The 115,343-nt window shown below is 72.2% G+C and carries 102 protein-coding genes, 2 pseudogenes and 1 riboswitch (1 of these 105 running past the window's edge); of the genes and pseudogenes, 47 read left to right on the forward strand and 57 right to left on the reverse strand.

Annotation, left to right across the window (positions count from 1 at the left end; all coding sequences use genetic code 11):
• Positions 1-195 precede the first annotated feature (195 nt).
• From NIE111_RS21490 to NIE111_RS21500, 3 genes are all read right to left on the reverse strand, one after another.
• Positions 196-588 carry an SCO5389 family protein gene (locus NIE111_RS21490; protein ID WP_238686092.1) on the reverse strand — a complete coding sequence of 131 codons (393 nt, stop codon included), beginning with the start codon at positions 586-588 and terminating at the stop codon, positions 196-198.
• Positions 589-897: 309 nt separating this feature from the next.
• The gene (gene smpB / locus NIE111_RS21495; protein ID WP_238686093.1) at positions 898-1,389 is read right to left on the reverse strand and encodes an SsrA-binding protein SmpB; all 492 of its coding nucleotides are present in this window, start codon (positions 1,387-1,389) and stop codon (positions 898-900) included.
• A gap of 43 nt (positions 1,390-1,432) precedes the next feature.
• Positions 1,433-3,670, reverse strand: coding sequence for a hypothetical protein (locus NIE111_RS21500; RefSeq protein WP_238686094.1), 2,238 nt, complete (start codon positions 3,668-3,670; stop codon positions 1,433-1,435).
• A 150-nt stretch (positions 3,671-3,820) separates the two neighbouring features.
• On the opposite strand from NIE111_RS21500, the gene NIE111_RS21505 reads away from it, so the two are divergent.
• From NIE111_RS21505 to NIE111_RS21515, 3 genes are all read left to right on the forward strand, one after another.
• Positions 3,821-5,479, forward strand: coding sequence for an NAD(P)/FAD-dependent oxidoreductase (locus NIE111_RS21505; protein WP_238686095.1), 1,659 nt, complete (start codon positions 3,821-3,823; stop codon positions 5,477-5,479).
• Between the two features lie 88 nt (positions 5,480-5,567).
• Positions 5,568-7,025, forward strand: a complete 1,458-nt coding sequence (locus tag NIE111_RS21510; protein ID WP_238686096.1) for an ATP-binding protein — start codon at positions 5,568-5,570, stop codon at positions 7,023-7,025.
• Positions 7,026-7,100: 75 nt separating this feature from the next.
• Positions 7,101-9,047: an ABC transporter ATP-binding protein gene (locus NIE111_RS21515; RefSeq protein WP_238686197.1), complete on the forward strand. Its 1,947-nt coding sequence runs from the start codon at positions 7,101-7,103 to the stop codon at positions 9,045-9,047.
• 101 nt (positions 9,048-9,148) lie between these two features.
• Here NIE111_RS21515 and NIE111_RS21520 read toward each other — a convergent pair whose 3' ends face one another.
• The 6 genes from NIE111_RS21520 to NIE111_RS21545 form a co-directional block, all read right to left on the reverse strand.
• Entirely contained in the window at positions 9,149-9,664 is a 516-nt protein-coding gene (locus NIE111_RS21520; protein ID WP_238686097.1) for an NUDIX domain-containing protein, read from the reverse strand.
• A gap of 121 nt (positions 9,665-9,785) precedes the next feature.
• The gene (locus NIE111_RS21525) at positions 9,786-10,427 is read right to left on the reverse strand and encodes an SRPBCC family protein (protein ID WP_238686098.1); all 642 of its coding nucleotides are present in this window, start codon (positions 10,425-10,427) and stop codon (positions 9,786-9,788) included.
• Positions 10,427-10,792: an ArsR/SmtB family transcription factor gene (locus tag NIE111_RS21530; protein ID WP_121654606.1), complete on the reverse strand. Its 366-nt coding sequence runs from the start codon at positions 10,790-10,792 to the stop codon at positions 10,427-10,429. Before NIE111_RS21530 ends, NIE111_RS21525 begins: the two co-directional genes overlap by 1 nt.
• Before the next feature lie 28 nt (positions 10,793-10,820).
• A complete protein-coding gene (locus NIE111_RS21535) occupies positions 10,821-12,911 on the reverse strand; it encodes a xanthine dehydrogenase family protein molybdopterin-binding subunit (protein ID WP_238686099.1) in 2,091 nt (696 codons plus the stop codon).
• Complete coding sequence (locus tag NIE111_RS21540; RefSeq protein ID WP_266302355.1) at positions 12,908-13,891, reverse strand: FAD binding domain-containing protein; 984 nt, start codon at positions 13,889-13,891, stop codon at positions 12,908-12,910. The genes NIE111_RS21535 and NIE111_RS21540 overlap by 4 nt, the downstream gene beginning before the upstream one ends.
• Positions 13,888-14,385: a 2Fe-2S iron-sulfur cluster-binding protein gene (locus NIE111_RS21545; RefSeq protein WP_238686199.1), complete on the reverse strand. Its 498-nt coding sequence runs from the start codon at positions 14,383-14,385 to the stop codon at positions 13,888-13,890. Before NIE111_RS21545 ends, NIE111_RS21540 begins: the two co-directional genes overlap by 4 nt.
• Positions 14,386-14,504: 119 nt before the next feature.
• Here NIE111_RS21545 and NIE111_RS21550 point away from each other — a divergent pair, with 119 nt between their 5' ends.
• Positions 14,505-15,074, forward strand: coding sequence for a nucleotidyltransferase family protein (locus tag NIE111_RS21550; RefSeq protein ID WP_238686200.1), 570 nt, complete (start codon positions 14,505-14,507; stop codon positions 15,072-15,074).
• Positions 15,075-15,133: 59 nt separating this feature from the next.
• Here the strand turns inward: NIE111_RS21550 and NIE111_RS21555 are convergent, their stop codons facing one another.
• The 4 genes from NIE111_RS21555 to NIE111_RS21570 form a co-directional block, all read right to left on the reverse strand.
• The gene (locus NIE111_RS21555; RefSeq protein WP_238686100.1) at positions 15,134-16,510 is read right to left on the reverse strand and encodes a GH1 family beta-glucosidase; all 1,377 of its coding nucleotides are present in this window, start codon (positions 16,508-16,510) and stop codon (positions 15,134-15,136) included.
• A 29-nt stretch (positions 16,511-16,539) separates the two neighbouring features.
• Positions 16,540-17,379: a carbohydrate ABC transporter permease gene (locus tag NIE111_RS21560; protein WP_238686101.1), complete on the reverse strand. Its 840-nt coding sequence runs from the start codon at positions 17,377-17,379 to the stop codon at positions 16,540-16,542.
• Positions 17,372-18,364 carry a carbohydrate ABC transporter permease gene (locus tag NIE111_RS21565; protein WP_238686102.1) on the reverse strand — a complete coding sequence of 331 codons (993 nt, stop codon included), beginning with the start codon at positions 18,362-18,364 and terminating at the stop codon, positions 17,372-17,374. Before NIE111_RS21565 ends, NIE111_RS21560 begins: the two co-directional genes overlap by 8 nt.
• 70 nt (positions 18,365-18,434) lie before the next feature.
• The gene (locus NIE111_RS21570; protein WP_238686103.1) at positions 18,435-19,733 is read right to left on the reverse strand and encodes an ABC transporter substrate-binding protein; all 1,299 of its coding nucleotides are present in this window, start codon (positions 19,731-19,733) and stop codon (positions 18,435-18,437) included.
• A gap of 236 nt (positions 19,734-19,969) precedes the next feature.
• On the opposite strand from NIE111_RS21570, the gene NIE111_RS21575 reads away from it, so the two are divergent.
• Positions 19,970-21,169 (forward strand): ROK family transcriptional regulator, encoded by a 1,200-nt coding sequence (locus tag NIE111_RS21575; protein ID WP_238686104.1) that lies wholly within the window; start codon positions 19,970-19,972, stop codon positions 21,167-21,169.
• A 229-nt stretch (positions 21,170-21,398) separates the two neighbouring features.
• Positions 21,399-24,032 carry a discoidin domain-containing protein gene (locus tag NIE111_RS21580; RefSeq protein WP_238686105.1) on the forward strand — a complete coding sequence of 878 codons (2,634 nt, stop codon included), beginning with the start codon at positions 21,399-21,401 and terminating at the stop codon, positions 24,030-24,032.
• A 108-nt stretch (positions 24,033-24,140) separates the two neighbouring features.
• On the opposite strand, the gene NIE111_RS21585 is transcribed toward NIE111_RS21580, so the two are convergent.
• Positions 24,141-25,463 (reverse strand): flavin monoamine oxidase family protein, encoded by a 1,323-nt coding sequence (locus NIE111_RS21585; protein ID WP_238686106.1) that lies wholly within the window; start codon positions 25,461-25,463, stop codon positions 24,141-24,143.
• Positions 25,464-25,807: 344 nt separating this feature from the next.
• Between NIE111_RS21585 and NIE111_RS21590 the strand changes: the two genes are divergently transcribed.
• The 3 genes from NIE111_RS21590 (at position 25,808) to NIE111_RS21600 (ending at position 28,576) form a co-directional block, all read left to right on the forward strand.
• The gene (locus tag NIE111_RS21590; RefSeq protein WP_238686107.1) at positions 25,808-26,164 is read left to right on the forward strand and encodes a YciI family protein; all 357 of its coding nucleotides are present in this window, start codon (positions 25,808-25,810) and stop codon (positions 26,162-26,164) included.
• 2 nt (positions 26,165-26,166) lie between these two features.
• Positions 26,167-27,375: an RNA polymerase sigma factor gene (locus NIE111_RS21595; protein ID WP_238686108.1), complete on the forward strand. Its 1,209-nt coding sequence runs from the start codon at positions 26,167-26,169 to the stop codon at positions 27,373-27,375.
• Between the two features lie 67 nt (positions 27,376-27,442).
• Positions 27,443-28,576 carry a carboxylate-amine ligase gene (locus NIE111_RS21600; RefSeq protein ID WP_238686109.1) on the forward strand — a complete coding sequence of 378 codons (1,134 nt, stop codon included), beginning with the start codon at positions 27,443-27,445 and terminating at the stop codon, positions 28,574-28,576.
• A 22-nt stretch (positions 28,577-28,598) separates the two neighbouring features.
• On the opposite strand, the gene NIE111_RS21605 is transcribed toward NIE111_RS21600, so the two are convergent.
• Together NIE111_RS21605 and NIE111_RS21610 are read right to left on the reverse strand one after the other, a co-directional pair.
• A complete protein-coding gene (locus tag NIE111_RS21605) occupies positions 28,599-30,383 on the reverse strand; it encodes an N-acetylglutaminylglutamine amidotransferase (RefSeq protein ID WP_238686110.1) in 1,785 nt (594 codons plus the stop codon).
• 97 nt (positions 30,384-30,480) lie between these two features.
• Complete coding sequence (locus tag NIE111_RS21610; protein ID WP_112590140.1) at positions 30,481-30,912, reverse strand: MarR family winged helix-turn-helix transcriptional regulator; 432 nt, start codon at positions 30,910-30,912, stop codon at positions 30,481-30,483.
• Positions 30,913-30,994: 82 nt separating this feature from the next.
• Here NIE111_RS21610 and NIE111_RS21615 point away from each other — a divergent pair, with 82 nt between their 5' ends.
• A complete protein-coding gene (locus NIE111_RS21615) occupies positions 30,995-32,788 on the forward strand; it encodes an ABC transporter ATP-binding protein (RefSeq protein ID WP_274531480.1) in 1,794 nt (597 codons plus the stop codon).
• A gap of 44 nt (positions 32,789-32,832) precedes the next feature.
• Here NIE111_RS21615 and NIE111_RS21620 read toward each other — a convergent pair whose 3' ends face one another.
• Entirely contained in the window at positions 32,833-33,762 is a 930-nt protein-coding gene (locus NIE111_RS21620) for a TetR family transcriptional regulator (RefSeq protein ID WP_238686111.1), read from the reverse strand.
• 110 nt (positions 33,763-33,872) lie between these two features.
• On the opposite strand from NIE111_RS21620, the gene NIE111_RS21625 reads away from it, so the two are divergent.
• The 10 genes from NIE111_RS21625 (at position 33,873) to NIE111_RS21670 (ending at position 42,585) form a co-directional block, all read left to right on the forward strand.
• Positions 33,873-34,838, forward strand: coding sequence for an ABC transporter ATP-binding protein (locus NIE111_RS21625; protein WP_238686112.1), 966 nt, complete (start codon positions 33,873-33,875; stop codon positions 34,836-34,838).
• Positions 34,835-36,460: an ABC transporter permease gene (locus tag NIE111_RS21630; protein WP_238686113.1), complete on the forward strand. Its 1,626-nt coding sequence runs from the start codon at positions 34,835-34,837 to the stop codon at positions 36,458-36,460. The genes NIE111_RS21625 and NIE111_RS21630 overlap by 4 nt, the downstream gene beginning before the upstream one ends.
• A 199-nt stretch (positions 36,461-36,659) precedes the next feature.
• Positions 36,660-37,619, forward strand: coding sequence for a DUF559 domain-containing protein (locus tag NIE111_RS21635; RefSeq protein ID WP_238686114.1), 960 nt, complete (start codon positions 36,660-36,662; stop codon positions 37,617-37,619).
• Positions 37,620-37,651: 32 nt separating this feature from the next.
• Entirely contained in the window at positions 37,652-38,224 is a 573-nt protein-coding gene (locus tag NIE111_RS21640; protein ID WP_238686115.1) for a hypothetical protein, read from the forward strand.
• 248 nt (positions 38,225-38,472) lie between these two features.
• On the forward strand, positions 38,473-39,099 hold the full coding sequence (locus NIE111_RS32315; RefSeq protein WP_238686116.1) for a restriction endonuclease: 627 nt from the start codon (positions 38,473-38,475) through the stop codon (positions 39,097-39,099).
• A 75-nt stretch (positions 39,100-39,174) separates the two neighbouring features.
• Positions 39,175-39,744, forward strand: coding sequence for a carboxymuconolactone decarboxylase family protein (locus NIE111_RS21650; protein ID WP_238686117.1), 570 nt, complete (start codon positions 39,175-39,177; stop codon positions 39,742-39,744).
• A 731-nt stretch (positions 39,745-40,475) separates the two neighbouring features.
• Complete coding sequence (locus tag NIE111_RS21655; protein WP_238686118.1) at positions 40,476-40,733, forward strand: hypothetical protein; 258 nt, start codon at positions 40,476-40,478, stop codon at positions 40,731-40,733.
• A gap of 166 nt (positions 40,734-40,899) precedes the next feature.
• A complete protein-coding gene (locus NIE111_RS21660; protein ID WP_238686119.1) occupies positions 40,900-41,286 on the forward strand; it encodes a hypothetical protein in 387 nt (128 codons plus the stop codon).
• A 318-nt stretch (positions 41,287-41,604) separates the two neighbouring features.
• Complete coding sequence (locus NIE111_RS21665; RefSeq protein WP_238686120.1) at positions 41,605-41,856, forward strand: hypothetical protein; 252 nt, start codon at positions 41,605-41,607, stop codon at positions 41,854-41,856.
• Positions 41,857-41,868: 12 nt separating this feature from the next.
• Complete coding sequence (locus tag NIE111_RS21670; RefSeq protein ID WP_238686121.1) at positions 41,869-42,585, forward strand: hypothetical protein; 717 nt, start codon at positions 41,869-41,871, stop codon at positions 42,583-42,585.
• Between the two features lie 787 nt (positions 42,586-43,372).
• Here NIE111_RS21670 and NIE111_RS21675 read toward each other — a convergent pair.
• The 3 genes from NIE111_RS21675 to NIE111_RS21685 all read right to left on the reverse strand — a co-directional run bounded on the left by NIE111_RS21675 (position 43,373) and on the right by NIE111_RS21685 (position 46,386).
• Positions 43,373-43,765 carry a hypothetical protein gene (locus NIE111_RS21675; RefSeq protein ID WP_238686122.1) on the reverse strand — a complete coding sequence of 131 codons (393 nt, stop codon included), beginning with the start codon at positions 43,763-43,765 and terminating at the stop codon, positions 43,373-43,375.
• A gap of 209 nt (positions 43,766-43,974) precedes the next feature.
• The gene (locus NIE111_RS21680; RefSeq protein WP_238686123.1) at positions 43,975-45,102 is read right to left on the reverse strand and encodes an ELKS/Rab6-interacting/CAST family protein; all 1,128 of its coding nucleotides are present in this window, start codon (positions 45,100-45,102) and stop codon (positions 43,975-43,977) included.
• 453 nt (positions 45,103-45,555) lie between these two features.
• Positions 45,556-46,386 carry a hypothetical protein gene (locus NIE111_RS21685; RefSeq protein ID WP_238686124.1) on the reverse strand — a complete coding sequence of 277 codons (831 nt, stop codon included), beginning with the start codon at positions 46,384-46,386 and terminating at the stop codon, positions 45,556-45,558.
• Between the two features lie 245 nt (positions 46,387-46,631).
• Here NIE111_RS21685 and NIE111_RS21690 point away from each other — a divergent pair, with 245 nt between their 5' ends.
• Positions 46,632-47,081: a ribonuclease domain-containing protein gene (locus tag NIE111_RS21690; protein ID WP_372488386.1), complete on the forward strand. Its 450-nt coding sequence runs from the start codon at positions 46,632-46,634 to the stop codon at positions 47,079-47,081.
• Positions 47,082-47,158: 77 nt separating this feature from the next.
• The gene (locus tag NIE111_RS21695) at positions 47,159-47,524 is read left to right on the forward strand and encodes a barstar family protein (protein ID WP_238686125.1); all 366 of its coding nucleotides are present in this window, start codon (positions 47,159-47,161) and stop codon (positions 47,522-47,524) included.
• Positions 47,525-47,602: 78 nt separating this feature from the next.
• Here NIE111_RS21695 and NIE111_RS21700 read toward each other — a convergent pair whose 3' ends face one another.
• From NIE111_RS21700 to NIE111_RS21735, 8 genes are all read right to left on the reverse strand, one after another.
• Positions 47,603-49,096, reverse strand: a complete 1,494-nt coding sequence (locus tag NIE111_RS21700; protein WP_238686126.1) for an FAD-binding oxidoreductase — start codon at positions 49,094-49,096, stop codon at positions 47,603-47,605.
• A gap of 150 nt (positions 49,097-49,246) precedes the next feature.
• Positions 49,247-49,981 carry an HD domain-containing protein gene (locus NIE111_RS21705; protein ID WP_238686127.1) on the reverse strand — a complete coding sequence of 245 codons (735 nt, stop codon included), beginning with the start codon at positions 49,979-49,981 and terminating at the stop codon, positions 49,247-49,249.
• Between the two features lie 169 nt (positions 49,982-50,150).
• Positions 50,151-51,503 (reverse strand): pectate lyase family protein, encoded by a 1,353-nt coding sequence (locus NIE111_RS21710; protein ID WP_238686128.1) that lies wholly within the window; start codon positions 51,501-51,503, stop codon positions 50,151-50,153.
• A gap of 52 nt (positions 51,504-51,555) precedes the next feature.
• Positions 51,556-52,770, reverse strand: coding sequence for a Gfo/Idh/MocA family protein (locus NIE111_RS21715; RefSeq protein ID WP_238686129.1), 1,215 nt, complete (start codon positions 52,768-52,770; stop codon positions 51,556-51,558).
• Complete coding sequence (locus NIE111_RS21720; protein WP_238686130.1) at positions 52,760-54,253, reverse strand: mannitol dehydrogenase family protein; 1,494 nt, start codon at positions 54,251-54,253, stop codon at positions 52,760-52,762. Before NIE111_RS21720 ends, NIE111_RS21715 begins: the two co-directional genes overlap by 11 nt.
• Positions 54,244-55,548: an enolase C-terminal domain-like protein gene (locus tag NIE111_RS21725; RefSeq protein ID WP_238686131.1), complete on the reverse strand. Its 1,305-nt coding sequence runs from the start codon at positions 55,546-55,548 to the stop codon at positions 54,244-54,246. Before NIE111_RS21725 ends, NIE111_RS21720 begins: the two co-directional genes overlap by 10 nt.
• A 2-nt stretch (positions 55,549-55,550) precedes the next feature.
• A complete protein-coding gene (uxaC, locus tag NIE111_RS21730; RefSeq protein ID WP_238686132.1) occupies positions 55,551-56,981 on the reverse strand; it encodes a glucuronate isomerase in 1,431 nt (476 codons plus the stop codon).
• 25 nt (positions 56,982-57,006) lie between these two features.
• Positions 57,007-58,335, reverse strand: a complete 1,329-nt coding sequence (locus NIE111_RS21735) for a Gfo/Idh/MocA family protein (protein ID WP_238686133.1) — start codon at positions 58,333-58,335, stop codon at positions 57,007-57,009.
• A 236-nt stretch (positions 58,336-58,571) separates the two neighbouring features.
• On the opposite strand from NIE111_RS21735, the gene NIE111_RS21740 reads away from it, so the two are divergent.
• The 6 genes from NIE111_RS21740 to NIE111_RS21765 are packed head-to-tail and all read left to right on the forward strand — an operon-like array spanning position 58,572 to position 64,497.
• A complete protein-coding gene (locus NIE111_RS21740) occupies positions 58,572-59,702 on the forward strand; it encodes a LacI family DNA-binding transcriptional regulator (protein WP_238686134.1) in 1,131 nt (376 codons plus the stop codon).
• Positions 59,703-59,721: 19 nt separating this feature from the next.
• Entirely contained in the window at positions 59,722-61,071 is a 1,350-nt protein-coding gene (locus NIE111_RS21745; protein WP_238686135.1) for an ABC transporter substrate-binding protein, read from the forward strand.
• A 31-nt stretch (positions 61,072-61,102) separates the two neighbouring features.
• Positions 61,103-62,086, forward strand: a complete 984-nt coding sequence (locus NIE111_RS21750; RefSeq protein ID WP_238686136.1) for a carbohydrate ABC transporter permease — start codon at positions 61,103-61,105, stop codon at positions 62,084-62,086.
• Positions 62,086-62,970, forward strand: coding sequence for a carbohydrate ABC transporter permease (locus tag NIE111_RS21755; RefSeq protein ID WP_238686137.1), 885 nt, complete (start codon positions 62,086-62,088; stop codon positions 62,968-62,970). The genes NIE111_RS21750 and NIE111_RS21755 overlap by 1 nt, the downstream gene beginning before the upstream one ends.
• A gap of 4 nt (positions 62,971-62,974) precedes the next feature.
• Positions 62,975-63,655 (forward strand): hypothetical protein, encoded by a 681-nt coding sequence (locus tag NIE111_RS32120; RefSeq protein WP_308193725.1) that lies wholly within the window; start codon positions 62,975-62,977, stop codon positions 63,653-63,655.
• The gene (locus NIE111_RS21765) at positions 63,652-64,497 is read left to right on the forward strand and encodes a DUF6807 domain-containing protein (RefSeq protein ID WP_238686138.1); all 846 of its coding nucleotides are present in this window, start codon (positions 63,652-63,654) and stop codon (positions 64,495-64,497) included. Before NIE111_RS32120 ends, NIE111_RS21765 begins: the two co-directional genes overlap by 4 nt.
• A 92-nt stretch (positions 64,498-64,589) precedes the next feature.
• Here NIE111_RS21765 and NIE111_RS21770 read toward each other — a convergent pair whose 3' ends face one another.
• The 16 genes from NIE111_RS21770 to NIE111_RS21845 form a co-directional block, all read right to left on the reverse strand.
• Positions 64,590-65,363, reverse strand: coding sequence for a hypothetical protein (locus tag NIE111_RS21770; protein WP_238686139.1), 774 nt, complete (start codon positions 65,361-65,363; stop codon positions 64,590-64,592).
• A gap of 30 nt (positions 65,364-65,393) precedes the next feature.
• Positions 65,394-65,855 carry a hypothetical protein gene (locus NIE111_RS21775; protein ID WP_238686140.1) on the reverse strand — a complete coding sequence of 154 codons (462 nt, stop codon included), beginning with the start codon at positions 65,853-65,855 and terminating at the stop codon, positions 65,394-65,396.
• The gene (locus NIE111_RS21780) at positions 65,852-66,781 is read right to left on the reverse strand and encodes a carbohydrate-binding protein (protein ID WP_238686141.1); all 930 of its coding nucleotides are present in this window, start codon (positions 66,779-66,781) and stop codon (positions 65,852-65,854) included. Before NIE111_RS21780 ends, NIE111_RS21775 begins: the two co-directional genes overlap by 4 nt.
• Entirely contained in the window at positions 66,778-67,293 is a 516-nt protein-coding gene (locus NIE111_RS21785) for a phage tail protein (RefSeq protein ID WP_238686142.1), read from the reverse strand. Before NIE111_RS21785 ends, NIE111_RS21780 begins: the two co-directional genes overlap by 4 nt.
• The gene (locus tag NIE111_RS21790; RefSeq protein WP_238686143.1) at positions 67,274-69,943 is read right to left on the reverse strand and encodes a putative baseplate assembly protein; all 2,670 of its coding nucleotides are present in this window, start codon (positions 69,941-69,943) and stop codon (positions 67,274-67,276) included. The genes NIE111_RS21785 and NIE111_RS21790 overlap by 20 nt, the downstream gene beginning before the upstream one ends.
• Positions 69,940-70,374, reverse strand: coding sequence for a GPW/gp25 family protein (locus NIE111_RS21795; protein ID WP_238686144.1), 435 nt, complete (start codon positions 70,372-70,374; stop codon positions 69,940-69,942). Before NIE111_RS21795 ends, NIE111_RS21790 begins: the two co-directional genes overlap by 4 nt.
• The gene (locus NIE111_RS21800; RefSeq protein ID WP_238686145.1) at positions 70,371-70,709 is read right to left on the reverse strand and encodes a hypothetical protein; all 339 of its coding nucleotides are present in this window, start codon (positions 70,707-70,709) and stop codon (positions 70,371-70,373) included. Before NIE111_RS21800 ends, NIE111_RS21795 begins: the two co-directional genes overlap by 4 nt.
• Complete coding sequence (locus tag NIE111_RS21805; protein ID WP_238686146.1) at positions 70,709-72,301, reverse strand: contractile injection system protein, VgrG/Pvc8 family; 1,593 nt, start codon at positions 72,299-72,301, stop codon at positions 70,709-70,711. Before NIE111_RS21805 ends, NIE111_RS21800 begins: the two co-directional genes overlap by 1 nt.
• The gene (locus tag NIE111_RS21810; protein WP_238686147.1) at positions 72,298-73,179 is read right to left on the reverse strand and encodes a CIS tube protein; all 882 of its coding nucleotides are present in this window, start codon (positions 73,177-73,179) and stop codon (positions 72,298-72,300) included. The genes NIE111_RS21805 and NIE111_RS21810 overlap by 4 nt, the downstream gene beginning before the upstream one ends.
• Complete coding sequence (locus NIE111_RS21815; protein WP_238686148.1) at positions 73,179-74,561, reverse strand: hypothetical protein; 1,383 nt, start codon at positions 74,559-74,561, stop codon at positions 73,179-73,181. The genes NIE111_RS21810 and NIE111_RS21815 overlap by 1 nt, the downstream gene beginning before the upstream one ends.
• Positions 74,536-75,018 (reverse strand): phage tail protein, encoded by a 483-nt coding sequence (locus NIE111_RS21820; protein ID WP_030327509.1) that lies wholly within the window; start codon positions 75,016-75,018, stop codon positions 74,536-74,538. Before NIE111_RS21820 ends, NIE111_RS21815 begins: the two co-directional genes overlap by 26 nt.
• 1 nt (position 75,019) lies before the next feature.
• Positions 75,020-76,282, reverse strand: coding sequence for a phage tail sheath family protein (locus NIE111_RS21825; protein WP_238686149.1), 1,263 nt, complete (start codon positions 76,280-76,282; stop codon positions 75,020-75,022).
• A 23-nt stretch (positions 76,283-76,305) separates the two neighbouring features.
• Positions 76,306-77,004 (reverse strand): carboxypeptidase regulatory-like domain-containing protein, encoded by a 699-nt coding sequence (locus NIE111_RS21830; protein WP_238686150.1) that lies wholly within the window; start codon positions 77,002-77,004, stop codon positions 76,306-76,308.
• Positions 77,001-77,609, reverse strand: a complete 609-nt coding sequence (locus tag NIE111_RS21835) for a glycine zipper family protein (protein WP_238686151.1) — start codon at positions 77,607-77,609, stop codon at positions 77,001-77,003. Before NIE111_RS21835 ends, NIE111_RS21830 begins: the two co-directional genes overlap by 4 nt.
• Before the next feature lie 11 nt (positions 77,610-77,620).
• A complete protein-coding gene (locus NIE111_RS21840; protein ID WP_210787143.1) occupies positions 77,621-77,956 on the reverse strand; it encodes a hypothetical protein in 336 nt (111 codons plus the stop codon).
• Positions 77,957-78,101: 145 nt separating this feature from the next.
• Positions 78,102-78,884, reverse strand: coding sequence for an LppM family (lipo)protein (locus NIE111_RS21845; protein WP_238686152.1), 783 nt, complete (start codon positions 78,882-78,884; stop codon positions 78,102-78,104).
• Positions 78,885-79,054: 170 nt separating this feature from the next.
• On the opposite strand from NIE111_RS21845, the gene NIE111_RS21850 reads away from it, so the two are divergent.
• Positions 79,055-79,519 (forward strand): NUDIX domain-containing protein, encoded by a 465-nt coding sequence (locus NIE111_RS21850; protein WP_238686153.1) that lies wholly within the window; start codon positions 79,055-79,057, stop codon positions 79,517-79,519.
• Here NIE111_RS21850 and NIE111_RS21855 read toward each other — a convergent pair.
• Positions 79,489-80,652, reverse strand: a complete 1,164-nt coding sequence (locus NIE111_RS21855) for an FAD-dependent oxidoreductase (RefSeq protein WP_238686154.1) — start codon at positions 80,650-80,652, stop codon at positions 79,489-79,491. The genes NIE111_RS21850 and NIE111_RS21855 overlap by 31 nt on opposite strands.
• 67 nt (positions 80,653-80,719) lie before the next feature.
• Here NIE111_RS21855 and NIE111_RS21860 point away from each other — a divergent pair, with 67 nt between their 5' ends.
• Together NIE111_RS21860 and NIE111_RS21865 are read left to right on the forward strand one after the other, a co-directional pair.
• The gene (locus NIE111_RS21860) at positions 80,720-81,349 is read left to right on the forward strand and encodes a TetR/AcrR family transcriptional regulator (RefSeq protein WP_238686155.1); all 630 of its coding nucleotides are present in this window, start codon (positions 80,720-80,722) and stop codon (positions 81,347-81,349) included.
• A 552-nt stretch (positions 81,350-81,901) separates the two neighbouring features.
• Positions 81,902-83,026 (forward strand): FUSC family protein, encoded by a 1,125-nt coding sequence (locus NIE111_RS21865; RefSeq protein ID WP_238686156.1) that lies wholly within the window; start codon positions 81,902-81,904, stop codon positions 83,024-83,026.
• Positions 83,027-83,038: 12 nt separating this feature from the next.
• On the opposite strand, the gene NIE111_RS21870 is transcribed toward NIE111_RS21865, so the two are convergent.
• Both NIE111_RS21870 and NIE111_RS21875 read right to left on the reverse strand, forming a co-directional pair.
• Positions 83,039-83,767 (reverse strand): alpha/beta hydrolase, encoded by a 729-nt coding sequence (locus NIE111_RS21870; RefSeq protein ID WP_238686157.1) that lies wholly within the window; start codon positions 83,765-83,767, stop codon positions 83,039-83,041.
• 91 nt (positions 83,768-83,858) lie between these two features.
• Positions 83,859-84,848 carry a LacI family DNA-binding transcriptional regulator gene (locus NIE111_RS21875; RefSeq protein ID WP_238686158.1) on the reverse strand — a complete coding sequence of 330 codons (990 nt, stop codon included), beginning with the start codon at positions 84,846-84,848 and terminating at the stop codon, positions 83,859-83,861.
• Positions 84,849-85,008: 160 nt separating this feature from the next.
• Between NIE111_RS21875 and NIE111_RS21880 the strand changes: the two genes are divergently transcribed.
• Positions 85,009-86,271, forward strand: coding sequence for an MFS transporter (locus tag NIE111_RS21880; RefSeq protein ID WP_238686159.1), 1,263 nt, complete (start codon positions 85,009-85,011; stop codon positions 86,269-86,271).
• Positions 86,272-86,345: 74 nt separating this feature from the next.
• Here NIE111_RS21880 and ileS read toward each other — a convergent pair whose 3' ends face one another.
• The 3 genes from ileS to NIE111_RS21895 form a co-directional block, all read right to left on the reverse strand.
• Positions 86,346-89,462, reverse strand: coding sequence for an isoleucine--tRNA ligase (gene ileS, locus NIE111_RS21885; RefSeq protein WP_372488387.1), 3,117 nt, complete (start codon positions 89,460-89,462; stop codon positions 86,346-86,348).
• Between the two features lie 309 nt (positions 89,463-89,771).
• Complete coding sequence (locus tag NIE111_RS21890; RefSeq protein WP_238686161.1) at positions 89,772-90,434, reverse strand: hypothetical protein; 663 nt, start codon at positions 90,432-90,434, stop codon at positions 89,772-89,774.
• Between the two features lie 31 nt (positions 90,435-90,465).
• On the reverse strand, positions 90,466-90,747 hold the full coding sequence (locus NIE111_RS21895; protein ID WP_238686162.1) for a hypothetical protein: 282 nt from the start codon (positions 90,745-90,747) through the stop codon (positions 90,466-90,468).
• 1 nt (position 90,748) lies between these two features.
• On the opposite strand from NIE111_RS21895, the gene NIE111_RS21900 reads away from it, so the two are divergent.
• Positions 90,749-91,051 carry a hypothetical protein gene (locus NIE111_RS21900; protein WP_238686163.1) on the forward strand — a complete coding sequence of 101 codons (303 nt, stop codon included), beginning with the start codon at positions 90,749-90,751 and terminating at the stop codon, positions 91,049-91,051.
• Here NIE111_RS21900 and NIE111_RS21905 read toward each other — a convergent pair.
• Both NIE111_RS21905 and NIE111_RS21910 read right to left on the reverse strand, forming a co-directional pair.
• Positions 91,040-91,759 (reverse strand): DUF4367 domain-containing protein, encoded by a 720-nt coding sequence (locus tag NIE111_RS21905; protein ID WP_238686164.1) that lies wholly within the window; start codon positions 91,757-91,759, stop codon positions 91,040-91,042. The two genes, NIE111_RS21900 and NIE111_RS21905, sit on opposite strands and share 12 nt — an antisense overlap.
• The gene (locus NIE111_RS21910; RefSeq protein WP_238686165.1) at positions 91,752-92,327 is read right to left on the reverse strand and encodes an RNA polymerase sigma factor; all 576 of its coding nucleotides are present in this window, start codon (positions 92,325-92,327) and stop codon (positions 91,752-91,754) included. The genes NIE111_RS21905 and NIE111_RS21910 overlap by 8 nt, the downstream gene beginning before the upstream one ends.
• A 134-nt stretch (positions 92,328-92,461) precedes the next feature.
• On the opposite strand from NIE111_RS21910, the gene NIE111_RS21915 reads away from it, so the two are divergent.
• Complete coding sequence (locus NIE111_RS21915) at positions 92,462-92,797, forward strand: hypothetical protein (RefSeq protein ID WP_124859681.1); 336 nt, start codon at positions 92,462-92,464, stop codon at positions 92,795-92,797.
• Positions 92,798-92,804: 7 nt separating this feature from the next.
• Here the strand turns inward: NIE111_RS21915 and NIE111_RS21920 are convergent, their stop codons facing one another.
• A complete protein-coding gene (locus NIE111_RS21920) occupies positions 92,805-93,653 on the reverse strand; it encodes an MFS transporter (RefSeq protein ID WP_274531483.1) in 849 nt (282 codons plus the stop codon).
• Positions 93,650-94,102: an MFS transporter gene (locus tag NIE111_RS32125; RefSeq protein WP_274531484.1), complete on the reverse strand. Its 453-nt coding sequence runs from the start codon at positions 94,100-94,102 to the stop codon at positions 93,650-93,652. The genes NIE111_RS21920 and NIE111_RS32125 overlap by 4 nt, the downstream gene beginning before the upstream one ends.
• 58 nt (positions 94,103-94,160) lie before the next feature.
• On the opposite strand from NIE111_RS32125, the gene NIE111_RS21925 reads away from it, so the two are divergent.
• On the forward strand, positions 94,161-95,120 hold the full coding sequence (locus tag NIE111_RS21925; RefSeq protein WP_238686166.1) for an ArsR/SmtB family transcription factor: 960 nt from the start codon (positions 94,161-94,163) through the stop codon (positions 95,118-95,120).
• A 55-nt stretch (positions 95,121-95,175) separates the two neighbouring features.
• Here NIE111_RS21925 and NIE111_RS21930 read toward each other — a convergent pair whose 3' ends face one another.
• Positions 95,176-95,892 carry an MBL fold metallo-hydrolase gene (locus NIE111_RS21930; RefSeq protein ID WP_238686167.1) on the reverse strand — a complete coding sequence of 239 codons (717 nt, stop codon included), beginning with the start codon at positions 95,890-95,892 and terminating at the stop codon, positions 95,176-95,178.
• A gap of 315 nt (positions 95,893-96,207) precedes the next feature.
• Positions 96,208-96,384, forward strand: a riboswitch (cobalamin riboswitch).
• Positions 96,385-96,641: 257 nt separating this feature from the next.
• Here NIE111_RS21930 and cobN point away from each other — a divergent pair.
• The 12 genes and pseudogenes from cobN (at position 96,642) to cobA (ending at position 112,911) form a co-directional block, all read left to right on the forward strand.
• A complete protein-coding gene (cobN, locus tag NIE111_RS21935) occupies positions 96,642-100,310 on the forward strand; it encodes a cobaltochelatase subunit CobN (protein ID WP_238686168.1) in 3,669 nt (1,222 codons plus the stop codon).
• 56 nt (positions 100,311-100,366) lie between these two features.
• Positions 100,367-102,603, forward strand: a pseudogene (locus tag NIE111_RS21940) (putative cobaltochelatase).
• A gap of 72 nt (positions 102,604-102,675) precedes the next feature.
• Positions 102,676-103,287, forward strand: a complete 612-nt coding sequence (gene cobO, locus NIE111_RS21945; RefSeq protein WP_112673096.1) for a cob(I)yrinic acid a,c-diamide adenosyltransferase — start codon at positions 102,676-102,678, stop codon at positions 103,285-103,287.
• On the forward strand, positions 103,281-104,636 hold the full coding sequence (locus NIE111_RS21950) for a cobyrinic acid a,c-diamide synthase CobB (protein WP_238686169.1): 1,356 nt from the start codon (positions 103,281-103,283) through the stop codon (positions 104,634-104,636). Before cobO ends, NIE111_RS21950 begins: the two co-directional genes overlap by 7 nt.
• Complete coding sequence (gene cobI, locus NIE111_RS21955; RefSeq protein WP_238686170.1) at positions 104,633-105,412, forward strand: precorrin-2 C(20)-methyltransferase; 780 nt, start codon at positions 104,633-104,635, stop codon at positions 105,410-105,412. Before NIE111_RS21950 ends, cobI begins: the two co-directional genes overlap by 4 nt.
• The gene (cobM, locus tag NIE111_RS21960; RefSeq protein ID WP_238686171.1) at positions 105,409-106,257 is read left to right on the forward strand and encodes a precorrin-4 C(11)-methyltransferase; all 849 of its coding nucleotides are present in this window, start codon (positions 105,409-105,411) and stop codon (positions 106,255-106,257) included. Before cobI ends, cobM begins: the two co-directional genes overlap by 4 nt.
• A pseudogene (locus NIE111_RS21965) lies at positions 106,254-107,324 on the forward strand (cobalt-precorrin-5B (C(1))-methyltransferase); the annotation flags it as partial. The gene cobM and the pseudogene NIE111_RS21965, both read left to right, overlap by 4 nt.
• Positions 107,285-108,667, forward strand: coding sequence for a precorrin-6y C5,15-methyltransferase (decarboxylating) subunit CbiE (cbiE, locus tag NIE111_RS21970; protein ID WP_308193730.1), 1,383 nt, complete (start codon positions 107,285-107,287; stop codon positions 108,665-108,667). The pseudogene NIE111_RS21965 and the gene cbiE, both read left to right, overlap by 40 nt.
• Positions 108,664-110,391: a precorrin-3B C(17)-methyltransferase gene (gene cobJ, locus NIE111_RS21975; RefSeq protein WP_238686174.1), complete on the forward strand. Its 1,728-nt coding sequence runs from the start codon at positions 108,664-108,666 to the stop codon at positions 110,389-110,391. Before cbiE ends, cobJ begins: the two co-directional genes overlap by 4 nt.
• On the forward strand, positions 110,379-110,576 hold the full coding sequence (locus NIE111_RS21980) for a DUF362 domain-containing protein (protein ID WP_238686175.1): 198 nt from the start codon (positions 110,379-110,381) through the stop codon (positions 110,574-110,576). Before cobJ ends, NIE111_RS21980 begins: the two co-directional genes overlap by 13 nt.
• Positions 110,573-111,169, forward strand: coding sequence for a precorrin-8X methylmutase (locus tag NIE111_RS21985; protein WP_238686176.1), 597 nt, complete (start codon positions 110,573-110,575; stop codon positions 111,167-111,169). Before NIE111_RS21980 ends, NIE111_RS21985 begins: the two co-directional genes overlap by 4 nt.
• On the forward strand, positions 111,166-112,911 hold the full coding sequence (gene cobA / locus NIE111_RS21990) for a uroporphyrinogen-III C-methyltransferase (protein ID WP_238686177.1): 1,746 nt from the start codon (positions 111,166-111,168) through the stop codon (positions 112,909-112,911). The genes NIE111_RS21985 and cobA overlap by 4 nt, the downstream gene beginning before the upstream one ends.
• A 3-nt stretch (positions 112,912-112,914) precedes the next feature.
• Here cobA and NIE111_RS21995 read toward each other — a convergent pair whose 3' ends face one another.
• Together NIE111_RS21995 and NIE111_RS22000 are read right to left on the reverse strand one after the other, a co-directional pair.
• Positions 112,915-115,071, reverse strand: a complete 2,157-nt coding sequence (locus NIE111_RS21995; protein WP_238686178.1) for an ABC transporter permease — start codon at positions 115,069-115,071, stop codon at positions 112,915-112,917.
• Positions 115,068-115,343: the end of an ABC transporter ATP-binding protein gene (locus NIE111_RS22000; RefSeq protein WP_112672048.1), read on the reverse strand. 405 nt of this gene lie beyond the right edge of the window; 276 of the gene's 681 nt are visible here — the last part of the coding sequence; the start codon falls outside the window, past its right edge — the gene reads right to left on this strand; its stop codon occupies positions 115,068-115,070. The genes NIE111_RS21995 and NIE111_RS22000 overlap by 4 nt, the downstream gene beginning before the upstream one ends.

Raw genomic sequence — 115,343 nt, forward strand, 5'->3', positions numbered from 1 at the left:
GAGACGCGAGACGCGAGACGCAGGGTGGCCCAAACCTCGCTCCCGGGCGGTCGGGACCGGTGTCCGTCGTCAAGATCCGCGCAACATCAGGGATGTTGCTGCCTCTCCCGCATCGAAGGCAGCACCATCCGGGAAGTTGCTCAGATCTGGGGGTGTGTGGCGGGCGGGCTCGCGTGAGCCCGCCCGCCTCTACGGTCAGCAGTTGCGGAGTTCGGGGGACTGGTTGAGCAGTTGGCCACGGGTCGACACGAAGCGGCGGTAGCGCTCGCTGTCGACGGCCGACGGGCGGAACGCGGCGACGCGGTGGCAGTTCTGGAAGGCCAGGCGTACGCCGAAGTGCCGCTCCAGGCCACCGCGGATCGCGTCGCTCGCCAGCGCGCGGAGCAGTTGACCCCGGTCGGCGTCGGTGGGCGGCGGGACGACGTTGTCGGCCAGGTCGGCGTCGCCGGCCTGCAGTTCGGCGACCACCCGGCTGACGGTGGCCCAGGCGTACGGCAGCGAGTCGCGGACGCAGGCGATGAACGCCTCGTCGTCGATGGGGCCGCGTTCGGCGGCGTCGAGCAGGGCGGGCGGGACGGTGAGTGACATGGTTCTCCTCCGCTTCAGCTAATGATTACCGTTTTCAACAACGGCGTCGACTGAGCAGACCACGTCTCTCGGACGACGTCAACGATGTCCCGGCGCGCCACGCCGCGACCGCACGCAGGCACATGCGAACGCGCCTGCGAAGCGCCTGCGCGAAGGCGCCCGCGGGAGCGCGCACGCGAAGGCGCCCGCGAGAGCATGCGTGCGGAGGCGACCGCTCGCAGCGCGTGCGACGGCGCTCGCGACGAGAGCCCGCGAAGGGCCTTGCGAATGCGCCGCACGTTGAGAGCGCGCGGAGGACCCGTTGCGGCGTCAGGGCCGGCGGGGGTGGCCCTTGAGGTGCCGGCCCAGCTCGCGGGCGATCTCCCGGTTGGCGTCGCGCTCGGCCAGTGTCTGCCGCTTGTCGTAGGAGCGCTTGCCCTTGGCGAGGGCCAATTCGACCTTGGCGTAGCCGTTCTCGAAGTACATCGACAGAGGAACGAGGGTCACCCCGCCCTCGCGGACCTTGTCCAGGATCCGGTCGATCTCGGCGCGGTGCAGCAGCAGCTTGCGGTTGCGGCGCGGGGCGTGGTTGGTCCACGTGCCGTAGGTGTACTCGGCGATGTGCAGGCCGTACAACACGATCTCGCCGTCGCGCTCGTGCGCGAACGCGTCGACCAGCGAGGCCCGCCCCTCGCGCAGCGACTTCACCTCGGTGCCGACCAGCACGATGCCCGCCTCGTACGTGCGCAGCACTGTGTACTCGTGCCGGGCCTTCTTGTTCGAGGCGATCAACCGGCGGGCGGGTGGCGTGGACGGGGTCACCAGGCGACGATATCCGGCCGCCGGAGCAGTCGTGCCGGCCGGCTCAGTCGCGTGCCGGGCGTGCGGGGAGCAGTCGTGCGCTGAGGTCGCGTACCGCCTCCCCGAACGCATCCTGCGACTCGCACGGCCAGTGCCCGAGGATCGGTGGTGGAACGCTGTCGCTGGGCGCCGGCACCACGTCCTGCGGGTCGGTCAACCTCCGGTCCACGGTCGCCGGCGGACCGGTCAGCGTCTCGGCCTCCCCCGGTCGGTGGGACGCGAAGATCCAGCCGCCGATCGGGTCGGTGTCGCGCCAAAGGTTGATCCAGCGCCAGCCGATCCGTTCGCCGATCTCCCGCAGCGCCGGCTCGTCGGCGTAGGCGGGGAACAGCCGGGAGTACAGCCGGCCCAGCGGTGACCCATACGTCAGCAGGGCCACCCGCTCGGTGATCCGGGTGGGCAGTTGCAGGACCGTGGCGGCGAGCAGCACCGAGCCGTGGCTGTGCCCGGCCAGCAGCACACCCTGCCCCTGTTCCACCAGGTAGGTGATCCGCTTGGCCAGTTCCGGCACGGCCCGCTCGGCGTAGCAGGGCGGCGCGAACGGGTGCGCCGCCCGGGGCCAGAAGGTGCCCAGATCCCAGAGCACACCCACGTACCGGCGGAACTGCGCCGTCCGGTACGCGAAGATGCCGCCCACCACCAGGCCGAGCAGGATCGCGGCGATCACGTAGCTACCCGAACCGATCAGGAAGTTGACCATCCCTTCCGGCACGCCGATGTAGCGCTGCGCCACGTCGCCGGGTGGGAGCTGGAGCAGGCCGAGCACGCTGGTGGCCAGGCCGAGCGCCGCCAGGCCGGCGTACACCACGGAGAGCGGTTCCAACCGTTCGGTGAAGCGGGCCCGGGCCACGGCCTGCTCGACCCGCCGCAGCCGGGCCGCCGCGCGTGGCGGCGCCTCCGGGAAGTCGGCGGCCACGATCGCCCGCGCGGCCCGTCGCCGCCCGCGCCGGGTCAGCCTGGTGACCAGGCCGGCCACCAGCAGTGCGGTCACCACGGCCAGGAAAAACCCGAAGATCGCCCATTTGTACGCCAGGGGAGGGCTAGTCTCCAGGCCGTCCGCTGTCGTCCCCTTGCGATCGAGCAGGTCCGCCACCCGGTAGACCAGCTCGGCCGAGAACGCCACGGCGAGCCCGGCCGAGATCGTCATGAAGACCGGTGCTCCCAAGGCGCGGATGGGTGACCGGCTCTGCCCGCCGCCCCGCCGCCAGATCACCAGCGCGGCGAGCGCTACCACCAGCACCGTCTGGCTGACGAACAGCCAGGCCACGATCGCGCCGTAACCGGGTAGCGCACCACCTTGTGGCCAGGGTGCCGGGCTGATGACGACGTGCACGATCACCAGCATCGTCAGGCCGCAGGCGATGGTGCGTAGCCCGCGGAAGGCCCCGTCCACCCGTGGCGACGGGTCGGTGCGGTCGATGCTCGGCACCACGGTGACCAGGACCAGGCAGGCCAGCAGCACCGCCGCGGTGGCCGTCAGCAGGGTCACCATCACCCACGAGCGGTGCTGGCTGGCTCGCGCGGCCAGCAGGCTGGCGCTCAGCGTGGCGAACGCCACCGCGACGTGGACCGAGCGCAGTCGACCCACCAGCGGCTCGCCGTCCCACTGGCCGACGGCGCTCAACTGGTGTTTCGACGTCGGGGTCGACGGCGTCCGGAACGCGTCGAACGAATGGCCCGGGCGAGCGCCCAGCCACCAGACGAGCCCGATGGCGGCGACCGGCACGAGCGCCAGCACACCCAGGCGCAGCCCGGCCGGGCGCCCGCCGAGCCAGGACAGCCAGTTCCGGCCGGCCAGGCACGATGGGGTGTCCATGCAGCGCCAGGCGATCAGGTCCAGCGCCACCCCGACGATGGAGAGCACGTAGAGCATGGTGAGGGTCAGGGCGAGCACCCGGCACAGTGCCATGAAGCCACGCTGCGAGACGGTGTTCGCCGGGCGCATCCAGAGCGCCACGTTGCAGAGCATGAACGGCAGCAGGAAGACCAGTGACAGCGTCCGCACGGCCGTGCCGGACGGCAGGTCACTCCAGCGGTACGCCTCCAGCGTCACCCCGTCCGTCCCGGTGGAGTCCGGATAGCCGGGGCGCGGTCGGTAGAAACCTCCGCTGCGGTCCCCGGCTACCTGGTGCACGTACGGCCGGTCCAACACCTGGTCCGCTCCCGCGCCGGAGACACCGTGCACGCGCAGCTCCACGATCCCGCGTGACGTCGTCGGTCCGGTCGGTGTCGCGTCCGCCATGGGCCCCCCGAGGTGTGCGCGGCAGCCGGCGGGGCGTCGATGGCCGGCCACCCACACGGCTCCCCGGCTTACCCGCCTGTGGGGCGGTCAACCGTGCGCCGGGCCTCGGCGATGGTGCGGTCGACCCTCGGCAGGTGATTTCATGGCGCCATGGCGAACCCGGTGATCCTGACCGTCGACGACGACCCCGTGGTGTCCCGGGCGGTGGCCCGGGACATCCGGCGCCGCTACGGCGACCGCTACCGGGTGTTGCGGGCGTCCTCCGGGCCGGAGGCGCTGGACGCCCTACGCGAGGTCAAACTGCGCGGCGAACAGGTGGCGCTGCTGCTGGCCGACCACCGGATGCCGGAGATGACTGGCGTCGAGTTCCTGGAAGCGGCAATGGACATCTTCCCGGCGGCCCGCCGGGTGTTGCTCACCGCCTACGCGGACACCGACGCCGCGATCGAGGCCATCAACGTGGTCGACCTGGACCACTACCTGCTCAAGCCCTGGCACCCGCCGGAGGAGAAGCTGTACCCGGTGGTCGACGGGCTGCTGGAGGCGTGGGCGGTCACCCCGGACGCGGCCAGCGCGGAGATCCGGGTCGTCGGGCACCGCTGGTCGGCGCCGTCGTTCAAGGTCCGCGACTTCCTGGCCCGCAACCTGGTGCCGTACCGGTGGCTGTTGTCCGACGATCCGGAGGGCGTCCGGTTGCTCGACGCGGCCGGGGCCACCGAGGCGGACGTGCCGTTGGTGGTGACGGCGGAGGGCAAGGCACTGGTCGCCCCGAGCGAGGCCGAGTTGGCCGCGCTGGCCGGGTTGACGGTGGTGCCGGCGTGTGACTTCTACGACCTGGTGGTGATCGGCGGCGGCCCTGCCGGTCTCGGGTCGGCCGTGTACGGCGCGTCGGAGGGACTGCGCACGGTGCTCGTGGAGCGACGGGCGACCGGCGGTCAGGCCGGGCAGAGCAGCCGCATCGAGAACTACCTGGGCTTCCCGGACGGTGTCTCCGGCGCGCAGTTGACCGATCGGGCTCGGCGGCAGGCGGTCAAGTTCGGCGCCGAGCTGCTCAGCGCCCGGGAGGTGGTCGGTCTCAGCGAGGCCGGTGGTGCCCGACTGCTGCGCTTCGGTGACGGCACGGAGATCGCCGCGCACACGGTGGTGCTGGCCACCGGCGTGTCGTACCGGGTGCTCGACGCTCCGGGGCTGGCCGACTTCACCGGGCGGGGGGTGTTCTACGGCGCCGCCGCCACCGAGGCGCCGAGCTGCGTCGAGCAGGACGTCTACATCGTTGGCGGGGCCAACTCCGCCGGCCAGGCGGCGGTCCATTTCTCCCGGTACGCGTCGAGGGTGCACCTGCTCATCCGTGGTGCGGACCTGACCGCATCGATGTCGCGTTACCTGATCGACCAGCTGGAACGGATCGACCGGATCACCGTGCACCCGCACACCGCTGTTGTCGGCGGGGCGGGGGAGGACCACCTGGAACGGCTCACCCTGTGCGACACCCGTACCGGGGAGGCCCGCTCGGTCGACGCCTCCTGGCTGTTCATCTTCATCGGCGCGGAGCCCCGCACCGACTGGCTGGACGGGGTGCTGGTCCGCGACGACCGTGGTTTCATCGTGACCGGTCCGGATCTGCTCGCCGGAGGGCGGCGGCCGGCCGGCTGGTCGCTGTCGCGCGACCCGTACCACCTGGAGACCAGCGTGCCGGGCGTGTTCGCCGCCGGGGACGTGCGGGCCGAGTCGGTCAAGCGGGTCGCCTCGGCCGTCGGCGAGGGTGCGATGGCGGTGTCTCTGGTGCACCGCTACCTGGAGGCCCAATGAGCCCCGCAGTCGCGAGCGAAGGAGTCCCTGTGAGCGCGAGGAGTGAGCCGGGTTTGCGAGCCCCGCAGTCGCGAGCGAAGGAGTCCCTGTGACCACCGAGTCTGACCGGCTGACACCGGCGCAGTTGCGCACTCTGTTCCTGTTCGAGGCGCTCGACGAAGGGCAGCTCGACTGGCTGGCCGAGCACGGCCGGGTCGAGCAGCGCGCCGGCGGCACCCTCGTGTACGGCGAGGGTGAGCCCGCGACCTGCTTCTTCGTGCTGGTGCGCGGGGCGGTGGCGTTGAGTCGCCTGGTGCGCGGCGACGACGTCGAGGTCAGCCGGACCGACCAGCGCGGGGTGTACGGCGGGGCCACTCAGGCGTACCTGGGCGACCAGGTCGAGCAGATCTACCGCAACAGCCTGCGGGCGGTGACCGACGCGGAGTTCTTCGTGCTGCCGGCGGAGGACTTCGCGTACGCCCTGCGGTCCTGGTTCCCGATGCCCATGCACCTGTTGGAGGGGTTGTTCTTCGGGATGCGGGACAGCCAGGCCATCGTCGGTGAGCGGGAGCGGTTGCTGGCCCTCGGTTCGCTTTCGGCGGGGTTGACCCACGAGCTGAACAATCCGGCCGCGGCGGCGGTGCGGGCCACGTCGGTTCTGCGGGACCGGGTCGCCGGGATGCGGCACAAACTCGCCATGATCGCCGACGGCCGGCTCGACGGGAGCGCCCTGCACGGCCTGGTCGCGTTGCAGGAGGAGGCGGTCGCCCGGGTGGCCACCGCGCCGAAGTTGACCCCGATGGCCACCGCCGACGCCGAGGACACCCTCACCGACTGGTTGGAGGACCATGGCGTCGGCGGGGCCTGGGACCTGGCGCCGATCCTGGTCGGCGGTGGGCTCGACGCGGCCTGGCTGGCGCAGGTCAAGGCAGCGGTCGGCGCCGCGGACCTGGAGGCGGCGGTGCGTTGGCTCACCTACACCGTCGACACCGAGCTGCTGATGCGCGAGATCGGCGACGCGGTCACCCGGATCTCCGGGCTCGTGGGTGCCGCCAAGCAGTACTCGCAGCTGGACCGCGCGCCGCACCGGGTGGTGGACGTGCACGACCTGCTCGACGCCACGCTGGTGATGTTCAAGGGCAAGATCCCCGCCGAGGTCAAGCTGGTCCGCGAGTACGACAGGGACCTCCCACCCGTCCCGGCGTACGCGGCCGAGCTGAACCAGGTGTGGACCAACCTGATCGACAACGCGTTGGGCGCGATGGGGGAGAAGGGTGTGCTGACCGTCCGCACCGGACGGGTCGGCGACCAACTGACTGTGGAGATCACCGACACCGGGCCGGGTATCCCGCCGGAGGTGCGTCCGCGCATCTTCGAGCCGTTCTTCACCACCAAGCCGGTCGGCGCGGGCACCGGTCTGGGGCTGGACATCTCGTACCGGATCGTGGTGCACAAACACCACGGCGACATCCGGGTGGAGACCGAGCCGGGCCGCACCACCTTCCGGGTCCTGCTGCCGATCACCGAGGGGCCACCGGACGGGCCACGCGACGCGCCGACTACCTAGAGACAGTGGATGGTCGCGGGCAGTAGTCTCGGGCGGCGTTCGTGATCCCCGCCCTGAGGAGGGTCCGTGGAGTCGATGGCCCGCCAGCGCACCGCTGCCGAGGACGACGACCGACCGATCGACCCGGCCGGTGGCAGCTCAGTGCTGCCGGAGCTGGAGGACGCCGCCTGGATGCACCACGCGAGCACGTTCGCGCACACCAGCTTCTGGGCGGTGGCCCGGCGGCTGCCCCGACTGGTTCGCGAGGCGGTGGCGCTGGCCTGGTCCACCAACCGTATGGACACTCTCGCCTCCATCGGCCTGAACGTCGCCGCCGGGGTGATGACCACCTTCGGCCTGCTCGCCACGACCTCCGTGCTGCGGGAGCTGTTCGCCGCCGGGCCCACCCCGGACCGGGTGCGTTCAGCCCTGCCGGCGCTGATCGTGGCCGCAGCGGCCGTCTCGGCGCGCGGCGGCCTCACCATCGCGGCCGGTTGGGCCCAGGCCCGCCTGACCCCGCAGATCAACTACCAGGTGGAGCTGCGGCTGTTCGAGGCCACCACAGCAGTCGACCTGGCAGCGTTCGACGACGCCGGGTTCGCCGAGGAGATGGACCGGGTGCGCGATCGAGGGATGGGGGAGGCGGCGTGGATCGTCGACCACACCGTCAACCTGGTCACCGGCGTGGTCGGCATGCTCGCCACCGCCGTGGCGGTGACCGTCATCCAGCCGCTGCTGCTGCCCTGCCTGCTACTCGCCGCGGTGCCCCAGGGGATTACGGCGGTGCGGATGGCTCGCCGGGAGTATCTGGCGATGCTGGCTCGGATCACCCGCCGACGGCGGATGTGGATGCTCGCCCACCTGATGGCCAACCGGCACACCGCCGCCGAGGTGCGTGCCTACCAGATGCGCGACTTTCTGCTCGCCGAGTACCGCGGCGTGATGGCCGTCGAGACCCGCGCCCAGCTGCGGCTGGTGCGGGCACAGACCGGCACGCGGGTGGTCGGCGCGACGGTGGCGGGGCTGGCCACCTTCGGCGTGTACGCGGTCCTCGGCGGCCTCCTGCTGGGCGGAATGGTCGCCCTCGCCGCCGCGGCGACCGCCCTGCTCGCCCTGCAGTCCGCGCGGACCAGCCTGGGCGTCGCGGTCGTCGCCACGAACTCACTGTACGAGGACGCCCTCTACTACCAGGACTACCGCGATTTCCTGGCCCGCGCCCATGCCCGGGTGCCGGTCGGCGGCGACCGGGTAGCCGACGCCGTCGACGTGATCGAGGTGGACGAGGTGAGCCTGAGCTACCCGGACACCGACACCCCGGCGGTGGACCGGGTCAGCCTGACCATCCGGCGCGGAGAGGTGATCGCGCTCGTCGGTGAGAACGGCTCCGGAAAGACCACCCTGGCCAAGCTGATCGCCGGGCTGTACCGGCCCACCGGTGGGGTGATCCGGTGGGACGGCGTCGACGCCGCCGAGCTGGACCCGCGTGCTCTCGGCGCCCAGGTGGCGGTGATGACCCAGGAGTACTGGAAGTTCCCCTTCACCGCTGGTCAGAACATCCGCGTCGGACGGCACGACCGCCCACCGGGGCGCTCCGGCCCCACCGTTCAGGAAGCGGCCGACGCGGCCGCCGCGCACGACATGATCATCGGCTTGCCGCACAGCTACGACACCCTGCTCGACCGCGAGTTCAAGGACGGCCATGAGCTGTCCGGCGGGCAGTGGCAGCGGTTGGTCGCCGCCCGGGGGCTCTACCGCGACGCGGCCCTGCTGATCTGTGACGAACCCTCGGCGGCACTGGACGCCCGCGCCGAACACGCCCTGTTCCAACACCTGCGCCGCCACCCCGACCGGGCGGTCGTCCTGATCACCCACCGGTTGGCCAACGTCCGGCACGCGGACCGGATCTTCGTGCTCGAGCGGGGCCGCCTCGTCCAGCAGGGCAGTCACGACGAGCTGATGGCGGCCGGCGGCCTCTACCGGGAGCTGTTCGAACTCCAGGCCAGCGGCTACCTGACCGGCACCGACGAGGTCCACCCTCGATAACAGCCAGACACCCCGTCCCGTTTCGTCCCGCAAGATCGTGCTCGATCTTCCGCCGCTGGGCCGCCGGCGAATCGGGCGGTTGGCGGGGTCAGACGGTGGGGTCAGGCGTGGTGGCCGGGGGTCAGGAAGTCGGCGAGTACCCGGGTGTGGGTGGAGAAGGCCAGCTCGACCGGGTCGGTGAGCACCAGCCACTCGGTCGCCTCCTCGGTCGGCGCCGACGGTGGCAGGTCCTCGGCCGCCCGCTCGGGCAGCACTCCGAAGACCATCATCGTGCCGCCCGCCGGCGCCCCGTGCACAGCGAACAGGCGGGCGTCCTCGGCCGCCGCGATGAGGCCGGTCTCCTCCCGCAGCTCCCGCACGAGTGCGTCGGACCACTCCTCGCCGTACTCGATGAAGCCGCCGGGCAGCGCGAGCAGGCCGCGGGCCGGCTCGATGTCCCGGCGGACCACCACCACTCCCAGGCCCTCGGCGGTGCGGACCGGCAGCACCGCGACCGCCACCGGCAGCGGGTTGCGCCAGACGGTCTCGCCGCAGACCGCGCAGACTCGCGGCCATCCGGCGGCCGGCGGGTAGGCGGCGCCGCAGTAGGAGCAGTGCGAGTACGGCGTGCCGGTCATGCCGCAGCACGTTACTCCGATCCCCGCCCAGCCCGTCGCGCCGCCGCCTCGCGCCCCGCCCAGCCCGTCGCGCCGCCGCCCGCCGCCGCCTCGCCTGCCGAGCCGCCGCCTCGTCTCGCGCTCAGGCTGCCGGGTCGCCCGTGTAGAAGGCGGTGGTGCGTTCGGCGGCGGCCTTCGCCTCGTCGGCGTCGGTGCCGGCGGCGATGCTCGCTTCGCACCACAGCTGGCTGCTCAGCTCCATGGCCCGTCGTCCCTCGGCGGACGCGGTCCACTCGGCGCCCTGTTCCGGGGTGATCCCGCTGCCGTCGGCGGCCAGGTGCGAGGCGAGGCCGAGCAGTCCGAGGTCCCAGCCGACACCGACCGCGCCCGGCCCGAACTGGGCCCACCGGTCCTGGTCGACGTGCGCGATGTGGTCCAGGTCGAGACGGGCCCGCTCGTCACCGACCGGGGTGACGCGCACCTCGATCCAGCTCACCTCGCCGCCCATTTCCCAGGTGGCGGTGAAGCGGTGCGGCGGCTCGCAGCTCTCGACGGTGCCGTGGGCGTTGCCCTGGAGCTGGTACGTGCCGCCCAGCCGCAAGTCGCCGGAGATCGGCAGGAACCAGCGCGGGATGCGCTCGGCGCTGGTGCAGGCGTCCCACAGATCCTCGGCCGTCGCCTGGTAGGTCTGGCTGATCGTGGTGACCCGCGCCTCACCGGCTTCAAGGTTGCGGCTGCCGACCTTCCGCTGGACGGCGTTGATCTGCTCGGTGGCGTCGAACATCAGGTGTTCCTCTCATCGGGTGGATCGGCGGGCCCGCGCAGCCGACGCTCACGTCGGCCCCGGGCCAGCTCGGTGGCGAGTGCCGCCAGGGGTGGGGTCCAGAACCGGCGGAAGTGCTCCAGCCAGCCGTCGACCTCGCGCAGTGGGCGTGGGTCGACCGCGTAGAGCCGCCGGGCTCCCTCCGGCCGCACTGTGGCGAAGCCGTTGTCGCGCAGCACTTTCAGGTGTTGGGACACGGCGGGCTGGGAGATGCCGAACTCCTCGCGGATGACCGCGCTGACCGCGCCGGCGGTCTGCTCGCCACCGGCGAGCAGTTCGAGGATGCGGCGCCGGACCGGATCGCCCAGCACGTCGAAGGCGTGCACGACGACAGTTGTATCACTGACGGCTTATTTAAGCCAAGTCTGATATTCCGATGAGCTTGTCCAGCCGGATCGGCAGCTCCCGGATCCGTACGCCGGTCGCGTGGTGCACGGCGTTGGCGACCGCCGCGGCGGCGCCGACGATGCCGATCTCGCCGACGCCCTTCACCCCGGCCGGGTTCAGCTCGTCGTCGCGCTCGTCCAGCCAGTACGCCTCGATGGACTCCACGTCCGCGCAGCCGGTGATGTGGTACGTGGCCAGGTCGTGGTTGACCCAGTCGCCGTACCGCTCGTCGAGCAGGCCCTCCTCGTGCAGCGCCATCGACAGCCCCATCGTCATGCCGCCGATGAGCTGACTGCGCGCCGTCGTCGGGTTCACCACCCGCCCCGCCGCGAACACCCCGAGCATCCGGTTCAGCCGTACCTCGCCGGTGTCCGCGTCGACCCGCACCTCGACGAACTGCGCCCCGTACGCGTACCGGGGCAGCGCGGGTTGCCCGCCCACCTCCTCGGTGGTGTCCGCCTCGGCGGTCACCTCGCCGGTCGGCGGCCCGCCGTCGTGCAGCTTCTCGCGCAGCGCCTGCGCGGCGCGTATCACCGCCCAGCTCCAGCTCGCGGTCCCCATCGAGCCACCGGCCAGCGCCGCCGTCGGCAGCGCGCTGTCCCCGATGCGGATCTCCACCCGCTCCGGCGGCACTCCGAGCGCGTCGGCGGCCACCTGCCAGATCGCCGTCCGGGCGCCGGTGCCGATGTCGGTGGCGTTGATCTGGACCAGGAAGCTCCCGTCGGGCCGGGCGGTGGCCATCGCCGTTGACGGCCGGGCTCGGGCCGGGTAGCTCGACCCGGCCACCCCGGTCCCGATCAGCCAGCGCCCGTCGCGTCGGGACCGGGGCGACGGGTCACGACCGGACCAGCCGAACCGCTGTGCGCCCTCGCGCAGGCAGGCCACCAGGTTGCGGCTGGTGAACGGGCGTCCCTGGTCGGGGTCGACAGCGGTGTCGTTACGGATGCGCAGCTCCACCGGGTCCATGCCGACGGCGATGGCCAGCTCGTCCACAGCGGACTCCAGGGCGTACGCGCCGGGGCACTCACCGGGGGCGCGCATCCAGAATGGCGTGGGCACGTCGAGGCGGACCAGCCGGTGCGTGGTGCGGCGGTGCGGTGCGGCGTACATGCTGCGGGTGTAGACGGCGGTCTGCTCGGCGAACTCCCGGATGGTCGAGGTCTGGCTGATCGCGTCGTGGCAGATGGCGGTGAGCCGGCCGTCGGTGTCGGCGGCGAGGCGGACCCGCTGGATGGTGGGGGTGCGGTAGCCGACCGGCCCGAACAGTTGCTGGCGGGTCAGCGCCAACTTGACCGGGCGGTCCACGTGCCGGGCGGCGAGGGCGGCCAGCACCACCGACGCCTTGGCGTACCCCTTGCTGCCGAAGCCGCCGCCGACGTGCTCGGCGACGACGCGGATCGACTCCGGCGGCAGCTCGAACAGCTCGGCGAGGGTGGCGCGCACCGGCGTCGCGCCCTGGGTGGAGTCGTGCACCAGGAGTCGACCGTCGTGCCACTGCGCGGTGGTGGCGTGCGGTTCCATCGGGTTGTTGTGGTAAGCCGGCGTCCGGTAGGTGACGTCCACCCGCACCGGGGCGGCCGCGTACCCGGCGTCGAAGTCGCCCTCGGCGGTGTCCGTCGGATAGCTGGGGTTGACCTGGTCCGGCTTGTACAGGCCGGGATGGTCGTCGGTGAGCACTGTGCTGTGCGGGCCGGTGTCGTAGTCGATCCGGACCAGTCGGGCGCCCTCGCGGGCCGCCTCCAGGCTGGTGGCCACCACCACGGCGACGTACTGCCCCCGGTAGTGCACAGTCGGCTCCTGCAACAGCCGCAGCTCCGGCTGCGGGCCGGGCGCCATCCGAGGCGCGTTGCCGTGGTGCACCACGGCCAGCACGCCGGGCGACGCCAACGCCTCGGTCGTGTCGATCCGGGTGATCCGCCCCCGTACCACCGCCGACGGCACCGCCCAGCCGTAGGTGACCCCGTCGATCGGGTACTCCACCGCGTACCGGGCCGTGCCGGTGACCTTCGCCGGGCCTTCGAGGCGGGGGTACGCCCGTCCGACCGCCCCGGTGCTCACGACGACGCCAGTTCGGTGAGCGCCCGCACGGTGATGGCCCGGGTCAGGGGCAGCTTGAAGCCGTTGTGCCGTAAGGGGCGCGCCTCGGCCAGCTCCGCGTCGGCGGCCCGGGCCGCCAGCTCCGGGCTGAACGGACGACCGCGCAGCTCCTCCTCGGCCCGGTACGCCCGCCACGGCCGGTGCGCCACCGCGCCGTACGCCAGACGCACGTCGCGGACCACGTCCCCGTCGAGGTCCAGCACTGCGGCCACCGAGCCGGCGGCGAAGGCGAACGAGGCCCGGTCGCGCACCTTGAGGTACGTCGAGCGGCGCGCGGCCGGTAGGGGCGGCAGCCGCACGGCCGTGATCAGCGCGCCCCGGGCCAGTGTGGTCTCCCGTTCCGGATGGGTGCCGGGGGAGCGGTAGAAGTCGGCGATCCGGACGTCACGGGGGCCGTCGGCGTCGTGCACCTCCACCACCGTGTCGAGCGCGGCTAGCGCGACGGCCAGGTCGGACGGGTGGGTGGCCACGCACTGCTCGGACCAGTCCAGCACCGCCAGGTCGCGGTTCTGGCCGTGCAGAGCGGCGCAACCGCTGCCCGGCTCCCGTTTGTTACACGCCTTGCCGGTGTCCTGGAAGTAGACGCAGCGGGTGCGCTGCAACAGGTTGCCGCCGGTGGTGGCCATGTTGCGCAGCTGTCCGGAGGCGGCGGCGAGCAGGGCGCGGGCCAGCACCGGGTAGTCGCGGCGCACCACCGGGTGGGCGGCGAGGTCGCTGTTGCGGACCGTCGCGCCGATCCGCAACCCACCGTCGGGCAGCTCCTCGACGGTGTCGAGCGGAAGCCGGGTCACGTCGACCAGCACGTCGGGGCGTTGCACCCCGAGCTTCATGAGGTCCACCAGGTTGGTTCCGCCGCCCAGGTAGGCGGCCTGCGGCTCGGCCGCCAGCACGGCGACCGCCTCGGCCACGTCGGCGGGCCGGTGGTAGCGGAACGCCCTCACGAGGACGCCGCCGTCTCGCGCACGGCCGCGACGATGTGCGGGTACGCGGCGCAGCGGCACAGGTTGCCGGCCATCCGCTCGCGGATCTCCGCGTCGGTCAGCTCGGCGGCCGTGTTCAGGTCGTCGGTGACGGCGCTGGGCCAACCTCGGGAGACCTCGTCGAGCATGCCTCGGGCGGAGCAGAGCTGCCCGGGGGTGCAGTAGCCGCACTGGAACGCGTCGTGCGCGATGAAAGCGGCCTGCAACGGGGACAGCTCGTCCGGCCCGGCCAGCCCTTCGACGGTCAGCACCGACCGGCCGTCCACGGTGACCGCGAAGACCAGGCAGCTCTTCACCCGCCGGCCGTCGAGGAGCACCGTGCAGGAGCCGCACTGGCCGTGGTCGCAGCCCTTCTTCGCCCCGGTCAGGTCGAGGTGCTCGCGCAGCGCGTCGAGCAGTGTGGTGCGGTTGTCCAGGGTCACCTCGCGGGACGCGCCGTTGACCTCGACCGTCACCCGGGACGAGTGGCGCTCGTCGATCGTCGTCGCGTTCTCTCCTCCGCCCTGCACGGGCCCAGACTAGCTTTGTCAGTATATTTCAGGGCGAATAACGCAAAGCCCTTCGTACGGGGGTGATGCCGGTGACGGCCGGGCTGCTGCTGGCGGCCGGCGCCGGGCGGCGGTACGGCCGCCCGAAGGCGCTGGTCGAGCTGGACGGCGTGCCGCTGGTGCGGCGCGGGATCACGCTGCTCAGCGACGGCGGTTGCACGCCCGTGCACGTGGTGCTCGGCGCGGGCGCCGACCAGATGCCCGATCTGCCCGGCGCGGTACTGGTCCGGCACGATCGCTGGTTCGACGGACTGGGCTCGTCGCTGCTGAAGGGCCTGGCCTCGCTGCCAGCCGCCGCGCCGGCCGCCGTCGTGGTCCTCGTCGACCAGCCGCTGCTCAGCCCGATCGCGGTGCGCCGGGTGCGCGCGGCATACGCCGACGGTGCGGTCATAGCGGTCGCCACCTACGCCGGCCGGCGCGGACACCCGATCCTGCTGACTCGACGAACCTGGCCGCTGCTGAGCGGGTACGCCGTCGGCGACCGGGGCGCTCGCGACCTGCTGCGCGACCGACCGGACCTGGTGGTCGAGGTGCCCTGTGACGACGTCGGGTCCCCGGTCGACGTGGACACCCCGGCCGACCTGCCCCGGATCTGAGCGCCGCCGAGCGGCCGCCCGGGGTCGACACCCCGGGCGGCCGCTCGCGCCGCCCCCGATCAGGCCACCGGTGCGGCCGTCCCGGTCGTACGGGCGAGCCGCTGGTGGGCGCGGATCAACTCGGCGTAGCGCAGACCGCTGGCCTTCATCGTCCGACGCTGGGTGGTGTAGTCGACGTGCACCAGCCCGAAGCGCTTGTCGTAGCCGTACGCCCACTCGAAGTTGTCCAGCAACGACCAGACGAAGTAGCCGTCCAGGGGAACCCCTCGGGCCACCGCCGCCGCGCACGCGGCCAGGTGCTGCTCCAGGTGGTCGGTGCGTTCCTTGTCCTCCACCGTGCCGTCCGGGGTGACCTCGTCCGGCCACGCCGAGCCACTCTCGGTGACGATGATCCGGCTAGGCCGGTACTCCTCGTGCACGTCGACGAGTAGCCGCTCCAGGCCCGCCGGGTACATTTCCCAGCCCATCGCGGTCTCCACCGAACCGGGCACCGGCACCTGCCGGGCGTACGGGGCCGCGCCGGTCGGGTCGTCGACCACCAGCTGACGGAAGTAGTAGTTCACCCCGAGGAAGTCCGTCGGCGTGGCGATCACCGCCAGGTCGTCGCCACGTACCGGCGGCTCGACCCCGTAGGTGGCGATCATGTCGGCCGGGTAGCCACGCCCGTGGATCGGGTCCAGCCACCACCTGTTGACGTGTCCGTCCGCCCGGCGGGCCGCCGCGACGTCCTCGGGTCGGTCGGTCGCCGCCTCGATCGGGCTGAGGTTGACCACCAGACCGACCGAGGCCGGCCGGGCGGCGTTGGCGCGGATCGCCTGGGTGGCCAGGCCGTGCCCGAGCAGCACGTGGTGCGAGGCGTGCACCGCCCGGGTAAGGTCCCGCTCGCCGGGGGCCATGTTGCCCTCCAGGTGCCCGATCCAGCACACGCAGAGCGGCTCGTTGACGGTGCACCAGTCGGCGACCCGGTCACCGAGGCGGGCGGCCACCACCGCCGCGTAGTCGGCGAACGCCTCGGCGGTGGCGCGCTCCGGCCAACCACCCTGGTCCTGCAGGACCTGCGGCAGGTCCCAGTGGTAGAGCGTGACGAACGGTCGGATCCCGTCGGTGAGCAACGTGTCGACGAGCCGGTCGTAGAAGTCGAGCCCGGCGGCGTTGACCCGCCCGACGCCGTCGGGCATGACCCGGGGCCAGGCCACCGAGAAACGGTACGCTTCCACGCCGAGTCGGCGCGCCAGCGCCAGGTCCTCCGGCCACCGGTGGTAGTGGTCGCACGCCACCGCGCCGGTGTCGCCGTTGTCGACAGTCCCGGGGGTCGCCGAGAAGGTGTCCCAGATGGACGGCGCCCGGCCGTCGACGTCGACGGCCCCCTCGATCTGGTACGCCGCCGTGGCGACACCCCAGAGGAAGTCGGGTGGCAGCTTGGACAGGTCGGGCACGGGTCGGTTCTCCTCTGGGTGTGGATGACTCACTTGACAGCGCCGGCGGTGAGGCCGGCGACGAAGTAGCGCTGTAGGGCCAGGAACCCGACGACGACCGGGATGCTGACCACCAGTGAGGCGGCCATGATCTGGTTCCAGTAGACGTTGAACTGGGTGGAGTAGCCCTGCAGGCCGACGGCCAGGGTGCGGCTGCCCTCGTCGGTCATCACCGAGGCGAAGAGCACCTCGCCCCACGCGGTCATGAACGCGTACACGGTGACCGCGACGACACCGGGCACGGCGGCCGGCAGGATGACCTGGAACAAGGTGCGCAGCGGCCCTGCGCCGTCGACCTGCGCCGCCTCGTCCAGCCCCCGGGGGATCGAGTCGAAGTAGCCGACCAGCATCCAGATCGAGAACGGCAGCGAGAAGGTCAGGTACGTGATGATCAGGCCGGTGCGGCTGGCGTACAGCTCGATGCCTGTGGCGTTGCCCAGGTTGACGTAGATGAGGAACAGCGGCAGCAGGAACAGGATGCCGGGGAACATCTGCGTGGACAGCACCGTGACCGAGAAGAGGCCCCGGCCGCGGAACCGGTACCGGCTGACCGCGAACGCGGCGAAGATGGCCACCGCCACCGAGCAGATCGCCGCGATGCTGGACACCACCAGGCTGTTCACCAGGTACCGGGCCAGCGGCACGGTGCTCCACATGTCGATGAACGGTTGCAGGGTGGGCCGGCTGGGCCACCAGGTGAAGCCGTTCTGCACGTCCTGCAACGGCTTCGCCGCCGAGGTGACCATCACGTAGAGCGGGATGACGACGAAGAGGGTGAGCAGGGTCAGCACGATGCGCCGGCCCCAACGCTCACCGGCGGTCTCACGCATGGTCGTCCCTCCGACGGTTGGTGATCAGCAGGTACGCGGCCGAGACGACCAGCAGGAACAGCAGCAGCGCCACCGACATCGCCGACCCGGAGCCGAAGTCCCAGGTCTTGAAGGAGCTGCGGTAGATGTGGATGGAGATCAGGTCTGCCTGCTCGGGCGCGGAACCGCCGAACAGCACGAACGGGGTGTTGAAGTCGTTGAACGTCCACAGGAACAGCACCAGCAGCAGCACCAGGTTGACCGGCCGCAGCATCGGCAGGGTGACCGAGCGCAGTCGGCGCCAGAACCCGGCGCCGTCGATGGCGGCGGCTTCGTACAGCTCACCGGGCACGTTCTGCAACCCGGCCATGAGGCACAGGAACGCGAACGGCCAGTTGCGCCAGACCGACACCACCAGCAGCGACCAGAAGCTGTTGTCGCCGATCAACCAGAACGGCCGTTCGTTCATCAGCCCGAGCTGGTCCACGAGTACGTGGTTGACCAGGCCGGTGTCGCGTTGGAGCAGGAAACTCCAGGTGATCACGGCGGCGTAGACCGGCAGCGCGTACGGGGTGAGGAACAGCGCCCGCAGGATCGCGCGTCCACGGAACGGCCGTTGCAGGACCACCGCCGCCGAGATGCCGAGCAGCCAGGCGAACCCGACCGAGAGCAGGCTGTAGGCCAGGGTGATCCAGAACGAGTGCAGCAGTTCCTTGCCGGCGGCGCTGTTGAGGTCGAGCGTCGCCCGGTAGTTCTCCAGCCCGATGAAGGGCGCGGTGGACCAGTCACGGATGTGGAACTGGGTCAGCTCCAGCAGGCTCATCCAGACCCCGACCACCATCGGGATCACGTGGATGGCGAGTTCCAGCACGACGGCCGGTGCGAGCAGCAGGTACGGCAGGAGCGAGCGGCGGGGGCCGCGGGGCCGGCGGGCCGGCCGCCGGGCCGGGTCGCCGGCCCGGGGTTCGCGTCGGTCGGCGTCCGGCGCGGTGGTGCTGGTTGCCATCGGGGTCCTCTCGGAGGCGGTGGCCATGGTCGGGCTCAGCGCCCGACCACGGCCACCGGTGACGCCTGGGTCAGCGCATCTTCTGCTGCGCGTCGGTCAGCTTGGCCTTCACCGACGCCTCGGTGACCGGCTTGCCGCTGGCCGCGTCGGCGAACAGCTCCTTCATCGCGGTGCCGACCAGGGTCTCGAAGGTGCTCTCATCGGGGACCTGCGGCAGCGGAGCCGCGGTGGTGACAAGGGTCTCCTGGATGGTCTTCTGCTCGGTGGCGCTGAACGCCGGGTCGGAGGCAGCGGTCTTCACCGCCGGCAGCGAGCCGTACGTCTTGTTGAGGATCGTCTGCTCCTCGTCGCTGGTCATGAACTTCACGAAGCTCAGCGCGCCGTCCTTGTTCTTGGTGTGCTTGAAGACCGCCATGTTGATCCCGGCGACCATGCTGTTGACCTTCTTGCCGCCAGCCGGCGGGCTGGCCAGGAACGGCACCGGGGCCACCCCGTACGCGTCGGCGGGCATGTTCTGCGTCTTCAGGTTCGACCCGGCGGACTGCCACAGCAGCATGGCGGCCTTGCCGTTGGCGAAGTCGGAGACCGACTGGTTCTGCGCGTACTCGGCGTTGCTCGGGTTGGTGATCTTGTCGGCGGCCATGAAGTCGATGTACCGCTTGATCGCCGAGACGTTCTGCGGGGTGTCGAAGGTCGGCTTGCCGGCCGAGTCGAACCACTCGCCGCCGTACTGCTGGCTGAAGGTGAAGGCGTGGTGGGCGTTCTCCGACGGGTTGGCCCCCTCGATAGCCAGGCCCCACTTGCCGCCGGTGCTCAGCTTCTTGCCGTACTCGGCGAGCTGCTCCCACGTGGTCGGCGGCGCGGTGATGCCGGCGTCGGCGAACGACTTCTTGTTGTAGTACAGGCTGTACGCCATGCTGTAGAGCGGCACGGCGGCCGGCGGCTTGCCGGGGGCGCCGGCGGCGGCGAGCGCGGCGGGCACGATCCGGTCCTTGCCTCCGACGGCCTGCAGGGCGGCGTCGTCGAACTCGACCAGCGCGCCGGTGGCCTGCAGCGACGCCGACCAGGTGTTGCCGATGTTGACCACGTCCGGGCCCTTGCCGGAGGCGGCGGCGGCCAGCAGGCGGTTGAGCAGATCCGACCAGGGGACCACCTCGACGGTGACCTTGATCCCGCTCTGCTTCTCGAACTTGTCCAACTCCGGCTGGAGAATGGTCTTGTCGGCCTCCAGGCTGGCGCCCTGGTTGCTGGCCCAGTAGGTGAGCGTCTTCGGCGATGCGGCGGAGTCGTCGCCGGAGCCTCCGCAGGCGGTCAGCGAGGCGGCCGCCAGTACGGCGGCGGTGAATATCCCGAGGTGTCGTCTCGACACGGGTCAGCCCTTCCGGTGCGTGGTGGGGGTCCGCCGGCCTTCGTCACCGATAGGGGTCGGGCGACGGGGGGCCGGCTGCGGACAGGGTTCGGGGGTGCGCCGTCGGGGTCCGTCGGCGTTTCCCGGGAGTTACATCACGGCTTAATTTATGTCGTCATTAAAGTTGCTGGCCGGTGGGTCGTCAAGCACGAGGCGGTTACAGTCGCCTCGAACGGCCGACGGGAACGAGGTGACGAGTGGAGCTGGCGCGTGCCACCAACCGCAGCGTGCGGTTGCGCAACCGGTCCGCCCTGCTGACCAAGCTCTTCCTGGACGGCCCGCTCACCCGGCAGGACCTGGTGCGCAGCACCGGGCTGAGCCAACCCGCGGTCAGCAACGTGGTGGCCGACATGATCGACGAAGGGCTGGTCGCCGAGGTCGGCGCCGCCGAGTCCGACGGCGGCCGGCCCAGCATGCTGCTGCGGATCGCGCCCCGCTTCGCCTTCCTGATCGGCGTGGACGTCGGCGAGACCCGGGTCCGGGTGGAGCTGTTCGACTTCGCGATGACCCTGCTGGCCAGCGTCGAGTACCCGCTCGACCCGGCCCGCACCGAGCCCGACCTGGTGGCCGGGCACGTGCTGGCCGGCATCGAGGCGGTCACCGGCCAGGCCGGGGTGGCCCCCGGCGACGTGCTCGGCGTCGGCATCGGTGTCTCCGGCGTGGTCGAGCAGGGCACCGAGGCCGTCGTGCACGCCCAGGCCCTCGGCTGGGACCGGGTGCCGCTGGAGCGTCTGATCGGCGCTGGCACCGACCTTCCGCTGCACATCGACAACGGCGCGAAGACCCTCGGCCAGGCCGAGATGTGGTTCGGCGCCGGCCGTGGCGCCCGGCACGCCGTCTTCGCGCTTGTCGGCTCCGGGGTGGGCGCGTCGGTGGTGACCAACGGCGCCACCTACCGGGGCGCGTCCAGCAGCGCGGGGGAGTGGGGGCACACCACCCTGGTGTACGGCGGCCGGGTCTGCCGGTGCGGCGCGCGCGGGTGCCTGGAGGCGTACGTGGGCGCGGAGGCGATCATCGACCGCTACCGGGAGGCGCGCCGGGGTCGACCGGTGCCGGGCGACGATGAGGAGTCTCAGATCGCCGCGCTGGTCGCCGCCGCCGAGACCTCGGCCACCGCCCGACGGGTGCTGGAGGACACCGCCGGGTACCTCGGCGCCGGGGTGGCCAACCTGATCAACCTGTTCAACCCGGAGCGCGTGGTGCTCGGCGGCTGGGCGGCGATGGCCCTCGGCGACCTGCTGCCGGCCGTGCGGGAGGCCGCCGGTCGGCAGGCGCTGCGCCAGCCGTACGAGCAGGCGTCGATCGAGCTGTGCCGGCTCGGGGTCGACGCGGTGGCGCTGGGCGCGGCAACTCTCCCGATCGCCCGCTTCCTCACCGAGGGTGGCGTCCGCCGCTGAGCGGGAACGACTGCTGCGCCGTCGGCAAATTACCCAAAAAGAATCCTCGGGATAAATAACGAAGTTATAGATCGATGTCTTGACGCCGTCGCAATCTCGCCGCAACACTCCTACGAGAGCGCTCTCCGACCCGCGACGCCGCATCGGCGGCACCACCCACGGCGCCACGGGGCGAGCCGATCCCATCCACGCGGCACCCCCTCGTAGCCCCCTATCGACAGGCGATGTCATGACATCTCATGCAATATCCGTACGCCCGCGTCCTCGACGCGTCGTCCGGCATCTGCTGGTCGGGCTCACCGTGGCCCTGGTCGCGGCGCTCACCCCGACCGGTGCCACAGCTCCCGCGCAGGCCGCACCCACCCTGCTGTCCCAGGGCCGCCCCGCCACCGCCTCGTCCAGCGAGAACGCCGGCACCTCGGCCTCCGCGGCCGTCGACGGCAACACCGGCACCCGCTGGGCCAGCGCGTTCAGCGACCCACAATGGCTCCAGGTCGACCTGGGCGCCCGGGCCACCATCAGTCAGGTGAACCTGCTCTGGGAGGGCGCCTACGGCCGGGCCTTCCAGCTCCAGACCTCCGACGACGGTGCCACCTGGACGACGATCTACTCGACCACCGCCGGCACCGGCGGCACCCAGAACCTCACCGTCACCGGCGCCGGCCGCTACGTACGCATGAACGGCACCGCCCGGGGCACCGGCTACGGCTACTCGCTCTGGGAGTTCCAGGTGTACGGCGAGACCGGCGGCAGCACGCCGACCTGCGGCAGCACCAACGTCGCGCAGGGCGGCCCGGCGACCGCCTCGTCCAGCCAGGACGCCGGCCTCGCGGCGTCCGCGGCGGTCGACGGCAACCCGGGCACCCGCTGGGCCAGCACCGCCAGCGACCCGCAGTGGTTGCGCGTCGACCTCGGCAGCACCCGCACCATCTGCCGGGTGGTTCTCACCTGGGAGGCCGCGTACGCCCGGGCCTTCCAGCTCCAGACCTCGGCCGACGGGGCCACCTGGACGACGATCTACTCCACCACTACGGCCACCGGCGGCACGCAGTCCCTCACCGTCACCGGCAGCGGGCGCTACCTGCGGATGCACGGCACCGCCCGGGGCACCGCCTACGGCTACTCGCTGTGGGAGCTGGCGGTGAACACGACCGGCGGCACCAGTGAACCCCCGGTCGGCACTACCGACCCGTACAACCCCAACCTCGGGCCGAACACCTACGTCTTCGACCCGAGCACGCCGACGTCGACCATCCAGAGTCGACTGAACACCCTCTTCACCCAGCAGGAGACCAACCAGTTCGGCCCGCAGCGCCACGCGGTGCTGTTCAAGCCCGGCAACTACACCGCCGACGTCAACCTCGGCTTCTTCACCCAGGTCGCCGGCCTCGGCATGAGCCCCGACGACGTCAACCTCAACGGCCACGTGCGTGCCGAGGCGTTCTGGTTCGGCGGCAACGCCACCCAGAACTTCTGGCGGGCCGCCGAGAACCTGTCGGTCACCCTGCCCGCCGGGCAGACCGTGGAGCGGTGGGCGGTGTCGCAGGCGGCGCCGTACCGGCGGATGCACCTGCGCGGCGCGCAGAACCAGATCCAGCTCTGGAACGGCGGCGACGGCTGGTCCAGCGGTGGCCTGATGGCCGACACCCGCATCGACGGCCTGGTCGTCTCCGGTTCGCAGCAGCAGTGGTACTCCCGCAACAGCGAGTTCGGTAACGGCTGGACCGGCTCGGTGTGGAACATGGTCTTCCAGGGCGTCAACGGCGCTCCCGCGCCGAGCTTTCCCAACCCGTCGCACACCGTCATCCCGCAGACCCCACAGATACGGGAGAAGCCGTTCCTCTACGTCGACGGCACCGGTGAGTACCGGGTCTTCGTGCCCGCGCTGCGCACCAACTCGACAGGCACCAGCTGGTACAACAAGACCCCGGCCGGCTCGTCCATCTCGCTGTCGCAGTTCTTCGTGGTCCAGCCCGGCACCAGCGCCGCCACCATCAACGCGGCCCTCGCCCAGGGGCGGCACCTGCTCTTCACCCCGGGCGTGCACCACGTCACCGAGCCGATCCAGGTCAACCGGGCCGACACCGTCGTCCTCGGTCTCGGCCTGGCCACCATCCAGGCCGACAACGGCGCGGTGGGCATGCGGGTGGCCGATGTGGACGGTGTGAAGGTGGCCGGCATCATGTTCGAGGCCGGCACGACGAACTCGCCGGTGCTGATGGAGGTCGGGCCGTCCGGCTCGTCCGCGAGCCACGCCAGCAACCCGACCTCGCTGCACGATGTGTTCTTCCGCATCGGCGGGCCCCACGTCGGCAAGGCCACCAACACGTTGACCGTCAACAGCGACAACGTGATCGGCGACCACATGTGGCTGTGGCGGGCCGACCACGCGGCCAGCGGCGTACCGACCGGGTGGACGCTGAACACCGCCGACACCGGGCTCACTGTCAACGGCGACAACGTCACCATGTACGGCCTCTTCGTCGAGCACTACCAGAAGTACCAGACCATCTGGAACGGCAACGGCGGGCGGACGTACTTCTACCAGAACGAACTGCCCTACGACCCGCCCAACCAGGCGGCCTGGATGAACGGGTCGACCCGGGGCTACGCCGCGTACAAGGTGGCCGATTCGGTGACCAGCCACCAGGCGTTCGGGCTGGGCAGCTACAGCTACTTCAACGTCAACCCCGCCGTCGTGGAGGAGCGGGCCTTCGAGGTGCCCACCAACCCGAACGTGCGCTTCACGAACATGGTCACCGTCTCGCTCGGAGGCGTCGGCACCATCAACCGGGTGATCAACAACGCCGGTGGCACCGCGAACGCGGCCAACCAGCAGGTGTACCTGACCACCTATCCCTGACCGGGGTGCCCGCGCCGGCCCGGTCCTCTGTGATCGGGTCGGCCGGGTAGCACCCAGGGCCGTGGCCGGCCCGGTCCCGCCGAGACCGGGCCGGCGCGGTCGTGCCGCTCAGCCGGTCAGCACCTCGGCCGCCGCCCGTTCACCGGCGAGCACCGCGCCCTCCAGGTAGCCACTCCAGCGGGTGGCCGTCTCGGTGCCCGCCCAGTACACCCGCCCCACCGGCGTCCGCAGGTGCGGGCCGTACGTCCGCCACGTGCCCGGGGTGAACGCACCGGAGAAACAGCCCCGGGTCCACTCGTCGGCCGACCAGTCGTACTCGACGAGATCCACCGGGTCCTCGGCGCGCGGCCCGACCACGCTGGCGAACGCCTCCAGCAGGCATCGTCGACGCCGCGCGGAGGACATGCCGCGCAGCGTGGCGGCGTCGGTGGAGTAGCTGAACCCGGTCAGCACCCCGGTCGGTGAGGTGGGGGTGGAGTTGTCGACCGTCTCGGTGAGCGGACCGGCGCTGGTGGTGGCCACCCCGGAGCGCCCGTCGGCACGCCAGAACGGCTCCGGGTAGACGGCGTGCACCTTCAGCGCCGAACCCATCGGCATGCGCTGGGTGAGCCCGTCGCGCAACGGGGGCAGCGGCGGGTCGTACTGGATCCGGCCGGCCAGTGCCGGGGCCAGCGCGACCACCACGGCATCGCCGTCGACGCGCCCGGTGTCGGTCCACGCCGTCGCGCCGGCGGCTGTCTGTTCGATGGCCCGCACCGGCGCGGCCAGCGTCAGCGCGCCGGGCGGCAGGGCGGTGGCCATCCGTTCGGCAAGCGTCGGCGGCCCGCCCACGATCCGGTCCTGCTGCGCGCCGCCGGCCATCCCCAGCAACGGCCCGGTCCCGCCGGCGCTGCGCAGGTAGAACAGCAGGTGCAACAGGGACAGCTCGTCAGCGCCGGTGGCCAGCAGCCCGCCGGCGAGCACCCGCCCCAGGTAGTCGGCGGTGTCGTCGTCCCCGGCCGTGGCGGCGAGCCACCCGCCGAGGGTCGTCCGGTCCCACAGTGCGGCCTCCGGCGTCGCCCAGGGTGCGGCCGGGTCCAGTCGTGCGGCGTACTCGTCGAGCAGACCGAGCACCCGGCCCACCTGTGCGGGCGGCTCGGCCCGGGGCGCACCGGCCCAGAGCACTGTGGGCGCGCCGACCGATGCCGAGGCGAAGGTGGCCAACCCGTGCTCGGCGACCAACGCGTACATCCGGTCCTGGGTCGGCCCGATCCACTGCGCCCCCAGGTCGAGTTGCGTGAGCTCGGGCAGCCATCGGGTCAGCACCCGACCGCCCACCCGGTCTCGGGCCTCCAACAATCGCACCTGGGCGCCGGCACGGGTGAGCGCCAGCGCGGCGGCGAGCCCGGAGAAGCCGGCGCCGACCACGACCACCCGCAAGCCGTCGACCACACCGGGGTCTACCCACAACCGTCGCAGGCATGGCTACCAGCCCTGGTCGCGGCGCTGACGGACCGTACGCCTGTCCTGCGTCCTTTGCTCTGCACCCGCCGAGGCACCACCCGTGTCTGCGCATCGTCGCCTCCGCGGGTGCAGAGCAAAGGGCAGCCCGACGCCGGGGCCCGGGTCGGCCGCCGGGGCAGTGTCGCGTCGGCGGGTGCAGAGCAAAGGGCACGCCGACGCCGGGGCCGGCCCGGCCACCGAGAAACTTTCCGCCGGCCTGTCGATTCGGGCAGCGGCCGATCGTGTGGAGGATGAGAGGTCGGCGACGGGCCGGCCGTCCGTGAGGAGGAACGATGACGCGCTACCTGCTCAGCATCCACCAGCCGCAGGGTGAGCTGCCGCCGGAGCCGGAGTTCCTGGCCGGGGTGATGCGTCAGCTCGGCGAGCTGCGCGACGAGTTGGCGTCCACCGGGTCGTGGGTCTTCGGGCAGGGCCTGCACGGCCCGGAGACCGCCACCGTGCTGCGGCCTCGCGACGGCGAGGTGCTCATCACCGACGGACCGTTCGTGGAGGGCAAGGAGTACCTGGGCGGCATCACGATCATCGACGTGCCGGACCTGGACGCCGCCCTGCACTGGGGTCGCCGCTACGCGCTGGCCACGACCCTGCCGATCGAGGTGCGCCCCTTCCACGCCGGGGCCGGCGACTGACAGTGCTCGACGTGGAGGCGGTGTTCCGCGCGGAGTACGGCCGTGCGGTTGCCGTCCTGGTTCGCCTCCTCGGCGACATCGACCTCGCCGAGGAGGCCGTCCAGGAGGCTTTCGTCGTCGCGGCGGCGCGCTGGCCGACAACCGGCCTGCCGCCCAGTCCGGCCGGCTGGATCATCACCACGGCCCGGAACCGGGCGATCGACCGGCTGCGCCGCGACGCGTCCCGTGTCGACCGGCACGCCCAGGCGGCCCTGCTGTACGCCGCCGACAGTCCCGCCGAGGAGGGACCGGTGCACGACGACCGGCTACGGCTAATCTTCACCTGCTGCCATCCGGCGCTCGCCCCGGGCACCCGGGTCGCGCTCACCCTGCGGCTGCTCGGCGGACTGAGCACCGCCGAGATCGCCCGAGCCTTCCTGGTGCCGGAGCCGACCATGGCGCAGCGGCTGGTCCGCGCCAAGTCGAAGATTCGTAACGCCGGGATCCCGTACCGGGTGCCCCGTGACGCCGACCTGCCCGACCGGCTGGACGGCGTCCTCGCGGTGCTCTACCTGATCTTCAACGAGGGATATACGGCCAGCGCCGGCCCGCACCTGGTCCGCGCCGAGTTGTGCGCCGAGGCGATCCGGTTGACCAGGCTGCTGGTGGAGCTGATGCCGGACGAACCGGAGGCGCTCGGCCTGCTCGCCCTGATGCTCCTGACCGAAGCCCGCCGGGCGACGCGGACCACCACCGACGGCGAGCTGGTGCCGCTGGCCGAGCAGGACCGGCGCGGGTGGGACAGCGCCTTGATCGCCGAAGGTCAGGCCCTGGTCCGCCGCTGCCTGCGCCGCGACCGGCCCGGCCCGTACCAGATCCAGGCCGCGATCGCCGCCGTGCACACGGCCGGGCGGAGCGCCGCCGACACCGACTGGGCGCAGATCCTTCAGCTGTACGACCAACTGAGGGTTGTCGCCCCCAGCCCGGTGGTGGCGCTGAACCGGGCCGTCGCGCTCGCCGAGGTGTCCGGTGCGGCGGTCGCGCTGACCGAGGTGAACCGCCTCGACCTGGTCGGCTTCCACGTCTACCACGTGGTCCGCGCCGACCTGCTGGCTCGGCTCGGCCGAGGCGGCGAGGCCGTCGAGGCGTACCGGACGGCCGTCGCCCTGACGGACAACGCGGCCGAACGGGCCTTCCTCACCGCACGCGCGACGGCCCTGGCGACGCCCTGAGGGCGGTTTGCCGCAGGGGCGGCCGGGAACCCGAGGCACCGCCGTAGCAGGGGGATGGGGAGGGGCCATGGCGTACCGACCGACAGTCGTCGACACCGCGCCCGACCTGTCCACCCTCACGCTGGGCGTGGAGGAGGAGTACCTGCTGCTCGACCCGGACAGCGGCCGGAACCTCCCTGTCGCCGACCAGGTGCTAGCCGCGCTGCGCGGCCCCGCCCGGGACCAGAGCCGTCAGGAGTTCCGGCACAGCATGGTGGAGATGGTCACCCCGGTCTGCGCCGACCTCACCGAACTGCGCGCGCACCTGGTGGCACTGCGCCGCTCCGCCGCCGAGGCCGCCACGGCGGCCGGCGCCCGACTGGTGGCGGTCGGCGCCACACCGGTGGCCGAACCGCACCGGACGGTCCCCGACGAACCGCGCTACCACGCGATGTCGCGCCGGTACGGCCCGGTGGCGCACGACCCGGCGGTGTGCGGCTGCCACGTGCACGTCGGGCTGCCCGACCGGGAACTGGCCGTGCAGGTCTGCAACCACCTGCGGGTGTGGCTGCCGGTGGTGCAGGCGATCACCACCAACTCGCCGCTGCACGACGGGTACGACACCGGGCACGCCAGTTGGCGCTCGATGCAGTTGGAACGCTGGCCCAGTATCGGTCCGACGCCGTACTTCGACTCCGTCGCCGACTACGACCGCACTGTCGACGAGCTGATCGCCGCCGGCATCATGCTCGACGCGGCGATGGTCTACTGGTACGCCCGACCGTCGTCGACCTACCCGACGGTGGAGGTGCGGGTCGGTGACGTCTGCACCGAGGTGGACGACGCGGTGCTGGTCGCCGCGCTGGTCCGCTCCCTCGTGGCCACCCTCGCCGACGACGTACGCGCCGGGGTGAGCGCCCCGAACGTCAGGGACTGCCTGGTCGCCGCGGCGCACTGGCGAGCCGCCCACGACGGTCTCGACGGCGAGCTGATCGACCTGCGTGCCGGCGGGACCCGCCCCGCCTGGGCACTCGTCGACGACCTGATGGCGGTGATCGCCCCGGCCCTGCTGCGCCACGGCGACCTCGGACAGGTGTTGGCGCAGCTCGCCCGACTGCGTCGCGACGGCACCGGCGCCACCCGGCAGCGGCGAGTGCTGGAGCGCGCCGGAGATCTGCACGCGGTCCTCGACGACCTGGTCGCCCGCACCGCCGCCGGCTGACCCCCGGCACTGCCCACCGGGGTCAGCGGATGTCGTGGGTCTGTAGCCACAGCTCCAGCAGGCCGAGTTGCCACAGCTTGTTGCTGCCAGCCGCGGCCTCCGCCCGGTCCGGCTCGGCCAGCAGATGTGCCACGTACTCCGGGCGGAACAGCCCGCGCTCGCGCGCGGCCGGCGCCTGCAACGCCTCGGCCACCAGCTCGCGCACCGGGCCGTCCACATTGCGCAGCGCCGGCACCGGGAAGTAGCCCTTGGGCCGGTCGATCACCTCGGCGGGCAGCACCTCACGGGCGACCTCCTTGAGCACGCCCTTGCCGCCCTGGCTGACCTTGTGCTCCGGCGGGCAGTGCGCGGCCAGGGTGACCAGGTCCTGATCGAGGAAGGGCGTACGCACCTCCAGACCCCACGCCATGCTCATGCTGTCCACCCGCTTGACCGGGTCGTCGGGAAGCATCAGGTGGGTGTCCAGGCGCAGCACGGCGTCCAGCGCGGTCTGCGCCCCGGGCGCGGCGAGGTGCCCGGTGAGCAGGTCCCGGCTGGCGTCGTGCTCCAGCGCGTACGCCGGGCCGACTATGCGGCGCAGCTCGTCGTGACCGCGGTCGAAGAACGCGGCGGCGAACGTCTCGGCGGCGCCGTGCCGGGGCGCCTCGACCAGTGGCTGGTGGTAGCCGTAGCCGGCGAACACCTCGTCGGCGCCCTGACCCGACTGGGCCACCTTCACGTGTTGCGCCACCTGCTCGGACAGCAGGTGGAAGGCGACCACGTCGTGGCTGCCCATCGGCTCGGTCATCGCCAGCACGGCCCGTCGGACGGCGGGCACCAGGTCGTCGTCGGCCAGTCGGATCCGATGGTGGTCGGTGTCGTACGCGCGGGCCACCAGGTCGGAGTAGTGGAACTCGTCGCCGGACTCGCCGTCGCGGCTGTCGAAGCCGATGCTGAACGTCCGCAGGTGTTGCTGGCCGGCCTCGGCGAGCAGCGCCACGATGAGGCTGGAGTCCAGTCCGCCGGAGAGCAGAACCCCCACCGGCACGTCGGCGACCAACCGTCGGCGTACCGCCGCGCGCAGCGCGTCGCCGATCGCGGCCCGCCAGTCGGCGGCGTCCATCCCCGCGTCGGCGGGCTCCCGCACGTAGTCGGGTCGCCAGTAGACCTCCTCGCGGCTGCTCCCGTCTGCCTCGATGACCCGCAGGGTGGCCGGTGGCAACTTGCGCACGCCACGCAGTACCGTCCGCGGCGCGGGCACGATAGAGTGCCAGGACAGGTAGTGGTGCAGCGCCACCGGATCGATGCCGGTGTCGACGTCACCGGCCCGCAACAGCGCGGGCAGGGTCGAGGCGAACCGCAGCCGCCCAGGTGTCTCGGCGAGGTAGACCGGTTTGATGCCGAGCCGGTCGCGGGCCAGGATCAACCGCCGCCGGACCCGGTCGACCAGCCCGATCGCGAACATGCCGACCAGGTGGTCGACGAAACGTTCACCCCAGTGGGCGTACGCCACCAGGATCACCTCGGTGTCGCTGGTGGAGTGGAAGGCGTACCGGGCGCGGCGCAACTCCTCGCGCAGTTCCGGGTAGTTGTAGATGCAGCCGTTGAAGACCAACGCCAGGCCCAGGTCGTCGCGGACCATCGGCTGCCCGCCCGCGTCGGACAGGTCGATGATGGTCAGCCTGCGGTGCCCCAGGGTCACCCAACCGTCGGCGAACAGACCCTCGTCGTCCGGGCCGCGTGAGCGCATCGCCTCGGTCATCCGGGTGACCGCCGCCGCGTCGGGCGAGCGGCCGTCGAACCGCGCCTCCCCGCTGATCCCGCACATCAGCCGGGCCTCCCGTCACCTCGCCCCGACCGGTGTCGGCCGGTCCCGCCGACCGGACGGGGCCGCTGGCTACCCGTGGGCGGGGGGAGCAAACCCGTCAGCCGCGCAGGGTGCGCAGGATGCGGGCCAGCTCGGCGCGGTCGGTGTCGTTGAGGTGGCCGAAGAAGCGGTCGGCCTCGGCCCGGCGCGCGGCCCGGATGGCGGTGCTGACCCGGTCGCCCTCCTCGGTGAGCGCGACCAGCGTCGCCCGACGGTCGGCCGGGTCGGGTCGGCGTTCGACCAGCCCTCGGGTCTGGAGGTCGTCGACGACCTCCGTCGCCGAGCGGGGCGCGATGCGCAGGTGCTCGGCGAGGGTGCCGGGGCGTACCTCTCCGTGCCGGGCCAGCACGCCGAGGGCCCGGGACTGGCTGGGGGTGACGTCCCAGGGCGCCAGTGAGTCGCGGCTCTGCCGGCGCAGACGGGACGCCACGGCCCAGAACGTCTCCGCCAGGCTCTCGTCGTCGGCGCTCTCGACGGTGTGCTCGGTCACCGGAATACGGTAGCAGGATATGTGGTTGCTCCCTCATGATGAGGTAACCTCAGCAATATTGTCGACGAAAGGTAGTGCCCCCTTGGAACCCACCCCGAAGGGCCGCGACCGCGGCCACCGCACCGTCAGCGCCGAAGAGAAGACGCAGGCCCGTCAGGTGTCGCTGCGCCGCATCGGTCGCCTGTTCACCCCCCACCGGCCCGCCCTGGCCGCCGTCACCGCGATCATCGTGCTCTCCTCGATCATCGCGATGGCCACCCCGTTCCTGCTGCGTGCCGTGATCGACCGGGCCCTGCCGCAGGCCGACGTGACGCTGCTGGTCTGGCTGGTCATCGGCATGGTCGCCGTCGCGGCGGTGACCTCCGCCCTCGGCGTCGTGCAGACCTGGATCTCCACCCAGGTTGGCCAGCGGGTCATGCACCGGCTGCGCACCGACGTCTTCAGCCACCTCCAGCGCCAGTCGCTCGGCTTCTTCACCCGCACCCGCACCGGCGAGGTGCAGTCCCGGATCACCAACGACATCGGCGGCATGCAGTCGGTGGTCACCTCCACCGCCACCGCCGTCGCCGCCAACCTCACCACAGTGGTCGCCACCACTGTCGCCATGGTCGCGCTCTCCTGGCAGCTCTCCCTGGTCTCGCTCGTGGTGCTGCCGCCGGCCATCTGGCTGACCCGTCGGGTCGCCCGGATGCGCCGCGAGATCACCGCCCAACGGCAACGCGAACTCGCCGACCTCAACGTCACGGTGGAGGAAGGGCTCTCGATCAGTGGCATACAGCTGGCCAAGACCCTCGGCACCGGCCCCGCGCTGATCGACCGGTTCAGCGCCTCCTCGGCCCGCCTGGTCGACCTGGAGCTACGTAGTGAGCTGGCCGGCCGCTGGCGGATGGCCTCGATGAGCATCGTCTTCGCCGCCGTACCGGCGGTCATCTACCTCGCCGCCGGGCTGCCCGGCACCGCCGGCACGCTGAGCATCGGCACCCTTGTCGCCTTCACGGCCCTGCAGGGCGGCCTGTTCCGACCGCTGATGGGCCTGCTCAACGTGGGTGTCTCGCTCACCGCCTCGCTGGCGCTCTTCGCGCGGATCTTCGAATACCTGGACCTGCCGGTCGACGTGGCCGACCCCACCGAACCGGTCCGTCTCGACCTCGCCCAGGTACGCGGCCACCTGCGCCTGGAGGACGTCACCTTCGGCTATCCGGGCAGCGACACCGCCGCCCTCGCCGGGATCACCCTCGACGTGCCCGCCGGCACCAGCCTCGCCCTGGTCGGCGAGACCGGCTCCGGCAAGAGCACCCTCGCCGGGCTGGTCAGCCGGCTGCACGACCCGACCGCCGGCCGGATCACCATCGACGGCGTCGACCTGCGCGACCTGCGCCTGGCCGACCTGGCCGCGATCGTCGGCGTGGTCAGCCAGGAGACGTACCTGCTGCACACCACCGTCCGGGAGAATCTGCGCTACGCCCGGCCGGGGGCCACCGACACCGAGATCGAGGACGCTGCTCGTGCCGCCCAGATCCACGACCTGATCGCCGGGCTGCCCGACGGGTACGACACCATGGTCGGCTCACGCGGGCACCGGTTCTCCGGCGGTGAGAAGCAGCGCCTCGCCATCGCCCGGACACTGCTGCGTGACCCGCGCATCCTGGTCCTCGACGAGGCCACCAGCGCACTGGACACCGAGACCGAACGCGCCGTACAGCGGGCCTTCGACGTGCTCGCCCAGGGGCGCACCACGATCACCATCGCCCACCGGCTCTCCACGGTCCGCGACGCCGACCAGATCGCGGTGCTCGACCACGGTCGGATCGTCGAGGCCGGCACCCACGCCAGCCTGCTGGACCGCAACGGCCGCTACGCCACGCTGGCGGCCTGAACACCGGATCACAACCGTCTCGAAACAGTCTCGGAACTGTCTCGTTACGGCGCGGTCAGGTGGCGGTAGACGGTGGCCCGCGAGACACCCAGCGCCGCGGCGATGGCGTCCACGGAGTGGGTGCCCGCCGCGTGCATGCGCCGAGCCGCCTCGATCTGCTCCCGACCCAGCGCGGGCGGCCGTCCCGGCCGCCGACGTCGGCTCGCCGCCCCGCTGGCCGTGCCCGCTGGTATCGCCGGGGTCGCGCTCCCCGGGGTCGCGTCTGAGTTCCGCCCGGCGGCGCCTGCGTGTGGCCTGGCTGCGGCGTCCATGTGTGACCCGGCGGCGTCCGTGCGTGTCCTCGCTGCGGCGTCTGCGTGTGACCCGGCCGAGGAGTCCGTGCGCGGCTCGGCCGCGGTGTCCGCGGGTGGGCCGGCCGCGTTGTCCGCGGGCAGCGGGGCCAGTAGTCGGCGTGCGCCGTCGAGCATGTCGGCGCGCAACACCTCGTCGGACACGTCGGTGAAGAAGACGACCGGATCGCTGCACGCGCCCACCGCCTGGACCGCGAGGACCCGCTCGCGGCGCCCAGCGTTCGGTCCGGCGATAAGGTCATTGGCCCGCATCGCGACCTCCATCAGGCGGTGGTACGTGTCGCCCCGACCGATCAGCGCGATGTCGTGGAAGAGCATGCCGAGCGGCCGGCGGTGGGCGAGCATGATGTCCAGCCAGCCCTCCAGCACTGTCCACCGGGCCCGCTCGGTGGGCTCTGTCCGTGCCGAGTCGAGCAGCGCCTCCAGGTCCGCCACCAAGGGCTCGACCAGGGCGGCGAGCAGATGCTCCTTGGCGGGGAAGTGGTACAGGATCGCGGTCTTGGAGAGCCGCAGCCGCTCGCCGATCTGGCGCAGCGAGGTGCGCTGGTAGCCGTGTTCGGCGAACAGGTCGAGCGCGGCGCGCAGGATCCGGGTGCGGGTGTCGTCCGCGGGATCGGCGGTCATGCCGGCAAGCCTAGCGACGTCCTGACCGGTGGGCACGATCACCATTGATTCGACTGACCGTTGGTCAGTACAGTGGGTGATGGTCGACGTAGCCAACGGCAGGAGGGGCCATGCCCGTCATCGCGATCGGCAACCTGGTCAAGACGTTCGGCGCCATCCGGGCACTCGACGGGTTGGACCTGCGCGTGGAGCAGGGGGAGGTGCACGGCTTCCTCGGGCCCAACGGCTCCGGAAAGTCCACCACCATCCGGATCCTGCTCGGGCTGCTCCGCCGCGACTCGGGCGACGCCCAGGTGCTCGGCGCCGACCCGTGGCGCGACGCGGTCCGCCTGCACCGCCGGCTGGCGTACGTGCCGGGCGACGTCAACCTCTGGCCCAACCTCACCGGCGGGGAAGCCATCGATCTGCTCGGTCAACTGCGCGGCGGCCTCGACCGGCGTCGCCGCGACGAGCTGCTGCACCGCTTCGACCTGGACCCGACCCGCCGTTGCCGCACCTACTCCAAGGGCAACCGGCAGAAGGTCGCCATCGTCGCCGCCTTCTCCTCCCCGGTGGAGCTGTACGTGCTCGACGAGCCGACCTCCGGCCTCGACCCCCTCATGGAAGCGGTGTTCCAGGACGAGGTCCGGCGGGTCAAGCAGGCCGGCGCCACAGTGCTGCTCTCCAGTCACGTGCTCGCCGAGGTCGAGGCGCTCTGCGACCGGGTCAGCATCATCCGCGAGGGCCGCACCGTCGAATCCGGAACCCTCACCGAGCTGCGCCACCTCACCCGCACGGCGGTGACCGTCGAGACCGCCCGCCCGGTCACCGGCCTGGACGCGCTGCCCGGCGTGCACGACGTGCACGAGGTCGACGGCCGCACCCACCTGGAGGTCGAGCCCGCCCACCTCGACGAGCTGCTCGGCCAGCTCATCCGCTTCGGCGTCCGCGCGCTGACCAGCACACCACCCACCCTGGAGCAGCTCTTCCTCCGCCACTACGGCGACGACCCCGCCGCTGCTGCATCTGGTACTCCCGCCACCGGCTTCTCGGACGCCGACTTGCAGGCTGACGCCTCGCAGGGCGGTGCCCGGTGATCGCCCTCACCGGCACGACCCGACTGGCCCGGCTCGTACTGCGCCGCGACCGGATCCGCCTCGCCATCTGGATCCTCGGCACGCCCCTGCTCGGTTACGCCCTCGCCGGCAGCGTCGCCGGCATCTACCCGGACCAGGAGGCCCGGCTGGGTTACGCCACCACCTCGGCGTCCAGTCTGGTCGCCCGCGCCTTCAACGGCCCCATCCACGGCACCGACCTCGGTGCCGTGGTCGTCGCCGAGACGTACGTGACGCTGGCCCTGATCGTCGCGCTGCTGAGCACCTTCGCGGTGACCCGGCACACCCGCCAGAACGAGGAGACCGGCCGGGCCGAACTGCTCGGCGCCAACGTGGTCGGCCGGTACGCGCCGCTCACCGCCGCGCTGCTCGTCATCGTCGCGGCGAACACGGTGGCCGCCGTGCTGCTCGCGGTCGCGCTGGTCGGCGCCGGTCTGCCGCTCGCCGGCTCCGTCGCGGCGGCGGCCGCGATCGGCGGCGTCGGGGTCGCCTTCACCGCGATCGCCGCGGTCACCGCCCAGCTCTCCGTCACCTCGCGCGGCGCCAACGCGCTCGCCGCCGCCACCGTCGGGCTCGCCTTCGTCCTGCGCGCCGCCGGAGACGTCCTCGGCGAACAGAGCGCCGACGGCACCCGCGTGCGCAGCGCCTGGCCGTCGTGGATCTCCCCACTCGGCTGGGGCAACCAGGTACGAGCCTTCGACGGTGAACGCTGGTGGGTGCTCGCCCTGCCCGTCGCGCTGCTGCTCGCCGGAGTGGCGCTGGCGTACGCCCTCGCCGAGCGACGCGACCAGGGCGCCGGGCTGATCGCCCCCCGACGCGGCCCGGCCACCGGAGCGCCACGGCTGCTCAGCCCCACCGGGTTGGCCTGGCGGACGCAGCGGGGCACGCTGCTCGGCTGGGCTGTCGGGGTGGCAGTGCTCGGCCTCTCCATGGGCGTCGCCGGCGACGAGTTCAACGACATGATCGGCGCGAATCCCGCCGCCGCCGAAGCGATCAACGCGATGGGTGGCGGAGCCGACCTGATCAACGCGTACCTGGCGGCGATGCTCGGCCTCTTCGCCCTGACCATCGGCGCGTACGTCGTGCAGGCCCTGCTGCGCGTACGCGGCGACGAAGCCGACGGGGTGCTGGAGGCCGCCCTCGCCACGGCGGTCAGCCGCACCCGCTGGCTCGGCACCCAGGTGCTCGCCGCGACACTCGGGGCGCTCGCCCTGCTGCTGCTCGCCGGCGTGACCACCGGCCTCGGCTACGGCATCGTCACCGGAGACCCGCTCGGCCAGGCCGTCGAGCTGGGCGGCGCCGCGCTGCTGCGCCTACCCGCCCTGCTCGTGATCGCCGGCGTGGTGACCGCGATCTTCGGGCTGCTGCCCCGCTGGTCGGTAGTGCTGTCCTGGACGGCGCTGCTGGTCTTCCTGCTCCTCGGGCAGCTCGGCGCCGTGCTGGAGCTGCCGCAGGCCGCGCTCAACGTCTCGCCGTACACCCATGTGCCGGCCGTGCCCGCTGTCGACCCGGCGGTGCTTCCCCTGGTGGTGCTGGCGGCGGTGGCCGCGGCCCTGCTCGCGGTCGGCGTGGCCGCCTTCCGCCACCGCGACGTCCCGTCCTGAGCCACGGCTCGGGCGTCCCGATGATCGCTGGCAGCTGAGCGACTCGACACGCCGACGCCAGCCCTGCTGAGCTGCCACCGATCACCTGAACTAGCACAGGTGGGTTCCGGCCGGGCGTTCTACACAGGTCGGCGGCTGTCCACAGAGGGCCGGCTGGTGCGGTTGCGGAGGGCTGGGGTAAAGCTTCACGGTTCCGTGCGTGAACTCGGTGCTTCGGGAACTCGTGGAGCTTGGCGGTGGGCTGGTGACGCTCGGGGCGGCCGGGCAGGTGGTGCCGTCGTGGACGCTTCAGCAGGCTTGCCGTAACGGCGAATTGGTACGGGTGCTGCCCGAGGTGTTCGTGGCGGCGCACCTCGTCGGTGGGCGACCCGGCGCTCCGGCTCTGAGTCGGCTCGACCCTGCCCTGAGCCGGCGGGCGGCTCTTGCCTGGGCCGGCGGCTGCGGCGCGCTCAGTCATGTCAGCGCGCTCGCCGTATGGGGACTGCGCCCCGAGGTGGTTGGCGACCTCGTGCACTTGAGCGTGCCGGCGAGCGCGAGCGTGCGCACCCGGCCAGGGGTGATCGTGCATCGACGCCACGGCCTGACCATCGAGCCGCCGCAGGTGATAGTTCGGCGGGGCCTGACGGTCACCCGCCTCGAACAGGCACTCGTCGACTCGTGGCCGACGATGCCGCCCGCCGACCGACGGGCGTCGGTGATCCGAGCGGTCACCGACTGGCTGACCACACCCGAACGGCTGTCGGCAGCCCTGGAGCGGGCGCCGAAGCTGATCGACCGGGCGGCGCTCCGGCATCTGCTGACGCAACTTGCCGACGGCTGCCGCAGCCCGCTCGAGATCTGGGGACACGAGCACGTCTTCACCGGTCCCGGAATGCCGGCGCTCCGCCGGCAGGTGCCGGTGCGTGTCGGGCGCCGCTTGGTGTACCTCGACATGTTCGCCGAGCGGGAACGGGTCAACATCGAACTCGACGGGGCCACCACCCACGGCAGCCCAGACCAGCGGGAGATCGACCTGCGCCGTGATGCCCTGCTGGCGGCCGTCGGGATCCTGGTCATTCGCTTCGCCCACCGCCGCCTCGTGCACGACGTCGACGAAGTACGCCGGGAAACCCTTGCCATCTTGGCGACCCGCCGAACTGACGCGGTGGGCAGAGGGTGAGGGGGTTGCCTGGGGCTGGCAGCCTCGAGCGCGTGAGTGACCTTCTGACGCAGCTTCCGGCGCTCCTCGGCGTCCTGGTTGGCACCCTGGGCACGATCCTCGCCACCTCCCTCGCCGACCGCGCCCGGTGGCGGCGAAGCCAGAGCGTCCGCTGGGACGAGCGACGGCTCGACGCGTACGTCGACTACGCGCACGCCCTCAAGGAGAGTCACGCGGTGGCGCTGCGACTGACGGCCGACCACCGGCCGGGATCGCGGAGCCACCCCATCGACCGCGAGGAGGGGCTAGTCCGGCTGGCTGAGGCGGACGCGCGGCGCACCATCGTCTGGGAGAACCTGCTGCTGCTCGGCGACGAGCCGACTGTCGCCGCCGCCGCCAGGTGGCGGGACGCGATCTGGCAGGTCGAACGGCTCGCCCGGGGAATCGTCGAGCCGCCATCGGACGTGGCGGAAATGCTGACCCGCGTGGACGAGGCCCGCGACGGCTACTACCGGGCGGCCCGGCACAGTCTCGGGGTGCACGGGGGGTCGGTGGAGCAGTCCGCGACGCTGCGGCGGGCGTTGGTCGACCGGTCCACCGCGAAGCCGGAGGTGCCCGCCAACTGAGCGCGGCGGTGCCGGGGGCTCGCTGCGGGCGCTCCCGCATGGGACGCCGACCGCGACGGGTACCGGACACCATCGACGGCCGTGCAGGGGGTTTGTCGCACGCTACCGCGACACTGAGGCTTTCCCGACCGGGGAGGTGCCTCGTGCCGTATGTCAGGTCCCACACCAGGAAGGGTGGCGCACGGGTTCGGGCGCATTACCGAAGACGGCGCACGGGCAGCATTCGGCGCAGATCGACGGTCCGCCGCGTGGCCGGTGGCGGCAGATCTGCCAACGGCTGGGCTCTGGCGCTGTGTGCCGTCGTCGCTTTCGTGCTCCTCCGCATGGTCATCGATTTCGTGCAGCGGCATCCATACTGGTCCGCTCTCCTGGTGAGCCTCGTCGTCATGGCGGCGGCCACGGTGGGTCTCGTCGTGTCGACGCAGCGTGCCCGCGAACGGGCCGACCAGGCCCAGCGGGACAGGCTGATCGCGGTGACGGACACGATGAGCGGACCCGAGTTCGAGCAGTGGTTCGCCCGGATCCTGGTCGCGTCCGGGTTTCGGGACGTGAGGGTGTGCGGTGGTTCCGGCGACCGGGGAGCGGACGTCCTGGCGATCGCCCCCGACGGCCGACGCGTCGTGGTGCAGTGCAAGCGGCAGAGCCCTAACAACCGGGTCGGCAGTGCCGCGATCCAGCGGTTCGCCGGCACCTGTCGGGACATCCACGGTGGCGAGATCTGCATGCTCGTGACTAACAGTTTCTTCACCGCGGGCGACGGTATTCAGATAGCCCGACAGCTCAACATCACGCTCGTCGACCGGGATGCGCTGGAAATGTGGGCCTGGACGGGGAGACCAGCGCTCGGGTCCATCGCGGGAGGCGGATCGCATTGACGCCCACGCCGATTTCCCGACAGCGTCCGCAGTCCCAACGGCGTACTGTCCCGGGTCAAGCATGGGAGGAGTCGGATGAGTTTCCTGCAGCAGGCAGACCAGTCGCTGGACACCGAGCGGTTGTTCGAGGCCGACACGAAGGCGATGGGCTACCTTCCCAACTACACCAGGTTGTTCGCCCAGAGTCCGGCGGTGTACAGGGCTTGGCAGCAGCTCAACGGTGCGGTGAAGGCCGGGATGGAGCTGCGCCGATATGAGTTGGCGACCCTCGCCGCAGCCAGGGCCCTGAAATCCTCCTACTGCGGCCTGGCACATGGAAAGGTCCTACGCGACAAGTTCTTCGACGCGCCAACCGTCGCCGCCATCGCGTCAGACCATGGCAGCGCCGGTCTCTCCGCGCAGGAGGTCGCAGTCGTCGCCTTCGCCGGAAAGGTCGCGGCCGATGCGAACTCCGTCACCGAGGCCGACGTCGTGAGGTTGCGCGGCCTCGGTCTCGATGACGCGGACATCTTCCACGTGATCCTCGCCGTTGGCGCCAGATGCTTTTTCAGCACCGTCCTCAGCGCTGCCGGGGCAGAGCCCGATCCGCAGTACAACGAGAGCCTGGACGTGGATCTGCGGCGGGCGCTGAGCTTCGGCGGCTAGACCCAGAGAGAACGCACCAACCGGGCCGTCCCCCAGCACCAGAGGGCGAGCGCCGACTTGTCGAGGAGGTAGCGCTCGCCGCTCGCAACGCCCGCGCGGCGACTTCGCCTTCGGTAAGCCCTGGGACGGAATCGCCCAGGCGCTTGTCGCCATCGGGCCTGCAGATCGTTTCGGCCACGTCCATCAGCAATCCGACACCATCAATGGATGCGGACGGCGCGCAGGCCCGTCTGGCAGCTAAGGAATCTCGCTGAAGCGGCGGAATGCCGGGGTCCGCACCTCGTGCGGCGTCTACCTGCCTGGGTGGCCGGCGGGATAGGGCTGGCCACCTCGATACACCTGAGCCACGACGGTCCTCTCTGAGGGCAGGCGGGAGCGCGGGAGGTCCGTGTGGTGGGTCTGGAAGGGCGGACGTCCTCTCGGGGGCCGCCTGCTCCACCGCCGCTCTCAGATGATCTACCATTCCGCAACCTGACCGGCTGGTGCTCGGTGATTGCCCCACTAGCAGGGTGTCCGTCGTGACGCCCCATGTGGCACGGCGGCTGACGCGTGTTCAGGGCGGATGCCCATTCGACGGAGATCGCTGGCGGATCGTCGCGGTAGCGCCGCCCGTTGTCGGGAGTCGAACCACACGCGCCCATGCGAGCCTCTACTTTCACGAACTTCGATGTCCTGGTCTCGGCTCGGCGTGGCGCCGTTATGCACTGTGGACAGTGATACGAGGAGGCTTCATGCGCGGACGCAGATGGGCGACCCTGGTGACGGCGGTGGCGCTGACATTGGGCGGATTGGTCGGGGTCAGCGCTACTCCGGCTGCGGCGGATCCGCCGGGCGGGACGTTGCGCAACGTCTACTCCGACGGTCAGTTCTGCAACAGCTATGGCAGCGAGGGCGTTCGGACCGGCCTGTGGAGCCGGTACTACTGCGAGTACCGCCAGTACGGCCCCAACGCCCCCGGCTTCTACTTCCTCTGGACCTTCACCTCCTAGCGCGTAGCTGCTCGGACGGGCGCTCTCGGGCCCATCGGCCGCCGCCGGGTCGACCAGACCGGCGGCGGCATCCCTGCTGGACCGGCTGCTCGCCGAAGCCGGCTTCGAGCTGCGCTGGGACCGCGACAGGTACGTCCCACCGCCGCCGCAAGCCGCCTCGTCGTCGGTGTCGATCCTGCAGCGGCGGCCGTCGGTGACCGCCGCGCCGAGCCGGCGGACGGCCGAGTCGCCGGAGTTGGCCAAGCTCGGGGCGTACGTCGAACAGGCGTGGCAGCTCACCGTGCCGGCGCTGCGCGCCTCGTTGTCGACCGCGACTGGGCCGGTGCCGCTGCACGACGCGGCGGTGCTGGCGCGGTACCGGGCAATGGACCGGCTCTACGAGCTGGCCGACGCGGCGCGCGGTGGGGCGGGGGGCGTGTGGGTGCGCTGTCGGATGGAGGGCCCGGCGCTGCTGCCCAAGCTGGACGGTGCGGTGGTGCGGGTGGGCGACAACGAGTGGATCGGCTTGCCGGACGCCTGGGTGGTGAACGCCCACCGCAGCGTTCTGGCCTGAGCAACCGATTCGGCCTGGTCGGCCGGGCCGGTAGGTGAAGTGCCCGGCCGACCGGTCAGTTCCTGATGGCCGTCTCCCGCCTGCCCCGTCCGGTCCGGTCTCGTCGACGGGACCGGACCGGCCATACCCGACGGTAACTCATTCGAAGTTCTTGATGTCGCTGCGTGAGGCTCCGTACGGTGAGCCTCCACCCGCCGCACAGTGAGCGTGGCTCAACCGTCAGCGCCGATGCGGCATGGATCGACAGAAGATCAGTCTCAGCCCCTCGGCCACCACGGATGGCCTGTGTGCGATGGGAGCACGTCAATGGAATGTGTCATGCCGCTGATCTATTTCCTCGGCTTCTTCATCGGCCTGATTTACGTGCGAGCCAGGGCGGGTCTCGGGCAGGGCCGGATCAAGATCATTGGTGAGGGCGGGGTCGGTCTGGAATGGTTCGTCGGGTCCCTGCTGACTCTGATGTTCTGGCCGGTCAGCTTTGTTGTCTGGCTTGCCCGGGGTCGCCCGGAGGCACGGATTGTCTTCAACGACAAGGCCAGGGAGCGGCGTCGGCGCGCCGCCGGGATGTAAGAGGACCAGGGTATGTCGAATCACCGCGGCCGTCCGGGCAAACTGCCGCCTGGCACCGCCGCCATGCTGGCGGACTTCGCCCGCTACGAGTGGTACGGCGAGCGCAGCGGCATCGGGCCCGAACAGGCGTGGGGGATGCTGTCGACGCTGCTGCCGCTGAGCCAGTCCGACCCGGCCGGCCTGACTGCCGCGCTCGCCTGGGAGGTGACCCCACAGGGCGGATGGTCGGCGTACGGGGCGAGTCGGGCGGTGGCCGAGCTGCTCGGCCTCGGCTTCGAGGGTGACGACGCAAAGGTCGTGCTGGACGGTGGAATCCGTTTCCTGCGCCAGAACGGCGTCCCGCCGCTGCGGGTGCGTGGTTACGAGTGGAACCGGTGGGTCGACACCGGCGGCGATGTCACCAACTGGCTCCCGACGATCCCGCCGCCGCCGCCGGAGCGGTCCGGGCTGCGTGAGCTGGCACCGGGCGAGGTGCGCCACGTCGCCACGCTGACCGCCGACCGCGATTCGAACACCCTCCACGTGTGCCGGGACGACTCAGGGGCGTACCTCGCTCTGATCGACGCGCGGTACAGCGACGAGGACCCGACCCGCTCCCGCAGCCAGTGGAAGCAGGCCGCCTCGCTCTACGAAGTCTTCGTCAATGTCGGCCTGGCGCTGCAGTCACCGCCCCACTGGGTGAGCGCAGAGCTGGAGCCCTACATCCCGCTTCCCCGACCGAGCATCTGACGACAGAGCAACCATGCCTGGCTATGACCCAAACTGCGACAACTGCATGAAGTGCGGAACCTGCCGGGGCACCGGTGTCGTGCGGCGTACGCGCCTGGACGGGGGCAACGCTTACCACGTCGACGAAACCTGCCCGACCTGGCGCGGAGTCGGTGGCAAGTCCGCCGCCGGCAACCACAACCACCGTTGACGGTATAGGACTGTGGATCAGCAGGCAGAGGTGCGACTCACTCGGTCTCCGGCAACGCCGGTCGCTCACGAATACTGAGCAGGTTCGCCCAGTTCCGAAGGGCCCCTGACCTGGCCAGCCGGACAGGCCAGGGGCATCTACGGCTCGGCGGTTGTCAGGAACAAGTTCCCCATTGACAGTTGTGGCCCGAGGGCTTCCGCCTGAGCCCTTCAGCCTCCTTGCACCACGCGCACTTCGATTTGCCTGCCTTGACGCATGCACAGCCCATCGTTGCCTCCTGTTTCACTTCGCCGCGCGTCATCCGCGCCAGTTCTTCTCGAACACCAGCCGCCACGCCTGCTTCGTGTCGGCGTCGAATCGTTCCAGGCCGGTATTTCGCCGCCGGCGGATGTCATCCCGCCACACCGTTTTCAACGGACCTTCTCGAACACGCTCTCAGCGGAGACGGCGCCCAGGGGTGCGAGTGTTGGATGGTCGTTCAGAGGGCAGCGCGCCTTTATCTGCCGTCACAGAATACTGATCGACAATAGGCACCCTATCGGCCCTTCGGGTGACGTCCTCCGGCTGGATGCAGCCGCCCAGCCGACGCGTCACGCTTCAGTACCGGTCGGCCCCGGTGAGGAGTTGCTCAAGGCGGTCGGCGGTCGAGGTCACGAGCGCCAGTGGCCGTTCGAACTCGTTGATGTTCAGGTTGAGCAGCGGCACGGCGTGGCGGAACGTCACCATGTCGCCCAGGACGGACATCCCGCCGCAGACCGTGTTTCCGATCTCGCGCAGCGCCTGCACCACGTTGACCGAGTGCAACTCCCCGAAGGACGACTCGATCTGCACCCACTCCTCGGACCCGTCCGCCAGGGTGACATGCCAGAGCAGCACTACCTGCGAACGGAGGTTCCCGGTCTCGAAGACGAGCTTGATCAGGTCCTGCTGGTCATCGGAAATCTTGTAGTTCGACCGTACGTAGGATTTGAGGTCGGCCCAAGTCGCCATGTTGACCCTCCTATGCCGTTTCTTGGCGGAGAAGGCGCTCATGCGTCAGAACTAATTGCTCGGTCGCACCGGCCTTCTGCCCATCGTTCGGGGCAAAAGTGAGTGCACTCCACTTACGGGGAAACCGCAACCCCTGATTCACGCGCTATACAAGATCTGTCAATTCGACGACGACTTTCGGACGAAATTGCGGTGGAGTTTCGGTGTGCTCAATCGGCCACTCGGTTGCCGTCGTCCGGACATTGCGGCTGTCCATCGCCATTGTGGCTGGAGTGGCCGCCGTCGCCGGGCCGACCCGAGGTCAGCCGTTCGTAGAACGCGCGGCAGCGATTTTTCCAGTCCAATTCCGCCTCGCTCGTCAGGCAGCGCGTGAGCAGGGAACACACGCCGTCGACCACCTCGGGATCGGTGATGCGCTGCTCGTACGTCTCGAGGGTTTCGGCCAGCCGGCGGCGGGCACCGGACTCGACAAGTTCGAGCGTCGCCATCGCGCGAACGGCGGCGGGCAGATCGATGCCGACCAGCGCCGGGATGAGGCGTCTGGCGACGCCGACGTCGGCGGCCCGGTTCGCCACCGAGATGCAGTGCGCGAAGAAGTCCGGATCGGCGGGCCGGGGTGCGTAGAGCTGCGGTAGCAGCTCGATCGCGAGTCGCTGTACGCCCTGCTCCATGCTGGACATCAGCGCGATGATGATCTCCTCGTCTGCGGCACGGTGCGCGGCGAGCACGCGGATCGCCTGCTTACGAGCGATCTTGTTCTCGAACTCGTCGACCGCGATTTCGGCGCCGACCAGTAGTTCGGACCGGCTGAGCCGAGTGCGCTCATTGAACAGCCGGACCACCGCAGCCCGCTTGTTGCGTTCCTCCATCTGGCGTAGGGCCAGTTCCGTCAGTCTGGACAGCTGACTCTTGAAGCGGTCCTTGAAGCCTCCGTACGAGAACGGGATGACGGTCAGCCGTCGCTCTGACTCCACCTCGCTGAGGATGTCGACAAGCTTCTGCTTGTCGGGGTCGAGGATTCCGGCGGCCTCTCTGGTGAGAGTCTTGTACACCTGGTAGGTCCGATCCAGGCAGAAGACCAGGGTCGGCTTCCCGATGGCCAGCGCCTCCCGCAGTTCCGTCCTCCACGTGATCTCTCCGTACGCCTCGACGATGACGAACACGCACACATGTGCGTGCCGCACGGTGTCGCGCGAGTTGGTCTCCCAGCTTGCCTGCGCATGGTTGACGTGCAGGATGTCTCCGGACAGGTAGTGCCAGACCTCCGCGTCAAAGCCGTTGGCGACGTGAATGAAGTCCTCGCGGTAGCGCTCTGTGTCGTGGGCGCCGCACAACATGATTCGGAGCATCAGCCCACCGCCCGCTTCCCTACGCGCCGATGCGGAACTCGAGCAGCGCCGCGGGGATGAGGTTCCACGAGAACTCCCTTCTGCTCTACCTGTCCACACCGGACTTGGCGCAGCACTTCGCATCGCTTCTGGACGGAGCTCGAGGGCGCTGAGGTGGCTGGCCGATGGCCTGCCCATCGGCGAGCGCAGCGGCGGTAGTGGCAGCGCGGGTCGCACAGAGTGACCGGATCACGAGGGGCGACCGTCGGCTTGTGGCTGATCGGCGGCGTGGGAATGCAAAGTCTTGTCAGCTTCGTGACGCCCTGTCAATGACATGTACCGGACAGTGCCTCTGCCGATTGTTGCCCGCTGCTCCGGGGGGACCCGCCCGAGTGGCCTACCTCCCCGCTACCTGACCCGAAACGCCGCAACAGCCCCACCGAACTACCCACCATCGAGTGATCATGAAGGGGATGAATCAGGGGCCGAGCGAGTCTGTTGGGGTGGGACGGAGGGAGAGGGGGTCGGGTCGGGGTGGTGGCTGAGGAGTTCGTTGATCCAGCGTGCGGCGTCCTGCTGGGCGGTGAGCATGTGGTCACGGGCGTCGGTGATGTCCTGGTCAGCTGTCTCATCGACGTGGTCGTTAAGGATCGCCGTCCACCGACGGCTCAGCTCCTCGGCGTACCTGGCCTGCCGGAGCTGCTCGTCGAACTGGTACTCCAGCTTGACCAGCCGGTCGATGTGCGGCTTGAGTGCCGGCAGGATCCGGTCGTCGAGCCGGACGGCGGCGTCGGGTCGGCAGGTGATGACGACCTCGCCCCGCCGGTAGCGCCAAACGGGATCGTCGGCGAGCGCCCGCTGCAACGCCACCTCCAGGTCCGCTGCCCGGTTCGGCGGCAGGTCCCGGGCGGCGTCGGCGGCCAGCCGGGTCAGCCGCTGGATCGCGTTCGGTTGGAAGTACTGCACGTACCAGCTCAGCACCTCGGACCGCAGGCTCGCCGGTGACGACCAGGCGAACGTGGCGCGGATGTAGAACGAGTACACGTATCCGCGTGCGGGGACCGCGATCAGCCGGGGTGCGTCGCGTTGTTCGACGAGTGGACCGGACGGCGACGGCGCGGCAGCGGAGCCGACGGGCGCCTCGTCCTGCAGCGCGGCGACCAGTCGATCCCAGCTACGCGCCCACCACCGCCAACCGCGCACACCGGCGTCGCGGGCGATGGTCAACCCGCGTACACCCCGGTGCCGCCACCGGTCCGCGGGCCTCGGCCTCCCGTCGGGGGCGTCCGTCATGGCACCCCTCCACGGTCACGGATCCGCGTTTCACGCTAACAACCGGTGCCCGATATGCCTGCCGCCACGCCGTCACCGAGCAGACGGCATATCGACACCAACCAGACTGGTGATCATTCGGGGTTCACCCACCATTGCGGAGCAGTTGGGGTGCCGATGGGTGTTGTCGTCGACCGGCAGCGGTGAGACTAGGCTCGGTCCGACAATCATGTGGATCGATGGATTGGATGGTCTGGAGGCAGCCTGTGTCCACCCTCGTGTCCCCGCTGGCCACGCTCGGCGCGATCCGCCGGCGTACCACCACTCTCGCACTGCTCCTCGCCATGGTCGCCGCCGCGCTGGTCGGCCCGTCCGTGGTCTCCCCTCGATTGACCGACCCGGCCTCGGCGGCGGTCTACAGCTCCTGCACCATGAGCCGCTGCGCGGACGCCCGCACCGCCCGTTCGGGCTGGTCCGCCAAGGGGTTCCCGACCAGCAGAGGCTGGTACTCCTGGAGCGGCGGGAAGTCCAACTTCGCCGGCGGCCGGTTCTACAACTACGAGGGTCAACTGCCCACCAACGCCACCTACCACGAGTACGACGTCTACCCGCGCACCCAGGGCGCCGCCCGGGACGCGTACCGGATCGTGGTGAACCGCAGCACCGGGGTCACCTGGTTCTCGCCCAACCACTACACCGACTTCTACCGGCTCTGACCGACCGGGGGGCCGGCCGGCCGCAATCGGTCGGCCCCGCCGCGGGTCGTCGTACCGATCAGATCAGGAGGAACGTGATGGTCGCCGAGCACGAGGGTCGGGTGCCCGATTGGCTGATCGTTCGCCACGACGGCGGCCTCGACGTGCCCGGCGCTGTGGTGTTGGCCGGAGCGACGACACGGACCAGGGCCGGGTTGTTCGCCGCGCTCGCCTCCGTACTGGCCCTGCCGGCGTACCTGGGGGAGACCTGGGACGCCCTCTCCGACGTCCTCCGGGACCAGCTCGACGCCGGTCCGCTCACGGTGCTGATCACCGACGCCGGCCAACTGCTCGTCGATGAGCCGTCCGATCAGTACGGTCGGCTGCTCGCCGTGCTCGGCGACCTCGCCACCAGCGCCCCGCACCCGTTGCGCGTCGTCCTCGACAAGGCGGTGCCCTCCTGACCGGTGATTCGAGCCCGCCGTCGGCGGCGGTGCCCGGCGGTGCGGGCGGGTGCCACCCGCACCGCCGGTCATCACGGATCAGTGCGTCGCGGGCGGGATGCTCTGCTCGTACTGGAAGACGTTGTGCGGGTCGTACTTCGCCTTGATCTTGCGCAGGCGCGGGAAGTTGTGCCCCCAGTAGGCCTTCTCCCACTCGGCCATGCCGATGTTCGGCACGTTCACGTAGGCGCCGTCGACGTAGGGCCGCAGCGCCTGGCTGAACTCGGCGATCCAGGTCTGGGCGATCGGGGTGATGGCATCGCCGCTGTCGGGTTCGCCGCGTTTGCCCCAGCCCGCGCCGGGCTCCGAGTAGAAGAGCGCGTCGCGGTGCGGGAACGCCGAGCCGCCGAAGGGCTCCTGTCGTTGCGCTCCCCGGCCGAAGGCCTGGGTGAAGAAGTTGCTGTCGGGTGAGGGCGCCTTCTCCATGAACTCGCGGACGATGCTGACCGCCTTCTCCGGAAACGGCTCGCGGGTGAACTGGGAGAAGAACTTCCAGTTCGCCGGGTCGTCCTCGCTCGGGGTCTGGAAGCCGGCGTAGACGTCGCCCCAGTTGCCGGTCTGCACGGTGACTGTGGGGTTGCCGATCGACAGGATCGGCGCCAGCAGCTCCCTGGCCTCCGCCTCGGATCCGTCCGCCAGGACCGCGAAGAACAGGATCTCGGTCGGGTGGACCTCGACCTGGCTGCCGAGGCGCGGGTCGGTGAAGGGTGCGACGCGCTGCCAGGTGTCGAAGACCTCGTGCAGGTCGTCGAGACCGGGCCAGGTCACCTGCAGGTACGCGACGCTGGTGACCGGAGCGACCTTGTAGGTCAGGGAGGTGACGATCCCGAAGTTGCCGTTGCCCGCGCCGCGCAGCGCCCAGAGCAGGTCCGAGTAGTTCCACGGGTCGACCTCGAGCACCTTCGCCCCGTCGGCGCCCGCCGCCACGACGATCTCCGCGCCGATCAGGTTGTCGCAGGCCATCCCGAGGTAGCGGGTGAAGAAACCGAGACCGCCGCCGAGGGTGGCGCCGGAGAGGCCCACTGTCCCCTCCGTGCCCGTCGTCGCCGCGAGGTCGTGCTCCCCGAGGGCGGTCACCGCCTCCGACTGGGTGAGCCCCGCGCCGACCTTCGCCGTGCGGGTGGCGGTGTCGATGTGGACGTCCTTCAGCTCGCTGACGTCGATCACGATGCCGTTGTCGACGTTCGACCAGCCTTCCAGGTTGTGCCGGCCACTGCGTACCCGCAGCGCGACGTTGTGCTGCCGCGCCCAGGTGAGCGCGTTGACCACGTCCTGGGTCTCCTGAGCGAAGACGATGACCAGCGGATAGTGCACGAACAGCTCGTCCCAGCCGAGGCTGGCCTCCGCGTAGTGGGGGCTCTGCGGGCGGACGATCCGGCCGGTCAGCTGCGCCGGCGGGAACTTCGTGTCGGAAGGCCAACCGGGACCGTCGGCCGCGACGGCCGAGCTGCCGGTGATCACGCTCGGGATGGCGACCGCTCCGGCGCCGACGGCCGTCGCCCTGAGCAGATCACGACGGGAAAGGTCGCGCATGGTCCGAATCCTCTCGATTGGTGACACGCCCGAAAAGTGAACCGAGAGGGGCATTTCCTCTCATCTGGCGCAAACCAACCGTAAGGCCCGAAGCTTCCCGGCAGATCTGAGAACTTGTCACGGAACCCGGTCGGGTGATCCGGAAACGGGTCAGTGCGGGGCGGGCTGGTCCAGGATGGCGCTGAACCGCTCCTCGGCGAGGTCCAGCTGGCCGAAGATGTGCCGCTTCACCGCAGGCGACAACGGGGTGTCCGGCCGGCCGATCAGGTCCCGGAACAGCGGCACCAGCGGCCGGTACTTCCGGGCCGACGAGATCACCTTCGGCCCGACCGTGTGGATCACGCCCACCCCGTTGTCGGTGAAGTCCGACACCTTGATCACCCGGGCCCAGGGCTCCCGGTCCAGGCTGACCGCCAGATGCTCCCGGTACTGCGCGTTGCGGTCCCGCTCGGGGTCGTACACCGGATTGGTGACAGCGGCGACCAGGGTGGCCACCCGTGGCCCGAACCGCGCGGCCAGCGCGGCCAGCGCGGCCAGCGCGGCCCCGGTCGGGTCGGTGCCCGGGTCGCCGTCGGCCAGCTCGACCGGATGGTCCTCCACCGCGTCGTGCAGCAGACCGGCGACGATCACGTCGACGTCCCGCACCTGGTAGTGGTGCATCAGTCTGATCGCCACCCGCAGCAGGTGGTTCAGGTACGGCTCGCGCACGCGTCGATCGTCGCGGTGCAGTTCGGCGGCGAGATCGAGCGCGGCGGTCAACCGCGCCCGGGCTGCGTCGTCGAACTGCTGGACCTCCAACCGGAAACGTTCCAGCAGGCCCGGTTCGCCGTGGATCTCGGTGATCGCGTGCATCGGCATGCTACCCAGGTGCGGCGGGAACTCCATGCGTCACTTATAGCCGATCTTCACCTGATCGATGAGCCCGTACGTCGCCGACCCGACCGCGACCGCGCCGCGCGCCGCCGCCGCGATCGTGCAGTTCCGGTCGTAGATGTGAGTGGATCGTTCTGTGTGTCGGGACAGGAAGTGCAAGATCGCGGAGCCGTTCAGCGGGTTAGATCGGCAGCCGGTCGGCGCCGGCCAGCGGGTTCACCAGGAGGGGGACCAGCGGTGCCGGAAGCACGGGGTCGCGACGCAGGGTGGGCGTCCACCCCGCGTCTCCGGCCAGGTCGGGGTCATGATTCGCGTTGTACGCCGCCAGCAGGTCGACCGGTCGGGCCGCCCCGCCGCCCTGGCGGACCCAGGAGCCTCGCTCGGTCACCGCGGTGCCGCCCCAGTCGTAGAGCAGGTCCGCCGGGTCGACAGCCGCGTCCAGTGTGAAGAAGTTGTTCTGCGCGTAGATCGCCGACTGGACACCGACGCCGAGCGCGTACTGGAAGTCGTCCCCACCGAGTCGGTAGTGGTTGTTGTAGACGTCGACCTGACCGAAACGCACCCGGGGCAGCCGCTGCAGGACGCTGTCGAAGAGGTTGTGGTGCAGTGTGACCTTCAGCCGGTCCACGTCCGGGCCGACGGTGTTGGACGAGCCGATCAACAGAAGCTTGTCCCGACCCGTGAAGCGGTTCCAGGAGGCGGTGACCAGGCTGGCGGTGTGTGTGACGTCCAGCGACCCGTCGTGCACCTGGTACGGCCGACCGAAGTACACCGGCTGGACGCTGTCCGGGTTGTCGCCGTCAGTGAAGGTGTTGTGATCGACCCAGACGTTCCCGCTGCGGCGTACCGAAATCTGGTCGTACTGGCTGTTCCAGTTGCCGGCCTCGCCGTCGGTCGGCGACCAGGCGGGGAAGCAGTCCCGCGCGTCGACGAGGGTCAGATTGCGGACGATGACGTTCGACGCCCGGTCGATCATGAGGGTGAGCCCGGTCAGCCGCGCGCCGCGCAACCCGACGATGGTGGTGTTCGGCCCGACGTTGATCTGGGTCTGCCGGGTCTGGTTGGTCACCGAGCGCACCCGAGCCTCCTCCAACGGCCCGCTCGGTGGCACCCGTCCCCACACCGCCGGGTCGTACGCGGCCAGGTAGGCGTCCAACCGGTAGGCCGGGTCGGCCAGCTCAGCGCAGCTCAGCGGTGTGCCGCCGGGCCCGTCGAAGCCGTCGACGGCGCCGTCGACGTAGATGAGCTTCGGGGTGGCGTCGGTGGCGTTGCCGGCGTTGTCGCCGCCCAGCGCGGCGACCAGCCCCGCCCGGTCGTGGACCACCCTGGTCCGCTCGGGGGTCGCCGCCGAGCCGCCGGTGGTGCCGGGTCCGTCGGCCGCCCAACCGTCGCCCTCGGGCAGCGTCTGCCGGCCGAGGTGATCGGCCAACCGGGAGAGCCGGTCGGCGGACGGGACGTCCGGACGGGCGGCGGCGGCAGGGGTGGTGCCGAGGAGGAGGGCGACCACTGTGGCGCCGCCGAGGATTCTGCGCATCGACTCACTCCATTCGTTTGTGGTGGAGGTCCGTCCCAGGTGGTGTCTGCCGCTATCCGGCCAGCTCGGCGCGGTACGCGCCGGACGCCCACGGCACCCCCAGTTCGCTGGGCAGCGCCCCCCGCTCGGCCGCCCGCCGCAACACGTCGACGACGCCCCGCAGGTGGCGGATCCGCTCCCCGCCCTCGCCGAGGATGGTCACCAGCTCGCCGTCGAGCAGCCGGGGCTCCGGCGCGGGCCGCAACGCGTCCAGCAGCGCGGTGAACGGCGCGGTACGAGCCAGCGGTGCGATCAGTGGCACGCCCGACGGGTCGACCCGGTGGGCGAGCAGGTTCTCCAGCAGCCCCAGCCGCCCCGGCACCCGGCGGGTCACCACGTCCCCGGGCAGGCGCAGCCGGTCGGTCGGGTACTCCAGCACCGCCTGCCCCGTCGTACCGGTCACCACCACCTCGCCCGCCACGAACTCCTCGGCGGCCAGGGTCACCGCCACCAGCACCGGCGGCCCGGCGCGGAACCGGACCCGCAACACTGCGGTGTCCTCCACCTCGATCGGCCGGACCCGGTAGCGTTCCACCTCGATCGCGACCGGCCACGGCGTCGCCCCGGCGAGCGCCTCGGCGATCGCCAGGCACTGCATCACCGCGTGCGCGAGCGGGTTGACGAGCGCGCCGTCCAGCACCGGGCGGCCGTCCACACTCCGTCGACCGGCCCAGGGGGAGCGGGCGTAGTAGGCGTCCGGCCGTTGCCAGGCGGCAATGGTGGAGATGCCGGTGACAGTGCCCAGCCGGCCGGCGGCCAGCGCGTCGGTCAGCGCGGTGAGGGCCGCCGAACCGAGCGCCTGGAAGCCGACCTGGGCCACCCGACCGGCGGCGGTGAGAGCCCAGGTCAGCTCCTCGTGCTCGGCCAGCGACAGCACCGGCGGCTTCTCCAGCAGCAGATCCGCGCCGGTGGCCAGGGCGTCGCGGGCGATCGCCAGGTGGGTGTGCGGTGGCGTGCAGATCACCACCACCTCCGGTCGGGTGGCGGCGAGCATCGCCCGGTGGTCGGTGAACACCGCTACCCCGGGCGGCACCGGGGCGGCCGGGTCGTCCTCCACCGGCCGGACGTCGACCAGGGCGACCAACCGCAGCCGACCGGCGTCGTGCAGGGGCGCGATCACCCGCCGGTGCCAGCGACCGTGCCCGTTCGCCCCGATCACCGCCACCCGGGGCGGCGGGATGGCCCCGCTCACCGCCGACCGGTCCGGGTGGATGCGGTCACCGGGCACCGGCCAGTGTGGCCTCGACGCCGTGCCGCTCCAACGCGGTCAGCCAGGCGATCACGTCGGCGCGGACCTCGTCGTCCTCGGCCACCTCCATCGGGAAGACGTCGCGCAGCGCGAATACCGCGTCGACAGCTCCCGCCGGGCTCTGCGCCCCGGCATCCAGCGCGGCCCGGATCGGCCCGGCCAGTGGGTCCTGGAGCGGCAACGGCCGGCCGTCGTCGGCGTACCCCAGCGCGAAGCGCAACCAGGACGCCACTACCAGCGCGCCCCAGCGCGCGGACCGCCCGGTCGCGCGCAGGTCGGCGATGGTGTGCAGGACGCGCTGCGGCAGCTTCTGGGAGCCGTCGATCGCCACCTGGAGGTTGCGGTGGTGGATTGCCGGGTTACCGAACCGGGCGAGGGCCTGCTCGCCGTAGTCGACCACCCGCACCCCGTCCGGGGGAGTGAAGCTGGCCGCCACGTCCTCGGCGATCAGCCGGCGCAGCACGTCACGCAGGTGCGGGATCTCCAACGCGTCGGCGATCGTCTCCCGACCCGCCAACGCTCCGAGGTACGCGATGGCGGAGTGCACCCCGTTGAGTGCGCGCAGCTTCAACCGCTCCCAGGGGCCGGCGTCGTCGGTGAGCACAGCCCCGGCGAACTCCCAACCGGGCCGACCGCCGGGGAAGTCGTCCTCGATCACCCACTGCGCGTACGGCTCCGCGGCCACCGCTGCCAGGTCGGTCACGCCGAGCGCCCGCCGGGCCGCAGCGATCGTCTCCGGGGTGCTGGCCGGCACGATCCGGTCCACCATGGTGCCGGGGCAGGTGACGTTGCCGGCCACCCACTCGACCAGCCCGGCGGGCATCCCGCCGGCCCGGCCGACCGCCTGGTCGAGCATGCCGCGCAGTCGTCGACCGTTGGCCGGCAGGTTGTCGCAGCTTACCAGGGCCACCGGCCCGGCGTCCGCGGCGGCCCGGGCGGCCAGCCCGCGCAGCAGCAGCCCCGGCACCGTGGTCGGCGGTCCGCCGCCGGCCAGGTCCGCGGCGAGCGCCGAGTCCGGGGACAGTCGGCCGGTCACCGGGTCGAGTTGGTACGCCTTCTCGGTGACGGTCAGGGTCACCACGCGGACGGCCGGGTCGGCGAGCAACGCCACCACGGCGTCCGGGTCGCTGGGCGCGTGCCGGACACCGCTCAGGGCGCCCACCACCCGGGTGGAACTGCCGGCCGCGGAGAGGGCGCTGACGCTGAACAGGTTGTCCTGCGCGGCGATCGCCTCGACCACAGCGGTGCTGCGCGGGGCGACGGCCACGATGCCCCAGTCACCCCCGGCCGCGCCGACCGCGGCCTCGGTGAAGACGGCCTGGTGGGCCCGGTGGAACGCGCCCAACCCCAGGTGTACGACGCCGGTCGGCACGGTGCCCGGCCGGATCAGCGGGCGGGCCTCGGCGGGCAGCCGGCGCAGCATGCCCATGCCGAGCCGGGAGGCCCCGACGGTCACCGCCATGCCGGACCGTCCGGGAAGCGGAACTCGGTGATCGACGCCGGCTTCATCGTGGCGCTGTAACCGGGCCGTTCGGGCAGCAGGTAGCGGCCACCGCGGGTCCGCACCGGATCGACGAAGTGTTCGTGCAGATGGTCGACGTACTCGATCATCCGACCATCCAGACCGGTGCCCACCCGCAGGTAGTCGAAGATCGCCAGGTGCTGGACGTACTCGCAGAGGCCCACGCCGCCGGCGTGCGGGCAGACCGGTACGCCGAACTTCGCCGCCAGCAGCAGCTCGGCCAGGACCTCGTTGACGCCGCCGACCCGGCAGGCGTCGACCTGCATCACCCCGATCGCCTCGGCCTGGAGCAGCTGTTTGAAGATCACTCGGTTGGCGGCCACCTCCCCGGTGGCCACCCGGCAGCGGCCGGCGGTCAACTCGGTCACGGCGCGGGCGATCCGGGCGTGCCCGAGGATGTCGTCGGCGTGGGTGGGCTCCTCGATCCAGTACGGGTCCACCTCGGCCAGTGCCGCCATCGCGGTGATCGCCTCGTCGACGTCCCAGACCTGGTTGGCGTCCATCATCAACAGCGCGTCCGGGCCGATCTCCTCGCGGATGATCCGGGCTCGCCGCAGGTCGTCGGCGAGGGGGCCGCCGACCTTCATCTTCATCGCCCGCCAGCCGTCCGCGTACGCCTGCCGGGTCAGCGCCCGCACCTTGTCGTCGGGGTAGCCGAGCCACCCGACCGATGTGGTGTACGACGGGAAACCGTCACGTTCGAGGATGGCCAACCTGTCGGCCAGCCCGTCGCGTCCCTTGTCGAGGATGGCGGCTGCCTCGTCCGGGGTGAGCGCGTCGGTGATGTGCTTGAAGTCGACGCTGGCCACCAGGTCCTCGGTGGGCAGGTCGGCGAGGAAGCGCCACATCGGCTTGCCGGCCAGTGTGGCCCGCAGGTCCCACACGGCGTTGACCAGCGCGCCGGTCGCCATGTGGATGACGCCCTTCTCCGGGCCCAGCCAGCGCAGTTGCACGTCCGCGCTGAGCGAGCGCCAGAACGCCACCGGCTCGGCCGTGATCTCCTCGATGGTGCGGCCCTGGACGTGGTGGGCCAGGGCACGCACCGCCGCGCAGGTGATCTCGTTGCCCCGGCCGTTGGTGAAGGTGAACCCGGCACCGGTCGGGCCGGCGTCGGTGCCCAGCTCCACGTACGTCGCCGAGTAGTCGCCCCGGTTGATCGCGTCGGAGCCGTCGCCCCGGGCGGCGGTGGGGAACCGCACGTCGTGCACCTCGACGGAGGTGATGGTCACCGTCACCGTTACTCACCTTTCCCGAAGTTGAAGACCCGCTTGGGCAGCCGGTACGCCAGGTCGACGATGGTCTCGGCGGCCTCGTCCATCGGTAGCCGGTGCTCGGCGACGAGCCGGGCCAGGAAGCCGGCGTCCACCCGGCGGGCCACGTCGTGGCGTACCGGGATGGAACAGAACGCCCGGGTGTCGTCGACGAACCCTGTGGTGTTGTAGAAGCCGGCGCTCTCGGTCACCGTCTCCCGGAACCGGCGCAGCACCTCCGGGGAGTCCAGGAACCACCAGGGCGCGCCGAGCAGCAGCGCGGCGTACCCACCCGCGAGGGGTGCCAACTCGCGGGTGAAGGTGTCCTCGTCGAGGGTGTAGAGCACCAGCCGCAGCCGGGGGTCGTTGCCGTAGCGCTCCAGCAGCGGGGCGAGCGCGTGCACGTACTCGGTGGCCTGCGGGATGTCGCCGCCGACGTCACGGCCGTGCCGGGCGTGCAACCACCGGTTGTGGTTGCGCACCGCGCCGGGGTGCAGCTGCATGACCAGGCCGTCGTCGAGCGACATCCGGGCGAACTCCACGAGCATGTGCGCCCGGAACGCCTCCGCGTCGGCGGCGTCGGCCTCGCCGCGTCGGCCCCGGTCGTACAGTCGCCCGGCCTCGGCCGGGGTCAGGTCCAGGGTGCGCGCGGTGGGGTGGCCGTGGTCGGAGGAGGTGGCGCCGGCGGCGATGAACGCGGCGCGTCGGGCCCGCAGCGCCGCCAGGTAGCCGGCGTACGTGCCGGTGTCCTCACCGGCACGGTCGCCGAGACGGTCCACGTTCGTCGACCAACCCTCGAACTCCATGTCCACGACGTCGTCCGGGCGGAACGTGGTGACCACCCGGCCGCCCGGCCCACCCCACCCGTCGGCGGCGAGCTTGGCGTGCTGCGCGAGATCGTCCAGCGGCGACTCGGTGGTGGCGAGGACCTCGATGTTGAATCGCTCGAACAGCGCCCGGGGTCGGAAGTCCGGCTCGGCGAGCCGGGCCGCGATCTCGTCGTAGAGGGCGTCGGCGGTGCTCGGGCGAAGCGGGGTGTGCACCCCGAACACGGTGCGGAAGGTCTGCTCCAGCCAGAGCCGCGACGGGGTGCCCCGGAACAGGTGCCAGTGCGCGGCGAAGCGTCGCCAGATCACCCGGCCGTCGGTCTCCACCGGGCTGCCGTCGCGGGTGGGCACCCCCAGATCCGCCGGGGGTACGCCCTGACTGAGCAGCATCCGGGTCAGGTAGTGGTCGGGCACGATGAGCAGCTGCGCCGGGTCCGGGAAGGGGCGGTCCTCGGCGAGCAGGGCCGGGTCGACGTGCCCGTGCGGCGAGATGATGGGCTGCTCCGCCGCCAGGGCGTACAGCTCCCGGGCCAGCGCGCGCTGGCCCGGCTCGGGTGGCAGGAGCAGGTCGGTGTGGTCGAACGTGGGCACGGAGTGGGGCTCCTCGTCTCCTGTGTCAGCGGGGGGTGAGCAGGTCGGCGACGCGAACGGGTTGGCCGGTCTCGAAGGACCGGTTGGCGGCCAGACCGGTGAGCAGGGCCAACGCGCCGTCGTCGGCGGTCGCGGCGCGGCCCAACGGGTCGGGTTGACCGCCGAGGAGCACCCCGGTCATCCGGGCGTCCGCGCCGCCGTGCCCGTGCCGACTGCGACCCTCCACCGGGATCTGCCGGGGCGGGGCCCAGAACGGGCGCAGGGTAAGCGTCGCACCACCGCCCTCGGCCGGCGCCTCGGCGCCGTGCAGGGCGGCGCCCTTGACCGCGCCGGCGGTGCCCCTGTCGACGTAGTCGTTCTCGGCCACGTCCAGCTCCAGTCGGCCCCGGCTGCCGTTGACCATCACCCGGTAGCCCTCCCAGGGCGCGTACGCGGTGAGGTGGTAGGTCATCGTGGCGCCGGTGGAGTAGCGGGCCAGCACCGCCATGTCGTCCTCGATGCTCACACCGGGCGCGAAGACGTTGCGGTCGCGCTGGTAGCCGTCCTCGGCCTCGGCGTCGAGGTACAACTCGCGCAGCCGGGGGTGCGCGTCCAGGCGCAGGGCGAACGGGTCGTCGGTGGCGGCGGGGGAGCCGTGCGCCCGGTCGTAGTCGCGGGCGTAGCCGTGCCGGCGACCGTCCTCGCCGTAGAAGAAGAGTCTGCCGGCCGCGTACACCTCGACGGGCGTGGCGGCCAGCCACCAGTTGACCAGGTCGAAGTGGTGGCTGGCCTTGTGCACCATCAGCCCCCCGGAGGTGGCCTTGTCGCGGTGCCAGCGGCGGAAGTAGTCGGCGCCGTGGCGGACGTCGAGCAGCCACTCGAAGTGCACCGAGCCGATCTCGCCGACCGCGCCCTCGGCGAGCAGCCGGCGAACCTGTTCGTGCAGCGGGTTGTAGCGGTAGTTGAAGGCGACAGTGACCCGCCCACCGGTCTCGGTGACCGTGTCCAGGATCCGCCGGCAGCGGGCCACGTCCACTGTCATCGGCTTCTCGGTGACGACCTCACGACCGGCGCGCAGCGCGGCCACCACGTACTCGTCGTGGGTGACGTCCACGCTGGTGACCAGGACGACGTCGACGCGCTCCTTGTCCAGCATGGCCGCGAAGTCACCGGCCGGGTACGTGGGCACCGGGCGGTGGCCCAGCTCGCCCAGCCAGCGGTTGTGCGCGTCCATCCGGGCCTGGTTGACGTCGGCGAAGGCGACCAGCTCGGTCGTGTCGGCGTGGTCGAGCACCAGCGCCCGGACGAACATCTCTGCCCGCGCGCCGGTGCCCACGACGGCGTACCGGACTCGCCCGGCGGCTCTCGGTGACATGCGGTCGCCTCCCGTGATCCTGCAAAGGTTTGCAATGAAGTAATCACGATCGATCCGTTCGCGTCAACGACGACGACGGGATCGGCGTCATTTGTCAGTGTTTGAGGGGCGGCAGGTGACCAAGAGGAGTGTGGGTGCAACGAAGCCGTAATCATTGACCGTTGACACTGGCGCAACCGTTTGCATTAATGGGCCACACCTGCGTGACCGCCACCACATCGGACGAAGGGGCCGCCGTGCCAGTCACCATCCGGGACGTCGCCCGCGCGTCCGGTGTGCACATCTCCACCGTGTCCCGCACCTTCTCCGCTCCACACCTGGTCAACCCGGAGACCCGGGTCCGGGTGCTGGCCTGCGCGGAAGATCTGGGCTATCGGCCCAACCGCGCCGCCCGGGCACTGATCACCGGGCGGACGCACAACATCGGGCTGATCATCGCGGACATCGCGAACCCGTTCTTCCCGCCGCTGATCAAGGCGGCGGAGAGTCAGGCCCGACACCGCGACTATCACGTCTTCGTGGCCGACACCAACGAGGACCCGACCGCCGAGGAAGAACTGGTCCACGCGCTGGCCAAGCAGGTGGACGGGGTGCTGCTGTGCAGCCCTCGGATGAGCAACAGCCTGATCGAGCAGCTCAGCCGCGAGGTGCCACTGGTCGTGGTCAACCGCCAGGTGACCGGCCTGCCCTGCGTGCTGATGGACGTCGGGCAGGGTGCCCGCTCGGCGATCGAGCACCTGGTGGGCCTGGGGCACCGCAGCATCGCGCTGCTCGGTGGCCCGCGCAGCTCGTGGACCAACCGGGAGATGCGCCGTGCCGCCGGCGCGGCCGCCCGAGCCGGCGGCGCGGAGCTGACCATGCTCGGCCCCAACGCGCCCACCGAGGTCGGCGGTTCCGCCGTCGCCGAGCAGGTGCGACGCAGTGGGGTGTCGGCAGTGCTCGCCTACAACGACCTGATGGCGATCGGCCTGATCGAGGGGCTGGACGCGCTCGGGGTCCGGGTGCCGCAGGAGGTGAGCGTCGTCGGGGTCGACGACATCACCCTGAGCCGGCTGACCCGCCCCAAACTGACGACGGTGGCCACACCCACCGGGGCCGCCGGCCGGACGGCCGTCGACATGCTGCTGCAACAGGACATCGAGTCACCGCGCGGTGCGCGGGGGTCCGGTGCCGGCACGGCGCTCGGCGTCCGTCGTACCACCGCACAGGTAATGCTCCAGACCGACCTGGTCATCCGCGACTCGACCGGCCCGGGCCCGTACGCCCGACCGGCACGTCCCCTGGCCGCACCACGTGGCCCGGGCCCGCATTGCCCTGCGGACCCGGGCACCCCGACTGCGGCCACCGGTGACGCCGTCGCCTCCTAATGCCGAGGAGTGAGCGCACATGCACCCCGCAACGCCCCCCACCACTGCCGCGCCCGTCGGGCGCGCCCACCGTACCCCGCTGCCTCGGCGGCGCCTGCTGCGTGGCCTGCTTGCCGTGACTGTCGCCGCACCGCTGATGTTCGGCGCCGCCGCCTGCGGAGACGACGACGGAGGCGCCGCCGACCCGAACGCCCCGGTCAAGCTCTCCATCTTCTGGTGGGGTGGCGACGCCCGGGCCAAGCTGACCGAGGACGCCCTGGCCCTCTACACCAAGAAGCACCCGAACGTGACCTTCGAGAAGACCTGGCAGGCCAACCAGGGCTACTTCGACAAACTGGCCACCCTCACCGCCGGCGGCAACCCGCCGGACCTGTTCCAGATCGACGACAACTACCTCGCCGAGTACGCGGCCCGCAACACCACGCTCGACCTGACCTCGTACCAGGAGTCCGGAAAACTGGACACGTCCAAGTTCCCGGAGAGCCTCTGGCAGTACGGCGTGGTCGACGGCAAGCTCGCCGGTCTGGCCGCCGGGGAGAACACCCAGGGCCTGGTCTACAACAAGACGCTGTTGACCACTAACAACCTGCCCGAGCCGACCACCGGGATGACCTGGGAGCAGCACATCGCCTGGGCCGAGCAGGTCACCGCCAAGACCAAGGTGCCCGGCACGCAGGACCCGAGCGCCGACTACAAGGCGTTCTGGGTCTGGCTGCGCCAGCAGGGCAAGGACCTCTACAAGGGCAAGGAGCTGGGCTTCACCGCCGAGGACGTGACCAAGTGGTTCGACCTGTGGAAGGGCGCCCGGGACCGCAAGGCCACCCCGAGCGCCGACGTCATCCACGAGGGCAACTCCAGCGACGTCACCAAGCAGTTGGTGGTCACCGGCAAGTCGGCGACCTCCTGGGTCTGGGCCAACCAGATGCCGGACCTGAAGAAGAACACCAAGGACGAGCTGGGCGTGATCGCCTACCCCGGTGATCCGAGCGCGCAGTGGGCCCGAGCCTCGATGTACTGGTCGGTGTTCAAGGGCAGCAAGAACAAGGACGTCGCGGTCGACGTGATCAACTTCCTGAACAACGACCAGGAGGCGGTCAAACTGCTCGGCACCGACCGCGGTCTGCCGTCCAACCTCGACCTGCGCCGCGTGGTCAGCGACGACACCACCGACCCGGCCATGAAGCAGTCCATCGCCGTCGAGGCGGAGCTGACCCAGAAGTTCGGCAAGTCACCGCAGGTGCCGATCAAGGGCCACAGCAAGGTGAAGTCCGAGCTGATCAAGGCCGCCGAGAACGCGCAGTACGGCCGGGCCACCCCCGCCGAGGCCGCCGCCCAGTTCATCGAGGCGTGCAAGTCCGCCATCGCCTGACCGCGCCGCGAGGCGAGGAGAGGAGCTGTTCGTGGCGTTGACCACGGCACCCGACCCGACCCGACGCGGCCCCGGATCCGACCGGGCCCACGCTGAGAGGCGTGGGCCCGGACGCTTCCGGCACAGCGAAGGTCTGGCGGGGTACGTCTTCCTGTCGCCGTGGCTCATCGGCCTGATGGGTGTCACGGCAATCCCCATGGTGCTCTCGCTCTACCTGAGCTTCACCAACTACGACATCCTCACCCCCTTCTCCGAGGTGGAGTGGGTGGGGCTGGCCAACTACGAACGCATGTTCACCGCCGACCCGTCGTACTGGCACGCGGTGCGGGTCACACTGACCTTCGCGCTGATCGCCGTACCGCTGAAGCTGGCCGCGGCGCTCGGCGTGGCGCTGCTGCTCAACCGCGCCTGGCGCGGCGTCGGGCTGTTCCGCGGGCTGTTCTACCTGCCGTCCCTGCTCGGCGGCAGCGTCGCGCTGGCCATCGTCTGGGTCAACATGTTCAACCGCGACGGCGCGTTCAACTCGCTGCTGAGCCTCGTCGGCATCACCGGCAAGCCGTGGGTCAACGACCCCGACTGGGCCCTCGAAACACTGATGGTGCTGGCCATCTGGCAGTTCGGCGCACCCATGGTGATCTTTTTGGCCGGGCTCAAGCAGGTGCCCACCGAGCTGTACGAGGCCGCGTCGGTCGACGGGGCCGGCCGGTTCCGTCAGTTCCGCAACGTCACACTGCCGATGCTCTCCCCGGTCATCTTCTTCAACCTGGTGCTGGAGACCATCAACGGCTTCCAGGGCTTCACCGCCGCGTTCGTGCTCAGCAACGGCACCGGCGGCCCTGTCGACTCCACCCTGATGTACACGCTGAACCTCTACATCACCGGCTTCACCGACCTCAACATGGGCTACGCCTCGGCGATGGCCTGGGTGTTCCTGCTCGCCATCGCGGTCATCACCGCGATCTTCTTCAGCACCGGACGGTTCTGGGTGCACTACTCCGACGGGGAGGACCGGTGATGGTGACGGTGACCCCGACGACCGCAGCGCCGACCGCGCGCCGACGACCCGGCGGACGGCCAGTGCTGCGACTGCTGATCCTGGTGGCGATCGTCGCCGTGGTGCTCTACCCGCTGATCTGGATGGTGGGCACCTCGCTGAAGTCCCAGGAGGAGATCGTCAACAACGTCGGGCTGCTGCCCGAGCGTTTCACCCCGGGCAACTACACCGCCGGGTGGTCCAACTTCGACGTCAGCTTCGGTCGGTTCTTCCTCAACAGCGCCATGGTCAGCCTGCTCACCGTCATCGGCAACGGGCTCTCCTGCCTGCTGGCCGCGTACGCCTTCGCGCGGCTGCGGTTTCGGCTGCGCGGCATGTGGTTCGCCGTCATGATCGGCACGCTGCTGCTGCCGCAGCACGTGCTGATCGTTCCGCAGTACATCCTGTTCCGCACGCTCGGGCTGGTCGGCGGCGACTGGCCGTACCTGCCGCTGCTCATCCCGCAGTTCCTGGCCACCGAGGCGTTCTTCGTCTTCCTCATGGTGCAGTTCATGCGGGGCGTCCCCCGGGAGCTGGACGAGGCGGCGCGCATCGACGGCGCCGGCCCGTTCGGCATCTTCCGGCACATCATCCTGCCGCTGAGCCGCCCGGCGCTGGTCACCACGGCGATCTTCTCGTTCATCTGGACCTGGAACGACTTCTTCCGCCAGCTGGTCTTCCTGTCCCAACTGGAGGACTACACCGTCCCGGTCGCGCTGACCCTGTTCATCGACTCGACCAGCCAGAGCGCGGTCGGCCCGATGTTCGCCATGTCGGTGCTGTCGCTGCTCCCGGTCTTCCTGTTCTTCGTCGCGTTCCAGCGGATGCTCGTCGAGGGGATCAACACCAGTGGCATCAAGGGCTGAACCCGTGGACACCGGCGGGAGGCGGGACTGGCGCGACGTCGCCCGCGACGCCGCCGACCTGGCGTTGCTGGGCATCCTGCTGACCCTCGCGGCGGTTCCCCTGCTCACCGCCGCCGCGGCGGCGGGCACGGCCAGCGCGGCGGTGCACGACTGGACGCGTACCGGCAGTTGGCCGTCGGCGCGCACGACACTGCGCCGGTTCGGCCGCGCGGTGCTGCCCGGTGTCCCGGTGAGCCTGCTCGCGCTCGCCAGCGCCGTGCTGCTCGCCGCCGACCTGGCGGCGCTGGCCACCGGCCGGGTGCCGGGCGGCCCGGCTGCGCTGCTCGTGACGGCGCTGATCGCGGCCGGCCTGGCCGGGTACGGCGGGTTGGTCGTCGTCGAGGTGGGCGGCAACGGGGGCGGGCGGTGGCGGGCCTCGGCCCGCTCCGCCGCCCGCGCCTGCCTCGACGTGCCCACCCGCTGGGCGGCGCTCACCGGGGTCGTCGCGCTGGCCGGGCTGCTCACCGTCCTGGTCACCCCGGTCGCGGTGCCGATCCTCGCCGGCTACACGGTGGCCGCCCTGCACGCCGTCACCGTCCGCCGGCCGGTGTCGGTCGCCGTCGTCGGCGGCCGGCAGAGACCAGCCGACCCCAACGCCCGCCGGCGGGTGTCGGTCGCCGTCGCCGGCCGTCGGGAGCTGCCGTGAGCGGGGAGCCGGTTCGGTTGACGGTCGGGACCACTGAGGTGGCCGAGTACATCCTCGACCCGGCGCTGGACGCGCGACACGGGCCCCGACCGTACCTGCACCCGGTACGCACGCTCGGCGGAACGGTGGTCACCGATGCGCTCCCCGCCGACCACGTGTGGCACCTCGGGGCGTCCCTCGCGGTGCAGGACGTCGACGGCAGCAACCTCTGGGGCGGGCGCACCTACGTCCGCGACGTGGGCTACACGTGGCGCGACGACCACGGCGTCATCGCGCACACCGGTGAGGTCGAACGGTCCGCGGGCCGGTACGCGCACGATGTCGAGTGGCGCGACCGGGCTGGCGGGGTGCTGCTGACCGAGCGGAGGTGGCTCGCCGCGTCGGTGGTCGCGCCGGACGCCTGGCGGCTCGACCTGGAGTCCGTCCTCGTCGCCCCGGAGCACCGTGAGATCCGGTTGGGCAGCCCGGCCACCAACGGCCGCCCGGGCGGGGCCGGCTACGGCGGGTTCTTCTGGCGGGCCGCCGCCGACGGCGATTCGGCGGTGTTCACCGCCGACGCGGCCGGGGAGGAGACTGTCAACGGCAGCGCGGCGCCGTGGCTCGCGCTGACCGGCGCCGGGTCGGGTGGCGGGGCGTACACACTGGTCTTCGCGGGCCTCGGCCGCGGCGACCGGTGGTTCGTGCGGACCAGCATGTATCCGGGGGTCTGTGTGGCGTTCGCGTTCGACCGCCCGGCGGTGGTGCCGGCCGGTGGGAGCAGGCACGGCCGGTACCAGGTGTGGGTGGCCGACGGAACCCTCGACCGGGACGCGGCAGCGGCCCTGGTCACGACGGTGCCGTGACCACTCTGAGCGGGGCTCCGAGCCCGAACACCCCTCGTTGACCATGAAGTTATTGCCACGACACGCCGGGCGGAGTGGCAACAACTTCATGATCAACGGGGCGAGGAGCTGGTGCGGGTCGGTAGGGCTGCGGTTACTCGGACGGCCTTGACGATCGCCGGGATCGAGCCGATCAACAGCACCAGCCCCCAGACGATCGCGATGATCGCGAAGACCAACGCCGCCACGTCGTCGACGATGCTGACCAGGATCACCGGCACCAGGTTGTGCAGGAACTCCAGCACGACGGTGCACAGCAGCGTGGTGAGGATCAGCAGGACGAGACCCTTGTTCTGCAGGAAACGCGGCTGGGCCAGCACCAGCATCCCGGCCCACACCAGCTTGAGCAGCAGCACCAGCCCGAGCAGCACCGCCGCCTCGCCGACCGGGAAGAACCCCCACAGCGCCAGGTACGCCAGCGTGCCGAACGGGACGGCCAGGAACAGCGACACCATGATGGACAGCTCCACGAACGCGACGACCAGCGCGACCAGCCCGACGATGATCAGGATGATCGAGAAGATCAGGCTGGCGACGCCCTGCACCCGACCCTGGACGCGCTCGGGCAGCAGCAGGCCCAGGCAGAACAGCCCGGTGCTCCAGACCGCCACGGCGTCGACCAGCGCCAGGTAGCCGGTGCCCCGGCCGGACGGTTCGCTGACCCCTGACACGTCGTCGATCTCCACGTCCAGCGCCCCGGCGGTGTCGGCGAGGGCCGCGCCGGCGTCGGCGCCGCCGAGCAGCAGCCCGGCACCGAGCTCCACCCCGATCGCCAGGACGATGGCGAGCATGGCCAGCAGCAGGAACGGCTTGCGCAGGTCACCCACGGCGGCACCTTCCTCTCAGCCCGGGTCGGGTCAGGACGTGGCCACGACGACAGTGCAGCCGCCCAGGCCGGGGCAGACCAGGCCCACCTCGGTGGCCTGGTCGACGGCGATCTTCGCCACCGCGCCGGTGCCGTCCGCCGCCGGCTCGACCTCGTCGCGGATGGTGAGGTCGGCGTCGCCGGGCGCCCGGGCGACAACTGTGAACCGCGCCGCGCTGCGCAGCATCAGGGTGTGCAGCCCGCCGGGGTCCGCGATCCGCACCACGCAGCTGCCGGAGAACGTCAGCCGCCCTGCGTCGTCGGCGCAGTCGGCGCTGACCGTCGCCGGATCCACGGCGGAACGCTCGCCGCCCAGGGCGCCCAACCGCTCGACCAACCCGTGCCGGGCCTCCGGATCACCCGGCTGGTTGCGACCCGTGCTGACCGCGACCACGAACAGCGCCACCAGCAGGACGGCGAACAGCCCCAGCAGCGCCTTCTGCCGACCACTCATCGCGCCACGGCCTTCGCCACGATCTCGGTGAACCGGATCTCGTCGACGCCCGCGAAGTAGCGGTTGGTGCCCTGCGTCTTACCAACCACCAGAAGCGTGACCTGGTGGGGGCCCTTGGCGAGCTGGACCGTGCCGACGTCCAGGAACTCCGTCTTGCGCACTGTCGGCGTGAAACCGAGGAACGTGCCGCCGACCTGGTTGCCGTCGATGGCGAAGACGGTGTTGGCGTAGTCGAGGGAGGTGGTGCGTACCGCTGCGAAACGCCAGGTGCCGTCGGCCGGGATCTGCACCGTCACGGTGACCTTGTCGCCGATGGCAAGCCCTTGGAAGAACAGCTGCCTGTCGCCGGACCAGGTCACTCCGCAGCAGTTGGGTTGCGCCTCCACCTTCGCCCCGTTCTTCGCCGGGGAGTCCACCACCGCCCCTGGCACCAGGCTCTCCGCCTCGACGGTGACCACCCGCGGCTCGCCGGGGGCCGGCTCGCCGTCGCGGGTCAGCAACACCACCCCCACGGCGACCACCACCAGCACCAACGCCGCCGCGGCGGCGATCCACAACCACGGGGTACGCCGTGGCGGAGCGACCGCCCGCACCTCGTACGTGACCCGGCCGCTGGAGCGGGAACTCTCCTCCGGCGCGGTGTTCGCCGAGTACGCGAACCCGGTCATGTCGTAGCGCCGAGGCGGGGTGCCGGCCGGCACGGCGAGCTTGACCAGGAACGACACCGAGCCCTGGCCGGGTACCACCCGTTGGGGTTCGGTGACGGTGAACCACGCCCGCTGTGAGCCGTCACCGGGCGCCACGTCGAACACCACGGTGTCCGGCGCGTTGCCCGGGTTGGAGACGGTGAACGTCAGCTCGCCGCTGTTGCGCGGGTCGACTGTGAACTGCTCGGCGGCGGCGACGACCGCCCACTCGGTGGTCATGACGACTCCTCTTCCAGGACGATCTCGACAGTGGCCGAGGCGGGTTTCTCCGCCTCGACGATGCGGGTGATCACGGCGAGCTGACCGGCGGCGGCGACCGGCACCCGCACCACGACGTGGAACGGCTGGTCGGCAGGTTCGTCGATGCCGAAGCCCGACATCCCGGTGGCCAGCTCCAGGGCCCGGCACATCCCGTACGGGGTGCCGCGCCATCGGGCCAGCAGGGCGGCGTTGGCCACCAGGTCGCGCAGCCGACCCACCGGCAGCGGCAGCGGGGTGTCCGGTCGGGGCGAGGCCACCACGTGGTCCATCGCCACCCAGCGGGTCAACCGCACGACCAGCCCGTCCGGCGCCCGGTACGGGTCGAACAGCGCGTCCACCTCGGCGAGGATCGCCTCGTCCGGGGCGTGCAGCCCCTCCATCACGTCCAGCAGCGCCCAGAGCACGCTGCCCGGCACGCAGGCCCGCTGATAGGCGGCGGGCAGCAGCCGTTCAATCGCCGAACGTCGCATCCTGGCGCACCACCTCGATGTCGTGCTCGCCGGAGCAGAGCAGCCAGGTATCGGGGACTGTCACCACGTCGGCGGTGGCCTGGTTGGCGCTGGGCGTCCAGGTGACGGCGTCGGCGCTGCGGTGCACGCCGCGTTCGCCGCTGGCCAGGATCAGCCGCTCCGCCGCGCCGGTGCCGGGCGCGGCGCTCCCGGCCGTCGGGCCGCTCACCGCGATGGCGTCGACCGGCACGAACCGGGTGCGGTCCCGCAACGGCAACCCGCAGTTGACCGACACCGCCTGCCACTGCGGCTGAGCGGCCAGGGTGTCCAGCCGCAGCACCCCGCCGCTCTGCGTGGCCGCCACCGCCTGCTGACCGGCGAACGCGAGGTCCCGGCAGGTGCCGCCGCTCCACCCCGCCTGCATCGACTGCCACTTCACGTCGGACTCGAACAGCCGGGTGCGATGACAGCCCTGGCCGGGTTTCTTCGGATCCGGCTCGCCGGCGCCGCTCCACAGCAGGGTGGCCGGGCCGTCGTACTGCACGGCGAGGACCCGGTTGTCCACGTTGGCCAGACCGACGTGGGTGAAGCTGCCGGGTCGGCCGCCGCTGGTCGACAGGTACACCCCGAAGCTGGCCTGCGCGGCCACCGCCACCCCCGGCGCGCCCCGCTCGGAGACGAACGTGCGGACCGCGTAGAAGCCCCGGTCGGCGTCGGACGGGTCGACCAGGATCTGCAACGGCACCGCCCCGGGCAGCAGCGACACCTCGTACAGGCCGGTGTCGGTGGCGGCCAGCAGCGCGCCCGCGCCGTCGCGGTCCAGCCAGGCCACGTCGGAGATCCGCGAGTCCAGGTCGGTGAGCAGCGACCACGTCTCGCCCAGGTCGGTGCTCAGGTGCACCCGCGAGCCGCCCGAGGCGCGCAGCGTCACCACTGCCACCGAGCCGGGACGCGCGACGATGCCCGGCCGCACCGGCGCGGGCGCGGGCGCCACCCGCAGCACCGTCTCGTCGTCGAAGCGACCGGCAGGTTCCCAACCCGCGCCGCCGTTGCTGGAGCGGAACAGCACCGGGCCGCGCCCGGCGTACCAGGTGCGCGGCTGGTACTGGTCCACGGCGAGGGCGCGGACGCCGGCGTCGGGGGCCTCGTCGACCACGAACCGCACCGACTCGACGTAGCGCACCCCCGGCTCGGCGTGCTCCAGCAGCCGGTACACGTTGGACGCCCGCAGCGGCTCGCCGAACGGCCAGCCGGTCGGGTTGAGCGCGGTGGGCAGCGGACTCAACGTCTGGTGCAGCCGGTCGTGGATGCGGCGACGGACCGCGTCCACGTCCTCCTCGCGGCGGACCACCACCCGGGCCCGCACGGACACCGCCTTGAACCGCGCCCAGGTGGCCCGGGAGCGGATGCCGAGCATCCGGCGTTCCTCCAGGTCCGCCTCGACCCGGTGCCGGGCCTCGGGCACCTCGTGCTCGCGCAGCACCGCCACCGGCAGCCGACCGCCCGGTCGGGCCGCCTCGGGCACGTACGGCACCAGCACCACCTCGACCTCGCCCGGCCGGGCGAAGCTGTACACCGCCGCGCGGGTGAACGCCCGCGCCCGAGCAACCGCGCCGGAGCTGGTCGCGAGGACCTCAAAGTCGCGGGCGGTGACCGCCCGCTGCTGGGCGAAGAACTCGTACGGGCCGCGCAGCAGCACCGACTCGAGCGCCTCCATGTCCCGACCGCCGGCCGCCGGGGCGGGGTTGTCCACGCGTACCCCCGGTAGTGGGTCACGCAGGCTGGTCAGCGTGCCCGCCGCCACGTTGCCGGTGGGCCCGCCACCGGCGCGGTACCAGAGCCGGATCTGCCGTCCGGCCGGCGGCACCGCCGCGACGGTCACCGGCGGCACGGTGCTCGTCGGTGCGGTCGCGTCGGCGGTGACCTCGCCGGGCGGGGTCGCCCCGGCGGGGGGTCGCAGGTCGAGGGCCGGGGCGAAGATGACAGTGCCGGAGCACCGGTCGACCAGGTACGCCTTGGCCTGCGGGCCGAGCCCGGCGAAGCTGTCCACCGGCTGCCAGATCTCGAACGTGCGACCGTCGTGCTCGCGGGCCGCCGCGCCGAGCTCGACGGTGCCGGCCGGCACCTCCACCCCGAGCAGCAGGTCCAGCGCCTCGGCGGTGTGTGTCAGAGGCGCGTGCGCCGCGCGCAGCACCTGCCCCGGCTGGCCGGTGCCCACCCCGAGCAGCTCCGCCTCGACCGGTTCGCAGTGGTGCATCCGTACCGTCACCGACGTCTCGTCGGCGGGCAGCGACGTCGGCTCGGTGGTGACGAAAACGACCGGCCGGGGGTCCGCGCCCCGGGCCGCGGCGACCCGCAGCCCGGCCGGGATCCGGACCGCGCCGCGGTCGGTGCCGGTACGGGTGAACCGGACGTCCGCCCAGGCCGCCGTCGGCGCGTGCCGGGTGACCCCGAGCAGGTTCAGGAAGGAGACGTACGCCTTCTCCGGCAACTGGTTCAAACGGTAGATCATCACCTCGGTGAGGTGCGCGAACGTCTCCACCAGCGCCATGCCGGGGTCGTGCGCCGACAGGTCGGTCCACGCTGGGCAGGACTGCCGGATCCGTTCCCGGGCCTCGGTGACCAGGTCGAGGAAGCCGCGATCGTCCAGGTGCGGCACGGGCAGCGTCATGACGCTCCTCCCTGGGCGGGCTCGTCGACCGGGAGTAGATCCACTGAGAAGACCAGTTGCCCGGGTGTCAGGCTGGCCCGCACCCGGTAGTCCAACCGGATCACCAACCGCCACGCGTCGTCCGGGTCCGGCCCGGCGTCCACGTCGATCACCTCGACGCGGGGCTCCCAGCGGGCGATGGCCTGCCGGACGTAGTGGATGGCCAGACCAGCAGTGGTGTCGTCGTTGGGCGCGAAGATCAACCGGTGCAGCCGGGAGCCGTACCCGGGTCGCATCAGCCGCTCGCCCGGCGTGGTCGACAGGAGCAGGAACAGCGCCTGCCGGACGCTCTCGTCGCCCTCGGTCATCGCCAGGCCGCCGGCCGCGGTGAGCGCCAACCCGCCGGCGCGACCGGCGTCGAAGCCGGCGCCGACGAAGCGGAAGGCCCTCATCGGTCCGCCCCCAGGAACTGCTGGCGGGGGTCGCGCACCGTGTGCTTGACCAACCCTGGCGGTGTGCCGTTGGTGAACCCCTCCAGGTGCGACAGCACCACCCGGTGCCCGTCGACGCGGACCCAGTCGCTGTAGCCGACCCGGACGGTCAGCGTCGTCGTGCACGGCTTGATGGTCGGGCCGTAGTTCGGGCAGGCGACTATCTTGCGTCCCTCCGGGTCGTCGTCGACGAGCACGGGCACACCGGTGACGGTCACCCAGTGCCGCGAGGGTCGGTTCTCGACCCGGCCGTCGTGATCGCAGGTGATCACGGAGTCACTGTGGATCCAGCGCATCAGCCGCCTCCTTCATGGTGGGCGCGGGCGAGCGAACGGGCCTGCTCCGCCGCGGTGGTCGGGTCCTCGGTCGATTCGGCGTGCAGGAAGTCCACGCTGCGGGCGCGCACCACCATGGCCCGGCCGGGTGCGGAGATCACCAGGTCGGACGCCGCGTGCAGGGTGGCCAGGTCGGGGGTCAGCTCCAGGAAGCTGCCTCCCTGGGTGCCCAGCCGCAGGCTGCGCCGCACGTCGTCGACGACGATCGACTGCCCGCCGGCGGTGCGCATCGTCCAGCGGCGGGCCTTTCCGTCGTCGATGCCCGCGTCGTACGGCTCGACGGCGCCGAACAGCGAACCGAGCACGATGCCCGAGGCCGGCTCGCCGCCCGGCAGCACCACCAGCACGGTGTCGCCCGGATCGGGCAGCGCCACCAGACCCTTGCCCGGCCCGGCGCCGGGGCAGAGCACGGCGAGCCAGCCGGCGTCGAGGTCCCCGTACGCCGGCAGGGTCAACCGGACCCGGCCCAGCCCGTCCGGGTCGGCGACGTCGGTGACGTTGCCGAGGGTGACCACCGCGCCGCCGGTCGGGGTTGTCGGGGTGGCCGGCGGCACCGTGGAGAAACGGGTCAGGTGCCCGTTGCCGTCCACCGTGTGCACCACCTCGGTCAGCACGTACGTCCCGGCGACCGGGTCGGGCACCCCGCCGAGGTCGACGCGACGTCCCGGCCGTAACGCCGGATCGCCCTCGGCCACCCCCTCGGCCGTGACCAGCGCCGCCGCCCGGGTGTCCAGCCGGGCCTGGGCCAGCGCCGCCAACTCGTCGTCGCTGCGGCCGGGCTGGTTCACGGCGGTACGAACGCCGTCGGCGCCCACGTCCGCCGAATCCGGGCGGTCGTCGGCGGGCCGCCCGCAGCGGGCCGCGTCGACCTGCTGGCTGATCACCTCGGCCCGCTGCGGATGCCAGCCCAGGGCCGCGCTGGCACCGCTGGCCTGGTCGGTGTTCATGGACAGGCGCACCGTGTGCACCCCCGCGCCGAGCGCCAACGCGACCGGCTCCCCGTAGCCGGCGAGGGTGACCAGCCGGACCGTGTCCCCGTCGGCGGCCAGGTGCAGCCCGGCCCGGCCGGTCACCTCGCGCAGCAGCTCCAGATCACTGTGCCGGTGCTGAAGCAGCCGCTCCAACCGAGGGCCGTCGACCTCGGCGTCGACCGTCAGCCCCACCGCGCCGCACAGCTCCCGGGCCAGCTCGACGGCGGTCACCGAGGTGAAGACCCGCAACCCCTGCCGCTTACGCAGCCGGTGCAGCGGGTCGTACGCCCGCAGCCGCAGCACCGCCGCCCCGTCGGCGGCGTACTCCACCTCGACGCAGGTGACCTCACCGGTGAACAGGGCGTCCGCGTGGTCGGCGAGCCGTACGTCGAGCGCCGTCCCGGGGCGTACCGCCGGGTCGAACGCGCCGGTCCCGGCGGAGGTGGCGAGCACCAGCTCGGCCTGGGTGGGCTGGTCGAGCCGGGCCGCGACCCGCACTGAGCGGACGCGCTGACGAGCCGCGCCGACCAGCTCGGCGCCGTCCAGCAGGACGATCAACGCCCGGGGCGCGACGCTGGTCATGGCGTACCCCCCGGGTTGGTGCTGGTGGCCGTGGGGCCCGACGGGCCCCAGGCGGCGGGCGCGGTGGCGATCGAGGCCCCGACGAACGACGCGCCGGCACCCGCCGCGCCGGCCAGCGCCCGCGCGGCGCCGGTCACCGCACCCACCACCGATCCACCGCTCGGCGCGCCGGGTGGTGGGACGGCGAGGGTGGTGCCGGCCGGCACGGCCAACGGATCGGTGATCCGGTTGTGGTCGGCCAGCAGCCGCCAGCGCAGCGGCGAGCCCAGCGCGTCGTTGGCCAGCAGGTCGAAACGCACACCGGAGCGACTCGGCTCGGCCGCGCCGTCACCGGCGGCGATCACCGCGCTGCCCGGCGCGGCGGTCGGGGTGCTCGCGGCGGCCAACTCCTCGGCGAAGCCGGCCTCGGCCTGATCGGCCGTCTCGGCGGCGCGGACCAGCTTCAGCCGCAGCCAGGACCGGCGTGGCGACCCGGTGCCGGTGAACGCGTCGAACCGTTCCGCCACCGCGATGATCACACCCGGCACGTTCCAGGTCTTGCCCCAGACCAACCGGACCAACGGCGGTCGCAGCCAACCATGCTCGGCCGTGGAGTTCTCCGCCAGCATCCACAGCGGACGGGTGAGCACCCGGACGTCGGCCGGACGCAGTTGCGCCTCCACGAAGTCGACGTCGAAGAGCAGGTCCAGCACCAGCTCGGTACGGCCACCGCCGGTGAAGACCAGCGGGTCGTCGGCCAGACCGGCCCCGGTGAGCTGCCCGCCGCCGGCACCCCGTTGGCGTACGCCGGCGAGCCGGGTCACCTGCACGGTCTCCGGGTTGAGCAGGCAGTCCACCCGAACGCCTGAGGAGTCGATGAGGAAGGCGACGCGTTCCATCAGTCAGCCGCCTGTTCCCGGTCCAGTCGGGTCAGCTGGGCGGTGTCCACCGCCGTGCCGGCGACAGACCACAGCGCGGTGTCGTCGGGCAGAGCCGGCCACGGGTCGACGCTCCGCGCCACCGCGCTGGGCGGCGGCCCGTCAATGCCGGGCGCTCGTCCGCCGCTGGCCGTTCCCGTACCGGCGTCGCGCGGCGCGGCCGGTGGCCGGGGTCGCGCCGGTTCGCCGGGCAGGGCCAGCCAGGGGCCACCGTCAGCGAGGCGATCCAGGTCGCCGCGCGCAGAGGTCGACGGGTTCCCGGCGCTCGTCGCCGTGTAGCCGGTCCAGGCCGGGTCGATCCCGTCCCGGTTCGACCCGCTCACAGGGCGGTGCGCGACCACCGCGTCCACTCCCGGCGACCGGGCCGCGCTGGGTGCATCGCCACGCAGGTGACCGCTCGGGTCCTCCCTGGGGGAGGGCTGACCGTCCCCGTCGCCCCGGAACCCGTCGCGACCACCGGAGAGCCGGTCGGCGGTGGGTCGTACGGGAGACGAGTCGGCGGAACGCCAGTGGTCGACCTCGCCGGACCACAGAGCTTCCAGGGGCGGGTGTGAGGTGGTTCGGGTGACTTCGGCCTCCGCCCGGTGCGGGCGGCCGCTCGGCGAACTGTGCTGCCCGAAGACCATGGAGGGGATCGGCTGTCGGGGTCCATCCGCCCGGGGCAGCTCGCTCGCGTCGGCGGCCGCGGGGTCGAGGGCTGTGGTGTCGGGGTTCGTGGTGTCCGGGTTCGTGGTGTCGAGCCGGGTCGTCCGCCGTTCCGGGGGCACCTCCGCGCTCGGTCTCACCGGCCAGGTGGATCCGGCCGGCGGGCGCGACGCGTCCGGCCGGGTGGATCCGGCCGGCGGGGTTGTCAGGTCCGAGCCGGACGAAGGCGTCCCGCTCGCACCGGAACCACCCGCGTCCCCCTCGTTGCCGAGCCTGCCGGATCTGCTGGACCTGCTGGACCCGTCGGACCTGCCGGACGTGCTGGACCTGCTGGACCTGCTGGACCTGCTGGACCTGCCGGACCCGTCGGGCCTGGCGTTCGCGGCCGGGTCCGCACCGTCGGCGTCGACCCGACCGGTGGATCCGCCCTGCCCGTCGCTGTGGGCCCCGACCTCGGCGATGCCGGTCGGGGAAGGGTCGAGGTCCAGGTCATGCAGCAGGCCGGGCGCGTGGGCGGCGACCAGGTCCAGCCAGTGCCGCGGAGGCTCCCCGAAGCGGCGTGGGGCCACCACGGGCGTCTGCGTCGACGGTGGAAGCTGGCCAGCGGGCTCGACCCGCCCGGCGAGGCGCTGCGCCGCCCCGGCCGCCGAGCGCAACCGGCCGGCCAGCCAGCTACGCGGGCGTCGGCGCGGTGGCACCGCCGGTCTCCAGCTCCAGGCCCTCGTAGCGCAGGGTCAGCGAGGCGATGGCGATCTCGTGGCTGAGGGTGTTGAGGTGTGCCCCGCGCCACCGGGTGGGCCAGGCGTCGATCAGGTTCCAGCGCAGCACCTCGGCCGTCCCGACCGAGTCGAGCAGCACCACCGAGACGTTGCGCCGGTTGAGGGTGCCCTGGGCGGTGGCGTTCACCCAGTCCCACAACTCTCGGGAGGCGGTGAGGCCGAAGTGCAGCGTCACCGGCTCGTACTCGGCCTGACCGGGCACCATCCGCATCCGACCCAGGCCGTGCTCCCGGTATGGCTGCCCGGGGATGTTCACCTCCAACCCGGTCATCTCGGTGAAGTGGCCGTTGGTGACGCCGTTGATGAGCAGTCGGAAGTTGTAGGCCCGGTACGGGTCGACCGGGGCCCCGGGTTGCGGGGTGGCGGTGGTGGGCATGTCAGCCTCCGATCGTCTCGGTCTCGGTGCCGCCGGCCCACTGGCTCAGCTTGAACACCACGAATTCGGCGGGCTTGACGACCGCGATGCCGATGTGGGCGATCACCATGCCCGCGTCGCGGACGTCCGGCGGGTTGGTCTCCTCGTCGCACTTGACGAAGAACGCCTCCTCCGGGCTGCGCCCCAGCAGCGCGCCGTCGCGCCACACCCGGGTGAGGAACGCCCCGATGTCGCGTCGGATCGAACGCCAGAGGGTGAAGTCGTTGGGCTCGAACACCATCCACCGGGTGCCGTTGGCGATTGCCTGCTCGATGGCGATGCTGAGGCGTCGGACGTTGAGGTAGCGCCACTCGCTGGCTTCGGCGGCGAGCGTACGGGCGCCCCAGACGCGGATGCCCTCACCGGCGAAGTAGCGGATCACGTTGACGCCCTTGGGATTGAGCACGTCGTGTTCCGGTCGGGTGACCAGGTAGCCCAGGTCGACGGCCCCGCGTACCGGCTCGTTGGCCGGTGCCTTGTGCACCCCGCGCAGGGCATCGGTGCGGGCCCAGATGCCGGCCAGGTGCCCGCTCGGCGGGGTGAGTTCCAGTTCGCCGCTGATCGGGTCGCGTACCCGTAGCCAGGGGTAGTAGAACGCGCCGAACTCGGACTGTCGCGGCCGGTAGGCGGCCCCCTCGTGGCCGCCGGAGCCGCCCGGCTGGGCCGCGCTGCCGCCGGGACCGCCGGCCGCGCCGCCTCCCGTACCCTCGGCGGGCTTGGGCGGTTTGCCGGAGGACGGGGTGGCCACCCGGGTCAACGCGGAGATGTCGTCGATGTCCGGTGCCGGGTCGCAGATCGCGACCATGGTGCGGGTGCGCTCGGCCATGCTGAGCAGCGCCTCGTGGGACACCACGTCGTGGAAACCGGGCGCGGCGATGATGGAGATCTCGTCGACGGCCTCCAGCAGTTGCAGACCACCGCGCCGCTGCCCGGAGCCGGTGATCGCGCCACCCTCGCCGACGTTGACCACCCAGCAGCGCGCGCCCCCGTTGTCCAGGAAGCCGAAGACCGCGCGAGCCAGCGGGGTGCTCTCCACCCGCTCCCCACCGGCGAAGAGCCGCAGGAACTCCGTCCAGTTGTTGACCGGCACCGCCTTGCCCAGGTGGGCGGAGCGGTCCGGGGCGACGCCGACGAAGGCGGCGATGCTGGTGCTCGCCGGCCCGATCGGTCGGGCGCCGCTGGGGACCTCCTCGACGTAGATGCCGGGGGAGAAGTAACTGGGCATCGGTCCTCCTGTGCCTGTGGGTGTCAGTGGGTCGGTGGCGCGCAGACGATGACGATGTCGTCCTCGGTCGGGTCGACGTCGGCGGTGAGGACGAGCCCGCGTCCGGTCAGCCGCAGCCGGACCGGGCTCGGGTGCTCGGGGTCATGCGGAACGCCGACGATCAGGAACCGGCCCTCGGTGTCGGTGTGGGTGGCGGCCCCGGTGGCGGGCAGCTCGACCCGCATCGCGGCCAGTGGCTGCTCCTGGGGGCCGATCACCCGCCCACCGAGGCTGCGCACGTCGAGTTGCCGCAACCGCAGCGGTTGCAGCACCGGCGGCGCGGCCGGAGTCGGGTGGTCCACCTGTGCCGCCACGTCGATCAGCAGCGCCGGGCGGGGCGCCGTACCGAACGCCGTCCACAGTGGTGGGTCGCCGGCCTCCAGCACGACCGGGTAGTTGCCGTCGCTGGTCGCGGCGGTGAGCACCCGGTCCAGCCGGGGCAACCCGGCCGGACCGGTGACGCAGAGCAGGTGGCGGACAGTGAACCGGTACGGTTCGCGGACCGCGCCGCTGGAGCGGGTCTGCCGGGCAGGGCGCAGGTCCATCGGCCAGAGGGTGAGTCCGTCGGCGTCGTCGCACGCGCGGGGCGGACCGACCGGGACCGGTTGCCCCGCCGCGCTGGTCACCCAGGCGACCAACTCGGCGGTGGCGGTCTCGATCGGTCCGCGCCCGTGGGTGGTCATCGCGGCGGCGTCCCCTGGATCCGGTACGCGATGGCCTCGTTCCACACGTGCGGGTAGACGCCGATCTCGAAGTATCGGGTGAAGCGGTTGATCGGCGCGTTGGTGTGGTCGTGGTAGAGCAGCCACACCGGCGCGATGGTGAACAGGACGTAGTTGGCCAGGACGAGGGGGATGTAGAGCGGCCCGAGCAGGCGACCCTGGAAGATGTGCACGTCCTCGTGCCGCTGGATGCCGGAGCTGGAGCCGGCGCAGACGGTGCCGATGGTGGTGGCGTAACGGGGCGAGACCCCCTCCACCACGCTGACCCGACCGCTGTTCAGTGACGTGGGCCGGTCCAGTGAGTGCCCGAAGATCAGGTGCACGGTCAGGTAGATGGCGCCGACGACAGTGTTGAGCAGACTCCAGGTGTGGTCGACGACGAAGAGGAAGATGCCGCGGGCATCCGAGCCGTACACCCCGGCGGAGGCCACCGACCAGCCGAAGACCGCGCCGACCACCAGGCCCACGACGGCGCTGATCAGCAGCCCGATCGAGCCACCGGCGAGGAAGCCGAGCAGGGCGGCGAAGCCGACCTGGATGGCTGCGCTGAGAATTCCGAAGACCATGACGACACCCCTCAGACCCAGGAACGGAAGACTCGGGGCTCACGACCGCTCGCGACCTGGGTCGGCGTCGCCTGTCGGTTGCCGGGCGGGAACTGGTTGACGCCGAGCGCGGCGGAGAAGATGACCAGCGCGTTGAAGAACGCGATGATCCACTTCTCGGCGCCGGCGTCGTCGGCGAACGCCGCTGTCAGGTAGGACAGCAGCAGCGCGATGGCGATGGCGATCCACTTGCGGAGTTTGTCGCCGCTCGGGCCGATCAGCCCGCCGATGACGTTGGTGGCCAGCAGGGTGGCGGCGCTCGCGCCGGCGATGGTCCCCAGGGCTGCCCAGGTGAAGAGATCGTTCATGACGATCCCCCTTCTGCGATGGTGCGACCGGGATGTGGTGGTGGTGAGGTCCGGTGCCCCCCACGGGGAGCACCGGGGCCGGTCGCCGTCGTTTCCGGGGGCGGCCGGAGCCGGGCGTGGCCGGCTGAGCCGGCCACCAGATGGATCAGCCAGGCCCCGGGGCGCCGGCGGGCGGGCCCGGCGGCGGGGTCGGACCGGGCGCCACCGGCGCCGCGGGGTGACGGCGGCGCACCAGGAGTACGCCCACCGCGGCGAGCAGCAGCAGGAGGAGGACACCGCCGACGACCAGCAGCCAGGGGAATCCGCCGTCGTCCTCCTCGCCGGCGGCAACCGGCGAGGTGGACGGTCGAGGTGGCGCCTCGGCCACCGCCCGCAGTTCGGCTGGCTTCTCCTGGTTGGGATCGACCTTCCAACTGACCGAACGGCCGTTGACGGTGCCGTTGCTGTCGATCACCCGTCCGGGAAATGTCACCGAGATCTCGAACGACATGAGCTTGAGGAACGCCTGTTGGTTTTGCGGATTCTGCTCCGCAACCTTTCCGCCATATTTCTTCGGATCCAGCGGCAGCGTGAAGCGGTAGAGATCGCCATCCCTGACCAGTTTCACGCTCTCGGTGTCGAAACCGGCCAGCGGCGCCTTGCGGTAACTGATCTGGGAACCGTAGAAAGTGTCGTCCTGGTAAAGGGTTTCCTCGCCCGCCGGTAGGGCGGGGATGTTCTGCCGCAGCTCGGCGAAGGCGACCGGCAGGTTCTTGTTACGACCGCTCAGCACGGACTTCTGGGCCGTCAGCAGGAGCTGCCCGTCGACCGTGTCGTCGGCGTTGACGGTCAACCCCATGTTGAGCTGCATGCAGCCGCTCAGCGCGGCGAGAAGAACGAGGCACACCGCGACGCGGAGTGCCCTACCGCGGTTGACTCTCCTGTTCATGGGGTCAGTGTGTGTGATCGCTTTCACTATCAGCAGTCAGCGATCGGTCACAACGAAGTCGCCGATTGTACCGGCGCGCTGTCGTCTTTGATTGGCCCCCACGAGGACCCGAATGACTATTCTGGAGCTTTGGGGCAACGACGGTTCCTCGTCGGCCGTAGTCTGGTCCGATGAGAATTGTCGCGTGCGTCCTGCTGGTAGATCCCGACGGGCAGCTGCTGTTGCAACTGCGCGACGGCGACGCGACGCACCACCCGAACGTGTGGGGGCTGCCCGGCGGCCACGGCGAGCCGGGGGAGACGCCGGAGCAGACCGCCGAGCGGGAGTTGTTGGAGGAGACCGGCCTGCGCGCCGACGGTCCACTGCAACCGGTCGCCGTGCAATCGCTGCCCGAGCTGGCCCGGGAGAAGCACTACTTCCTCGGCAGCACCAGGGCCCGGCAGGAGGACGTGGTGCTCGGCGAGGGCGCGGCGATGCTCTTCGTCCCCGGCGCCAAGGTGCTCGACGGTCGTCAGTGGACGCCGGGCACCGTGGAGGTGTTGACCGAGTTCCTCGCCTCGGCGGAGTACGCCGCCCTGGCCACCGGCCGGATCGCTGGGCCAGCTCAGCCCGCCGGTGGTCGCCAGTCCGCGTAACGGGCCATGCTGCGCAGGGCGACCCGGCCCGGGGTGAGCCGCAACGCGATGGTGCGCATCGTGAGGGCAATTGGGTTGTGCAGCTGCTGTCCGAACCGGCCGGCGACGTAGGAGGCGCGGGCAATGGACTGACTGCGTGGTCGACGCTGCTCGTCGTATGCGGCCAGGGCGGCCGGCACTCCCGTGGCGCCGCTGGCGCAGACCGTTCCGAGCACCACCGCGTCCTCGATGGCCTGCCCGGCGCCCTGCCCGAGGTTGGGTGTCATCGGGTGGGCGGCGTCGCCGAGCAGCGCCACCCGGCCCCGGACGTACGAGGGCAGCGGCTCGGCCAGGTAGTTGATGTCGTTGCGCAGCACGACGTCGGGTGGGGTTGCCGCGAGAAGCGCCGGGATGGGGTCGTGCCAGTCGCCGAAGCGCTCCCGCACGGCTGCCAGCTCGTCGGGGGCGTGGCCGCCGGGCGGGGCGTTCAGCGCGCCGTACCAGTAGAGCTGACCGTCGCCGATCGGCACCATGCCGAACTCGGCTCCCGGCCCCCAGGTGATGGCGGCCGGGATCGGATCGGGAAAGGCGATTGCCGCCCGCCACGTCGTCGATCCGGCGTACACCGGGCCGGGGTGGTGCGGCCAGAGCTGGGCGCGCACCCGGCTACGAAGGCCGTCGGCACCGACCACCAGATCGGCGGTGAGAGTGTGGGGGCCGTCCGGCCCCTGGTAGCGCACCTCGGCGTGGTACGGGCCGGACTCGACGTGCGCCACCACGGCGTTTGTGTGCAGGGACGACGCCGGCAGGGCCTCGCGCAGGATGCGGTGCAGCGTGGCCCGGTGCACGCCGAGCGCCGTGGTGCCCAGCTGCCGGATCATCTCCGAGGCGTCCACCCGGGACAACCATCGCCCGTGCCGGTCGCGAATCCCACCGGGTGCCTCACCGTGTCCACCCCGGCGCAGGGCCGGGCCGAGGCCGAGGGCGTCCAGCGCGCGCACGGCGTTGGCCATCAGACTCAGGCCGGCGCCGACCTCGCGCATTTCGGGGGCGCGCTCCAGCACGGTGACCCGCCACCCCTGCCGGTGCAGGGCGAGCGCCGCGCTCAACCCGCCGATGCCGGCGCCCACCACCACCGCGTGTGAGTCGTCCATGTCGATCCTCCTTCTACACCTGTAGAAGAGTGATACTACCTCCGGACCACCAGAAGGGAGGAGTGCCATGACGGCGCGGGAGAACCGGATCGCGACACTGACCGACGCGGCCATCGAACTGATCGCCGACGGTGGCATGCGAGCCCTGACCCACCGGGCGGTCGACGGCCGCGCCGGAATGCCGCCGGGCACCACCTCGGCGTACCTGCGGACCCGACAGGCGCTGATCGAGGCAGTCGTCGGACGGCTCGCCGAACGGGACCGGGCCGACCTGGCCGCGTACGACCTGCCGACCGGCCCGCCACCCCCGACGCCTGCCCCCCGGCTCGACAGCGGCGACCTCGACGCCCTCGCGGGCGGTGTCGCCGAGGTGCTCGACCGCTGGCTGAGCACCGGACGCAGCCGAAGCCTCGCCCGCTACGCCTGCCTGCTGGAGGCGGTGCACCGGCCCGAGCTGCGCGGCATCCTGCAACACGGCACCGGCCTGCGGGTGCAGGCCCGGGATCTGCTGACCCGGGCCGGGGCCACCGACCCCGACCGGCAGGGCGACCAGTTCGTGGCGTTCGTGGACGGGCTGCTCTTCGACCGGCTGGCCGGCGCGGGCGCGCTCAGCGCCCCACCGCCCGGCACCGCGGCCAGCCGGGCCGACCTGAGCGCCGCCGTCCGTACGCTGCTACGCGCCCTCACCGGAAGCTGACCCGGCCGGCGCCGGTCGGCGAGCGGGCCGTCAGGCCTGACGGTGTGGGCCTGACGGTGTGGGCCTGACGGTGTGTGGGCCCGGCTGCGTGCGGACCCGACGGTGTGCGGGCCTGGCTGGGTGCGGGCCCGTCTGCGCGCTGGCACCCGGGCGGGTCGCGAGCAGCCCGGTGATCAGGTCCGCCGCGTGATGGGAGACGATCGCCCCGAGATGCCGTGGGCCGCCGGCTTGGTGTCGTGGGCCGGCCCTTTGGAGCTGAACCGTTTGCGACATCGCGCCTGATGCCGTGGGCCGCCGGCATGGTGTCGTGGGCCGGCCCTGTGGAGCTGAACCGTTTGCGACATCGCGCCTGATTCGTCTACGGCATCAGCTCCAAAGGGGGAGCGGACAGGGTGCTGCGGTGAGCTGGCGGTGTGCCGGCGTGAGCTGGTGGTGGGTGTGGTGAGCTGGGGCCGGGGCCGGGGCCGGGGCCGGGGCCGGGGCTGCGGGTCGGGGTCGGGGTCGGGGCGGCGGGCCGGGCGGCGTGGGTGGGTGGGTGGGGGAGGTTGGGCGATGGTGCGGTTCAGCGGCCTGCGGACGGCCGGCGGGCGGTTGCGGCACGGCTGGCGGCCGGTGCTGGAGGCGACCGTCTCGGCGACCGTGGCCTGGCTGCTGGCGACCCGGTTGCTCGGGCACCCGCAGCCCTTCTTCGCGCCGGCCGCCGCGCTGATCGTCCTCGGGCAGGCCCGGGGGCAGCGCATCCGCCGGGCCGTCGAGGTCGTCCTCGGGGTCGCCGCCGGGGTGCTCGTCGCGGACCTGGTGGTGCAGGCGCTCGGCCCGGGCAGCACCTGGACGGTGTTCACCGTCATCCTGCTCACAGTCCTCCTCGCGGTGGCCTTCGGCGCCACCGGCGTGACGCTGGTTCAGGCGGCGGTCTCCGCGCTCTACCTGGTGGTGGTCGCACCGCCGGACGGCTCGTTGGTGCCGTTCCGCTTCGTCGACGCGCTGGTCGGCGGCGCGGTCGCCCTCGCGGCCAGCCTGCTGGTCGACGCCCGGCATCCCCTCGCGCCGCTGGTCGCCGAGGTGCGGCGGACCTTCGACGAGTTGGCCGGGCTGCTCGGCGGGATCGCCGACGCGTTGGACGACCGCGACGAGCCGGCGGCGGTCGCCGCGCTGCGGCAGGCGCGGGGGATGGACGCCCGGGTGGACGGACTGCGCGACGGTGTGCTGGCCGCCGGTGAGGCGCTGCGGCTCAACGTCCGTCGACGTCGGCACATCGGTCGGCTGCGTTCGGTGGACGAGTCGATCCGCCAGATCGACTACGCGGTCCGTAACGTCCGGGTGCTGGCCCGTGCGGGCGTGACCCTCAGCCGGCTGCACACTGCGGCCCCGCCTGAGCTGGGTGCCGCCCTGCGGTCACTGGCCGAGGCGGTCCGTCAGGCCGGTGCCGCCCTCGCCGCCGACCTGAACGGGCAGGAGGAGACCGCCGACCGACACGCCACCCGGGCCGACGAGTCGGCGTTGGCAGCGGTACACGCCGCCGGGCAGCTCTTCGGTCCCACGCAGACCCTGCCCCTAGTGATGATCATCGGTCAGGTCCGGGCCACGGCCATCGACCTACTGCGCGGCGTCAACCCGGAGGACGACGCCGCCGTCCTCGCCCGCGTCGACGACGCCCTGGGCCTTCCGCCGGTTTGACGTCCGCACCGCTCAACTGTGGTTCCCTGCCCGTGGGGGATGGGCGGTGAGCCAGACGATGGCGGAATCGCGGATCGGGGCGGGGATCTCGTGGCCGCCGGGGAACTCCTGGTAGGTCACGTCATAGCCGAGGTCGTGAAGGTGGGGAACGAGGCGACGGCTACACACGTCGATGGGCAACACCCGGTCGTCGACGCCGTGCGAGATGAAGATCCGTGGCCGACCGTGGGTGACCGGTGGCGCGGCGAAACCGGGGGAGAAGGCCAGCACCGCGTCGACCAGATCCCCGTTCGCCAGGCCCAGCGACAGCGCGTACGAGGCGCCGTCGGAGAAGCCGCCGACCGTCACGTCGGCCACCGGGTAGGTGTCGAAGACGGTCGCCAACAGCCCGTCGATGCGCCCCACGTCCGCCCCGAAGCCGCCGGCGATCAGGTCCCAACTGGCCGCTGACGAGTCCGGGGCGACCAGCAGCAGGTGCTGCGCGTCCGCGACCGGCAAGAGCAGGTCCAGCCCCTGTCGCGCCGAGCCGCCCGCACCGTGCAGGAGCAGCACCAACCGGTAGGCCGAACCGTCGCTGGCGGGCTCTGGGGCGTACCCCAGGGCCAGCCGGCCGCCATCGGGGCCGGCCATCGGCACCAGCCCGGTGCGGCCCGGCGCCACCGGCGGGTGGCGGCGGGCGGTCAACCGGCCGTCCCGGGGGCTCGGCGCCGGGTCCCAGTGCGACGGCGCGGAGTCGGACACGGGTCGGCGCTCCTCGCGGTGGACGAAAGGTCCAACGCGGTTACCCGGCCCGTGCGGGGTTAACCGTCGGCGTGTTCGATCGAGCGTCGACTCAGGCGCTGGCCCGCGCCACCAGGGCGGACGGGAAGAGGGTCACCGGAGCCGCCGGGCGCCCATCCAGCAGGGCGGTGGCCGCGGCGACGGCGATCCGCCCCACCGGATGACTCGCCGTGGTCAGCGCCGGGGCGGTCATCCCGGCCAACGGAATGTCGTCGAAGCCGGCCACCGCGACGTCGCCGGGCACCCGCGCACCGGCGTCCCGCAGGCCCGCGATCACGCCGAGCGCGGTGTCGTCGCTGCTCGCGTAGATCGCGTCGATGTCCGGCCAGCGGTTGAGCGCCTCGCCGGCCGCCGTACGGCCGCGGGCCGCCCGGAAGTCCCCGGGCAGTATCCGCTCCGGTAGGCCAGCCTCGGCCATGAGCCGGCGGTACGTCCGCACCGGGCGTTGCGCGCAGGGCAGCCAGCGGGGGCCGGTCACCATGGCGATCCGGCGGCGACCCGAGGCGTACAGATGGCGCAGCACCTCCTCGGAGCCGGCGGCGTTGTCGACGTCGAATGATGGCACTGTCGCCGAGCCGACGCCGATCGAGACCACCCGACCGCGTAGCGACCGGGGCACCGCCTCCAGCAGTTCCTCGGTCGTGTTGACCAGGATCACCCCGCACACGCTGCGATCCCCGTCGAGTTGGTCGAGGCTGCGGGGGTCGCCGAACGGCAGCCAGTACAGTGCCACACCGACACCGGCGGGCGTGCACACCCGGGCGGCCGAGCCGACCACCTGGTGCACGTACGGATCGTCCAGCACCGCCGCGCTGGTCCCCTGGACGGCCACGACCAGGCGTACGCCGCCGCCGCGGACCAGCGCCCGGGCAGCCGGATTGGGCACGTAGCCGAGCTGGTCGACGGCTGCCGTGACCTGTTTCCGGGCGGCCGGCGAGGCGAACCCGGTGCCGGCGATCACCCGCGACGCCGTGGACCGGGACACCCCGGCGACCCGGGCCACGTCCTCGAGAGTGGCCGGTCGGTGTGCCGCTGTCGTCATCGTCGCCTCCTGCGGCGGCCCGTCCGGTCGGACCAACGCCTGCTCACATCATGCCCCGGCCGGACCAGCAGCGGTAAGGGGCGGTTCCCGGTTGTGGTGGTAGCGCTCTCAGGTGTGCGATCGTGCCAGGAGATCACCCCGAGAAAGAGGACCCACCCTCGTGAGCGCCCCCACCAGTCGACCCGTAGCCCCGGACAACGCCTCGCCGACCCTGCGGGCGGTGCGGCTCGCCCGCAACGGCGTCGCCGTCACCTTCACCCTCAACGGGCTGGCCGTCGGCAGTTGGTTCTCCCGCGTCCCGGCCGTCCGGGAGGCGTTGGACCTCTCCGCCGGCCGACTCGGGTTGCTGTTGCTGGCGATGAGCGTCGGCGCGCTGCTCGCCATGCCCACCTCCGGCCTGCTCGCCCAGCGGTTCGGTGCCGCCCGCACCGTCACGATGGCCACAGTCCTGGTCGCGGTCGGCCTGACCGTGGCGGGGTTGGGCGCCACGATGACCGGGTCGTTCGCCATCGTCGCCCTGGGACTGGTCGCTCTCGGCTACGGCTCCGGCGCCTGCGACGTGGCGATGAACGTCGAGGGCGCGGCGGTGGAACGGCGGCTGGGCCGCACGATCATGCCCCGGTTCCACGCTGGGTGGAGTCTCGGTTCGGTGGCCGGAGCGGCGCTCGGCGCCGGGGCGGCCCGGTTCGACGTGTCGGTCGGCGCGCATCTCGTCGCGGTGGCGGTGGTCGTGTTGGCCGGCACCGCGCTCGCCGCCCGGACGTTCCTGCCCGTGGGCAGCGACCACACCGGCGACCCGGCGGACGCCACCCCGGCCGCCCGTCGCCGAGCGCAACTCGCCGCCTGGCGGGAGCCGCGCACCCTGCTGATCGGCCTGTTCGTGCTGGTGGCGGCGTTCACCGAGGGTGCCGCCAACGACTGGCTGGCCGTGGCGTTCATTGATGGACGGGATTTGAGCGAGGCCGCCGGCGCGGCGGTCTTCGCGGTCTTCGTGGTCGGCATGACCGTCGGCCGCACTGTCGGCACCATCGCGTTGGACCGGTGGGGTCGGGTGCCGGTGCTCAGCGGCACCATCGGCCTTGCCGTGGTCGGCGCCGGCCTGGCCGTGCTGGCGGGCTCCGGGCCGGTGGCCGTCATCGGCGTCGCGCTGTGGGGCCTGGGTGCGTCGCTGGGCTTCCCCGTCGGGATGAGCGCGGCGGCCGACGACGAGGCGCACGCGGCGGTGCGGGTGAGCGTGGTCGCGGTGATCGGCTACACCGCGTTCCTCGGTGGCCCGCCGTTGCTGGGGCTGGTCGGCGACGAGGTCGGCACCCTACGCGCGCTGCTGGCGGTGCCGCTGTTGCTGCTGCCGACCCTGCTGCTGGTGCCGGTGCTGCGTCCGCCGCACTCCGCTGAGACCGCTCCGTCGGTGGTTAAGAACTGACCCACCTCGCCGCCGGGCGGTAGCGGGTGCGCGGCCGACTGCGCCGCGCACCCGCGCCGGTTACGGTCGCCCGCTCAGGCCCGCACGACGTGCACGACGATGTCCTGACCGTCGCCCACGGTGCCGGGGAACCCCTCCGACAACGTGTCCACGACCGTCAGTTGGAGCGCGAGGGTCTCGTGCGCGATGAGCTTCTGATGCGTGGAGATCGCCGCCGCGACGTCCGCGGGGGCGGCGATCGACACCGTGATCCGGTCGGAGACCTCGAAGTCGGCGTCGCGGCGGGCCTGCTGGATGATGCGGACGACGTCCCGTGCGACGCCCTCGGCCGCCAGTTCGGGGGTGATCTCGGTGTCCAACGCGATCGTCGCGCCGCGCTGGGACTCCACTACCCAACCGGTGCGCGGCACCTCCGTGATCAGGATGTCGTCCAGGCCCACCTCGACCTGCGCGCCGTCGACCGACAGTGGGTACGTCCCGTTCGCCCGGACGCCGTCGACCAGGTCCCGGGGGGTCACGCCGGCGATTGCCTTCGCGACGTGCTGGGTGCGGTTGCCGAACCGGCGGCCCAGGGTCCGGAAGTTGGCTTTGACCTGCACGTCGATGACCCCGCTCTGGGCATCGAGCGGCTGGAGGACCTTGACGTTCAACTCGTCGCCGATGTCGTCCAGCAACGCCTGCGGGAGGACGGTGCCGGCCGGCAGACCCACGAGCGCCCGGCTCAACGGCTGGCGGATCCGCAGGCCGCTCGCCTTACGCGCGGACCGGCCCGCCTCGGCCAATGCCCGCGCCGTGGCCACCTGGGACGACAACTCCGTGCTGATCACTGTCGTGTCGGCTGTGGGCCAGGTCGCCAGGTGCACCGACTCGGGGGCCGACTCGGCACCGCGCCGGACGACCTGCTGCCACACCTCCTCCGTGACGAAGGGGATGAACGGCGCCAGTAGCCGGGTGAGGATGTCGAGGCACTCGTACAGGGTGGTGAGGGCGTTGGGATCGCCCTCCCAGAAACGCTGCCGCGACCGCCGTACGTACCAGTTCGACAGGTCGTCGATGAAGTCGGCGAGCAGTCGGCCGGCGCGCGCCGTGTCGTAGTTCTGCATCCGTTCGTCGACGGCGGCCGCGAGGGCGTGGACCTCGCCGACGATCCACCGGTCCAACACCGGTCGCTGGGCGACCGGCTGCGCCAGGTGCGGCGCCCACGTCGAGTTCGCCGCGTACAGGGAGAAGAACGCCGCGGTGTTCCAGTAGGTCATCAACACCTTGCGGACGATCTCGTCGAGTGGGCCGGGCCCGATCCGGCGCGGCGACCACGGTGAGCCGGAGCAGGCCATGAACCAGCGCACCGCGTCGGCGCCGTGCGTGTCCATCAACGGGATCGGCAGCAGGATGTTGCCCAGGTGCTTGCTCATCTTGCGGCCGTCCTCGGCCAGGATGTGCCCGAGGCAGACGACGTTCTCGTACGGGGACCGGTCGAAGACCAGCGTGCCCACCGCCATCAGCGTGTAGAACCACCCCCGCGTCTGATCAATCGCCTCGCAGATGTACTGGGCCGGGTAGGTTCGCTCGAAGATCTCCCTGCTGCCCGGCACGTGGGGGTAGCCCAACGAGGCGAACGGCATCGCCCCGGAGTCGTACCAGGCGTCGATCACCTCGGGGACCCGGGCGGCGACCTGGCCGCAGTCCGGGCAGGCGAAGGTGATCTCGTCGACGTACGGGCGGTGCGGATCCAGCTCGGACACGTCGGCGCCGGCCAGCTCCCCGAGCTCGGTACGGGAACCAACAGCGGTGATGTGGTTGTCCGGGCATCGCCAGAGCGGCAGCGGGGTACCCCAGTACCGGGAGCGGGACACCGCCCAGTCGATGTTGTTCTTCAGCCAGTCGCCGTAGCGGCCGTGTTTGATGTGCTCCGGGAACCAGTTGGTGTTCTCGTTCTCCCGCGTCAGCTCGTCGCGGACCTCGGTCGTCCGGATGTACCAGGACGGCTGCGCGTAGTACATCAGCGGGGTGTGGCACCGCCAGCAGTGCGGGTAGGGGTGTTCGAACGGCTCGTGCCGGAACAACCGACCAGACCTCTTGAGGCGGTCGATGAGCAACGCGTCGGCGTCCTTGAAGAACACCCCACCGACCAGGTCGATGCCGTCGTTGAACCTCCCGTTCGGGGCGACCGGGTTCACCAGCGGCAACCCGTACGCGCGGCAGACCGCGAGGTCGTCCGCGCCGAAGGCCGGCGCCTGGTGCACCAGGCCGGTGCCGTCCTCGGTCGTGACGTACTCCGCGAGGACCACCCGGTGCGCGTCCGGGATGTCCACCAGGTCGAACGGCCGCTCGTACCGCAGACCCTCAAGGGCCGACCCCGGTACGGTCGCCAGGATTTCCGCCTCCTCGCCGAGGACCCGCCGGGTCAGCGGTTCGGCGACGACGAACGTGCCCCGCTCGGTGCGGGCCAGGGCGTACGTCACAGTGGGGTGTACGGCGACGGCGGTGTTGGATACCAGGGTCCACGGGGTGGTGGTCCAGATCAGCAGGTCGACACCGCTGTGACCGGCCACTTCCCCGCGCAACGGAAACCGCACGTACACGGAGGGGTCGGTGACGGTCTCGTACCCCTGCGCCACCTCGTGGTCGGACAGGGTCGTGCCGTCGCGGGTGCAGTACGGAGCGACCCGGAAGTCCTCCACCAGTCGCCCGCCGTCGTGGATCTGCTTCAGTGACCACCAGACGCTGTCCACGTACTCCGGGGACATGGTCTGGTACGGGTGCTCCAGGTCGATCCAGTAACCCATCCGCTCGCTGAGCTGGACGAACTCGTCCACGTGCCGCAGCACCGAGGTGCGGCACAGGGCGTTGAACTCCGCGACGCCCATCTTCTCGATGTCGGGCTTGCCGCTGAGCCCCAGTTCCTTTTCCACCGCGAGCTCAACGGGCAGGCCGTGGCAGTCCCACCCGGCACGGCGTGGCACCGAGAAGCCCCGCATCGTCCGGTACCGGGGGAACAGGTCCTTGAAGACCCTCGCCTCGATGTGGTGGGTGCCCGGCGTGCCGTTGGCGGTGGGCGGACCCTCGTAGAACACCCACGGCGGACCGTCGGCAGTCTGCTCCAGACTCCGGTTGAACACGTTGTTTGCCTGCCACCACTCGATGACCGCACGGTCCATCCCACCAAGATCGATTTTGGTGGGTAGTGGCACGAATGGCGACTTCGACGGACCGTCCGGCACCGACGTTCTCCCTACACTCCACGTCCGCTCGCGCGGGCATCTGCTCACTGCCCACGCGGGGACGAAGCGCCGGGCGTATGGCCAGGACTCCGCGGTACCACCCCGCTTGCGCCTCGATGGTGCAGGCGCCGCTCAATTTCACGACGTGACGTGCCGCGACGTCCGGTTCTACTGAGGCGGTCGAACTGCCCGTTCTTCCGGAGGCTCCCCGGTGATGGCCGGATCGGTGCCGATGCCGCCCAGCATAGCTGTCCGTGCGCGGAGCCAGTGGCCAGAGCGCTAGGCGTGCAGCCAGACGCGGAGAGGGCCGGTGGTGGTGAAGCCGGCGGAGAGCGCCGGCGTCAGGTCCGCTGTGGTTTCGTAGCCGACCAGCGGCGCGTTGGGCATCGTGGCAGACACCGCGCGCCAGACGTCCCGGGAGTTGTCGGTGCGGGTGAACAGGTTGGAGACGCCGTACGGGCCGTCGCCGCTGAGCACCGCTCCTCCGGTGATCACACCCCGGTCGTCGTGGCGGGCGAGCACCCGTACGCGGGGGTCGGCCAGGAGCGCGGGGCGGAACAGCTCTCCACCGCCGTGGGCCGCCGCCCAGGCCACCAACTCGTCGGGTGTGGTGACCGGGGTCAGCGGCGTGTCCACAGGCGGTGCCGACGTTGGCCGGTGGATCCACTGGGCGTCGAAGAGCACCCGGAACCCGTACCCGGACAGGTCGAGGTCGGCGAAGCTGTCCTTCACCGACGCGCCGGGCCCCGCGTCGATGCGGGCCAGAACGGCCTCGGCGTCGACGCCCGGCCGCACTGTGACCGCGTCCGGGTACCACTGTGGCGAACGGTGGGGGACCGACCAGGCGTCGGCGTCGGTACGGCCGACCAGCCCTTGGCTGCCGCAGACGATGTCGCACCATTCGGCGTTGTTGCGGGCCGCCGTCCGCATGTCCTCCAGCACGTCGGGCAGCCTAGCCGGCCGGGGCACTGGCTCAGGGGGCGTAGACCAGGTCCATCGTGTCGGTGTGCCCGGACCAGCGCAGGTCGAGGCGCCAGCAACCGGCCTGCGGCAGGTCGATGATCGACGGACCGGGGCCACCGGCGACCTCCCGGATCACCCGGGTGTCCGTGCCGTCCAGTCTCGCGGTGATCACCAGGGTTGCCGGCGCGGTCGGGTCGGGCGAGGTCGTGGCGGCGCGGGCCACCCAGAGGATCTTGTTGTTCGACCCGTCCGTCCGGACCTGCCGCAGCGGATGGGCGAACAGCACCGCCACGATGTCACCCTTCGCGCCGAAGACGTGCGGAACCCGCGCGTCCCCGCTGAACCCGGCGTCCGCCCAGTCCGGCAGGGACCCCGTCTCGACCCGCGCCGCGCAGGCGGTCGCGGTGCTCGCCGTGGTGGCCGCACCCGCCGTCGGCGACGCTCCGCTGGTCGTGGTCGTGCACCCCGCCAGCAGGACCACCGAGGATGCCAGCGTCAACCTGCCCCAGGAAACCATCTCACCCCTTCCGGTACGCGTCGACGACTCGTCCACCCTTCCGACACCGCCCACGCCCGTCGGGTTCCTAGCCCAGTGAGCGCGCGATCTCGATCGCCTCGGCCTTGGTGAGGGTGCCCTCAATCCGGTAGCTCACGTCGTCGTCCTGCCAGATCAGGGTCGAGCCGGCCAGTCGGGCGGTCTCCCGGCGGATCTCGCCCGCCCGGTCCACGTAGGACAACGCGTGCGGGCCGTCGACCCAGACGGCGAAGTCGCCGTTGACCTGGACCCAGTTCGCGCCCGGCGGGCTGACCTCCTTGTGGAAGGCCAGGTCGAGGTGACCGTCGAACGCGTCGACGCGCAGCGCGCCCCCGTCGTAGAGCAGCGTCGCCACCCGGTACCGGCCCGTGGCGTCGGGGTCGGCGACCAGCACCTGTTCGGGCGTGCCCAGCATCGCCGGCAGGCGGATCGGGAACCGCACCGACGGTTGGGCCTCGTCCAGGGCGACGGTCCGCTGCCCGGGCAACGGCGACGCGGCGCCGGCGGGCGGCGTCGGGGCGGGCGAGGTGGCGATGCTGACCCCGGCGAAGCGCAGCAGCCCCGTGACGGCGTCGGCGATCGCGGCCCGCGTCGGCGGCAACACCGCCACCAGCAGGGCGACGAGCGCCACCACGGCGAGCGACCGCCACCGGCGCCGCCGGGGCGACGGCGTGCCGAGCCGTACGCGGACGCGGGCGGTCACGTCGGGCGGATCGGGGGTGTCCAGCCAGGTGGACAGGTCGCGCAGTTCCCGTTCGAGGTCACCCATGCCGGACCTCCGCACTGTCGAGCAGGCCACGGAGCTTCGCCAGCGCCCGGGACGTACGCGACTTCACAGTGCCCCGGGGCCAGCCCAGAGCCGACACCGTCTCCTCCTCGGTGAGATCGAGGAAGAACCGGCAGACGATCACCTCACGGTCCCGTACCGGCAGTTGTCGCAGCGCCTGTACCAGCGATGCCCGGCGCTCACCGGCGAGGACCCCGCCGACCGCGTCGTCCTCGGCGATCTCGGACGTCGGGTCCGCTGCCGCCGCCCGCAGCACGAGCCCGTCGCGCCGGCCACGGGAGCGGTGCAGGTTGCGGGTCTCGTTGGCGACGATCGCGAGCAGCCACGACCGGAAGGACGCGTCACCCCGGTATCGGGACAGCTTCCGGTACGCCTTCACAAACGCCTCCTGGATGACGTCCTCGGAGTCCGAGCCGGCACCGAGCAGCACCGCGGTCCGGTACGCGGACGCGGTGTGCCGGGCGACCAGGAGGTTGTACGCCTCCAGGTCACCTGCCCGAGCGCGGGTGACGAGCGCCTCGTCGTCCAGGGGAGCCTCCGTTCGGATCACACTCAGGACACCGCCCACCCGCCGCGGGTTCCACGGGGATTTCCCGACGTGGGTCAGCTCTCTCCCATCCGGCGTGCAGCGTATTGCCAGGAACCGGTGCTGCACTGGAGGGACGTCGAGGAGAGGGGCGGGGCATGAGCTGGTTCAACCGCCGGTCACGGGGTGCCGAGGCGACCCCGACGAAGCTGGACCGGGAGGCGACCCGCGACGACCTCGCGGCGCTGGAGGCGTTCGTGGCCACCCGGCGCGGGGTGGAGTTCTACCTGGAGCCGGAGACGACCGCGACGGACACCACTGTGGTGGCGATCGCGCACGACGGCGAGTGGATCCGCCGCCGTACCGGAACGCCGCGCGCGGCCGGGTCCATCGCCCGCAAGCACGCGGTGCCGCTGTACGAGGCGGCGCGCACCGGCTACCCGGAACGGATGCGGACCTGGAGCCGGGCCCACCCGGAGCGCCATGCCCGCTGAGGCCAGGTCAGTGCGGCTGGGCCGGCGCGGGTTCGTGGAGAGCGGTAGCGCGGGCCTGCACCAGTCGGAATTCGGGTGAGGTGACAGTTCGTACCGTCACGGTGAGCACCAGGACGCAGAGAGCTGCTGCGCCCCAGAAGACCGCTCTGACGCTGACCAGTTCGGCGGTGAGGCCGGCGGCCAGGGCCCCGAGCGGCATGGAACCCCAACTGGTCAGGCGGCTGACCCCGCTGTAGCGCCCCATCATCTCGTCGGGCACGACGAGTGCCCGCAGCGAGCTGTAGGTGACGTTCCACGCGCCGGAGCCGGCGCCGCCCAGGACGGTCGCCGCGGCGACCAGCCGGGGGGACGAGGTGATGGCCGGTGCTGCCAGCAGGACGGCGAAGCTCGCCATCGACGCGGCGAGGACGACCCGCCGTCCGAGGCGGCGGGTGAGAAAGGGTGCGGCGGAGGCTCCCACCACGCCGCCCACCCCCAGGGCTCCGATCAGCAGGCCGTATTCCGCGTGGCTCAGGTTCATCGGTCCGGGTGCGATCGCGTAGACGGCGATGACCGCCATCCAGGCCGCCCAGCACCCGCTCGCCGCACCGGCCACCAGCAGCAGGGACCGCAGAATTCTTGCCTGCCACACGTACCGGATGCCCTCGCGGATGTCGACGCGGAGGCCCGGAAGCTTCGCCCTCGGTCCGGGGTGACCGCTGCTGCGGTAGTGACCGGTCATGACTGCCAGTGCGAGTAGTGCGCCCGCGTAACCAACGCCGCCGGCACCGAGTGCCACGGCCAGTCCGGCGGCGGCGAGCAGGCCACCCAGCGGGGGCCCGATGAACTCGTTGGCCGCGGTCTCGGTCGCTGTCAACTTTTCGCGAACGCGGATTCCATGCGACTGCGGGGTATGACCATCGGCACGACCGACATCCGGGTGGTGTCGGCGAACACCTCGGCGGTGCCGAGGAGCAGCGCACCCGCGTACAGGCCGGCCAGCGGGAGGGCGTCCACGAGGACGGCGCCCACGAGCACGGCGAGGAGCAGGGCGCGCGCGGCGGCCATCGTCATGATCAGGCGCCGGCGGTCCACCCGGTCGGCGAGGGCACCGGCGGGCAGTGCGAACAGCAACCAGGGCAGGGTGTTGGCCAGGGTGGCACCGGCAACCAGCGCAGGGGAGTTCGTCATCGAGACGGCCACCAGAGGCACTGTCAGCTTGACGACGCCGTCAGCCAGGTTGGTGATGGCGGCACCAGCCCACAGGGCGTTGAAGTTCCGCGTGCTCACTGTCGTCGGGTCGCCTGGTGGGGTGTCGCTGTGCATGGCCAGGAGCTTGCGACATCCTGCGGCGCCTCCCTAGAGTTTCGACTGGAGGCGAAAAGTGGCGGTGTTCCTGGTCGACGCCGAAGTGATGGCGCGGGCGCGTTTCGGCACCTCGCAGCTCACCGAGACGTTGGGGGCGCTGAATATCCTGCGCCGGGCTCAGCCGCTTCCGTGGCATCGGGTCTGGCGGGACCAGCACGTCGATGCCTTCCGGGGCTATCTCGACGGTGACCCGGTGACCCGGGCCATTCTGGCGCACGCCATATCGTCCTCCTGGATGGCCGACTTCCTGACGGTGCCGCCCGCCCGTCCGGACATGACGCTGGACGACGAACTCGTGGAGCTGGAATCGCTGCCGGACGACCGGATCCGTGCCGATCTGGCCCACGTACGTTCTCCGCTGGCTGCGGAGCTGCGCGGTTCGGGGTTGGCGAGCCGGACGGCCGCTCTCCTGCGCTGGGTCTGGCACCACACCATTGAGGCGGATTGGCCGCGCCGGCAGTCGGTGCTGCGCGCCGACGTGGTGTCCCGGATCTCCCGGCTGGGCCGGGACGGATGGTCCGGGGTCCTCAACGACATGCGGCCCGGCACGCGCTGGCTGGGCAACGGCCGGCTGCAGGTCGAGGAACGGCCCTACCCACCGTCCGACGTGCGCGGCGGGACGCTGACGTTCTTCGCGGCCCACTGCCGGGGAGGCTGGATCTCCTGGAGGTTGCCCGACCGCTTCGGGATCGTCTATCCGGTGACGGGAATCTTCGCCGAGGCGGCTCTCACCACCCCGGATCCACTGCGCCGCCTGCTCGGGAACGCGCGGAGCACGATTCTGGTGCAGGCGGCTGAGCCGGTCAGCACCACGGCCGTGGTCGCCGCGACCGGGCTGCCGCTCGGTACCGTCGGTGGTCACCTGCGCGTGCTGACGGATGCCGGTTTGCTCCAGAAGCGCCGGTCAGGCCGGGAGGTCCTCTACTGGTGGACGGATGCGGCACGGACGCTGGTAGCCGGGGCCTCATCGTTCTGAAGGGTCACGGCGTCAGGTGCCCGCACCCGGTGCCGGAGAGCGTCTGCCGTCTGGATCAGGCGCCCTCGACGGCCGAGCGGGCCTGCTCGAGCGTCATCGGCTCGGCGTGGCTGGAGACGTACCAGTGGTAGTCGTCGTCGAGCAGTCGCCGGACCAGGTCGAGGTCGAGGCCGTCCTCCGGCCGGCGCACATGGGCCGGCGGCGGGTAGAAGCAGTCGCCCAGCAGCATCACCCCCGAGTCGGGCACCAGCACCACTGTCGAATCCGGCGCGTGCCCGCCGCCGACGTGGCGTAGCTCGACCCCGACCGGCAGCTCGTCCACGTCGACGAAGGTGCGGGTCGGCGGCAGGATGGCGAAGTCTTCCCAGGACGCCATCGCGCGTGCGCGGGCTGAGAAGCTCGGGCGGAGGCGGGCATCGGCGCGTATCTGCTCCTGCAGGTAGGGGTGGCTCCACGGCCGGGCGGCCTCGGCGCGCAGCAGCGACACGGCCGTCTCGTGCCCGACGATCTCCACGCCGGGCCAGGCGCAGGCACCCCACACGTGGTCCCAGTGATGGTGGGTGTAGACCAGCCAGCGCGGCTCCGGAAGCCCGGCGGCGGCCAGCGCGGCCTGGATCTCGCGGGCGTGCGCGGGGCTCTGCCCGGCGTCGATCATCACACTGCCGCGTTCGTCGGCGACGACGGCGACACCGGCCTGGACCGCCTCCGGGTCGGGATCGCCCGGATACCGCCAAACACGGCCCGACAGGCGGTGGAACTGCGGGGCGACCACGATGATCGACCTCCGAGATTGATCGCGGACACTGGTGTGGCGTTCGCCGATCCTAGGTGAGGGTGTCGGCCGGCACCGCCCTGCCGGAGGATCGGCGCAGGTCAGGACTCGTCCGGCCACCTTTGCTCTGCTTACCTATAGGCGCCGGTGACGCTCCGTGTCTGGTGCACATAGGTAAGCAGAGCAAAGGGCGTCGCGCATTGATCTGAGGCATTCCGTCGCGCGGACTCGCGCTCGTACCAATCGTTGAAGCTCGATGAGTCCCGTCCGCCCGGCGGGGTCGGACCGGCGTTGACCGGCGGCGCGGCGGTGTGGCAGCATTCGCGGCCTGACGGCAGTGAAGGAAGTCGGTGCGAATCCGACGCGGTCCCGCCACTGTCACCGGGGAGCGATCCCCCCTCGTGAGTCACGGCCGTGTGTCTGCGGTTGGAAGGCCGGGGGAGAGCGTCGATCCGGAAGCCAGGATACTTCGGCCGTCGGGACGTACCCCAGGGCGTGGACACCCGAGGAGGACCCGATGACGCACGGCGTCTCATTCATCGACGACTATCGTCGTATCGCGCTCCAGGCAGTGCGTTCCAAGGACACCGGCCACCGGCACCGCTGAGCTGATCGCCCGGCGCTGACCGGCCCCGACGCATGCGTCGGGGCGCCGTTCGCGCGGGCCGTCGTACCGGCTGACGCCGTACCCACTCGCATCGCCCCGGTCACCCCGTGAGGGTCCAGGGCGTCACTTTCCGGAGCCTGCCGTGCGCATCCTGCTGCTGTCCACCGCCGACACCGACCTGCTGGCCGCCCGCGCCAGCGGCGCCGACTACCGGTTGGCCAACCCCGCCCGAGTCGCCGCCGAGGAGGTGCCCGCCCTGCTCGACGGGGTCGCCCTCGTCGTCGTACGCCTGCTCGGCGGTCGACAGGCGTGGGCGGACGGCCTCGCCGCGGTGCTCGCCACCGGCGTGCCGACGGTGGTGCTCGGCGGCGAGGCGCTGCCCGACGCCGAGCTGATGGCCATCTCCACGGTGCCGTCCGGGGTCGTCACCCAGTCGCTGGCGTACCTGGTGGAGGGCGGTCCGGACAACCTCGGGCAGTTGGCCCGGTTCCTCTCCGACACGGTGCTGCTCACCGGCGAGGGATTCGCCGCACCCGCGCCCACCCCGGCGTACGGCGTGCACGGCGAACACCCCGCCGACCCGGGCCGGCCCACAGTGGGAATCGTCTTCTACCGGGCACACGCCCTCGCCGGCAACACCGACTTCGTCGACGTGCTCGCGGACGCGGTCCACAAAGCCGGCGGTAACCCGCTGCCGATCTTCTGCGGCTCGCTGCGCGGGCTGACCGCGGGCGCCGGCCCACTCGGGCTCTTCGCCCGCTGTGACGCGCTGCTGGTCACTGTGCTCGCGGCCGGAGGTGCGGTCGCCGCCGACGCCTCCGGTGGCGGCGACGAGGACGCCTGGGACGTCGGCGCCCTGGCCGCCCTGGACGTGCCGGTCATCCAGGCGCTCTGCCTCACCAGCACCCGCGCGCAGTGGGCCGACAGCGACGCCGGCCTGTCCCCACTGGACGCCGCCATGCAGGTGGCCATCCCCGAGTTCGACGGCCGGATCGTCACAGTGCCGTTCTCGTTCAAGCAGATCGACGCCGACGGGCTCTCGGTCTACGCCGCCGACCCCGAGCGGGCCGCCCGGGTCGCCGGGATCGCGGTGCGCCACGCCCGGCTGCGGTACGTGCCGCACGCCGACAAGCGGGTCGCCGTGGTGCTCAGCTCGTACCCCACCAAGCACTCCAGGGTCGGCAATGCCGTCGGATTGGACACGCCGGCCTCGGCGGTCCGGCTGTTCGCCGCGCTGGCCGAGGCCGGCTACGACCTGGGTGACGCGCCACCGCCCGACGACGGTGACGCGCTGATCCACGCGCTGATCGCCGCCGGTGGTCACGACGTGGAGTGGCTCACCCCGGAGCAGTTGGCCGCCGCCGAGGCCCGGATACCGGGGTCGACGTACCGGCGCTGGTTCGACCAGGTCCCGGCCGAGCTGCGGGAGCGGATGCGGGAGCACTGGGGTGAGCCGCCGGGCGAGCTGTACACCGAGGGCGGCGACATCGTGCTCGCCGGGCTGCGCTTCGGCAACGTGGTGCTGCTGATCCAGCCGCCCCGCGGCTTCGGGGAGAACCCCATCGCCATCTACCACGACCCGGACCTGCCGCCCAGCCACCACTACCTGGCCGCGTACCGCTGGCTGACGGCGCCCGCCGCGGACGGTGGCTTCGGCGCGGACGCCGTCGTGCACCTGGGCAAGCACGGCACCCTGGAGTGGCTGCCCGGCAAGGGCCTCGGCCTGGCCGCGGGCTGCGCGCCCGACGCGGTCCTCGGCGACCTGCCGCTGGTGTACCCGTTCATCGTCAACGACCCCGGCGAGGGCACCCAGGCCAAGCGGCGGGCGCACGCCGTGGTGGTCGACCACCTGGTCCCGCCGATGGCCCGCGCCGAGACCTACGGCGACCTGGCCAAACTGGAACAACTGCTCGACGAGTACGCGACAGTGCAGGCCCTCGACCCGGCCAAGGTGCCCACCGTGCGGGCCCAGATCTGGGACCTGGTGCGCGCCGCCGAGCTGCACCACGACCTGCACGCCGAGGCGATGCCCGACGCGGACGACTTCGACGACTTCGTGCTGCACCTCGACGGGTATCTGTGCGAGGTCAAGGACGTCCAGATCCGCGACGGGCTGCACATCCTCGCCGACGCGCCCACCGGCGAGCCCCGGGTCAACCTGGTCCTGGCGGTGCTGCGCGCCCCGCAGATCTGGGGCGGCGCCCGGGCCCTGCCCGGCCTGCGACAGGCACTCGCCGTCGCGTACTCCCTCGACGAGCAGGAGCTGCTCGCGTCGCCGGGACAGCGACTGGCGCTGCCCGCGGCGCTGACCGACGTGGTGGACGGGCCGGCCGGCACCGCCGCCGACGCGATCGACCTCATCGAGGCCCTCGCGCGGCGGCTGGTCGTCGGCATGGAGACCCTGGGCTGGGCCGTGGACACTGTCGACGCCGTGGTGGCCGAGGTGACCGGTCGGTCGATCCCGGACGTCGCCGCGGTGCTGCACTTCGCCGCCACCGAGCTGGTGCCCCGACTGGACCGCACCACCGACGAGCTGACAAACACCCTCGGCGCGCTCGACGGACGGTTCGTGCCGCCCGGCCCGTCCGGCTCACCCACCCGGGGCCTGGTCAACGTGCTGCCCACCGGCCGCAACTTCTACTCCGTCGACCCGAAGGCCATCCCCAGCCGCAACGCCTGGGACGTCGGGGTCGCCCTCGCCGACTCACTGCTGGCCCGGCACCTCGCCGACACCGGGGCGTACCCCCGCTCGGTGGGGTTGACGGTGTGGGGCACCAGCGCGATGCGGACCCAGGGCGACGACATCGCCGAGGTGCTCGCGCTGCTGGGCTGCCGGCCGGTCTGGGACGACAGGTCCCGGCGGGTCACCGGCATCGAGGTGGTGCCGACCGCCGAGCTGGGCCGCCCCCGCGTCGACGTCACAGTGCGCATCTCCGGCTTCTTCCGCGACGCGTTCCCGCACGTGGTGGCGCTGCTCGACGACGCCGTCCGGCGGGTCGCCGCCCTGGACGAGCCGGACGAGGAGAACTACCTGCGCGCGCACGTCGCCGCCGACCTCGCCGAGCACGGCGACGAGCGGCGGGCCACCGCCCGGATCTTCGGCTCCAAGCCCGGCGCGTACGGCGCTGGGCTGCTGCCCCTGATCGACGCCCGGACCTGGCGCAGCGACGCCGACCTGGCCGAGGTGTACGCGGTTTGGGGCGGCTACGCGTACGGCCGGGGCTTGGACGGGCGGGAGGCGCGCGCCGACATGGAGCGCTCGTTCGCCCGGATCGCGGTTGCGGTGAAGAACCAGGACACCCGCGAGCACGACATCGTCGACTCCGACGATTACTTCCAGTACCACGGCGGGATGGTGGCGATGGTCCGCCATCTCACCGGCACGTCACCGCAGGCGTACGTGGGTGACTCGGCGATGCCGCACGACGTGCGTACCCGCACGCTGGGCGAGGAGACCCGGCGGGTGTTCCGCGCCCGGGTGGTCAACCCGAAGTGGATCGCCGCGATGCGCCGGCACGGCTACAAGGGCGCGTTCGAGCTGGCGGCCACTGTGGACTACCTGTTCGGCTACGACGCCACCGCCGGCGTGGTCGACGACTGGATGTACGAGCACCTGGCCGCCGCGTACCTCTTCGACGACACCACCCGGGAGTTCCTGGAGAAGTCCAACCCGTGGGCGTTGCGGGGCATCACCGAGCGGCTGTTGGAGGCCGCCGACCGGGGGCTGTGGGCCGAGCCGGAGCCGGCCACCCTCGACCGGCTGCGCGACACGTACCTGGCCAGTGAGGGCGACCTGGAGGACCGGGTGTGAGCGCGAGGAGTGAGCCGGTTTTGCGAGCCCCGCAGTCGCGAAACGAAGGGAGCACTGTGAGCGCGAGGAGTGAGCCGGTTTTGCGAGCCCCGCAGTCGCGAACGAAGGAAGCACAGTGACGATCTACCCGTTCAGCGCGGTGCTCGGCATGGCCGACATGCGGCTGGCGTTGCTGCTCAACGCGGTCTCCCCGGCGATCGGCGGGGTGCTGGTCCGTGGTGAGAAGGGCACCGCCAAGTCCACAGCCGTGCGGGCGCTCGCCGCGCTGCTGCCGCCCGTGCGGCGGGTGGCCGGCTGCCGTTTCGGTTGTGACCCGGCCGAGCCCGACCCGGCCTGCCCGGACGGCCCTCACCCCGCCGACGCCGCCGCCGAGACCCGTCCGGCCCGCCTCGTGGAGCTGCCGGTGGGCGCCGCCGAGGACCGGGTCGTTGGCGCGCTGGACCTGGAGAAGGCGATCGGCGAGGGGGTACGCGCCTTCGAGCCGGGCCTGCTCGCCGCCGCGCACCGGGGCGTGCTCTACGTCGACGAGGTCAACCTGCTGCACGACCACCTCGTCGACCTGCTGCTCGACGCGGCGGCGATGGGCCGCAGCCACGTCGAGCGGGAGGGCGTCTCGGTCAGCCACGCGGCCCGGTTCCTGCTGGTCGGCACGATGAACCCGGAGGAGGGGGAGCTGCGCCCGCAGCTGCTCGACCGGTTCGGGCTCACAGTGGAGGTGGGCGCCAGCCGGGACCCGGAGATCCGGGTCGAGGTGGTCCGCCGCCGGCTGGCCGCCGACGCGGACCCGGTCGGCTTCGCCGCCCGCTGGGCCGATGCCGACGCGGAGATCGCGGGCCAGGTGGCCGCCGCCCGCCGCCGACTTCCCGGGGTACGACTGCCGGACGCCGCGTTGCGGCAGATCGCCGAGGTGTGCGCGGCGTTCGACGTGGACGGGATGCGGGCCGACATCGTCACCGCCCGGACCGCCCTCGCCCACGCCGCCTGGCACGGCCGGGACCGGGTCACCATCGACGATGTCCGGGTGGCCGCCCGGCTGGCGCTGCCGCACCGCCGCCGCCGCGACCCGTTCGACACCCCGGGGCTGGACGAGAAGCGCCTCGACGAGGCGTTGCAGCGCGCCCAGGACGCCCACCCCGACGACCCGGACGACGCCGGCCTCGACGACAGTGGCCCGGACGGCGCCGGCCCCGACGACAGTGGCCCGGACGGCGCCGGCCCCGACGACAGTGGCCCGGACGGCGCCGGCCCCGACGACAGTGGCCCGGACGGCGGCGGCCCCGACGACAGTGGCCCGGACGGCGCCGGCCCGCAGGGCGGTGGCCCGAGCGGGGGCGGTGGCCCGAGCGGGGGCGGACCAAACGAGGACGGCCCGAGTGGCGGCGGACCGCAGGGCGGCGACGACCAGAACTCGCGCCCGCGTGGTGACCGGGAATCGGCGACCGGTGACGACGACCCGACCGGCGGCGGGGAGTCCCAGCCGGTGGCCGTACCCCGGGGTGGGTTGAAGGCGCGGGTGCTCACCGCGCCCGGCGTGGGTGACGGGGTGCCCGGTCGGCGTTCGCGGGCCCGGACCGGCCGGGGCCGCACCACCGGCGCCCGGGTGCCGGCGGGCCGGGTCGGCGCGCTGCACCTGCCGGCCACGATCCGCGCCGCCGCGCCCCACCAGGCGGCCCGGGGCCGGGTCACCGGCCCGCTGCGACTGCGCCGGGACGACCTGCGCGAGGCGGTTCGTGAGGGGCGCGAGGGCAACCTGGTGCTGTTCGTGGTGGACGCGAGCGGTTCGATGGGCGCCCGACAGCGGATGACCACAGTGAAGGACGCGGTGCTCGCCCTACTCACCGACGCGTACCAGCGGCGGGACAAGGTTGCGGTGATCGCGTTCCGCGGTGGCGGCGCCCGAACCCTGCTGCCGGCGACCTCGTCGGTGCTGGCCGCCTCGACCCGGCTGGCCGAGCTGCCCACCGGCGGGCGTACGCCGCTGGCCGAGGGGCTGCTCGCCGCCGCGGACCTGTTGCGGGTGGAGCGCCTGCGCGACCCGAAGCGCCGCCCACTGGTCCTCATCGTCACCGACGGGAGAGCCACGGCAGGCACCCGCCCGCTGGACCAGGCGGCAGCGGCGGCCGGCATCCTGGCCGCCACGGGGGCTCCGTGCGTGGTCGTCGACTGCGAATCCGGCCCGGTCCGACTGCACCTGGCCGCCCGCCTGGCCACCCAGCTGAACGCCCCAAGAACCCCCCTGGAAGCCCTCACCCACCCCCACTCCCGCGATCTTGCACTTCCTGTCGTGGCATAACGGACCAAGAGCGCATATGACCAACAGAAACCGCAAGATCGCGGGAGTGTCCGCGGGACGGGGGACGGACTGATGCCGCAGGGACAACCGAGTTCGGTGCCCGCTGACGGGTTGACGACCCGGCAGCGGCGGCACCGGCCACTGCTGATCGTCCACACGGGACAGATGAAGGGGAAGTCGACGGCGGCCTTCGGGCTGGCGTTGCGGGCCTGGACCGCCGGGCTGCCGGTCGGGGTGTTCCAGTTCGTCAAGAGCGCCAAGTGGCGGGTGGGGGAGGAGAACGCCTTCCGGGCGCTCGGCGAGGTGCACGAGCGCACCGGCCAGGGCGCGCCGGTGGCCTGGCACAAGATGGGCGAGGGCTGGTCCTGGATCCAGCGCGGCGGCGACGCCGACCACGCCGCCGACGCCCTGGAGGGTTGGCGGCAGATCCAGCGTGACCTGGCCGCCGAGCGCTACGGGCTGTACGTGCTGGACGAGTTCACCTACCCGATGAAGTGGGGCTGGGTGGACGTCGACGAGGTGGTCGCCACCCTGGCCGACCGCCCCGGCTTCCAACACGTCGTGATCACCGGTCGGGACGCCGACCCGCGCCTGGTCGCCGCCGCCGACCTGGTCGCCGAGCTGACCAAGGTCAAGCACCCGATGGACGCCGGCCAGAAGGGCCAGAAGGGCATCGAGTGGTGAGCGCGCACTGGGAGCTGCCCCGGGTGGTGGTCGCCGCCCCGGCCAGCGGTCACGGCAAGACGACTGTGGCCACCGGGCTGCTCGCCGCGCTGCGCCGACGGGGCCTGACGGTCAGCCCGCACAAGGTCGGCCCCGACTACATCGACCCGGGCTACCACGCCCTCGCCGCCGGCCGACCCGGGCGCAACCTCGACCCGTTCCTGGTCGGGGCCGACCGGATCGCCCCCCTGCTGCGACACGGCGCGAGCGTCCCCACGCCCGCCGACATCGCCGTGGTCGAGGGCGTCATGGGCCTGCACGACGGCGCGGTGGGCCGCCGCGACTACGCCTCCACCGCGCACGTCGCCCGGCTGATCGAGGCACCCGTGCTGCTGGTGTTGGACACCACCGCGCAGGGCCGGTCGGCCGCCGCGCTCACCCTCGGCATGGCCGCGTTCGATCCGGCGGTACGGATCGGCGGGGTGATCCTCAACCGGGTCGGCTCACCCCGGCACGAGACGCTGCTGCGCGACGCCCTCGCCGAGGTGGACGTGCCAGTGCTCGGCGCTGTCACCCGCGCCGCCGAGGTGGCCGCGCCGGCCCGGCACCTCGGACTGGTGCCGGTCGCCGAGCGGGCACCCGAATCGGTAGCGATCGTCACCGCGCTCGCCGAGCTGGTCGAGGCCACTGTGGACCTCGACGCCGTGCTCGACCTGGCCCGGACCGCCCCGCCGCTGACCACCCCGGCCTGGGACCCGGTCGCCGCAGTCGGCGGGCCGGCCGGCGTCGAGCGACCACGCGTGGCCCTCGCCGGTGGTCCGGCCTTCACCTTCTCGTACGCGGAGACCGCCGAACTGCTCGCCGCGGCCGGCGCGGACGTCGTCACCGTCGACCCGCTGCGTGACCCGGCGCTGCCCGCCGGCACCCGGGCGGTGGTGATCGGCGGCGGTTTCCCCGAGGCGTACGCCCAGACGCTGGCCGACAACACCGGGTTCCGCGCCGAGCTGGCCGACTTCGACGGGCCGATCGTGGCCGAGTGCGCCGGACTGCTCTACCTCGGGCGGTCCCTCGACGGCGTACCGATGTGCGGCCGGCTGGACCTGACCGCCCGGATGACCGACCGGCTCACCCTCGGCTACCGGGAGGCCCTCGCCGTCACCGACTCCCCGGTGGCCCGCGCCGGCGAGCCGGTTCGCGGCCACGAGTTCCACCGCACCACGACCGACCCGGGGCACGGCGACGCGTCGGCGTGGCGCTGGAACGACACCGAGCACGGCTTCGTCACCGGTCGGGTGCACGCGTCCTACCTGCACACCCACTGGGCCGGCCACCCGGACGCCGCCCGTCGACTGGTCGAGGCGTGCCGATGAGCGCCGACGCCACGCTCACCGGGGTCGGCGTCGGCCCGGGCGACCCGGAACTGCTCACCGTCAAGGCGGTGCGGCTGCTGCGCGAGGCCGACGTGGTCTTCGTACCCGTGATGGCGGACCGGGTCGCGCCCACCGTGACCGCCGGCCCGACGCCGCCGGGCGCGGACGTCGGGCGGGCCGAGGTGACAGTGCGCTCCCACGTCACGCCGGAGCGGCTGCGCCGGCTGCCGTTCGCGCTGGACGACCGGGGTGGGGTCACCGCGCGTCGGGCGGCCGCCTGGGACGACGCCGCCCGGGTGGTGGTCGAGGCGATCGACGCGGGCGCGCGGTCCGTCGCGTTCGCCACCATCGGCGACCCGAACATCTACTCCACCTTCGGTTACCTGGCCCAGAGCGTCCGCGCGCTGCGCCCGACGGTGCGGGCGGCGACGGTGCCCGGCGTCACCGCCATGCAGGAGCTGGCGGCCCGCAGCGGCATCCCGCTCTGTGAGGGACGCGAACCGCTCACCCTGCTGCCGGCCACCGCCGGCCTGGCGCTCTTCGCCGACGCCCTCGCCGGGCCGGGCACCGTCGTCGCCTACAAGGGCTGGCGTCGGCACCCGGAACTGCTCGCCGAGCTGCGCCGGCAGGGTCGCCTCGCCGACGCCGTGCTCGGACGCAGCCTGGGGCTGCCCGGTGAACGCGTCGGGCCGGTCGGCGACACCGAGCACGACCTGCCCTACCTGTCGACGCTGCTGGTTCCGGCCCGCCGCGAGCACCGAGGAGGAAAGCTGTGACCAGCGACGGCAAGGTGTGGTTCGTCGGAGCCGGCCCGGGGGCGGCGGACCTGCTGACACTGCGGGCCGCGCGGGTCATCGCCGAGGCGGACATCGTGATCTGGGCGGCGAGCCTGGTGCACGCCGACGTGCTCGACCACGCCCGCCTCGGCGCGGAGATCGTCGACTCGTCGCAGTTGCCCATCGAGGGTGTGCTGCCGCTCTACCGGCGCGCCGCCGAGCAGGGGCTGACCGTGGCCCGGATCCACTCCGGAGACCCGGCCCTGTGGGGCGCGGTGCAGGAACAACTGGACGTGTGCCGGGCGCTCGACCTGGCCGTCGAGATCGTGCCCGGGGTGTCCTCGTTCACCGCCGTCGCGGCGATCGTCGGACGCGAGCTGACAGTGCCCGAGGTGGCCCAGTCGGTGATCCTCACCCGCCTCGAAGGTGGCAAGACCCCGATGCCGCCCGGCGAGCGGGTCCGTGACTTCGCCCGGCACGGCACCACAATGGCGCTGTTCCTGTCCGCCGCCCGCTCCGGGCAGGTGCAGGCCGAGCTGCTGGCCGGCGGCTACCCGGAGAACACCCCTGCCGTTGTGGCGTACCAGGCGACCTGGCCCGACGAACTGGTGGTGCGGTGCACCGTCGGCACGCTGGAGGCGACGGTGAAGCAGCACAAGCTGTGGAAGCACACCCTCTTCCTGGTCGGCCCGGCCCTCGCCGCCGAGGGCACCCGCTCGCACCTCTACCACCCCGGGCACTTCCACACCTTCCGCAGAGCCGAGCCGGCCGCCCGCGCCGAACTGCGTCGCCAGGCCGGCGCCCGCACCGGGGGGACAGCCACACCACCGGGGCACACACCATGACGTACGCCGAGCCGCCGCTGCGCGAGCCGGACCTGCCGCGTACCGCGAAGGTCCGGCCCACCGCGCTGCGCACCGGCTGGACCACCGGAGCGTGCGCCACGGCGGCGGCCAAGGCCGCTCTCACCGCGCTGGTCACCGGCACCCCCCAACAGGAGGTGGAGATCGGCCTGCCCGCCGGACGTCGAGTGCGCTTCCCGGTGGAGCGCTGCGAGGTGACCGGCACCCCACCGGTCCGGGCCGAAGCGGTGGTGGTCAAGGACGCCGGGGACGACCCGGACGTCACCCACGGCGCCGAGCTGACCGCCACGGTGAACTGGACCGACGTCCCCGGCCTGCGGCTGGCCGGCGGTGCCGGCGTCGGCACCGTCACCAAGCCCGGCCTCGGGCTCGCGGTCGGCGGCCCGGCGATCAACGACACCCCCCGCCGGATGATCGGCGAGGCGGTGGCCGAGGTGGTCGACCTCAGCGAGGTCGGAGTCCGGGTGGTGATCAGTGTGCCTCGGGGCGAGATCATGGCCCGCAAGACCACCAACCGTCGGCTCGGCATCCTCGGCGGAATCTCGATCCTCGGCACCACCGGCATCGTCCGTCCCTTCTCCACCGCGTCGTGGCGGGCCAGCGTCGTGCAGGCCGTGCACGTGATGGCCGCCCAGGGCGAGCCGACAGTGGTGCTCTGCACCGGCGGGCGTACCGAGCGGGCCGCCCGCGCGCTCCTGCCCGACCTGCCCGAGGTCTGTTTCGTCGAGGTCGGCGACTTCACCGGGGCCGCGGTGACCGCCGCCGTGGGCGACGGCATGACCGGTGTGGTCTTCGTCGGCATGGCCGGCAAGCTCGCCAAACTGGCGGCCGGCATCCTGATGACCCACTACACCCGCTCCACAGTGGACCTATCCCTACTCGGCGCGGTGACCGCGGAGGCCGGCGGTGACCCGTCGCTGGTCGCCGCCGTGACCGAGGCGAACACCGGGCGGCACGCGTACGAGCTGTGGGAGGCCGCCGGGTTGCTCGCCCCGGCCGGCGACCTGCTCTGCCAGCGGGTCCGCCAGGTGCTGCGGCGCTTCGCGGGGCCCACGGTCACCGTCGACGTGGCGATGGTCGACTTCGCCGGAGCCCACGTCGTCGCCTCGTCCGGCCGGTGGCCCCGGTGAGCGGCGTGACGGTGGTCGGCCTGGACGCCGCGGGCGCACCGCCGCACCCCGCGCTCGCCCCGGTGCTGGCCGCCGCCGGGCTGGTGGTCGGGGCCGCCCGGCACCTGGCCGCGGTGCCCGTACCGGCCGACGCGGACACCGTCGCCCTCGGGCCGCTCGCTCCCGCCCTGCGCCGCCTCGCCGAGGCCGTCGACGCCGGGGTGCCGGCCGTGGTGCTGGCCAGCGGCGATCCCGGCCTGTTCGGCATCGTCCGGCGGCTGCGCGCGGCCGGACTGCCGCTGCGGGTGGTGCCGGCGGTGTCCAGTGTGGCCACAGCGTTCGCCCGCGCCGGGCTGCCCTGGGACGGCGCCGCGGTGGTCAGCGCGCACGGGCGCGACCCCCGAGCCGCAGTGAACGCCTGCCGGGCGCTGCCACTGGTCGCGGTGCTCACCGCGCCCGGCGCCGGCGCGGCCGAACTGGGCGCCGGCCTGGTCGGCTGGTCCCGCCGTCTGCTGGTCGCCGAGCACCTGGGCACCGCCGCCGAACGGATCCGCGCGGTCACCCCCGAGCAGGCCGCCGCCGAGACCTGGGCCGACCCGCACGTCCTGCTCAGCCTCGCCTCCCCCGACGCCACCGAACCCGCCCCCGACGCAGCGGACCCCGCACCCGACGCCGCTCCTCTGGTCGCGCCCGGTGGCATGCGGTCGGACAACCAGCCCGCCGCCGCGCCAGCCGGAGGCTGGGCGCTGCCGGAGGCCCGGTACGCCCACCGCGACTCCATGATCACGAAGTCGGAGGTGCGCGCCCTCGTCGTCGCCCGCCTGCGCCCCCGCCTGGGTCGGCTGATCTGGGACATCGGGGCGGGCAGCGGGTCGGTCGGCATCGAGTGCGCGCTGCTCGGCGCGGCAGTGCTCGCCGTCGAACAGGACCCCGAGGCCGGCGCGACCGTCCAGACCAACGCCGCCGCTCACGGCGTACACGTCCGGCTCGTTACCGGACGTGCACCGGCGGCGCTGGCCGGCCTCCCCGAGCCCGACGCGGTCTTCGTCGGCGGTGGCGGTGTCGACGTCCTCACCGCAGTGGTGTCCCGCCAACCCGAGCGGGTGGTGCTCACCCTGGCCGCACTGGACCGGGTCGCACCGGCAGTGGGCCTGCTGCGCGCCGCCGGCTACACGGTCGAGGGCAGCCAGCTCTCCGCCGCCCGCCTCGCCGACCTGCCCGGCGGGTCGATCCGCCTCGCGGCCACCAACCCGGTGGTCGTCCTCACCGGGGAGCGCCAGTGACCGACCAGAACCCGCCCGCCCGGATCGGCCTGGTGGCGGCCACCGCCGCCGGCCGCCGGAACGCCGACATCCTGACCGCCGCCTGGCCGCACGCCCGGCTGGTCGAGGGACAGACCGTCGCCGACGCGCTGCGGACCGCCTGGGCCGGGTGTGACGCGGTCATCGCGTTCCTGGCCACCGGGGCTGTGGTGCGGATCGTCGCGCCGCTGCTCGACGACAAGCGCACCGATCCGGCGGTGGTGGTCGTCGACGAGGCGGCCCGGCACGCCGTGGCGCTGCTCGGTGGGCACGCCGGCGGGGGCAACGCGCTCGCCGAGCAGGTCGCCGCTCTGCTGGGCGCCCGACCGGTGATCACCACCGCCACCGACGCTGTCGACCTGCCGGGGCTGGACACCCTCGGCTGGCCCGTGCAGGGCGCTGTCGCCGCGGTGTCCCGGGCCATCCTGGACGGCGAGCCGGTCCGGCTTATCGCCGACGCCGACTGGCCGCTGCCCGCCCTGCCCCCGAACGTGTGCGCCGCTGACGAGGACCCGACGGACACCGGGTACCGGCTGCTGGTCACCGACCGGGTCGTGTCACCCGACGGGCGGACCGCCGTGCTGCGGCCGCCGTCGCTGGTCGCCGGCGTGGGGGCGAGTCGGGGCGTACCCGCCGCCGAGGTGGCGGAGCTGCTGCACCGGGTGCTGGCCGAGGCCGGCCTCGACCCGGCGAGCCTGCGCTGCCTGGCCACCGCCGACATCAAGGCCGACGAGGCGGGCATCCGCAGCACCGCCGACGCGCTCGGCGTACCCCTGGTGACCTGGCCGGCGGCGCGGCTGGCGGCGGTCGACGTGCCGCACCCCAGCGAGGTGGTCCGGGCCGCGGTCGGCACGCCGAGCGTGGCGGAGGCCGCGGCCCTGCTCGGCCCGGACGGCCGGGCCGACGACGCGACGCTGCTGGTGGGCAAGACCGCGACGGCGATGGCCACCGTCGCGGTGGCCCGGCACGCGCCACGCGGCCGGCTCGCCGTCGTCGGCCTCGGGCCGGGCGCCGCCGACCTGCGCACCCCCCGCGCGGTGGCCGAGCTACGTCGCGCCGCCGTGGTGGTCGGCCTCGACCAGTACCTGGAGCAGGTCCGCGACGTGCTCCGCCCCGGCACCCGGGTGCTCTCCAGCGGGCTGGGCGCGGAGGAGGCGCGGGCGCGCGCCGCCGTTGCCGAGGCCGCCGCCGGCCGGGCGGTAGCGCTGATCGGCTCCGGCGACGCCGGGGTGTACGCGATGGCCAGCCCCGCCCTGGAGTACGCCGACGAGCGCATCGACGTGGTCGGCGTGCCCGGCGTCACCGCCGCCCTCGCCGCCGGGGCGCTGCTCGGCGCGCCGCTCGGCCACGACCACGCCTATGTAAGCCTGTCCGACCTGCACACCCCGTGGGACGTCATCGAGCGGCGGGTGACCGCCGCCGCCGAGGGTGACTTCGTGACGCTCTTCTACAACCCGCGCAGCCGGGCCCGCGACTGGCAGCTCGGCAAGGCGCTCGGCATCCTCGCCGCGCACCGGTCACCGGACACCCCGGTGGGCGTGGTGCGCAATGCCAGCCGCCCCGGCGAACAGGTGCACCTCGCCACCGTGGCGACGCTCGACCCGGCCATCGTCGACATGTACAGCGTCGTGGTCGTGGGCAGCAGCGACACCCGGCTGGTCGCCGGCCGGATGGTCACACCCCGGGGGTACCGATGGCGCTCGTGACGATCGACGCCTGCCAGGGCTGCGGCGCCTGCCTGCTCACCTGCCCCACGCACGCGATCCGCCCGGTCGCCGGCGGCCTCACGGTCCGCGCCGACCTGTGCACCGGCTGCCTGGAGTGCCTGGAGATCTGCCCGGTCGACGCGATCCGCGTCGTCGAGCCCGACCGTTGTGAAGGAGCCCGATGAGCCGGGTGGTGCACCCCATCGAGGCCGAGTCGTACCGCATCCTGCGCGAGCGCGTCGACCTGTCGCACCTGCCGCCGCTGAGCCGCGCGGTGACCGAGCGGGTGGTGCACGCCAGCGCCGACCTCGCGTACGTCGACGAGCTGGTGTGCGACGAGGCCGCCCTGGAAGCGGGGCTGGCGGCGCTGCGCGCCGGGGCGCCAGTGGTCACCGACGTGGCGATGGTCGCCGCCGGAATCACCCGCGCCGGCCTGGAACTGGTCTGCCCGGTCGCCGAGCCGGCCGCCGCCGCGCTGGGCCGCTCGGCCGGCATCACCCGCTCGGCGGCGGCCGTCCGGATCGCAGTGGAGCGGGTCGGGACCGGAGCGGTCTGGGTGGTCGGCTGCGCGCCCACGGCGCTCGTCGAACTGCTCACAGTGGACGCCGCGCCGGCGCTCGTCGTCGGCCTGCCGGTCGGCTTCGTGGGCGCCGCCGAGTCGAAGGCGGCGCTGCGGGCCAGCGGCCTGCCCGCCGTGTCCAACGTGGGGGAGAAGGGTGGCTCGGCGGTCGCCGCCGCCGCCCTCAACGCCCTGCTCTACGTCGAGGAGAAGTCATGACCGGATTGGTCATCGTCGGGCACGGCACGCGCAGCGCGGCCGGGGTCGAGCAGTTCGCCGCTCTCGTCGAGCGGGTCCGCGGTCGCGGCGACATCGGCGACGTCGAGGGCGGCTTCATCGAGCTGTCCCGCCCGCCGCTGACCGACGCGGTCGGCGCGCTCGTCGCCCGGGGGCACCGGGCGCTGGTGGCGCTGCCGCTGGTGCTCACCGGCGCCGGTCACGGCAAGGGCGACATCCCCGCCGCGATGGCCCGGGAGCAGCAGCGCCACAGCGGGCTGAGTTACCGCTACGGCCGCCCGCTCGGCCCCCACCCGCTGCTGCACGAAGCCCTCGAACAGCGCATCGACGCCGCACTGTCCGGCGCCGGCCGGGCCGACACGGAGCTGTCCGGCGCCGGCCGGGCCGACACGGAGCTGTCCGGCGCCGGCCGGGCCGACACGGAGCTGGCCGGCGCCGGCCGGGCCGACACGTGGGTGGCGTTGATCGGTCGGGGGTCCACCGACCCGGACGCCAACGCCGAGGTCGCCAAGGTCGCCCGCCTGCTCTGGGAGGGACGCGGCTACGCGGGCGTGGAGCCGGGGTTCATCTCCCTGGCGCAGCCGTCGGTGCCGGCCGTGCTGGAGCGCCTGCGCCGCCTCGGCGCGCGGCGGATCGTGGTGGCTCCCTACTTCCTGTTCGCCGGGGTGCTGCCGGACCGGATCGTCGCCCAGTCAGCGGAGTTCGCCGCCGCCCACCCCGACCTGGACGTCCGCGTCGCCGAGGTGATCGGCGACTGTGACGCCCTCGCCGACCTCGTCGGGGAGCGGTACGCCGAGGCGTTGGGCGGGGACATCCGGATGAACTGCGACACCTGCGCCTACCGGGTGTTGATGCCCGGCTTCGCGGACAAGGTGGGTCGCCCGCAACGCCCGCACGACCACCCCGACGACCCGGTCGGCCACCATCACGATCACGGGCACGACCACCACGACCACGGGCACGACCACCACGACCACGGGCACGACCACGGCTCGGTCGCCGTGGTCGGCGGCGGGCCGGGGCCCGACGACCTGATCACGGTACGCGGGAAGGCGCTGCTCGACGCGGCGGACGTCGTGGTGGTCGACCGACTCGCCCCGCAGGGGTTGCTCGCGGGGCTGCGCCCCGACGTGCTGGTGGTCGACGCGGCGAAGGTGCCCCGTGGTCCGTCGATGGCCCAGGAGGCGATCAACGAGGCACTGGTGTCGCACGCCAGTGCCGGTCGCCGGGTGGTCCGGCTCAAGGGTGGTGACCCGTACGTCTTCGGGCGCGGCCACGAGGAGGTGCAGGCCTGCGCGGCGGCCGGGGTGCCGGTGACTGTGGTGCCCGGGGTGAGCAGCGCGCTCGCCGCTCCGGCTCTCGCGGGCGTGCCGGTGACGCATCGGGGCGTGGCGCACGACGTCACTGTCGTGTCGGGGCACCTGCCGCCCGGGCACCCCGACTCGCTCGTCGACTGGGCCTCGCTGGCCCGAGCCCGAGGCACCGTCGTGCTGCTGATGGCGGTCGACACCATCGCCAAGATCGCGAACGTACTGATCGAGCACGGTCGCGCCCCGGAGACCCCCGTGCTGGCCGTGCAGGACGCCGGGCTGCCCGACCAACGATCGGTGCCCGCCCGGCTCGACGAGATCGGCGCCGTCGCCGCCCGGGAGGGCATCGGCCCACCCGCTGTCTTCGTCCTCGGCCCGGTGGTGGTTCTCACCACCACCGGGCCGACGGCCTGACGATCACTCGCTGCGGGCGGTCTCCGGCCCGGTGATGCGTTCCAGCAGCGGCAGGGTGGAGGCGATGACGCCGAGGCAGGCTGCCAACCCGACCACGACGATCACGTAGAAGCCCGGCTCCGGCGCGACGAGGGTGTAGCCCATCTGTGCCCGCAGGAACAGGTGGGCGGCGAGGAGGCCCATGCCGATGGCGACGGCGGCGACGGCGAGCATCGGCACGGCGCTCTCCAACGCCACCACCCGGCGCAGGACCCGCACCGGAGCGCCGCTGAGGCGCAGCAGGCTGAACGGGCGTCGGCGTTCGGTGAGACCGCCGATGACGCTGACCGCGAGGCTGCACCCACCGAGCGCGAGGCTGGCGATGATGATGACGTTTGCCAGTTGTTCCCAGCCGCGCAGCGTGTTGGCGAACTCCGACTCGAAGTCACCGGGCACGTTCGGCGCCACCCGGAAGGCCGGCAGGGCGGTCTCGAGCACGGTCCGCGAGCGCTCGATGGTGGCGGCGGAACCGTCCGTGTCGACGACGATCGACATCACCGGCAGCTGTTGGAGTTCGCCGAGTGGAACCGATGCGGCGGGCCAGACCCTGGTGGACGACGCCGACTCCCGGAAGGGGATGAGACCCGTCGCTACCTCGGCAACGGTGGCGCCCTCGGCGCACCGGCCGTACGCGCTCGGGATCTCGGCGCACGCGATCAGGCCGGGCTCGCTGGCGCTCATCCAGTCCGGGTTCTCGCGCACCGCGAAGGCCGACCGCACGCCGGTCATCGAGCGTAGGTCGGTGAAGAGCGAGTCAGGCGTCGCCGGTGCATCCTCAGGAAGGTAGAGCGACACCTGTCCCGCCTCGGTCGAGCCGACCGGTGCCGGGCCGCGGTTGGCGACGATCGTGGTGATCACGCCGACGGACACGCTCGTGACGAAGAGCGCGAGCATGATGCCGCTGATCGCCCGGAAGCCGGCCTTCGGGTTGTCAGCGAGGCGACGCGCGGCGATGAGCGTGGCCGGGCGGTTGGCGTACCGGGCCATCACCCGGGCGCCGACCATCGTCAGCCACGGGCCGGCGAAGACCAGGCCGGCCATGATGAGCAGCAGTCCGGGCAGGAACACCGCGGCCTGGCCGTCGGACGTCTCGGGCCGGAAGCCGATGGCGAAGAGCAGCACGGCGACGCCGAGCACCATCGGAATCAGCCGGTACGCGCGCGGCGCCCGGGGTGTGACCCGCCGGGTGACGCCCAGCGGCGAGATCCGGACCCGGCGCAACGAGACCTGGGCCGCCACGGCCGCGCCGGCCGGGACGCCGAGCGCCACGAGCAGGACGTCCAGCAGGCCCAGCGACATGTCGCTGGGGAAGAACGGCATGCCCGTGAACGGGATGCCAGCCATCGGGCCGCGGAAGGCGTAGAACAGGCCGAAGCCGACGGCGGTGCCGACGACGGCAGCGGTAGTCGCCTCCACCGCCGCGACCACCGAGATCTGCCTCGGGGTGGCGCCGACCAGGCGCATCGCGGCGAAGCGCTGCTCCCGGCGGGCCGCGCTGAGCCGGGTGGCGGTGCCGACGAAGATCAGCAACGGGAACAGCAGCCCGCCGGCGATCACGCCCAGGATGAGGTTCATCGTTGTCTCGGGGAGCGCGGGGGTGTCGCCGACGCGGGTGAGCTTCGTGGCGGCGGGCAGCGCGGCCACTTCGTCGGGGGTGCGACCCATGATGACGAGCAGGGTGTCCGGTGAGGTAAGTGCGGCCGGGCCGACGGTGCCGACGGCGCGCCCCGGATAGCGCTCGCCGAGTTCGTCGGCCGGGTGAGCGGCCAGCAGGTCGCGCAGGGCGGGGGAGGCGTAGTACTCCCCGGGGCCGGGCGTGCTCGGGATGCCGGTCGGAGTGGGGGCGCTCGGCCCGGTGGCCGCGACGTCGATCCGAATGATCTGCTTGCCGTGGAAGTAGTCCTCGCGCGTCGACCACCACAGGGGATCGGCGTCGCCGCCCGTCGAGGCGTTGGGATAGACCGACGCGTACCGGGTGAGCTGGGAGTTGACCGCGTTGACCCCGGCGAGAGTGGTCAGCAGCAGACCGCTGCCGACCGCGACGGCGGCGGCGATGACGATCAGGCGGGTGAGCGCCTCACGGCCGCCGGCCACGGCGAGGCGGAGCCCGAAGCGGATCACGAGGCGATCCGGTCCGGCGCGTTCACGCGCCCGTCGCGGACCATGACCTCGCGGTCGGCGTACGCCGCGATCCTCGGCTCGTGGGTGACCAGGATGACGGTGGTGCCCTGCTCGCGGGCGGCCCCGACCAGCAGGTCCATCACCTGCTCGCCGGTGAGCGAGTCGAGCGCGCCGGTCGGCTCGTCGGCGAAGAGCACCTGCGGCTCGGCGACCAGGCCGCGAGCCAGGGCGACCCGTTGCGCCTGCCCGCCGGAGAGCTCACCCGAGCGCCG

Origin of the sequence: Micromonospora hortensis (genome assembly GCF_022230935.1) — a bacterium.
GTDB classification, from domain to species: domain Bacteria; phylum Actinomycetota; class Actinomycetes; order Mycobacteriales; family Micromonosporaceae; genus Micromonospora; species Micromonospora hortensis.

Coding starts and splice junctions, on each gene's coding strand:
- cobI (WP_238686170.1), top strand. CDS start 104,633: ATGAGCGCCGACGCCACGCTCACCGGGGTCGGCGTCGGCCCGGGCGAC.
- NIE111_RS21695 (WP_238686125.1), top strand. CDS start 47,159: ATGGTCGCCGAGCACGAGGGTCGGGTGCCCGATTGGCTGATCGTTCGC.
- NIE111_RS21785 (WP_238686142.1), bottom strand. CDS start 67,293: ATGCGACGTTCGGCGATTGAACGGCTGCTGCCCGCCGCCTATCAGCGG.
- NIE111_RS32125 (WP_274531484.1), bottom strand. CDS start 94,102: ATGCACAGCGACACCCCACCAGGCGACCCGACGACAGTGAGCACGCGG.
- NIE111_RS21700 (WP_238686126.1), bottom strand. CDS start 49,096: ATGCGCGACCTTTCCCGTCGTGATCTGCTCAGGGCGACGGCCGTCGGC.
- NIE111_RS21560 (WP_238686101.1), bottom strand. CDS start 17,379: ATGCGTGAGACCGCCGGTGAGCGTTGGGGCCGGCGCATCGTGCTGACC.
- NIE111_RS21600 (WP_238686109.1), top strand. CDS start 27,443: ATGGCGTACCGACCGACAGTCGTCGACACCGCGCCCGACCTGTCCACC.
- NIE111_RS21605 (WP_238686110.1), bottom strand. CDS start 30,383: ATGTGCGGGATCAGCGGGGAGGCGCGGTTCGACGGCCGCTCGCCCGAC.
- NIE111_RS21685 (WP_238686124.1), bottom strand. CDS start 46,386: ATGACGGACGCCCCCGACGGGAGGCCGAGGCCCGCGGACCGGTGGCGG.
- NIE111_RS21745 (WP_238686135.1), top strand. CDS start 59,722: ATGCACCCCGCAACGCCCCCCACCACTGCCGCGCCCGTCGGGCGCGCC.
- NIE111_RS21825 (WP_238686149.1), bottom strand. CDS start 76,282: ATGCCCAGTTACTTCTCCCCCGGCATCTACGTCGAGGAGGTCCCCAGC.
- NIE111_RS21985 (WP_238686176.1), top strand. CDS start 110,573: ATGAGCCGGGTGGTGCACCCCATCGAGGCCGAGTCGTACCGCATCCTG.
- NIE111_RS21795 (WP_238686144.1), bottom strand. CDS start 70,374: ATGAGGGCCTTCCGCTTCGTCGGCGCCGGCTTCGACGCCGGTCGCGCC.
- NIE111_RS21525 (WP_238686098.1), bottom strand. CDS start 10,427: ATGTTCGACGCCACCGAGCAGATCAACGCCGTCCAGCGGAAGGTCGGC.
- NIE111_RS21820 (WP_030327509.1), bottom strand. CDS start 75,018: ATGCCCACCACCGCCACCCCGCAACCCGGGGCCCCGGTCGACCCGTAC.
- NIE111_RS21900 (WP_238686163.1), top strand. CDS start 90,749: ATGTCACCCTTCGCGCCGAAGACGTGCGGAACCCGCGCGTCCCCGCTG.
- NIE111_RS21670 (WP_238686121.1), top strand. CDS start 41,869: ATGTCGAATCACCGCGGCCGTCCGGGCAAACTGCCGCCTGGCACCGCC.
- NIE111_RS21650 (WP_238686117.1), top strand. CDS start 39,175: ATGAGTTTCCTGCAGCAGGCAGACCAGTCGCTGGACACCGAGCGGTTG.
- NIE111_RS21705 (WP_238686127.1), bottom strand. CDS start 49,981: ATGGAGTTCCCGCCGCACCTGGGTAGCATGCCGATGCACGCGATCACC.
- NIE111_RS21800 (WP_238686145.1), bottom strand. CDS start 70,709: ATGCGCTGGATCCACAGTGACTCCGTGATCACCTGCGATCACGACGGC.
- NIE111_RS21655 (WP_238686118.1), top strand. CDS start 40,476: ATGCGCGGACGCAGATGGGCGACCCTGGTGACGGCGGTGGCGCTGACA.
- NIE111_RS21810 (WP_238686147.1), bottom strand. CDS start 73,179: ATGGAACGCGTCGCCTTCCTCATCGACTCCTCAGGCGTTCGGGTGGAC.
- NIE111_RS21905 (WP_238686164.1), bottom strand. CDS start 91,759: ATGGGTGACCTCGAACGGGAACTGCGCGACCTGTCCACCTGGCTGGAC.
- NIE111_RS21565 (WP_238686102.1), bottom strand. CDS start 18,364: ATGGCAACCAGCACCACCGCGCCGGACGCCGACCGACGCGAACCCCGG.
- NIE111_RS21490 (WP_238686092.1), bottom strand. CDS start 588: ATGTCACTCACCGTCCCGCCCGCCCTGCTCGACGCCGCCGAACGCGGC.
- NIE111_RS21675 (WP_238686122.1), bottom strand. CDS start 43,765: ATGGCGACTTGGGCCGACCTCAAATCCTACGTACGGTCGAACTACAAG.
- NIE111_RS21500 (WP_238686094.1), bottom strand. CDS start 3,670: ATGGCGGACGCGACACCGACCGGACCGACGACGTCACGCGGGATCGTG.
- NIE111_RS21520 (WP_238686097.1), bottom strand. CDS start 9,664: ATGACCGGCACGCCGTACTCGCACTGCTCCTACTGCGGCGCCGCCTAC.
- NIE111_RS21915 (WP_124859681.1), top strand. CDS start 92,462: ATGAGCTGGTTCAACCGCCGGTCACGGGGTGCCGAGGCGACCCCGACG.
- NIE111_RS21580 (WP_238686105.1), top strand. CDS start 21,399: ATGACATCTCATGCAATATCCGTACGCCCGCGTCCTCGACGCGTCGTC.
- NIE111_RS21835 (WP_238686151.1), bottom strand. CDS start 77,609: ATGGTCTTCGGAATTCTCAGCGCAGCCATCCAGGTCGGCTTCGCCGCC.
- NIE111_RS21875 (WP_238686158.1), bottom strand. CDS start 84,848: ATGACGACAGCGGCACACCGACCGGCCACTCTCGAGGACGTGGCCCGG.
- NIE111_RS21865 (WP_238686156.1), top strand. CDS start 81,902: ATGGTGCGGTTCAGCGGCCTGCGGACGGCCGGCGGGCGGTTGCGGCAC.
- cobO (WP_112673096.1), top strand. CDS start 102,676: ATGCCGCAGGGACAACCGAGTTCGGTGCCCGCTGACGGGTTGACGACC.
- NIE111_RS21720 (WP_238686130.1), bottom strand. CDS start 54,253: ATGGCGGTGACCGTCGGGGCCTCCCGGCTCGGCATGGGCATGCTGCGC.
- NIE111_RS21505 (WP_238686095.1), top strand. CDS start 3,821: ATGGCGAACCCGGTGATCCTGACCGTCGACGACGACCCCGTGGTGTCC.
- NIE111_RS21840 (WP_210787143.1), bottom strand. CDS start 77,956: ATGAACGATCTCTTCACCTGGGCAGCCCTGGGGACCATCGCCGGCGCG.
- NIE111_RS21790 (WP_238686143.1), bottom strand. CDS start 69,943: ATGACGCTGCCCGTGCCGCACCTGGACGATCGCGGCTTCCTCGACCTG.
- NIE111_RS21805 (WP_238686146.1), bottom strand. CDS start 72,301: ATGACCAGCGTCGCGCCCCGGGCGTTGATCGTCCTGCTGGACGGCGCC.
- NIE111_RS21665 (WP_238686120.1), top strand. CDS start 41,605: ATGCCGCTGATCTATTTCCTCGGCTTCTTCATCGGCCTGATTTACGTG.
- NIE111_RS21860 (WP_238686155.1), top strand. CDS start 80,720: ATGACGGCGCGGGAGAACCGGATCGCGACACTGACCGACGCGGCCATC.
- NIE111_RS21550 (WP_238686200.1), top strand. CDS start 14,505: ATGCCGGTGACGGCCGGGCTGCTGCTGGCGGCCGGCGCCGGGCGGCGG.
- NIE111_RS21625 (WP_238686112.1), top strand. CDS start 33,873: ATGCCCGTCATCGCGATCGGCAACCTGGTCAAGACGTTCGGCGCCATC.
- NIE111_RS21855 (WP_238686154.1), bottom strand. CDS start 80,652: ATGGACGACTCACACGCGGTGGTGGTGGGCGCCGGCATCGGCGGGTTG.
- NIE111_RS21775 (WP_238686140.1), bottom strand. CDS start 65,855: ATGAGTGGTCGGCAGAAGGCGCTGCTGGGGCTGTTCGCCGTCCTGCTG.
- NIE111_RS21780 (WP_238686141.1), bottom strand. CDS start 66,781: ATGACCACCGAGTGGGCGGTCGTCGCCGCCGCCGAGCAGTTCACAGTC.
- NIE111_RS21850 (WP_238686153.1), top strand. CDS start 79,055: ATGAGAATTGTCGCGTGCGTCCTGCTGGTAGATCCCGACGGGCAGCTG.
- NIE111_RS21710 (WP_238686128.1), bottom strand. CDS start 51,503: ATGCGCAGAATCCTCGGCGGCGCCACAGTGGTCGCCCTCCTCCTCGGC.
- NIE111_RS21845 (WP_238686152.1), bottom strand. CDS start 78,884: ATGAACAGGAGAGTCAACCGCGGTAGGGCACTCCGCGTCGCGGTGTGC.
- NIE111_RS21515 (WP_238686197.1), top strand. CDS start 7,101: ATGGCCCGCCAGCGCACCGCTGCCGAGGACGACGACCGACCGATCGAC.
- NIE111_RS21980 (WP_238686175.1), top strand. CDS start 110,379: ATGGCGCTCGTGACGATCGACGCCTGCCAGGGCTGCGGCGCCTGCCTG.
- NIE111_RS21680 (WP_238686123.1), bottom strand. CDS start 45,102: ATGTTGTGCGGCGCCCACGACACAGAGCGCTACCGCGAGGACTTCATT.
- NIE111_RS21735 (WP_238686133.1), bottom strand. CDS start 58,335: ATGTCACCGAGAGCCGCCGGGCGAGTCCGGTACGCCGTCGTGGGCACC.
- NIE111_RS21590 (WP_238686107.1), top strand. CDS start 25,808: ATGACGCGCTACCTGCTCAGCATCCACCAGCCGCAGGGTGAGCTGCCG.
- NIE111_RS21755 (WP_238686137.1), top strand. CDS start 62,086: ATGGTGACGGTGACCCCGACGACCGCAGCGCCGACCGCGCGCCGACGA.
- cobA (WP_238686177.1), top strand. CDS start 111,166: ATGACCGGATTGGTCATCGTCGGGCACGGCACGCGCAGCGCGGCCGGG.
- NIE111_RS21620 (WP_238686111.1), bottom strand. CDS start 33,762: ATGACCGCCGATCCCGCGGACGACACCCGCACCCGGATCCTGCGCGCC.
- NIE111_RS21830 (WP_238686150.1), bottom strand. CDS start 77,004: ATGACCACCCACGGGCGCGGACCGATCGAGACCGCCACCGCCGAGTTG.